Genomic DNA, 111,343 nt, shown 5'->3' with positions numbered 1-111,343 from the left:
AGGCGCACGCTGCTTCGTCGTTGACCGTGTAGACCAGGGCTTTCAGGCCGGCAGCGTGCAGCGTGGCAACGGTTTTCGCGTCCATCTGCGCATAGTGGGTGATGACGGCGGCGCAGCCCAGGCTTTGCGCTTCTTCCAGCCAGCCGTGGCGCAGGCCGTCCAGCAGCAGGCCGCGCGGAATGTCTGGCGCCGTGCTGCGGGCTCCTTGCAAAGCCTGCGGCGCGAAGGAGCTGAACAGCGGCGTTAGGCCCGACCCGGCCCACAAGCGGCAGACTTCCCGGCCGACCACCTGGCCGGTGAGCAGTTCTTGCCCAGGCGTGGGTTTGATCTCGATATTGAGCGCAAAACGGTTGCGAATCACATAGGCCGCAATGGCGCCCAGGCTAGGTAGGGGTTCGCCCGCAAAGGCCCGGCTGTGCCAGGCACCGGCGTCCAGCAATGACAGTGCGGCCCAGTCGTGCTCACCCGCCACGCCGTGGCCGGTGCTGGTGCGCTGAAGTGTGGCGTCATGCAGCAAAAAGGGCTGGCCATCGCGGCTGAGCTTCACGTCGCACTCAAAGGCGCGATACCCGTGCTGTGCCCCGGCGCGAAAGGCGGCCAAGGTGTTCTCGGGCGCTAACTTGCCCGCACCACGGTGTGCGATCCAGAAGGGCATGGGCCAGTTCGGCTGGGTCATGATGGGCGATTCCTTTCAGGCTGAAACACGCGCATTGCCTTCAACGCATCAAAACCCTTCAACGCGCTGCGTGCTTTGCGGGTCAAACCAGTGCAGGTGCGCAGGCTTGAACGTCAGGTAGAGCGTAGCGCCAATGGCCGGCGGCGTCAGCGTGCCTTCGATGCGCAGGGTGAAGGGCGCCTTGCCCAGGCGGCCGTAGACCAGGCGCTCAGCGCCCAGCATTTCGATCATGTCGACCTGCAGGGGCCACGCACCGGGCGTGTCGTTGGTGCTCGACCAGCGGGCCACGTGCTCGGGCCGCAGGCCGAGTATCAATTCGCCTTGCCGGGGCGCGGGGCCGGGCAGCGGCAGCTGGGTCTCGCCAAGTTGAAATACCTGGTCTTTGACCTGGCCCTTGAGTAGATTCATCGGGGGCGAACCCATGAACCCCGCCACAAAGGTGCTGGCCGGGCGCTGGTAGACCGCCTCAGGGGTGCCGAACTGCTCGACCCGGCCGCCGTTCATCACCAGCATGCGCTGCGCGAGCGTCATCGCCTCCACCTGGTCGTGGGTGACGAACAGTGAGGTCACGCCCAGTTCGCGATGCAGTTTCTGGATCTCCAGCCGCGTTTGCGCGCGCAGCTTGGCATCCAGATTGGAGAGGGGCTCATCGAACAAAAACACCTGTGGGTTGCGCACGATGGCGCGGCCCATGGCCACGCGCTGGCGCTGGCCACCGGAGAGCTCACGCGGGCGTCGTTGCAGCAAGGCGCCCAGTTCGAGAATGCCGGCCGCCTTGTCCACCCGGGCCTTGATTTCAGCCTCGGGCACCTTCTGGATCTTGAGGCCGTAGGCCATATTGGCGAACACCGTCATGTGCGGGTACAGCGCGTAGTTCTGGAACACCATGGCGATGTCGCGCTCGGCCGGCTCGACGTCATTGACCACCCGGGTGCCAATGGCGATCTCGCCTTCGCTGACTTCTTCCAGCCCCGCCACCATGCGCAGCAGGGTGGATTTGCCGCAGCCCGAGGGGCCGACGATGACGACGAATTCGCCATCGAGAATTTCAGCACTAACGCTGTGAATCACCGGATGAGCCTTGGCGCCGTGACCATAGCGTTTGATGATGTTGCGCAGGGAGATGGAAGCCATTCAGTTCTCGTTTTGTCTGTCACCAAAATCATCTAGTCAGTTGAGGACAGAGCTGCCCCGGTGTACCGGACCAGGTCTATCCCCAAAGTCATTACTTTTCCGTATCCACCAGCCCCTTAACGAACCAGCGCTGCATCAGCATCACCACCAGAGCGGGTGGCAGCATGGCGAGCAGGGCGGTGGCCATGATGAGGTTCCAGTCGTTGGCTGCGTCGCCGCCGCTGATCATGCGTTTGATGCCAATCACCACCGGGTACATGGCCTCGTCAGTGGTCACCAGCAGGGGCCAGAGGTATTGGTTCCAGCCATAGATGAACTGGATGACGAATAGCGCCGCGATGCTGGTGCTGGAGAGCGGCAGCAGCACGTCTTTGAAGAAGCGCATCGGCCCCGCGCCATCGATGCGGGCGGCCTCCACCAGTTCGTCCGGCACGGTCATGAAGAACTGGCGGAATAAAAAGGTGGCGGTGGCCGAGGCGATCAGCGGAATGCTCAGGCCCGCGTAGCTGTTGAGCATGCCGAGGTCGGACACCACCTGGTAGGTGGGCCCGATGCGCACTTCCACCGGCAGCATCAGCGTGACGAAGATGGCCCAGAACACCACCCGCTTGAATGGCATGCGAAAGTAAACGATGGCAAAGGCCGAGAGCAGTGAGATGGCGATCTTGCCCACGGCAATCAGCAGGGCCGAAACCAAGCTGACCCACATCATGCGGGCTACTGGCGCGTTCGACCCTCCGCTGCTGGCCTGGCCCAGCAGCACGGCGCGGTAGTTCTCCAGCAGGTGGCCGCCCGGCAGCAGGGGCATGGGGGCTTGCACGATGGCATCTGCCGTGTGGCTGGACGCCACGAAGGCGATGTAGAGCGGAAAGGCGACGATCAACACTCCCAGGATCAGCACCAGGTGGGAGAGCAGGGTGAGGGCGGGGCGACGTTCGACCATCAGTAGTTCACCCGCTTTTCGACATAACGGAATTGCAAGACGGTGAGCGTGATCACGATCACCATCAACACGACGGATTGCGCCGCCGAGCCGCCCAGGTCCATGGCCTTGAAGCCGTCGTAATAGGCCTTGTAGACTAGAATGGCGGTGTCTTTGCCCGGGCCGCCCTTGGTGGCCGCGTCGATGATGCCGAAGGTGTCGAAGAAGGCGTAGACCACGTTCATCACCAGCAAGAAAAAGGTGGTGGGCGACAGCAGCGGGAACACAATGGTCCAGAAGCGGCGCCAAGGCTTGGCGCCGTCCATCGCTGCCGCTTCGATCAGCGATTTGGGGATGGACTGCAGGCCGGCCAGAAAGAACAGGAAGTTGTAGGAAATCTGTTTCCACACCGCCGCCAGCACCACCAGACTCATGGCCTGGCCGCTGTTGAGCAGGTGGTTCCAGTCGATGCCCAACATGCCCAGGCCATAGGCGACGATGCCGATGGAGGGCGCAAACATGAACATCCACAGCACCCCCGCAACGGCCGGTGCCACCGCGTAAGGCCAGATCAGCAGGGTCTTGTAGACCAGCGCGCCGCGCAGCACCCTATCGGCCATCACCGCTAGCAGCAGCGACAGCGCGATGCCCAGGCTGGCCACCAGCAGGGAGAACATGGCCGTCGTCTTGAACGACTCGAGGTAGCCCGGGTCGCTGAAGAGCGCGCGGAAGTTCTCCAGCCCCACCCACTCGATGCTCATGCCAAAGGCGTCTTGCTGTTGCATGGACTGCAGCACAGCCTGGCCTGCCGGCCAGAAAAAGAACACGCTGATGACGATGAGTTGCGGCGTCAGCAGCAGCCAGGGCAGCCAGCCGCCCTTGAATTGCACGCGTTTTTCAAGCGCCATGTCGGCTTCAGCCCTTGTTGGCTTTCTGGAACTTTTCCAGCTGCTCGTTGCCACGCTGGATGGCGGTGTCCAGGCCCTCCTTGGCGCTCTTCTTGCCTCCCCAGACGAGTTCCAACTCTTCGTCGATGATGGTGCGGATCTGCACGAAATTGCCCAGGCGCACGCCACGCGATTTGTCGGTGGTCTTGCGGATCATCTGGGTCACAGGCACGTCTGTGCCGGGGTTGGCCTTGTAGAAGCCGCTTTTCTCGGTCAGCTCGAAGGCGGCCTTGGTGACGGGCAGGTAGCCGGTGCGCTTATGGCTCTCGGACGCCACCTCGGCCTTGGACAGATAGTTGAAGAAGGCGGCTACGCCCTTGTATTCAGGCGCCTTCTTGCCCGACATCACCCACAGGCTGGCGCCGCCGATGATGGTGTTTTGCGGTGCACCGGGCACGTCAGGGTAGTAGGGCAAGGGCGCGATGCCATAGCCGAACTTGGCGTTCTTCTTGACGTTGGCGTAGAGGCTGGAGGAGGCCGTTTGCATGGCGCATTCGCCCGAGACAAAGGTGGCGTCGGGCGCATTGCCCCGGCCCTTGTAGACGAACAGGCCCTGCTTGGACATATTCGCCAGATTCTCGATATGGCGCAGATGCAGCGGGGTGTTGAAGGCCAAGCGCGTGTCCAGCCCGCCGAAGCCGTTGTTCTTGGTGGCGTACTCCACGTTGTGCCAGGCGGAGAAGCTCTCCAGCTGCGTCCAGCTCACCCAACTGGTGGTGAAGGGGCATTTGACGCCGCTGGCTTTGAGCTTGGCGGCGGCCAGCGCCACTTCAGGCCAGGTGCTGGGCGCCTTGTTGGGGTCCAGCCCCGCGGCCTTGAAGGCGTCTTTGTTGTAGAACAGCACGGTGGTCGAGCTGTTGAAGGGGAAGCTCAGCATCTGGCCGTTGGGCGCCGTGTAGTAGCCCGCCACGGCGGGCACGTAGGCGTTGGCGTCAAACTTGCCCCCGCCCATCTTCATTACTTCGGTCACGGGCACGATGGCGCCCTTGCTGGCCATCATGGTGGCGGTGCCCACCTCGAACACCTGCAGGATGTGGGGCGCATTGCCGGCGCGGAAGGCGGCAATTGCGCTGGTCATGGACTCGTCGTAGTTGCCCTTGTAGGAGGGCACGATCTTGTAGTCTTTCTGGCTGGCGTTGAAGTCCTTTGCCAGATCGTTCACCCAATCTCCCAGGGCGCCGCCCATGGAGTGCCACCACTGGATCTCGGTCTGGGCGGAGGCGCTGTGGCTGAGGCCGGCAATCAGGAGGGCGGCGGCAAACTGCTGCAGTTTCATGGGGAGTAGCTCCGACGGAGAGAAAAAACGGAAGAGGGCGGTCACTCTACCGATGAATTGTGACATTAGGGCGGTGCGCCTTGGTCGACGCAGATGGGCAGGCGTGCACCAAGGACAATATGCCGTCATGCCGGTCCGTTTGCTGCGCTGCGGTAGGATTCGTACCCCACGCTTGGGGCACGGGCCGGCGACAGGTCGGCCTGCAGGATGATTCCATCGATTTTTGGTGGAGCACTCCAATCGCAAGGCCAAAAGCCCGGCGTCACGCCCGCACACTTGAGAGCGCCAATTTTCAGCATCGCTGTCCGTCTTTTGCCCGTGCTTTTGGTAGGTGCAGGGGATTTGACAGCCCAATCAGAGTGCTTTGCCGCACTCGGCCGCCATGAATGCACCGCATCCCCTGATGCCCGTCGATCCTGCCGAATTTTCTGCCGTTGCCCAGCCGCAGCCGCATGACAACGCGCCGCGCCTGCGTGAGATTCCGTACAACTACACCTCCTTCTCCGACCGGGAAATCGTCATCCGCCTGCTGGGCGAGCGCGCCTGGGAGCTGTTGAATCAGCTGCGCCAGGAGCGCCGCACCGGGCGCTCGGCTCGCATGCTGTACGAGGTGTTGGGCGATATCTGGGTGGTGCAACGCAACCCCTATCTGCAAGACGACCTGCTGGACAACCCCCGGCGCCGCGCCTTGTTGATCGAGGCGCTGGAACACCGCCTGCACGAGGTGGAACGGCGGCGTAACCCCGAGGCCGATCGGCAACGGGATGCCCATGTGGGCGAATTGCTGGCGGCGGCACAAGGGGCGGTGAAGCAGTTTTCGCAGCAATTCCAGCAGGTGGCCGAGTTGCGGCGCCGTGCGACCAAGCTGCTGGGCAAGAGCACCGAAAAAGACAATATCAAGTTCGACGGCCTCTCGCGCGTCAGCCATGTGACCGACGCGACCGACTGGCGGGTGGAGTATCCCTTCGTGGTGCTAACGCCCGACACGGAGGCCGAGATGGCGCAGATGGTCAAGAGCTGCGTGGAGTTGGGCCTGACCATCATTCCGCGTGGCGGCGGCACCGGCTACACCGGCGGCGCCGTGCCCCTGGTGTGGAACAGCGCGGTCATCAACACTGAAAAGCTTGAGGCCCTTCGCGGCGTCGAGATGATGCGCCTGCCCGGCCTGGACCGTGAGGTGGCCACCATCTGGAGCGAAGCCGGCGTGGTGACCCAGCGGGTGGCCGATCTGGCTGAAGAGCACGGCTTTGTGTTTGCCGTGGACCCGACTTCTGCCGAAGCGTCTTGCGTGGGCGGCAACGTCGCCATGAATGCCGGCGGCAAAAAGGCTGTGCTGTGGGGCACGGCGCTGGATAACCTTGCCTCTTGGCGCATGGTGACGCCCGAGGCCAAGTGGCTGGAGGTGACGCGGCTGAACCACAATCTGGGCAAGATCCATGATGTGGAGGTGGCCAGCTTTGAACTGAACTACTTCGACGCCACCGGCAAAAAGCTGGAGCGCACCGAACGCCTGGATATTCCCGGCCGCATCTTCCGCAAAGAAGGGCTGGGCAAAGACGTCACCGATAAATTCCTGGCCGGCCTGCCGGGCATCCAGAAAGAAGGATGCGACGGTTTGATCACCAGCTGCCGTTGGATCGTGCACAAGATGCCGGCGCATGTGCGCACGGTGTGCCTGGAGTTCTTCGGCAATCCCAAGGATTGCGTGCCCTCCATCGTGGAGATCAAGGACTTCATGTTCGCCGAGGCCAAGCGCGAGGGCGGCGCCGTGCTGGCCGGGCTGGAGCATCTGGACGATCGATACCTCAAGGCGGTGGGCTACTCCACCAAGAGCAAGCGCGCCGGTTTGCCCAAGATGGTGTTGGTGGGCGACATCGTCGGCGAAGATGCCGATGCGGTGGCCCGCGCCACCAGTGAGGTGGTGCGCCTGGCCAATGGCCGCAGCGGCGAAGGCTTTGTAGCCGTGTCCGCCGATGCCCGCAAGAAATTCTGGCTGGACCGCAAGCGCACCGCTGCCATCAGCAAGCACACCAACGCCTTCAAGGTGAACGAGGACGTGGTGATCCCGCTGCCGCGCATGGGTGAATACACCCTGGGCATTGAGCGCATCAACATCGAGTTGAGCCTGCGCAACAAGCTGGCGCTGGTGGAGGCGCTGAAAGCGCTGTTTACGCAAGGCAAGCTGCCGCTCGGCAAGAGCGACGACGCGGGCGACATCCCCAGCGCCGAGTTGTTGGGCGACCGGGTGCAGCAAGCCCTGGCCTTGCTGGACGAGGTGGGCGCGCAATGGCAACTCTGGAAGGACGAGCTGGATTTGCCGCGTTCGGATGAGTCAGGTGCAGTGGGCGCGGGCAGCTACTTTGATCAGTTGCAAGACCACAGCCTGCGCGCCTCGTGGAAGACGCAGATCTTCAAGCCCTTCCAGGCAATTTTCAGCGGCGCTGCGTTTGAGGGCGTGCTGGCCGAGTGCAAGCGCATCCACGGCGAGGTGCTGCGCGGCCGCGTCTGGGTGGCTCTGCACATGCATGCGGGCGACGGCAATGTGCACACCAACATTCCCGTCAATTCTGACAATTATGAGATGCTGCAAACGGCCCATGAGGCCGTGGCCCGCATCATGAAGCTGGCGCGCAGCCTGGACGGGGTGATCTCTGGCGAGCACGGCATCGGCATCACCAAGCTCGAATTTTTGAGCGACGACGAGCTGGCCAACTTTGCCGACTACAAACGCCGCGTCGACCCCGAAGGTCGCTTCAACAAGGGCAAGCTGCTCAAACCAAACGCCTCGACCCATGGCACCTTCGCCGACCTGACCAACGCCTACACCCCCAGCTTCGGCCTGATGGGGCATGAGTCGCTGATCATGCAGCAGAGCGACATCGGCGCGATCAGCGACTCCATCAAAGACTGCCTGCGTTGCGGCAAATGCAAGCCGGTGTGCGCCACCCATGTGCCGCGTGCCAATCTGCTCTATTCGCCGCGCAACAAGATTCTGGCCACCTCGCTGCTGGTCGAAGCCTTTTTGTACGAGGAGCAAACCCGCCGCGGCATCTCGATCAAGCACTGGCAGGAATTTGAGGACGTGGCGGACCACTGCACCGTGTGCCACAAGTGCGCCAACCCCTGCCCGGTCAAGATTGACTTCGGCGATGTGACCATGAATATGCGCAATCTCCTGCGCAAGATGGGCCAAAAGACCTGGCGCCCCGGCAATGCCGCCGCCATGCTGATGTTGAACGCCACCAACCCCGAAACCATCAAGCTGATTCGCAGCGCCATGGTGGGCGTGGGCTTCAAGGCCCAGCGCTTGGCGCACGATGTGCTCAAGCGTTTTGCCAAGGCGCAAACGGCGGCGCCACGGGCCTCGGTGGGCGCAGCGCCCATCAAAGAGCAGGTGATCCACTTCATCAACAAGAAGCTGCCCGGCGGCCTGCCCACCAAGACCGCCCGCGCTTTGCTGGACATTGAAGACAAAGACTATGTGCCGGTGATCCGCAACCCGGCCGCCACCAATTCGGAGACCGAGGCGGTGTTCTATTTCCCGGGCTGCGGCTCGGAGCGTCTCTTCTCGCAAGTGGGCCTGGCCACCCAGGCCATGCTGTGGCATGCCGGCGTGCAGACCGTCTTGCCGCCGGGTTATCTGTGCTGCGGCTACCCGCAGCGCGGCTCGGGCCAGTTCGACAAGGCCGAGAAGATGATCACCGACAACCGGGTGCTCTTCCACCGCGTGGCCAACACGCTCAACTACCTCGATATCAAGACGGTGGTAGTGAGTTGCGGCACTTGCTACGACCAACTGCAGGGCTACAAGTTCGAGGACATTTTCCCGGGCTGCCGCATCATCGACATCCACGAGTACCTGCTTGAGAAGGGCATCACCCTCGGGTCGAGCACCAGCTACCTCTATCACGACCCCTGCCACACGCCCATGAAGTTGCAGGAGCCGATGAAGACCGTCAAAGCCCTGGTGGGTGAAAACGTGGTCGAGAGCAAACGCTGCTGCGGCGAGAGCGGCACGCTGGGCGTGACCCGGCCGGACATCTCAACCCAGATCCGCTTCCGCAAGGAAGAGGAATTGCGCAAAACCGAGGCCCTGCTGCGTGACAGCGGCAAGGTCGCTGCGGCCGAGAATCTCAAAATCCTCACCAGCTGCCCGAGCTGCCTGCAGGGCCTGACCCGTTACGGCAACGATCTGCAAAACGGCCTGCTGGAAGCCGACTACATCGTCGTCGAAATGGCCCGCCAAATCCTCGGCGAAGACTGGATGCCGCAGTACGTCGCCCAGGCCAACAACGGCGGCATTGAGCGGGTTCTGGTGTGATGACGCTGTCGCATGCCGCGTGCCCCCTGTGCCGCGATTCTGGCGGGCGCCTGGTTGTGCAGACGCCGCTGTGGCGGGTCGTTAGGGTGGAGGACGATGCCAACTTTCCGGCGTTCTACCGCTTGATTTGGCAAGACCATGTGGCCGAGTTCAGCACGCTGACCCCGGCCGAGCGCACTGTGTGCATGGAGGCCGTGGCGGCCATCGAGCGCGTGCTGCTGGCCCAGCTGCGCCCCACCAAGGTCAACCTGGCCAGCCTGGGCAATGTAGTGCCGCATTTGCACTGGCATGTGATTGCCCGGTTCGAGTGGGACAGCCACTTCCCCAATCCGATCTGGGGGGCTCGCCAACGCGAGGTGTCTGGTGAAGCCGCCGCGCGGCTGGCCGTGCCCTTGACCGAGCTCGACCAGCACGTGATCGCCGCTTTGGCTGGCGTGCACGCTTAGACCGCGCTGCCACCAGCCCGCGCAGGCCTCAAGGGATCAACGCAGCAAGGGCTTGAGAACGGGCCACACGTTGTCCAGAATTGTCGGGTGCGCCTTGGCGAGCGGGTGGATGCGGTCGGCTTGAAACCACTCCAGTGCGTCGGGCCGGTCGGCGACGCCGCGCAGTAAAAAGGGCAGCAGGGCGGCATGTTCGTCTTTGGCCACCGCGGTGAACATGGCGGTGAAGTCGCGGCCGTAGGCGGCGCCGTAGTTGGGCGGCATTTGCATGCCGGCCAGCAAGACTTTGGCACCGCTGGTTCGGGTGCTATGGACCATAGCAGCAAGATTGCTGCGGGAGCTGGCCAGGGGCAGGCCGCGCAAGGCATCGTTGCCCCCCAACTCGATGATCACCACGGCAGGCTTGTGCGCAGCAAGCAGGGCAGGCAGGCGCGCCAGCCCACCCGAGGTGGTGTCGCCGCTGATGCTGGCGTTGATCACCTCGTAGGGCAGGTGCTGCGTTTGAATGCGCTGCGCCAGCAAGGCCACCCATCCGGTGCCTCGCGCCAGGCCGTATTCGGCTGAAAGGCTGTCGCCCACGACCAAAATTTTCGCGGCCGCTTTTGTGCCCGCTTTTGTTTCCGCCTGTTTGTCCGTCTTGTCGGTCTGAGCAGGGGGCGCAGCCCCGCTCAGGCGCGGCGCCAGCAGTGTCACGGCCCACAAGCTACAGTGCAGTGCAGCCCGGCTCCATGTGCGCCGGGTCATGGGCGTTTTCTTCATTTCCTTGGGTCACTTTCCATGTCTGAAAAACTGAGTGTCGTGCTTGATGTGGAGCGCGTTTGCAAGCGGGTCCATGACGCCACGGGTGAGCTGAATATTCTGCGCGACATCAGCTTTCAGCTGCGTGCGCGCGAGTCGGTGGCCATTGTCGGTGCCTCGGGCTCGGGCAAGAGTACCTTGCTGGCGATTCTGGCGGGGCTGGACACGCCGAGCAGCGGGTCCGTGCATCTGCGCGGGCATGATCTGTTCGCCTTGAATGAAGACCAGCGCGCCGCTGTGCGTGGTGCTGAACTTGGCTTTGTGTTTCAGAGCTTTCAGCTCTTGCCCAATCTCACGGCACTGGAGAACGTCATGTTGCCCTTGGAGCTGCGTGGCGAGCGTGAGGCACGCGCCCTGGCCACGCAGATGCTGGGCCGGGTTGGCTTGTCAGAGCGGCTGCAGCATTACCCACGCGTATTGTCAGGCGGCGAGCAGCAGCGCGTGGCGTTGGCGCGTGCCTTTGTCCAGCGGCCTGCCTTGTTGTTGGCGGATGAACCCACCGGCAGCCTCGACTTTGCCACCGGCGCCGCCGTGATGGCTTTGATGTTCGAGATGAACCAGGAGGCAGGAACTACGTTGGTGCTGGTGACCCATGATCCGCAAATCGCACAGCGATGCGATCGTCAATTGCGAATCGAAGCAGGGCGACTGGTAGATTGACGCGGCGTTGGCGTCAACCCCACGCAAAAAAGCCCGCAGTGCCTGGGCAGGCTCAGCGGGCTTTTTGATTTCCGGCATTGATCTCCGGCTTGGGCGCCCGCTGCTTTCGTGCTGCTGCGGGGGCGCCTGCAGGCGACTTACTGGGCGAACTTGTAGTCGGTCTTGGCTTTGTCGCGCAGATCTTTTTGGTAGGCCGCCAGCTTTTGCTGCTGCAGGCGTTGCACGATCTGGCCCTTCACGTCGTCGAAGGCAGGGAACTGCGCGTCGCGCGTGTCTTCCAGCAAGATGATGTGGTAGCCGAACTGCGATTTCACGGGCTCCTGGGTCATTTCGCCTTTCTTCAGGCTGGCCAGGGCTTTGGTGAACTCGGGCACATAGCTGTTGCCATTGGCCCAGTCCAGGTCGCCGCCATTGGCTGCGGAGCCCGGGTCTTTCGAGTTGGCCTTGGCCAGGTCTTCAAACTTGGCACCGGCCTTGATTTGGGCGATCAGGGCTTTGGCTTCGTCTTCTTTTTCCACCAGGATGTGGCGGGCACGATATTCTTGGCCGCTGTTCTGGGCCTTGAACTTGTCGTACTCGGCCTTGGCATCGGCGTCAGCCACGGGATTCTTTTTGGCGTATTCAGCGAACAACTCGCGGATCATGATGCTTTGCTTGGCCATTTCCAGTTGCGCCTGATAGTCAGCGCTGGCCGGGATGCCCTTCTTGGCGGCTTCTTGCATGAAGATTTCACGCAGCACGACTTCGTCTTTCACTTGAGCTTCGAGCTCAGGCGTACGCGGTTGCTGGCCCGACTTGGTGACTTGGCTGATCAGCGCCTCGGCACGGGCCTTGGGCACGGGCTTGCCGTTCACGATGGCGAGGTTTTGCGCGCTGGCCGACATGGGCAGCAATGCGGCGGACATCAAAGCCACAACGGAGGCGGCGAGCACAAACTTCTTCATGGGCATGGGCTTTTGGTGAAAAAATTGCGCCAGGTGGCGCAGAAACAAAAATGACAGTGTACGGACCGGGTGTGACAAATTCTTAGGGACTTTCACCCGCAAGCGGATTGATTCAACGGGCTTCGTCCGGTGCGCGGGCATCAATGACCAGCGCATGGATGCCTTGCTGCATCAACACTCCGAGAGAATGATATACGAGCCGATGCCGGGCCACCCGGTTAAGGCCTGTAAAGCGGGCGCTGACGATGCGCAGGCTGTAGTGCCCGCCCTCTCGGGCACCGGCGTGGCCGGCGTGGTGGTGGCTGTCGTCCTGCACCTCGAGCAGCTCCGGCGCCAGGGTTTGGCGCAGGCGGGATTCAATCTCCGCCACATTGGCTTTGGGCGCGTTCATGGCTGCGACTCCGACTTGCCGGGGGCGCCGTCGTTGTCAGTAGGCGGCGTGAGATAACGGCTCAAATACAGGCCTTGCGCGATGGTGAATAACAAGATCAAACCCGTCGTGCCGAAAGCCTTGAAATTGGCCCACGCGGAGGTCGAGAAGTGATAGGCCACATAGAGGTTCAAGACCCCCATGCTGGCGAAGAACAGCACCCAGGCACGGTTGAGCGTCTTCCAGACAAATCCGGGAAGCTCCAGGTCTTTGCCCAGCATGGACTTCAACAGGCTCTTGTCAAAAAAGGCCTGCGAGACCCAGAACACCAGCGCCATCGCCCAATACAGGCCGGTGGGCTTCCATTTGATAAAGGTTTCGTTGTGGAACCAGAGCGTGGCCCCGCCCAACGTCACCACCAGCCCCAAGCTGATCCACAGCATGAGGTCGATTTTTTTGCCCCGCAGCTTGAGCAACAAGGCCTGCGCCAAGGTGGCCACCATCACCACCAGCGTGGCCAGCAGCACCGGGCCTTCTTCCAGCCCGACCTTGCCGCCAGAAATCATGAAGCCGAAATGCTCGGTGGCGAAGGCCGCAGCCCACTCCTTGTGCGAATCCGCATATTTGAAGGTGCCGAAAAACAGAACCAGCGGCAAAAAGTCGAGCAAAAGCTTCATGAGGGACGGGGCAGGGTGAGGCCTGGGGGATCAGGCTGAAGGCGTGAAGTCTATCGCGGCTGAGTTGATGCAATAGCGCTCGCCCGTCGGCGCTGGGCCATCTGGAAATACGTGACCGAGGTGGGAGCCACAGCGATTGCAACGTACCTCAACGCGCACCATGCCGTGCGATGTGTCGGTGACACGCTCAATCACCTCGCTGTTGACCGGCGCGAAATAGCTGGGCCAACCGCAGCCGGCGTCGAACTTGGTTTCAGCCGCGAACAAGGGGGTCCCGCAGCCAATGCAGTTGTAGCGGCCGGCTGCCTCAAAGTGGTCCCAGTACTTGCCCGTGAATGCTGGCTCGGTCGCCGCATGGCGGGCCACCTGGTATTGCGTTTCGTCAAGCTCGGCGCGCCATTGGGCGTCGGCTTTTTGTACCGGATAGGTTTTGTCGCTTGGGCTCATAACTGCGTGGCTCCTGGCATTGGGTGGCGTCATTTTCGCCCGCTAGCCCAAACTGTTAGGGATAGCGGGTGAATACCCCTAGAGGACTTGCCCTGAGGGTGTAACGCGGGCGACTATGCCGCACGCAAACGCTGGCATAGACTGCGTTGGCCGATCAAAACAAACAGGAGACTACCCATGGCATTGATGGGTCAGATGATGGCAATGCCCTTGCTGATTTCTTCGCTGATCAAGCATGCCGCCCGGCATGCCGGCGAGACAGAGATTGTCAGCAAGCGAGTTGAAGGCGATGTGCATCGCTACAACTGGGCGCAGGCCGAAGTGCGCGCCCGCCAGCTGGCCCAGGCCTTGAATCGCCTGGGTTGCCGGCCCGGGGACCGGGTGGGTACGCTGGCCTGGAATGGCTACCGCCATCTTGAAATCTACTACGGCGCCGCGGGCTCCGGGTTGGTGTGCCACACCGTCAATCCCCGTTTGTTTCCAGAGCAAATTGCCTGGATCGTCAATGACGCCCGTGACCGTGTTTTGTGCTTCGACTTGAATTTGCTGCCGCTGGTTGAGAAGCTGGCGCCTGAGATGCCGTCGATCCAGCACTTCATCTGCATGACCGACGCGGCGCACATGCCCAGCACCACGTCCTTGCCGGGTTTGCTGTGCTTTGAAACCTTGCTGGACGCTGAAGACGGCCATTACGTTTGGCCCGAGTTCGACGAAAACACGGCCTGCTCGCTGTGCTACACCTCGGGCACGACGGGCAACCCCAAGGGCGCGCTTTACAGCCATCGTTCAACCTTGCTGCACACCTACGCATCAGCCTTGCCGGACGCGCTGGACTGCTCGGCGCGTGACGTGATCCTGCCCGTGGTGCCGATGTTCCACGTCAACGCCTGGGGCTTGCCCTACAGCTGCGCCATGATCGGCTGCAAGCTGGTGATGCCGGGGCCGTTTCTGGACGGCCAGTCGCTGTATGAATTGTTCGAGACCGAGCGGGTGACCTTCAGCGCGGGCGTCCCCACCGTGTGGTTGGGGCTGATCAGTTATGTGAAGGCGAACGGCCTCAAGTTTTCGAGTTTCAAGCGCACGGTGATCGGGGGTTCAGCCTGCCCGCCGGCCCTGATGAAGACCTTGCAGGACGATTTTGGCGTGGAGGTGATTCATGCCTGGGGCATGACCGAGTTGTCGCCCATCGGCACCTTGTCGCGGCTCAGCGCCAAGCAGTTGGGCCTGCCCAAGGAGGCGCAGCAGCGTTTGCTGGAAAAGCAGGGCAAGGCGATCTTTGGCATCGACATGGCGATTGCCGACGACGACGGCCGGGCCCTGCCGTGGGATGGCGAGGCCTTTGGCAATTTGCTGGTGCGCGGGCACTGGGTGATCGATCAATACTACGGCCTCACCGCCTCGCCTTTGGTGGCGCTGGACGGGGAGCCGGGCTGGTTCCCGACGGGCGATGTGGCCACCATCGATGCCGACGGGTTCATGCAAATCACCGATCGCAGCAAAGACGTGATCAAGTCGGGCGGCGAATGGATCAGCTCCATTGAGTTGGAAAACATCGCCATGGCACACCCTGATGTGCAAGAGGCGGCGGTGATTGCCTGCACCCATCCCAAGTGGGATGAGCGGCCCTTGCTGGTGGTCACACGCAAGCCGGGCGCCGCCTTGACGCGGGAGGCCATGCTTGAGTTTTTTGAGGGGCGAATCGCCAAATGGCAAATTCCGGATGATGTGGTGTTTGTCGAAGAAATTCCCCACACGGCCACCGGCAAGATCCAGAAGCTGCAATTGCGCCAGCGCTTCAAGGATTACCGTTTGCCCGGCATCTGAGGTCGAACCGTCGACCTCATCGCCCATCGCTTCATGCCAAACGCTCCAGGGTGTTTGGCCTCAATGTTCCCGGTTTGATCGACAACAAGGAGACAACAATGTTCCCAGCCCAAGGTCTTTTGAAAACCGCCTGCGCGGCCGCTTTGCTGGTCAGTGGGGCCGCAGCGTTTGCGCAAAAGGGTGAGACGGTCAAGATCGCGTGGATCGATCCTTTGTCAGGCCTGATGGGGCCGGTCGGCCAGAACCAGGTGAAGAGCTTTCAGTTCTTCGCCGAGAAGTTCAATGCCAGCAACCCGGCGGGCGTCAAGTTCGAGATTGTTCCCATCGACAACAAGCTGAGCCCCGCTGAGTCGCTCAATGCCTTGAAGTCGGCCATCGATCAGGGTGTGCGCTACATTGCGCAAGGCAATGGTTCGGGTGTTGCGCTGGCCTTGGTGGATGCGATCAACAAGCACAATGAACGCAACCCCGGCAAAGAGGTGCTGTTCCTGAATTACGCCGCCGTGGACCCTGACCTGACCAACAGCAAGTGCAGCTTCTGGCACTTCCGCCTGGACGCGGACACCTCCATGAAAATGGAAGCGCTCTCCACCTACTTGAAAGACCAGACGGACGTCAAAAAGGTTTTTCTGCTGAACCAGAATTACGCCCACGGCCACCAAGTGGCCAAGTACGCCAAAGAATTGTTGGCGCGCAAGCGGCCCGATGTGCAGATCGTGGGTGAAGACCTGCACCCCATTGCCCAGGTGCGTGATTTCGCGCCCTATGTGGCCAAGATCAAGGCCAGCGGCGCCGACACGGTGATCACCGGCAATTGGGGGTCTGACCTGTCCTTGCTCATCAAGGCGGCCAACGAGGCGGGCTACACCGGCAAGTTCTACACCTACTATGCGGGTGTCACGGGCACGCCAACGGCCATCGGTGCCAATGGTGCAGGGCGCGTCTACCAAGTGGCGTATAGCCACTACAACATGGGCGGGCAAACAGCCAAATGGATGACTGAATTCCAGACCCGGTTCAAGGACGATTTCTACACAGGCAGCGTTATTCACGCCTATACCCTGCTGGGCACGGCCATGGCCAAGGCCAAGTCGACGGACCCGGTGAAGGTGGCTTATGCCATGGAGGGGCTGAAGGTGCAGAGCTTCAACGGCGAGGTTGAAATGCGCAAGGCTGATCACCAATTGCAACAGCCCCTGTACATCTCGGTCTGGCAAAAGGCCGACGCCAAGTACCCCTACTCGCCGGAAGGCACGGGCTACACCCTGGCGCCAGTGAAAACCTTTGAGTCCTATGTGTCCTCGACCCCGACTTCTTGCCAGATGAAGCGGCCTTGAGTGCACCCATGCATGGGCGGGCCCGCTCTGGGCCCTGAATACCGACCGAGGTCTCGCCCAACGGTCGGCTCATTGGCTTGAATCTCTGCGCCTGTGGATCAAATCTTCATCAATCTCCTCAACGGCTTGTCGTCCGGCTTGCTGCTGTTCATGCTCAGCTCTGGGCTGACGCTGATCTTCAGCATGATGGGCGTGCTCAACTTTGCGCATGCCAGCTTCTACATGCTGGGGGCTTACGTGGCCTACAGCCTGGTCGGTCTGATCGGGTTTTGGCCGGCCCTGGTGTTGGCGCCGCTGCTGGTCGGGTTGATGGGCGCGGCCTTCGAGCGGCTGGCCTTGCGGCGCGTGCACAAGTTCGGGCATGTGCCGGAGTTGCTCATCACCTTCGGCCTGTCTTATGTGGTGCTTGAACTGGTGCAACTGATTTGGGGGCGCACAGCGGTGACGTTTTCAGCGCCGCCGCAGTTGCAAGGCTCAGCGTTCACCATCATTCAGCATCCGCTGCGCGGCTTGTCGGTGATGTGGGGCAGCGCGCCGGCTGAGTTGTGCGCGGGGGCGGCGTGTTCAACGTTTCCGCTGACCCGGCTGTTCATGATGGGCGTGGCTTTGCTGATGTTGCTGGGGCTGTGGTTGCTGCTCACGCGCACCCGCATCGGGTTGGTGATCCAGGCCTCGCTGACGCATCCGGAAATGGTCGAAGCTCTGGGGCATAACGTGCCAAGCGTGCTGATGCTGGTGTTTGGCAGTGGCTGTGCGCTGGCCGCCTTGGCGGGCGTGATTGGCGGCATCACCTTTGTGACCGAGCCGAATATGGCGGTCATCGTGGGTTCCATCATTTTTGTGGTGGTGGTCGTGGGGGGCGTGGGCTCTTTGGCGGGTGCATTTGTGGGCTCGATCCTGATTGGCCTGCTGCAGACCCTGCCCTTGACGGTGGACGGCTCGCTCGCCAGCCTCCTGGCGGGCTGGGGGTTCAACGTCGGTCCCGACACGCCAGCCTACCCCTTGTTGAAGCTGAGCCTGGCCCAGGTGGCGCCCATCCTGCCGTATTTGCTGATGGTGCTGATCCTGATATTTCGGCCCAAAGGCCTGTTGGGCACACGAGAAGACTGATGCGCATGGCAACAAAGGATCAAGTTTTTCACTTCAAGCCCTACAACGTGGGCCGCTGGATGGTGTGGGGCCTGTACGCCCTGGCCCTGGTTGTGGCGCCCTTGGTGTGGACCAGCAGCCTGGCGCAGACCCTGCTGACGCAAATGGGCATCGCGATCATTGCCTGCCTGGCCTACAACATCTTGCTGGGGCAGGGCGGCATGCTCAGTTTTGGGCATGCGGTGTACAGCGGTTTTGGCGCCTTTTTGGCGATTCACACGCTCAATTTTGTCAGCAGCGGTGCCTGGCATCTGCCGGTGAGCCTCGTGCCCTTGGTGGGCGGTGTTGCGGGCTTGGTGTTTGCAGCCTTGCTGGGTTATGTGTCGACCAAAAAGGCCGGCACACCGTTTGCAATGATCACCCTGGGGCTGGGTGAATTGATCTGGTCCATGTCGCTGATGCTGCCGGAGTTCTTCGGCGGTGAAGGCGGCGTGTCGGGCAACCGGGTGGTGGGCGCGGCGGTGTGGGGCGTCAGCTTCGGCCCGCAGATCCAGATTTACTACCTGATCGCCCTCTACTGCTTTGTTTGCACGGCCCTGATGTTTGCACTCACGGGCACGCCGCTGGGGCGCATGCTCAATGCGGTGCGTGACAATCCAGAGCGCGTCGAGTTCATCGGTTATGACACCCAGTGGGTGCGCTACATGGCCTTCATGATTTCAGGGTTTTTTGCTGGCATTGCAGGGGGCTTGACGGCGCTGAATTTTGAAATCGTTACGGCAGAAGTCGTCGGTGCGGCACGCTCGGGCGCCTATCTTCTCTTCACTTTTCTGGGCGGGGCCACCTTCTTCTTCGGCCCCATCATTGGTGCGGTCTTGATGGTGGTGGCGCTGGTGCTCTTGTCGGAGTTGACCAAGGCCTGGTTGCTGTACCTGGGGCTGGTCTTTGTGTTCATGGTGATGTTTGCGCCGGGCGGTTTTGCCAGCCTCATCATGATGAATCTGCGGGTGGCGGCATTTGGCAAGTTACGTCGCTTGCTGGCCGCCTACCTTGCGCTGGGCGGTACGGCGCTGACCTGCCTGGTCGGCGCTGCAGCCATGGTCGAGATGATCTATCACCGGCAGTTGAACGAAGCGCTGGGGCCCGAGTTGCGCTTTCTTGGCGCAACCCTGGACAGCTCCCACCTCGACGCCTGGTTTGGCGCCGCCTGGGTGTTGACGGTTGGCTTGGTGATGTTTGAGGTGACACGCCGCCAGTTCAAGCATGAATGGGATGAAACCCAGGCTGAGATCGAAAAGGAAATCAAGCGGAGGGAAACCTTGTGACGCAGCATGCCGCCTCGACAGCCGCCGTTGATTCGGCGCCTTATGCACTTGAACTCCTCGACCTGCGCAAGAGCTTTGGAAAGACCGAAATCATTCGCGGCGCCCAGTTGCAGGTGAAGGCCGGTGAACGCGTGGCCATCATCGGGCCTAACGGCGCGGGCAAGTCCACCTTGTTCAATCTGATCAGCGGGCGTTTTGCGCCCAGCAGCGGTGAGATTCGCCTGCACGGTGCCCGCATTGATGGCCACAAGCCGTATGAGATCAACCGCCGCGGCCTGGCGCGGAGCTTTCAGGTTTCGAACCTGTTCACCCGCCTCAGCGTGTTCGAGAACATCCGCTGCGCGGTGTTGTGGAGCTTGGGCTACCGCTACGCCTTCTGGAAGTTTTTGGCGGAACTGAACGACGTCAATGAGCGGGCGGAGCAGATCCTTGAAATGATCAAGCTGGACCGCCGGCGCGAGGTGTTAGCGAGCAACCTCACCTATGCGGAGGCCCGCGCCCTGGAGATTGGCATCACCATTGCGGGGGGCTCCAGCGTGATCCTGCTGGACGAGCCCACGGCGGGCATGAGCAAGAGTGAAACCAAGCGCTTCATCCAGCTGATCCGTGAAGTGACGCAAGGCAAGACCCTGCTCACCGTGGAGCACGATATGGGCGTTGTGTTTGGCTTGGCCGACAAGATTGCGGTCTTGGTGTACGGCGAGGTGATCGCCTTCGACACCCCTGACGCGGTGCGTGCCGATGCACGCGTGCAGGAGGCTTATCTGGGCTCGGTGCTGGCCGAGGCGGAGATGGCGGTATGAGTGAGCATACGGTGGGACAGAGGCGCAGCCTGCAACTCGACAACGTGCATGCCTTCTACGGCAAGAGCCATGTGCTGCACGGCGTCACGCTGCGGGTGGCGCCGGGTGAGATTGTCAGCTTGCTGGGGCGCAACGGTTCGGGGCGGTCCACCACCGTCAAGACCATCATGGGGCAAGTGGATGCACGGGGCAGCATCAAATTCGGCGAACGCGAGTTGCTCGGCCACAAGGCCTACGAGATTGCCCATTGGGGCTTGGGCTACGTGCCTGAAAATCGTGACATCTTCCCCAAGCTGACCGTCCATCAAAATTTGCTGTTGGGGCAAAAGTCGGGGGGGCGCAAGCCGCGCTGGAATTTTGAGGACATGTACCGCATGTTTCCACGCTTGAAAGAGCGCCAGCACACGGAGGCTGGTGTCTTGTCCGGCGGCGAGCAGCAGATGCTGACCTTGTGCCGCACGCTGATGGGCGACCCCGACCTGATCATGATTGACGAGCCCACGGAGGGCCTGGCGCCGAAGATCGTCGAGTTGGTGGCCGACTACCTCAAAGCCTTGCGGGAGCGGGGCGTGGCGGTCTTGCTGGTCGAGCAAAAACTGGCCATCGCCCTGGCGATATCGGCGCGTTGCTATGTGATGGGGCACGGGCGTATCGTTTTTGAAGGCACACCCGCCGAACTGCGCGCCAACAGCTATGTGCGTAAAGAGTGGCTGGAGGTTTGACGGTAAATGCCGTTGTGGCTTGAGCGGCAGACCGAAGCTCCTTGACGTCAAATTTGTCACGTTGCTGGCAGCTGTGATCCCCCGCGTTTAGGCGGTTATCCGAGCGGATTGGGGGATACCCGATATGATGAATTTCATCAAATTTCGGGAGCTCAGGGATGAAAGCTAGAGTCGCAGCAGCAGTGGGTTTGGTGGCCTCACAGTGGGCCGGCGCCGCCTCGTTGAGCGCGGTGGACATCCTGCAGCAATTCAATCTGGTGACCTTGAGCAACGTGACTTCAACGTCGCACGTGGATGGCCGCAGCTTCATCGGCGGCAACGTGTCGGGCGGTGAGTATGCGGGGCATCCGGGCAGCATTCTCGGCTCCAGTTATTCGGGTTTGACGGTGATGGGCAACGCCAGCGGCGTGACGGTCAATTCGAACGGGCTGGTCGTTGAAGGCAATCTCTCCAACAGCACGGTCAACAGTGGTGCCAGCGCTATCCTGGGCAACGTGAGCAACACCAACTTGAACGGGGCGGCCTACGTGGCGGGCACCGTCAGCGCCAGCAATCTCAATGGGGGCAGTTTGAGTTCGGTGCCAAACGCAGTGGCCGCGGCGACCAGCACTGACATGGGCGCGACGATCAAAGGTCTCTCCACCACATTGAGCCACCTGAGCAGCACGGGCAGCACCGTGAACATGTCGGCCAACACGGCAACGTTCAGCGCGGTGGCCAACAGCCTGGGTGTGGCGGTGTTCGACCTCACGGCCATCGACACCAGCGTTTTTTCAATGTCGCAGTTCTCGTTCAATCTGAACGGCGCCAATGCGGTGATCTTCAATGTGGATGAGAAGACGCTGAACATTGCCAGCAATTTCCTGGCGGGCAGTGCCGCGCAGCTGGCCGGTTCGGTGATCTGGAACTTCTACAACGCCACCAGCCTGAACGTCAACGCGCAGTTTGGCGGTGTTGTCTTGGCACCCTACGCGACGCTGACCAACAATCAGAACATCGAAGGCACCGTGCTGGTGAACAAGCTGAACCAGAACGCTGAAATCCATGCCGCCTCTTTCACCGGTGGGACCGCTGTGTCCGCCGTGAGCGCTGTGCCCGAGTTGCCCAGCTACGCCTTGTTCTTTGCGGGCTTGGTGGCCGTGGCGGGTTGGGGCCGCCGTCGGATGGCCAGTGATCAGTCACGCTGAAAATAGACGGGTTTTGCAGGACTGGCGCCTTTTACCTTTTTAGCCTTTTAGTCGCGGTTGCCGTGAGGCGCCGCAGTCGGGATCAGCGCAGCCACTCCAGCAGTTTGCGTGTCACCAAGGGGCTGTGCAGCAGCGCCATGTGGTTCATGCGGTAGGCGATCCACTGGTGTTCAGGTGCGAAATGCAGGCAGCGTGCGGGGTCGTCGTGCAGACCCAGGGCGCTGTGAAGCGGCACCAGGCCGTCACCGATCAAGCGCTCGGCCAGAACCCCGCGTTTGGCGGCCAAGGTGGCGGCCACAACATAACAGTCAACGCCCTCGGGCAAGGGCAGATGCTCGCGGGCATCGGGGTTGGGGTGAAAGCGGTCGCGGCCTTGCCAATCTTGGGCCAGCAGATTGCCGTGGCGCAAGTCAGTGATGCCGGCGCTGCGCAACTGTCCCAGCTTTGCCAGCGGCGCTGTGTGAGTGGTGCTGCCCAGCACCATGTCGATCCAGTTGCCGGCTCGCTCCAGCGGCGCGCCGTGGTGGGGCGTGCCCAGAAAAACAATGCGCTTGAGTTTTCGCGGCCAGCGCATGCCTTGCGCCTGCGCTTGATGCCAGGCACTGCGAATCAGCAAGCCGCCCATGCTGTGGGCCAGCACATCGAGTTGTTCCAGCGGCACCGGCCAATGTGCCAGGGTGTCTTCCAGCAACGTAGCGAGCAGCGCCCCGTTTTCTGAAATGTGCAGGCCGGAGTTGTAGCGCAGGGACAGTGGCGTGAGCGGCATGAGCGAGGCCGGCTGACACAGCGCGGCCACATGGCTGCCTTGCGCTGCGTGTTCAGCACGCGCGGGAGAGGGCTGCCATTGCAGGTCGTTCATGCACAGGCCGTGCAGCATCAAGAGCACACGGGGGCTGACGTCAGCGGCCTGCGGCCAATGGGTGCCTCGGGCCAGCGCCTGGTTTTGCCAGCGCAGGCTCATGGGTGTAGCCAGCGGATTGTGGCTGGCCTGCAAATGGTCGCCCATCACGCCGTTGAGCGCGGCCAACAGCGCTTCGCGCTCCGGCGAGCCCAGCGGGGGCTGGCCTGTGGCGTCGCCCAGCAAGCTTTTGGCCAGCCAGGGCTCCATGCCGCGCAACATCTTGTCCAGGCCCTGGCCGACCAGTTGGGTGACCCCGTCGATGCCGCGATAGACGCTGCCGGTGATGCCGGTGGTGCGGCCTGACCCCTGCGCTTCAGCGGAACTCAGCCCGAGACGCTCGTGCACCGATTGATGAACACCTTCCACGATACGGGTCAACCCGGCGGCGGCCTGGACGGCCATCTGGCCGATGCCCCGCAGGTCGCTGGGGTGCCAGTGGCGGTGTCGTTGACGAGGCGAATTGGTGTTCATGCTGCATTGTCACGGCTGAGACACCCGTTGGCTCAAATAGCTGCCTAGAATAGAACGAGCGTGCTTTTTCTGGCACACCTTCGATTTTTAGTCGGCGCTGGCCGCCTTGTTCGACCCTGGAGAGGACCATTTCCATGACAGCCACTTACGAAGTTCGCGGCAAGATTGCCGTCATCACCCTGAGCAATCCGCCCGTCAATGGCCTGGGTTACGAGACGCGCAAGGCGTTTTGTGCCGCACTGGAGCGGGCCGAGAGCGATACGGCGGTGAACGCCATCGTGGTGACCGGCGCCGGCAAGGCTTTTTCCGGCGGCGCCGATATCAAAGAATTTGGCAGCCCCAAAGCCTTGGCCGAGCCCAATTTGTTGAGCATGATCGGCATGGTAGAAGCCTGCAGCAAGCCCGTGGTGGCCGCCATTCACAGCGTGTGCATGGGCGGTGGCCTGGAGTTGTCGTTGGGCTGCCATTACCGCGTGGTGGCGCCGGGCACCAAGGTGGCTTTGCCTGAAGTGAAGCTGGGCCTGCTGCCTGGCGCCGGTGGTACGCAGCGCCTGCCGCGTGCTTTGGGGATTGAGCCTGCGCTGAACATGATCGTTAGCGGCGAGCCGGTCAACAGCGAGTTGCTGGCCCAAGTGCCCGGCCAGAAGCTGTTTGACCGCGTGACCAGTGGTGACCTGATGGAAGAAGCCCTGGCCTTTGCCGCCGATGTGGCCGACAAGCGCCCGCTGCCGCGGGTGCGCGATCTCAAGGCGCGCCACGCTAACCCGGAGGCGTTCTTCCAGTTCTCGCGCAATATGGTTGGCGCCATGAGCAAGAACTTTCCAGCGCCCCTGCGCTGCCTGGAAGCGGTGGCCGCCTCGACCACCCAAAAGTTTGAAGACGGCATGCGCACCGAGCGCGAGGGCTTCACTGCCCTGATGTTCACCCCCGAGTCCAAGGCCCTGCGCCATGCCTTCTTTGCAGAGCGCGCAGCCAGCAAGATTGCCGATGTGCCTGACGACACGCCTGTGCGCAGCATTGCCAAGGTGGCCGTGATTGGCGCCGGCACCATGGGCGGCGGCATCAGCATGAATTTCTTGAACGCCGGCATTCCGGTGACGATTCTGGAAACCAAGCAAGAAGCACTGGACCGTGGCATCGCCATCATCAAGAAGAACTACGAAGCGCAGGTCAAAAAAGGCAAGCTGAAAGAAGACAAGTACCAGCAGCGCATGGCCCTGCTGAGCAGCACGCTGAATTACGCCGACATCGGCGACGCTGATTTGGTGATCGAGGCGGTGTTCGAGGAAATCGGCGTCAAGGAGGCCGTGTTCAAGCAGCTCGACGCGGTGATGAAGCCCGGTGCCATCCTGGCTTCCAACACCTCGACGCTGGACGTCAACAAGATCGCCAATTCCACCAAGCGCCCGCAAGACGTGGTGGGCCTGCACTTTTTCAGCCCCGCCAATGTGATGAAGCTTCTGGAAGTGGTGCGCGGCGCGGCCACCGCCAAGGACGTGCTGGCCACTGTGATGCAGTTGGCCAAGAAGATTCGCAAGACGGCGGTGGTGTCTGGCGTGTGCGACGGCTTCATCGGCAACCGCATGATCGAGCAGTACAGCCGCCAGGCCGGCTTCTTGCTGGATGAAGGCTGCAGCCCGCAGCAAGTGGACAAAGCGGCCGAGAAGTTCGGCTTCGCCATGGGCCCCTTCCGCATGGGCGACCTCGCGGGCAACGACATCGGCTGGGCGATCCGCAAGCGCCGCTACCAAGAGAAGCCTGATCTGAACTATTCCAAGAGTGCCGATCTGCTGTGTGAGTTGGGCCGCTACGGCCAAAAGACCGGTGCCGGCTGGTACGACTACGCCGTTGGCAAGCGCGACGCGCTGCCTTCGCCCGTGGTGGCTGAGATGCTTGAGAAGCACCGCGCAGCGCTGGGCATCACCCCGCGCCAGATCAGCGACGATGAAATCGTGCACCGCTTGGTCTATGCCCTGGTCAATGAGGCTGCGCATTTGCTGGAAGAAGGCATCGCCCAGCGCGCCTCGGATGTGGATATGGTCTACCTCACCGGCTACGGCTTCCCGCTGTGGCGCGGTGGCCCGATGTGCTATGCCGACACCGTGGGCCTGTTCAACGTAGTGCAGGCCATGAAGCGTTTCGCCAAGAACCCCTTGGACGACGCCAAATTCTGGGAGCCCGCACCGCTGCTGGCCCGCCTGGCCGCCGAAGGCAAGTCCTTCTCCTGAGCACGCAAGAACCGAACACGCGAGAACACATCATGAGCAAAGCCGTTATTGTTTCCACCGCCCGCACCCCTCTGGCCAAGAGCTGGAAGGGCGCTTTCAACATGACCCACGGCGCCACCCTGGGCGGCCATGCCGTCAAGGCGGCCGTTGAGCGCGCCGGCATTGACGGCGCCGCCGTTGAAGACGTGCTGATGGGCTGCGCCACGCCCGAAGGGGCCACCGGCAGCAACATCGCCCGCCAGATCGCCCTGCGCGCCGGCTTGCCGATCACGGTCAGCGGCGTCACCATCAACCGTTTCTGCTCCAGCGGCCTGCAGACCATCGCCATGGCGGCGCAGCGCATCATCGCCGGTGAGGGCGATGTCTACGTGGCCGGCGGCGTGGAGAGCATCTCCTGTGTGCAAAACGAGGCCAATCGCCACATGATCGTCGACCCGGCGCTCATGAAGTCCAAGCCTGAGATCTACTGGAACATGCTGCAAACCGCCGAGCAGGTGGCCAAACGCTACAAGATCGAGCGCGAGCGCATGGACCATTACGGCGCCCAGAGCCAGCAGCGCGCCTGCGCGGCCCAAGCGGCTGGTCTGTTCAATGCCGAAATGGCGCCTATCACCGTGACCCAAGGCGTGGTCGACAAGGTGCTGGGCATGACGACCCGCGAGGTGACTGTCAGCGCTGACGAAGGCCTGCGTGAAGGCACCACCTACGACGCTGTCAAGGGCCTGCGTTCAGCCTTGCCTGGCGGCCTGATCACCGCCGGCAACGCCAGCCAGTTCTCCGACGGGGCCGGCGCTTGCGTGCTGACGAGCGAGCAGTACGCTGAGGCCCATGGCTTGAAGCCGCTGGGCCGCTTCCTTGGCTTCGCGGTGGCGGGCTGCGAGCCCGATGAAATGGGCATCGGCCCGGTGTTTGCCATCCCCAAGGTGCTCAAGCGCCTGGGCCTGAGCGTGGCCGATATCGACCTGTGGGAGCTGAACGAAGCCTTCGCCGTGCAAGTGCTGTACTGCGCCGACACTTTGGGTATCCCCATGGACCGCCTGAACGTCAATGGGGGTGCAATCGCGGTAGGCCACCCCTACGGCGTGTCCGGCCAGCGCCTGGTTGGCCATGCCCTGATCGAAGGCAAGCGCCGTGGCGCCAAGAAGGTTTGCGTGACGATGTGCATCGGCGGCGGCATGGGTGCTGCCGGCGTGTTCGAAGTGCTCTGAAGCTGAACTGCCAACCGAGGGTGACCTGATGCCGATGCGCAAGACGCTGGACTTTCTGCTGACCGACTGGTTGCACGCACAAGACCTGACCCAGCGGCCTCGTTTTGCCGAGCACTCCGCCGAGACCTTCTCGGCGGTGCTCGATACCTGCGAAAAGATCGCGGCTGAAAAGTTCGCGCCTTTCAATCGGCTCAGTGACACCCAGGAGCCTCAGTTCGACGGTGAACGCGTGCACCTGCCAGAGCCCACCCGGGTGGCGGTGCAGGCCTACGCGGAGTCGGGCATGTTGGCTGCCGCGCAAGATTTCGAGGCGGGTGGCATGCAGTTGCCCTGCGTCATCGAGATGGCGGCCAATGCCTTCTTCAGCAAGGCCAGTGTGGCCATGGGCGCCTACGCCATGCTCACCAGCGGCAACGCGGGCCTGCTGATGGCACACGGCACGCCGCTTCAGCGCGAGGTCTTTGCCAAGACCGAGTTCAGCGGGCGCTGGTTCGGCACCATGTGCCTGAGCGAACCGCAGGCGGGCTCCAGCTTGTCGGATATCTTGACTCGAGCCACCCCCGATGGCGAGGGCTTTGCAGCCGACCCACTTGGGGCCCGTTATCGCTTGCGCGGCAACAAGATGTGGATCTCGGCGGGCGAGCATGAGCTGTCCGAGAACATTGTCCACCTCGTGCTGGCCAAGATTCCTGACGAGCAGGGTCGACTGACTCCGGGTGCACGCGGCATTTCGCTGTTCATCGTGCCCAAGCATTTGGTCGACACCCAAGCGCAGCTGACCGGTGAGCGCAACGACGTGGCGCTGGCCGGGCTCAACCACAAGCTGGGCTTTCGTGGCACCAGCAACTGCTTGCTGAATTTTGGTGAGGGCAAATTTACCCCCGGTGGGCAAAGCGGCGCCATCGGCTACCTTGTGGGCCAGCCGGGTGAAGGCCTCAAGTGCATGTTCCACATGATGAATGAGGCACGCATCGGCGTGGGCCTGGGCGCCGTGATGCTCGGATTTGCCGGCTATGAAGCCAGCCTCGATTACGCCCGCCAGCGTCCGCAAGGCCGCCCCATGGGCGTGGCCGGCAAAGACCCGAGTCAGCCGCAGCGGCCCATCATTGAGCACGCCGATGTCAAGCGCATGCTGCTTGCTCAGAAAAGCTACGTGGAAGGCGGCTTGGCGCTGGCGCTGTACTGCGCCCATTTGATCGATGAACAACACACCGGCACGCCCGAGGCCGCGCAAGCAGCGGGCCAGCTGCTGGAGGTGCTGATCCCCGTCGTCAAGAGCTGGCCCAGCGAGTGGTGCGTGGAGGCCAACTCGCTGGCGATTCAGGTCTTGGGCGGGTATGGCTACACGCGTGACTTCCCGGTTGAGCAGTACTGGCGCGACAACCGCCTGAACATGATTCACGAAGGCACCCACGGCATCCAGGGCCTGGACCTGCTGGGGCGCAAAGTGGTGATGAATGGCGGGCAGGCCTTGCAGGCGCTGGCCGGGCGCATGCAGGCCACCGTGGCGCGAGCATTGGAGGACGAATCCCTGGCCGGCCTGGGCCGGGCCCTGGCGGCGGCCTTGGCCGAGGTGGGCAGTGCCACCCAGAAAGCTTGGTCCACTGGCGAGCCCGAAGCCACCCTGGCCAATGCCACGCCCTATCTGCAAGCCTTTGGCCACCTCGTGCTGGCTTGGCTGTGGCTGGACGTAGCGAACAGCCTGGGTGCCCGAAGCGACGATTTCGCGCAGGGCAAGCGGGCTGCGGCGCGCTACTTTTTTGCGTATGAGCTGCCCAAGATCGGCGCCTGGCTGGCGGTGGTGGCGCGGCGCGAGCCGCTGTGCCGCGAGATGCAGGCGGATTGGTTTTGAGGACATCTGCCATGAGCCCCAAGTCTGTCGCCTGGATCGAGCGCCTGGTGTGGATCTTCATTTACGCCGGTATGTTGTTGGGAACGCTGGGTCTGTTCGTGATCCGGCAGGGGATTGATGACGTGCTGGGCCAGCGCTTCGGCCTGTGCCTGGTCGGTCTGGGCGCGTTGGGGGTTGTGGCCGGTGTGCTGTTGATCTGGCTGCGCTCCCGCATCAAAGTGGACTGAGATTGCCCGCGGGTTCGCCATCGAGTTGGTTTCGTGGCGCGAATGCGGAGGCATCTGCATAACGAGTTATATAAACGGATGGAGATTCAGGAATGAGCACTCGCAAGGTACAAGAACTCTTCGACCTCACGGGCCAGGTGGCATTGGTCACCGGTGGTTCACGCGGCCTCGGCCTGCAGATCGCCGAGGCGCTGGGCGACGCTGGCGCCAAGGTGATGCTGACCTCTCGCAAGGCCGCTGATCTGGAGCAAGCCGTGGCGCACCTGCAAGACCGTGGCATTGACGCCCGCTGGATCGCCGCCGATGCGGCCGATGAGGTTCAGGCCCGCCGCGTGGTCACCGAGACCCTGGAGCGGCTCGGGCAAATTGACATCCTGGTTAACAACGCCGGCGCCAGTTGGGGGGCGGCGGCTGAAGACCATCCCCTTGAGGCCTGGGACAAGGTGATGAACCTCAATATCCGCAGCCTCTTCGTATTCGCCCAAGCGGTGGCCAAGCAGAGCATGATCCCGCGTGGTAGCGGCCGCATCATCAATGTGGCCTCCATCGCCGGCTTGAGCGGCAATCCCAGCACGATGAAGACGGTGGCCTACAACACCAGCAAGGGCGCAGCGGTGAACTTCACCCGAGCGCTGGCGGGTGAGTGGGGGCCGTACGGCATCAACGTCAACGCGCTGGCGCCGGGTTTCTTCCCGAGCAAGATGACGGCGGGCTTGCTGGCCGCCGTGGGTGAAGAAAACATGGCCGCCCATGCCCCTCTGCGCCGTATTGGTGATGATGAAGATTTGAAGGGTGCGGCCTTGCTGCTGGCCTCGCGTGCGGGCAAACACATTACCGGGCAGATCATTGCCGTGGACGGTGGTGTGAGCGCGGTGCACGGCTCGTGAGCGAGGGCGAGGGCTCGCCCGTGCAGCCCTTTCCGGTGCGCATTCCCTTTGTGGAAGACCTCGGCCTGACCCTGCACCGCATGGCGGACGGTGAGGCCGAGTTGCGGGTCGACATCGACGAGCGGCACCACAACTCCTGGGCCGTGGCGCATGGGGGCGTGGTCATGACCTTGCTCGACGTGGCGATGGCGCACGCGGCGCGCAGCAGCCCTGGCGGCGGGCCGGAAGGTGGCCCCGGCGTCGTGACTGTCGAGATGAAAACCAGCTTCATGCGCCCCGGGGAAGGGCAGTTGAAGGCGGTTGGCAAGTTGCTGCACCGCACGGCTACCCTGGCGTTTTGCGAGGGCTCCATCTTCAATGTGGATGGGCAGTTATGTGCTCACGGCACGGCCACCTTCAAATACATCCGCGCCTTGCCGGGCCAGGGGCGGACGCTCAAATCACTGCAGCGCCGCTGAGCTGCCAAGCTGCCAAGCCGCTGGCGGGTTGATGCGCTGAGGTTCAGCGTCAGCGTACTTTGAAGAAGGCCGTTGCTTCCACCAGCTGGTCTGCTTGCTGGCGCAGGCTTTCGGCGGCGGCGGCGCTTTGTTCGACCAGGGCTGCGTTTTGTTGGGTCACCCGGTCCATCTGGGTGATGGCCTCGCCCACCTGAGACACCCCGGCGCTTTGTTCGGTGCTGGCGGAGCTGATTTCACCCACGATATCGGTTACCCGGCTGATGGCGCCAACGATCTGGGTCATGGTGTGTCCCGCCGCGTCCACCAGGGTGGTGCCTTGCTCGACCCGCTCCACACTGGTGGCGATGAGTGATTTGATTTCTTTGGCCGCCTCTGCGCTGCGCTGCGCAAGGCTGCGCACTTCTGACGCCACCACGGCAAAGCCACGGCCTTGTTCACCCGCACGGGCTGCCTCAACGGCTGCATTCAGCGCCAGGATATTGGTCTGGAAGGCAATGCCGTCAATCACGGCGATGATGTCGGAGATTCGCTTGGAGCTGTCGTTGATGCCCCGCATGGTCTCTACTACCTTGCTCACCACCGAGCCGCCTTCGGTGGCCACGGTCGACGCGTTCTTGGCCAACTGATTGGCCTGTTGCGAATTGTCGGCGTTGTTGCGCACGGTGGCGCCCAACTCGTCCATGGTGGCGGCTGTTTCTTCCAGCGCGCTGGCCTGCTCTTCGGTGCGTTGGCTCAGGTCGGCGTTGCCCTGGGCAATCTGTGCGCTGGCGGTGGCCACGCTTTCAGCATTGCCCCTGACGGTGCTCACAATGCCTTGCAAGGTGTGGCGCATTTTTTCCAGGGTCTGCAGCAGGGTGGCCGTTTCATCTTTGCCGACCACTGCCAAAGCGTTGCGCAGGTCGCCCTGGCTCATTTGCTCGGCGCCCGCAATGGCGCGGCTGAGGCCGGCGGTCACGCTGCGGCTGATCCACAGGCCCAGGCCGACACCCACGCCGACGCTGAGCAATATCAGTGCAATGGCCCAATTGCGGCTGCTCGCGTAGACGGCAGCGCTTTCTTTGACGGCGGCTTCCGCGTTGGCGGCTTTGATGTCAGCGAGAGCGGTCAGTTGGTCGTCCACCTGACTCACAACCGGGACGACTTTCTGGAACAAATAGGTGGTCACCTCACCGACATTGCCGAGGGAAGAGGCCTGGATCTTTTCCACCAGGCTGGCGACCAGCGGGTCGTACTGGCTGAGCAGGCTGTCGAGTTTGGCAAACTCCGCCTTGCCTTTTTCAGACCAATATTTGGGCCGGGCCTCCGCCAAGTTCTTTTTGAACAAACCGTAGTCGGTCTTGAATTTGTCCAGCGCCTTGCCCCGGTCGTCGAGGTTTTGCGCCAGCAGGGCATTGCGAACATCTCGGCTGACGTAAATCAGGTCGATATTTGATTCTTTCATGGACGACAGACCCTGCATGTCTTTTTCGTACATTTGGACGGCGCTGTCGTTGATGTGCGCAGCATTGCTCAGCCCCTGCACACCGATGATTGCGCTGAACAGCGCAACCAGTACGAATGCCGCAATCAGGCGGGTGGAAATCTTGTAGTCGTTGAGCGTCATGCAGGTGTCTCCGGGCGAAGCGGTCACAGAACCAATTTTTAGGTGCTTGATTCGTGGATCAAGGTCTTATCTATCCCTGGATTCGTTTCCAGTTGTCGGCAACTTCTTGACTGGCTTGAACTAAATTTATCGCTTTGGCCGCCGAAACGCATGTATTTTTTCGGCGCTTGCGCCAGATCAAGGTCCGCTTGAGCCGGCGGCGAGCGCATGTTTTGTCGCGAACGGGACGTGGCGTGTTGCGGGCGCATGTTGCAATCGGTGCTTGAAGCGCATGATGCGCAGATTTCCCCGCAGGAGAACGCTCAATGAACACTGTCAATCACCAAATCCTTCTGGCTTCTCGCCCACAGGGCGAGCCTTCGACCGAGAATTTTCGCCTTGCTGAAGTGCCGGTGCCCGAACTGGGTGACGGCCAAGTGCTGGTGCGCAACCATTTCTTGAGCCTGGACCCGTATATGCGCGGGCGCATGAACGACACCAAGAGCTACGCGGAGCCCCAGCCCTTGAACCAGGTCATGATGGGCGGCACCGCAGGCGAGGTGCTTGCCTCCAAGAATGCCAATTTTGCGGTCGGCGATAAGGTCGTTGGCATGGGCGGCTGGCAAGATTATTTTGTGGTCGATGCCAGCCAGCGCGGCGTGCTGCAGAAGGTGGACACCACGCACATTCCCTTGTCTGCCTACCTGGGCGCCGTGGGTATGCCTGGCGTGACCGGCTGGTACGGCCTGGTCAAGATCATCAACCCCAAGGCGGGCGAGACGGTGGTGGTCAGTGCCGCCAGCGGAGCCGTAGGCGGGGTGGTCGGCCAGTTGGCTAAGGCGCGCGGCGCTCGTGCGGTCGGTTTGGCCGGTGGCGCTGACAAATGCCGTTATGTGGTGGAAGAGCTGGGCTTTGATGCCTGCATTGATTACAAACAGCACGCCGATCTGAAGTCGCTCTCCGCTGCTCTGAAGGCTGCTTGCCCGAACGGCATCGACGGTTACTTTGAAAACGTCGGCGGCATGATTCTGGACGCGGTGATGCTGCGCGCCAACGCCTTCAGCCGCATCGCCATGTGCGGCATGATCTCGGGCTACAACGGCCAACCCATCCCCATGATGGCACCCCAGCTGATGTTGGTGAACCGCATGAAGGTCGAGGGCTTCATCGTCAGCGAGCACATGGAAGTTTGGCCCGAGGCGTTGAAAGAGCTGGGTGGCCTGGTCGCTACCGGCAAACTCAAATACCGCGAGTCGGTGGCTCAGGGCATTGCTGCGGCGCCCGAGGCGTTTCTGGGCCTGTTGAAGGGCAAGAACTTCGGCAAGCAGTTGGTTCAATTGGTTTGATGCCAAGTCCGTCTTTCCCCGTGATGCACTGGCGTTGCCAGCGCCTGGGCGAAATGAGTGCGCCGGCGCTGTATGAGGTGCTGGCCCTGCGCGCCCAGGTGTTTGTGGTTGAGCAGGCCTGTGTCTACCTGGACCCTGACGGGTTGGATCTGCGGACCTGGCATCTGCAGGGCTGCGGCATCAAGGGTGACAACTTGCAGGCCTATGCCCGCCTGCTGCCGCCCTTGACCAAAGGGCCGGCTCAACGGGTGCCGATGATTGGCCGCGTGGTCACCTCGCCAGATGCGCGAGCCACGGGCTTGGGTCGGGCCCTGATGCAAGAGGCTTTGCGGGTCTGCGAGCGCCTGTGGCCGGGGCAGCCGGTGGACATCAATGCGCAGGCGCATCTGCAAGGTTTTTATGCCAGCCTGGGCTTTGCGGTGACCAGTGCACCTTACGACGAAGACGGTATTTCCCATATCGACATGCGCAAGGAGGCTCCATGACCGAGTTGATTCTTCATCATTACGAGGGTTCGCCGTTTTCTGAAAAAGTACGGTTGATTCTGGGCTTCAAAGGCTTGAGCTGGCGCAGTGTGACGGTGCCTGTGATGCTGCCCAAGCCTGACGTGGTGGCCTTGACCGGCGGTTACCGTCGCACGCCGTTTTTGCAAATCGGCGGCGATATTTTTTGCGACACCGCCCTGATGTGCCGCGTGATTGAAGCCCGTCACCCGACGCCCGCGATTTTTCCGGCGCAGGGCGAGGCCGACATCCTGGCGCAGTGGGCGGATCGCGATCTGTTCTGGGCTGCGGTGCCCTATACCTTGCAGCCGGCCGGCTTTGCCGCGATGTTTGCGGGGGCGCCGCCGGCTTTTCTGCAGGCCTTCGCGGCGGACCGCGCAGCCATGACGCAGGGCCGCCGCCGGGAGAGCCTGGCTGACACCCATGCCGCCTTGCAGACCTATCTGGCCTGGCTGGATCGGCAATTGCAGGACGGCCGCACCTTTATGCTGGGCGACAGCCCTTGCATTGCCGATTTTTCGGCCGTGCAAAGCATCTGGTTCATTCGCCGGGCGCCGCCGGTGGCGAGCATTCTCGCGCCCTTCGCGCGGGTGGGCGCTTGGGCCGATCGCATGCTGGCTTTCGGGCACGGCCAGCCTGAGTCCATGAGCAGCGAGCAGGCACTGGCGGTGGCCAAAGCGGCGGGCCCGCAAGCGCCTGTCAGCGTGCAAAGTGACCAGGGTTTCAAGGCAGGCGAGGCGGTGTTGGTGGCTGCTACCGATTACGCCCAAGACGCGGTGGCTGGCGAGTTGGTGGGGCTCAGCCCCGAGCGCATCAGCCTGCGCCGGCACGACCCGCGTGCGGGACAACTGAATGTTCATTTTCCGCGCATCGGCTACGCGCTGCGCCGGCAAGACAACTGAGGACCCATTTCAATGAAGAGTTATCAAGGCAAGACGGCGGTCATCACCGGTGCGGGCTCGGGCTTTGGCCTGGAGGTGGCCCGCCTGGCCGCGGCGCGTGGCATGAATCTGGTGCTGTGCGATGTTCAGGCTGATGCGCTTGAAAAAGCGGCCGCCGAGTTGAGTGCCGTGCCCGTGCTGGCCCTGCGCGTGGACGTGGCCAAGGCGGCTGAAATGGAGGCCTTGGCCGTGGCTGTGCAGCAGCGCTTCGGCGCGCCGAACTTTGTCTTCAACAATGCCGGCGTGGGCTCAGGCGGTTTGATCTGGGAGAACACCCTGGCCGATTGGGAATGGGTGATGGGGGTGAATGTCATGGGCGTGGTCCACGGCGTGCGCCTGTTCACGCCCATGATGTTGGCCGCAGCCGCAGCGGACCCGAAATTTGAGGGGCATATCGTCAACACCGCCTCGATGGCTGGCATGGTCAATGCGCCCAATATGGGCGTGTACAACGTCTCCAAACACGCCGTCGTGTCCTTGAGTGAAACCCTCCACCAAGATCTCGCCCTGGTGACCGAGCAGGTGCGCTGCTCCTTGCTGTGCCCCTTCTTTGTGCCCACCGGCATTTCGCAGAGCCACCGCAATCGCCCTGGCGAGTTGGCGGCGGCCAAGCCAACCAAGAGTCAATTGGTGTCTCAGGCCATGAGCGACAAGGCGGTGTCGGCGGGTAAGGTCACGGCGGCCGAGGTGGCGGCGATGGTGTTTGCGGCGATGGATGCCGGGCAGTTCTATGTGTTCAGCCACCCCAAGTCGCTGGCCAGTGTGCAGACGCGCCTGGAGGATGTGATGCAATTGCGCAATCCGACCGACCCGTTCAAGGACAAGCCAGAGTTGGGGGCTCAGATCACGGCCTTGCTCAAAGGCGACTGAATCGGCGCCGGTGCCTGATGGGGGTGGGCGGGTTCTGGCACACTCCCAGCCCTTCCGCCCGAATCCAGCGAGCCTCACGCCATGCCTCAGAACTCGAAATCCGCCCGATCCGCCCTTGTCGTGGGGGGCGGGCCTGCCGGGCTGATGGCGGCTGAGCGTTTGCGCGCCGCGGGCTTGGCGGTGGACGTGTATGACGCCATGCCCTCGGTGGGCCGCAAATTTCTGCTGGCCGGTAAGGGGGGCTTGAACCTCACCCATTCCGAAGCGCGGGAGCCCTTTATCAGCCGTTATGCCGAGCGCGCCTCGCAAGTTGCGCCCTGGTTGGGCGTGCTGGACGGCCCAGGCTTGCGTGCCTGGGCGGCCGGCCTGGGGGTGGAGACTTTTGTGGGCAGCTCGGGCCGGGTGTTTCCCAGCTCGATGAAAGCCGCGCCGCTGCTGCGTGCCTGGTTGCATCGCCTGCGCGAGTCGGGGGTGCGCTTTCACATGCGCCATCGTTGGCTCGGCTGGGACGCGGCCGGCGGCCTGCGATTCACCGATGCCCAAGCCGCCGACATCACGGCACATGCCGACGTGGTGGTGCTGGCGCTGGGTGGCGCGTCCTGGCCGCAGCTGGGTTCCAACGGGGCCTGGGTGCCATTGCTGGCCGAGCAGGGCGCTGACATCGCGCCCCTGCGTTCCGCCAATTGTGGGTTTGACCTTGGGCCGCGCCGTGAGGGGGCTGCGGAGGCGGGCTGGAGCCCGGTGTTTGCCGAGCGTTTTGCCGGCCAGCCGATCAAGCCCGTGTCTTTGCATTTTGAAGGCCGCAGCGGCCGCCGTTTTGAGCGGCAGGGTGAGTTTGTTGTCACGGCCACCGGCGTGGAAGGGTCGCTGATCTACGCCGCGTCCAGCCTGTTGCGCGAGGAAATCGCCGAGTTTGGGCAGGCCATGATCCATTTGGACCTGTTGCCTGACCGCAGCGCTGATTTTGTGGCCTCCGAAGTGGCGCGCCCGCGCGGGCCCCGCTCGCTGTCCACGCACTTGAAGAGCCGGCTGGGCATCGAGGGCTTGAAGGCTGGTTTGTTGCACGAGGTGCTCAGCAAAGAGGCCTACAACCATCCCGCCCAACTGGCAGCCACGCTCAAGCGCCTGCCCCTGGTGCTGCAAGCCGCACGCCCAGTGGCAGAGGCGATCAGCACCGCCGGCGGCGTGCGCCTTGAAGCGCTGGACGCGCAGCTGATGCTCAAGTGCCGCCCCGGTGTGTTTTGCGCGGGTGAAATGCTGGATTGGGAGGCACCCACCGGGGGCTATCTGCTCACCGCCAGCATGGCCAGCGGGTGGGTGGCGGGGGAGGCGGCTGCCGGGTATGACGGGGCTTGTTGAGCTGTTGTGCGGGCTGGCGGAAACCCCCGGTTGGCACGCCGGCCAAGCTGTCTAGACTTGAGCGCAATACAGCGATCACAGTGAAGGAAGCCGGCCATGACGGGATCAAGTTGGCACACCCATGAGGTGAGCAATCAGGTGGATGAGTTGAGCGGTTATGCGCTGCTGCAAAGCGACCTGCCCTTGCATGACGCCTTGGCTCGGGTTGGGGCTGCCGCGTTTGAGCTGCAATTGGCGCGCTATGCCGATCGTTTGATCAAGGGCGATGCCTTTGCGCTGGCCGCTGCGGCCAACAAGCACACGCCGGAGTTGCAGACCTTCGACGCCCGCGGGCGCCGCATCGACCAGGTTGAATTCCATTCGAGCTGGCATCAATTGATGGCCATGGCTCGGGCCGCCGATCTGGTGGCTTTGCCCTTTCGAGATGACAGCCCCGGGCGTTGGGCGGCCTGGGCGGCAGGCTTTTATCTGCACGGCCAGGTGGAGGCCGGCACACTGTGCCCGACCACAATGACCCAAGCCGCCATTCCGGTGCTGCAAAAAGAGCCGGCCCTGTGGGCGCAGTTGAAGCACCAACTGTTGTCCACCGACTACGACTCGCGTGACCTGCCCTTGAGCGAAAAGCGGTCGATCTGGCTGGGCATGGGCATGACGGAAAAGCAAGGCGGCTCCGACGTGCGCGCCAACACCACTCTGGCCACGCCGGTGGCCGCGGGCGGACGCGGCGCTGAATACACGCTGCGTGGCCATAAGTGGTTTTTTTCGGCACCGATGTGTGATGCGCACCTGGTGGTGGCAAAAACAGCAGACGGCAGCCCCAGCTGTTTTTTTGTGCCGCGGTGGCGCCCCGACGGCAGCAAAAACCCCGTCCAGATTCAACGTTTGAAGAACAAGGTGGGCAACCGCAGCAATTCCAGCTCGGAGGTTGAATTTCTCGATGCCTACGGCATTTTGATGGGGGAGGCCGGGCGCGGTATCCCCACCATCATCGAGATGGCTGGCTACACCCGCTTGAATTGTGTAGTGGGCAGTGCAGCCATATTGCGCCAGGCCTTGGTGCAGGCCCTGCACTATGCGCGCCACCGCCGCGCTTTTGGCCGCTTGCTGGTGGCGCAGCCGCTGATGCGCAGTGTGTTGTGCGATCTTGCGCTGGAGAGCGAGGCGGCGTTGGTACTGATGATGCGTCTGGCTGAAGCGTTTGAGCATCAGGACGACCCTCGCCAACGCATATGGATGCGGGTGATGACGCCAGCGGCCAAGTTCTGGGTGTGCAAACGCGCGGTGGAATTGACCGGCGAGGCCATGGAGGTGCTGGGCGGTAACGGCTATGTGGACGAGGGCATCATGGCCCGGCTATTCCGCGAGGCGCCCGTCAATTCAATCTGGGAGGGTTCAGGCAACGTCATGTGCCTGGACGTGCTCCGCGCGGTTGCTCGCGAGCCGGCGGCTTTTGAGGCCTTGCTGGATGAGTTGGGGCAAGGCCTGGGCGATGAGGCCTGCTTGCAGGCCGCCTTGTCGCAATTGCGTGCCATGCTGAGTCTGCCCCCCGCTGAGTTGGAAGGTTTGGGGCGTCAGTTGGCTGCCCGCCTGGTGCTGCTGGCCCAGGCAGCCTTGCTGCGTCAGCGTGCGCCAAGCTGTGTGGCCGAGGCTTTTGTGGCGACACGCTTCTCCGCTTCAAACGCTTGGGGCTCGGTCAGTGGCTTGGCCGATGTTCGAGGTCTGCAGGTGGAAGCCATTTTGCAAAGAGCCTTCCCTGGCTAGTCCTGGATGCAGGCAAAGTCGATAAAGCCTTTTTCGACATTGCAGCCCACCAGGCGCACCCGCAGGCGCTGGCCGAGGCGTATCTCGGGGGCGTGGCCCACCAACATGCCTTCTACCGGCGGGGTCAGCACCCGCACCCAGGAGCCGGCATCGCCGTGCCCGGTGACCAAGGCCGAGAAGACTTCTCCGATGCGAGGCGCCAGAAACAACGCCGCTTCGGACTTGCGCATGCGGCGCTCCACCTTGCGGGCCGCGTCTTCCTGCCGGGTGCAGTGCAGGGCCAGATCTTCCAGCTCCGCCGCGCTGTAGGGGCCGGGCTGACCTGCCAGTGTTGCTTTGACCATGCGCTGGCTGATCAGGTCAGGGTAGCGCCGGTTGGGGGCGGTTGAATGGGTGTAGTCGCGCTCGGCCAGGCCGAAGTGGCCGATGGGCGCGCTGCCCGGCCGCTCCACCACATACTCGCCTGAGCCCATCAGCTTGACGATCACCAGAGACAAATCAGGAAAGCGAACCGGGTCGGCGTGCCGGCGCCGCGCTAGAAAGCCTTCCAGCGCCTGCGCGTCGGGCGTGTTGGGCAATTGGTCGCCGTATTTGTGCGCCTCCTCGACGATGCGGGCCCAGCGCTCGGGTGAGCGCACCACCCGGCGCAGCGAGGCGCCGCCGTGCGCGGCCAGAAAGCGGGCGCAGCAGCCGTTGGTGGCGATCATGAATTCTTCGATCAACTGGCGGGCGCGGTTTTGCTCCTGCTGCTGCAGGTCCACCACCTGCTCGCCCTCGAAGATCACCCGCGGCTGCAGGGTCTCAAACTCCAGCGAGCCCTGGGCATGGCGGCGCGCGCGCAGAGTTTGCGCCATCGCGTCCTGCAGGCGCAACTGCTCGTCCATGCCGGGCCATTTGCTTGCGGCGGCGGGCAGCTCGGCCTCGCCCAGCAGCCAGGCCGAGGTGGCGTCATAGGCCAGCTTGGCTTGGTTGCGCACCCACGCGCGGGTGATGGTCGAGTGCTGCAACTCGCCCTGGGCATCGATCAGCATCTCGGTCACCAGGGCCAAGCGGTCCTCTTGCGGGTTGAGCGAGCTGAGGTCGGTGGACAGGCGCTCGGGCAACATGGGGAAAATGCGTGCCGAGGTGTAGACCGAGCAGGTGTTGAGCTGGGCGTGTTGATCGATGGCCGAGCCCAGCGGCACCCGCACCTCCACATCGGCGACGGCGACAAACAGGCGCAGGTTGCCACCGGCCTCACGCTGGCAGGCGGTTAGCTGGTCCAGGTCCAGCGAGTCGTCATTGTCGATGGAGCACCAGGGCAGGGCGCGCAGATCGCGGATCGGCGCCGAGCCGGTCGTGGCCTGCAGCGGCAAGGTGGCCGGCAGGTTGGCCAGTTCGATCTGCACTGCGGGTGGGAACTCGGGCTCCAGCCCTCTCTCCAGCATGGCTTGGCTGGCCAGGGTGGCCAGGTCGCGGCGCTTGAATCGGTGGTGATTTCGCATAGGCCACTGTAGAGCCAAACGGTGGCCTTGCCCAAGGTCTTGTGAACCGCCCCGGCTCTGGCCTGTGGCAAACTCCGCCGCTTCCGGTTTTCAAGTGATCCGTGACGGATCCCGACGTTTTGGACAAGATCCTGCTTCAAATTGCGGCCGAACTGAAGGTTCGCCCCGCCCAAGTCAACGCTGCTGTTGAATTGCTCGATGGGGGCGCCACCGTCCCCTTCATCGCCCGCTACCGCAAGGAAGTGACCGACGGCCTGGACGACAGCCAACTGCGCGATCTTGAGGCGCGGCTGGGCTATCTGCGCGAGCTTGAAGACCGGCGCGGCGCGGTGCTCAAAAGCATCGAAGAGCAGGGCAAGCTGACGCCTGAATTGCGCGCACTCATTGAGGCCGCGCCGACCAAGCAAGAGCTTGAAGACCTCTACCTGCCCTACAAGCAAAAGCGCCGCACCAAGGGCATGATCGCCCGCGAAGCCGGCCTGGAGCCACTGGCCGACAAGCTGTTTGCCGACCCGACGCTGGACCCCCAGACCGAGGCTGCCGCTTTCATCAATGCCGACGCGGGCTTTGCTGACGCCTTCGCGGTGCTGGACGGCGTGCGCGACCTGCTCTCCGAGCGCTGGGCCGAAGACGCCTTGTTGATCGGCAAGCTGCGCGAATGGTTGTGGGCTGAGGGCTTGTTCCGCTCCAAGCTGATGGACGGCAAGGACGAAAATAACCCGGATGTGGCCAAGTTCCGCGACTATTTCGACTACGACGAGGCCATCCGCACGGTGCCCTCGCACCGTGCGCTGGCCGTGTTTCGTGGGCGCACGCAAGAAATTTTGGACGCCAAGCTGGTGCTGGACGAAGAGGCCGTGGCCGGTCAGCCCGGCTTGGCGGAAGGCCGCATTGCGCGCCATTTGGGCTGGAGCCCTGCCAACCGCGCCGGTGATGCGCTGATCCGCAAGTGCGTGGCCTGGACCTGGAAGGTCAAGCTTTCCATGAGCCTGGAGCGCGATCTGTTCTCGCGCCTGCGCGAGGAGGCCGAGCGTGTGGCCATCAAGGTGTTTGCCGAGAACCTGCGCGACCTGCTGTTGGCCGCGCCCGCTGGCAAACGCGTGGTGATGGGCCTGGACCCGGGCATTCGCACGGGGGTGAAGGTGGCGGTGGTCAGTGACACCGGCCGTGTGCTGGACACCTGCGCCGTATTTCCGCATGAGCCGCGCAAGGATTGGGAGGGTTCCCTCCACACCCTGGGCCGCTTGTGCGCCACCCACGGCGTCAACCTGATCGCCATTGGCAACGGCACGGCCAGCCGTGAAACCGACAAGCTGGCAGCCGACTTGATCAAGCGAATTCAGCAGTTGGCCCCCGGCACCGAGATCCAGAAAGTCGTGGTCAGCGAGGCCGGTGCCTCGATCTACTCAGCCTCTGAGTTCGCCTCGAAAGAGTTGCCTGACCTGGACGTTACGCTGCGCGGTGCCGTGTCCATCGCCCGGCGCCTGCAAGACCCGCTGGCGGAGTTGGTGAAGATCGACCCCAAGAGCATCGGCGTGGGCCAATACCAGCACGACGTCAACCAGAGCGACATGGCCAAGACCCTGGATGCGGTGGTGGAAGACTGCGTGAACTCCGTGGGCGTGGACTTGAACACCGCGTCGGCACCTTTGCTGGCCCGAGTGTCAGGGCTGAGCGCCACGGTGGCTGCCTCCATCGTGCGCTGGCGCGATGCCAATGGCGCCTTCAAGAGCCGCAAACAATTGCTGGACGTGACGGGGCTGGGCCCCAAAACCTTCGAGCAATCGGCAGGTTTCTTGCGCATTCGTGATGGCGAAAATCCGCTTGACTTCTCGGGCGTGCATCCAGAAACCTATCCCGTGGTGGAACGCATTCTGGCCGCGGTGAAGCGCCCTGCGGCTGAAGTCATGGGCAAGAGCGATGTGATCCGCGCCTTGAAGCCCGAGGCCTTTGCGGACGATAAGTTTGGCGCCATCACCGTCAAAGACATTTTGGTTGAGCTGGAGAAGCCAGGCCGCGACCCGCGCCCCGACTTCAAGGTGGCCCGCTTCAGCGAAGGGGTGGACGACATCAAGGATCTGGTTGAAGGCATGGTGCTGGAAGGCACGGTGTCCAACGTCGCGCAGTTCGGCGCTTTTGTGGATCTGGGCGTGCACCAGGACGGCCTGATACACGTCAGCCAATTGGCCAATAAATTCGTCAACGACGCCCGCGAGGTGGTCAAAACGGGCGATGTAGTCAAGGTCAAGGTGCTTGAGGTGGATCTGTCCCGCAAGCGAATTTCTCTGACGATGAAGTTGGACGTTATGGTGCCCAAGGGCGGCGCCAAGTCAGAGTCCAACAACTATCGCCCTGCAGCTCGCAATGAGCGCGCTGGCGCCGGGCGAGCGCCGGCTGCGCCTGCCCCGGCCGCTGGCGGTAACGCCATGGCGGCGGCATTCGCCAAATTGCAAACCAAGCGCTGAACATCGCCTGCAAGGGCGAGAGTCAGTCCAATGGCGAGCGCCCTCGGACTGAACTTTTGTTGGATACGGTGTTCGCACCCGATAAACCCCCCTTGGTCGCCTTGGGGGCAGACAAGGGTGTCATTTCTGGCTATGGTGCGGGCTCTTTCGTGGCGCCGTTAATGGACCTGTTTGTGGTCGAGATAGGCGTTTAAATCGCTGGAGCCTGGTCTTGAAATTTGCTTTGTCTGTTGCCCCCGCCGCCCCCGCCGCTATCGTTGCGGCATGTGCAGCGCTGTGTACTCTTTTGTGCGTTTCCTCTGTTCGTGCCCAGGAGGCTTCGCCGCTTGTGGGTGACTCGCAGCCCCGTGCGGGCTCCAAGTTGGAGCGCGTTGAAATAACGCGGCAGTCCAGCGACACCGACCTGCGCCGCCGCTCGCCCGTTGCCAAGCAGATTTATGGCCGGGAAGAGATGGATAAGTTCGGTGACACCAATGTGGCAGACGTGCTCAAGCGCCTGCCCGGCGTGTCGGTACAAGATGGCGCACCGCGCATGCGTGGTTTGGGCGCGGGCTACACCCTGATCCTGATCAACGGCGACCCCGCGCCGCCGGGTTTTGCGCTGGACCAGTTGGACCCTGCTCAGGTGGAGCGCATCGAGGTCACCAAGGGCCCCACGGCCGACCAGAGCGCCCAAGCGGTGGCCGGGGCCATCAATATCATTCTCAAAGATGCTCCGCGGGTGTCTCAGCGCGATTTACGCCTGGGACTGGGCTACAACGCGGTGCGCCCGACGCCGTCGGCCACCGTCACGGTGGGTGAAAAAGTCGGCGCGGCGTCGTACTCGGTGCCGCTGTCTGCCTTTGAGTGGCGGCAACAAGTCAAGGTCGATGTGGACCGCGTGGCTGCCGGAACCGATGGCCAGCCGTCTGAGGTGATTCAGCACGGCGAGCAGGCCAATTGGGGTCATGGTTTCAATTCAGCGCCGCGCCTCAATTGGCGCATCAGCGATGAGGAGAGCTTGAACCTGCAAGGTTTTGTGCAGAAGGGTTTTTGGCGCAATCGCACGAGCTATCAAAACGCGCTGCTGAGCGGTTTGCCGAATGTGGATGACGACGCGCTCACCCGAGGTACCTGGCAGAACCTGCGCGGTAATGCGCAGTGGATCAATCGGTTCAGCGAGAGCCAGCGCGTTGAGCTGAAGCTGACGCTGCAGGACTCCAAGGGCAGCAGCGACAGCCAGACCTTTCGGGTGGTGGCGCCCGCCACGGCGCAGCAGGTGTGGCGGGTCAATTTGGGCAATACCCACGATCAAAGCGTGATCCAAGGCGGCAAATACGGCCAGTTGCTGGGTGACGATCACTCCCTGACGGTGGGTTGGGATATGGAGTGGCGCCAACGCGACGAGATCCGCAGCATCACGGAAAACGGGGTGCCGCAATTGCCGGCCTACGACGGGCAGGCTTTCGGTGCGCGCATTCAGCGCCAGGCCCTGTTTGCGCAAGATGAGTGGGAGCTGTCGCCGCAATGGTCCACCTACCTGGGACTGCGTGGCGAGCGCATTGCCACGAACAGCAAGGGCGGCGTGGGGAGCGATGCGGTGGTGAGTAATGTCAGCACCGTGATCACACCGCTATGGCATCTGAATTACAAGTTAGACCCCAAGGGCCGGGACTTGATTCGCGCCAGCATCACGCGCAGCTACAAGGCGCCTGAACTCAACAGCCTGTTGGCACGGCCCAGTATCAACGCTGTCAAGCCCCTGGAAGACGCGAACGGCCTGCCGCAGGGCAATGACCCGCTCAATCCTGACCGCATTGGCAACCCGAGCCTGAAGCCTGAACTGGCAACGGGCTTGGACATTGCATTCGAGAAATACCTGAACGGCGGCGGCATGGTCAGCGTGGGCGGCTTCTACCGTGATATCAGTAACTTGATCCGCAATGTGACAGCCCTGGAAACCGTGAGCTGGTCGCCTCTGCAGCGCTATGTGTCGCAGCCGGTGAATTTCTCGCGGGCGCAGACCCTCGGTTTGGAGTTCGAGGTCAAGGGCCGGGCCAGTGAATTGATGCCCAGCCTATTTGACCCCAAGCTGGCTTTGAACTTGCGCGGCAACCTGAGCGTCTACCACTCCAATGTAGACGCCGTGCCCTTGTCCAATAACCGCCTGGACGGCCAGCAGCCCTGGTCGGCCAATGTGGGCTTTGATTACCGACTGGCGAGCTTGCCGCTGAATACGGGCATGAGCCTGGCGTATACGCCGGGGTATCTGACGCAGCAGACGCTGGTTCAATCGCTGGACGTGACGCGTGCGCGTTCACTCGATATGTTTGCGCAATGGCTGTTCAGCAAGAGCGCCTCCTTGCGAATTTCTGCCAGCAATTTGTCGCCCCTGGATGCTCGCTCTCAACTGGTGTCGGGCCCTGGCAATATCGTCACGACAGACCGTCTGGTCAATACGCAGTATGGTGCTGCGCTTGAATTGAAACTTTGATCGCCCCCGAGGCGAGGCATGTGATGACGAACAAGGCGTTGCAGATTTTTGCGGGTCCGCGCGCCCGAGCCCGTTTGGCTGAGCGGGGCCTGCGGCCTGAAGACATTCAGGTGGTCCCCGCCGCAGCGGGTGGGCCCAAGGGCTTGGTGCTGGGCCCGCTCGATCAGTTCATCTTCGGCGATTGGTTGGCGCGCAGCAGCCAGCCAGTGCATCTGATTGGCGCGTCAATTGGCGCCTGGCGCATGGCCACGGCCTGCCTCACCCGCAACGAGGCCGAGGTGCGGGCTGAGTTTGACCGGCTGTCTAACGGTTATGTTCATCAGCGCTATGAAGATGAGCCAGGCGCCAAAAAGGGCAAGATGCCCTCGGCGGCCTGGGTGAGCAAAGGCTTTGCGGCGACGCTCCATGAGGTGTTCGGCGGGCGTGAGGCGCAGGCCTTGAGCCACCCACGGTTTCGCCTGCATGTGTTGGCTTCACGCGGGCGCAAGCTACTGGCGCGGGAAGGGCGCTGGCGCACGCCGCTGGGCTACACGGCGGCATTTGCCGCCAATGTGCTGTCGCGCCCGACCATGGGCAGCTGGATCGAGCGGGTGGCGTTTTCCGACCCACGCACGCCCTTGCCGATTCCCTTGACCGATTACCGCAGCCACCAGGTGGCGTTGAACACGACCAATTTCCAGGCTAGCATTCTGGCGAGTTGTTCGATCCCTTTCTGGCTGCAGGCGGTGCATGACATTCCTGGCGCGCCGCGCGGTGCCTATTGGGACGGTGGCATCACCGACTATCACCTGCACCTTAACTACGGCGCGATGGCGGGTGACGGGTTGGTGCTGTACCCGCACTTTCAGCGCCACGTGGTGCCGGGCTGGCTCGACAAGGCCTTGAAGCGCCGCCACCGGGCCACGGCGTTTTTGGACAATGTGGTCTTGCTGGCGCCAGACCCGGCCTGGATTCAATCCGCCATGCCCAACGCCAAACTGCCAGACCGCACTGACTTTCAGCACTACGGCGACGACGCTGATGCGCGTGCGCAGGTCTGGCTGCGGGGCATTGCCGAGAGCCAGCGCCTGCGCGATGAGTTCGCCCAGGCTTGCGAGGCAGGCTCGGTGCAGGCTTTGCCGCTGTGAGCGGTGGCCCCGTGCGGAGGGTGGGTTTGCGCTGTCACATGCGCAGCCTCAATCCTTGGCTACAATCGCCGGATCGATCAACGAACAAGGGCGAGAAAGGCATCATGGTTATGACACCGCGAACTACGACCACCTCCTGCAAGGTTTAGTCGGCCGCGGCTTGTCATGTCTTTCTCAATCGTCTGATTCAGGCGACCCCTACAAAAAAGCGCGGCATAGTGGCCGCGCTTTTTTTCATTTCAGGGCTTGCCTTCTTCTTCAGCGGCAAGCCCAGGTTCATCCGGAGCACTGAGCAATGATCTCGATCCAACTTCCTGACGGTTCCAAGCGCGAATATCCGCAAGCCGTGACCGTGGCCGACGTGGCTGCTTCCATTGGTGCGGGGCTGGCCAAGGCCGCCCTGGCCGGGCGGGTGGATGGCCAACTGGTGGACACCAGCCATTTGATCGAAGCCGACGCGAAACTCGCCATCATCACCGACAAGGATGCTGATGGTCTGGAAGTCATTCGCCACTCCACCGCCCACTTGCTGGCCTACGCCGTCAAAGAGCTGTTCCCCGAGGCGCAGGTCACCATCGGCCCGGTGATTGAGCACGGGTTTTATTACGACTTCGCCTACAAGCGCCCCTTCACACCCGAAGACTTGGCCGCCATCGAGTCCAAGATGAGCGAGTTGGCCAAGAAGGACGAAAAGATAGTTCGTTCGGTGCTGCCGCGTGATGAAGCGGTCAGTTACTTCAAGGGCCTGGGTGAAGCCTACAAGGCCGAGATCATCGAGAGCATCCCGGCCGATCAAGCGGTGTCGCTTTACGCCGAAGGTAAGTTCACCGACCTGTGCCGCGGCCCGCACGTGCCCTCCACGGGCAAGCTCAAGCACTTCAAACTGATGAAGGTGGCTGGTGCCTACTGGCGCGGCGACCACAATAACGAGCAACTGCAGCGCATCTACGGTACCGCCTGGGCCACCAAGGATGATTTGCAAAAGTACCTGCTGATGCTGGAAGAGGCTGAGAAGCGCGACCACCGCAAGCTGGGGCGCGAGCTGGATTTGTTCCATATCGACGAGCATGCGCCCGGCCTGGTGTTCTGGCACCCCAAGGGCTGGACGCTGTGGCAGCAGGTGGAGCAATACATGCGCAGCGTCTACCGCAACAACGGCTACCTGGAAGTCAAGGGCCCGCAGGTGCTGGATCAGGGCTTGTGGGAGAAGACCGGCCACTGGGGCAAGTACAAAGACAATATGTTCACGACTGAGTCGGAGAAGCGCGAGTACGCGCTCAAGCCGATGAACTGCCCCGGTCACATCCTGATCTACAAGCACGGCATCAAGAGTTACCGTGATCTGCCACTGCGTTTTGGTGAGTTCGGCCAATGCCACCGCAATGAGCCCAGCGGCGGCCTGCACGGCATCATGCGGGTACGCGGCTTTACCCAGGACGATGGCCATATCTTCTGTACCGAAGACCAAATCCTGGAGGAGTGCGCCGCCTTCACCCAGTTGCTGCAGAAGGTGTACGCCGACTTCGGCTTCACCGAGATCATCTATAAGGTGGCCACGCGCCCTGAAGCGCGCATCGGCACCGACGAAAGCTGGGACAAGGCCGAGCATGCTCTGATGGAAAGCCTGCGCCGCTCTGGCGTTGACTTCATCGTGACGCCGGGCGAGGGCGCCTTCTACGGCCCCAAGATCGAGTACACGCTGAAAGACGCCTTGGGCCGCGAGTGGCAGTGCGGCACGATTCAGATCGATCCCAATATGCCTGAACGGCTGGGAGCCGAGTATGTGGACGAGGCAGGCAACCGCCGCACGCCCTTGATGTTGCACCGCGCCATCGTCGGCAGCCTTGAGCGTTTCATCGGTATTTTGATCGAACAGCACGCCGGCGCGCTGCCGGCCTGGCTGGCGCCAACCCAGGTTGTGGTGGCCAATATCACCGATGCGCAGGCGGATTACGTCGCGGAAATCGTGAAATCTCTCCAGAATCAAGGGCTTAGAGTCCAGGCTGATTTGCGCAACGAGAAGATCACGTATAAAATCCGCGAGCATTCTTTGCAGAAGGTTCCGTACATCCTTGTCGTGGGCGATAAGGAAAAGGCAAATGGAACCGTTGCGGTGCGCGCCCGCGGCAACCAGGATTTGGGTGTGATGGCTCTGGCAGACTTCCAGGCGAAGGCTTCAGCCGATATCACTCAAAAGGCCTGATCGTTGCCGTCCAGTCATTGGAGTTGGGCGCGCTTTTGCTTTGTTTGGGCCCCCGGCCTTGGGGCTCGCTGAAAGGTTTACACCATCGCTACTTTTGCTGACCGTCGTGCTGTTCCGGAGCGTAAGCATCGGCTGAATCGCGAAATCATGGCTCCTGAGGTTCGTTTGAACGGCCCTGAGAATGAGCCGCTCGGCATCGTGAGCATCCAAGAAGCGCTGCGCATGGCGGGCGAGTTGGATGTGGATGTGGTCGAAATTTCGGCCACCGCGACACCGCCTGTCTGCCGCCTGATGGACTACGGCAAGTTCAAGTACATCGAGCAGAAGCGGGCGGCTGAGGCCAAGTCCAAGCAGAAGGTCATTGAAATCAAGGAAGTCAAATTCCGCCCGGGTACGGACGAAGGCGACTACCAGATCAAGATGCGCAATCTGCGCCGCTTCATCGCCGAAGATGGTGATAAAGGCAAGGTGACCCTGCGTTACCGTGGCCGTGAAATCACCCACCAGGACATCGGTATGCGCTTGCTTGAGCGCATCCGCGATGAATTGGCGGATGTCTCGGTGGTGGAAAATATGCCGCGTCTTGAAGGTCGGCAGATGATCATGGTGCTCGCTCCTAAAAAGCGGTGAGCCCCCGGCGAACAAGCTTCAGGGCTTGTTCGCAAAAAAATCTAGCCCGTCGATTTGGTCATCGGCGGGCTTATTAGTCTCCTGAGGCTGGCAAGTGTTGAGAAGCCCTCAACCGCCCCAGGGACATCTTAAAAGGAGCAATAACATGCCCAAAATGAAGACCAAGAGCAGCGCGAAGAAGCGTTTTCGCGTTCGTCCAGGTGGTACCGTCAAGCGCGGTCAAGCGTTCAAGCGCCACATCCTGACCAAGAAGTCCACGAAGAACAAGCGCCACCTGCGTGGCACGACTGCCGTGCACGAAACCAACATGGGTCACATCGCTCAGATGTTGCCCGGTGCTGGTCTGTAATTAACCCATTTAACTAAAGGAGATTTAATATGCCTCGCGTTAAACGTGGTGTTACCGCTCGTGCCCGTCACAAGAAGGTCCTGGCTCTGGCCAAGGGCTTCCGTGGTCGTCGTAAGAATGTCTTCCGCATCGCCAAACAGGCGGTGATGAAGGCAGGCCAATACGCCTACCGTGACCGTCGTGCCAAGAAGCGCGTGTTCCGTCAGCTGTGGATTGCGCGTATCAACGCTGCAAGCCGTGGCCTGGGACTGACTTACAGCAAGTTTGTGGCTGGCCTGAAGAAGGCTCAGATCGAGATCGACCGCAAGGTCCTGGCCGACATGGCCGTCAACGATCCTGCTGGCTTTGCCAGCGTCTTCGCCAAGGTTAAGGCCGCACTGGCTTGATGTCAGATGCCGCCTCGTGCGGCATCCGGCAACCGCTGAACTTTCGGGTTTGGTGGTAAGCAACCTCAAAGGCCGACACCCTGGTGTTCGGCCTTTTTTTTCAGGACTTACGCAAAACTGCCCCAGCGTCTCTCGAACGCCTCGCCGACCCCGGGCGGGCTGTCTTCAGCGTTTCGCCGGGCGGGAATAGTTTTGCGTCAGTCTTTTTTCGATTGAAGAACGAATAGACATTGCCTTCAAGATGACTGATCTCGAACAATTGTTGCAAGCGGCTCAGGCCGAATTCGCCGCCACCGCCACGCCGGCCGAGTTGGAGAACGCCAAGGCACGCTTTCTGGGCAAGTCAGGTCGTGTGACCGAACTGCTCAAAGGTCTGGCGAGCTTGCCGGTGGAAGAAAAAAAGGCCCGCGGCGCCGAGATCAATGTCTTGAAGAGCGGCATCGAGGGCGCGCTGACTGCCCGCCGCCAAGCCCTGGCCGATGCTGAACTGGCCTTGCAACTCAAGGCCGAGGCGCTGGATGTGACGCTGCCGGGCCGCCAGCGCGGCACCGGCGGCCTGCACCCGATCACGCGGGCGATGGAGCGCATCGAGGGTATCTTCGGCTCTATGGGCTTTGACGTGGCGGATGGCCCCGAAATCGAGAACGACTGGTTCAACTTCACGGCGCTCAACACGCCGGAGGACCACCCCGCGCGCTCCATGCACGACACCTTCTATGTGGAAGGCGGCAATGTGCTGCGCACGCACACCAGCCCCATGCAAATTCGTTATGCGGTGCAGCATGTCAAGCGCCACAAGGCGCTGATTGACGCCGGCCAGCCCATGCCTGAGATCCGCGTGATCGCGCCGGGCCGTACCTACCGGGTGGACAGCGATGCCACCCATTCGCCCATGTTTCACCAGGTCGAGGGCCTGTGGGTGGGCGAGAACATCAGCTTCAAAGATTTGAAGTCGGTGTATGCCAATTTTCTGCAGCAGTTTTTCGAGTCTGATGATCTCGAACTGCGTTTCCGCCCCAGCTACTTTCCCTTCACCGAGCCCAGCGCCGAGATCGACATGATGTTCGCCACCGGTCCGCTGAAAGGCCGTTGGCTGGAAGTCTCCGGCTCCGGCCAGGTGCACCCGCAGGTGATCCGCAATATGGGCCTGGACCCTGAGCGTTATATCGGTTTCGCCTTCGGTTCGGGCATTGACCGCCTGGCCATGCTGCGCTACGGCGTCAGCGATTTGCGTCAGTTCTTTGACGGTGATTTGCGCTTCTTGTCGCAGTTCAAGTGAGTGCACCGCACGCCCTGAACGATTGAAGCTGTCGAGAACAAACGAGAACCTACCCCATGCAATTCCCTGAATCCTGGCTGCGGGCCTTCTGCAACCCCGCACTGAACACGCAAGAGTTGGCCGAGTTGCTGACCATGTCTGGCTTGGAAGTTGAAGAGCTGCGCCCTGTGGCGCCGCCGTTCCACGGCATCGTGGTGGCAGAAATCCTGAGCGCCGAGCAGCACCCTAACGCTGACAAGCTGCGCATCTGCCAAGTCAACGCCGGTGGACCTGAGCCGCTGCAAATCGTTTGTGGCGCGCCCAATGCGCGGGCTGGCATCAAGGTGCCGTTGGCCACGGTGGGTGCCGAGTTGCCCCCGGCAGATGCTGACAAGGCGGACGCCAAGCCCTTCAAGATCGGCGTGGGCAAGCTGCGCGGCGTGGACAGTTTCGGCATGCTGTGTTCGGCGCGCGAGCTCAAGCTGAGCGAAGAGCACGGTGGCCTGCTCGAACTGGCAGCCGACGCTCCGGTTGGCGAAGATATCCGCAAGCATCTGAATCTTGATGACACCCTGGTCACACTCAAGCTGACGCCCAATCTGGCGCATGCGCTGAGCGTCTATGGCATCGCCCGTGAAGTGTCGGCGTTGACCGGTGCGCCGCTCATCACGCCTGAATGCGCGCCCGTGGCGGCGGTGCATGCGGACAAGCTGCCGGTGCGCATCGAGGCGGTGGATTTGTGTGGTCGCTTCTCGGGGCGCGTCATTCGCGGTGTCAACACCAAGGCGCAGACGCCCGCGTGGATGGTGGACCGGTTGGCTCGCTGCGGCCAACGCTCGGTCACCGCGCTGGTCGACATTTCTAACTATGTGATGTTCGAGTTGGGGCGCCCGTCGCACATCTTTGATCTGGACAAGATCCACGACACGCTGGTGGTGCGCTGGGCCAAACCGGGCGAAACGCTCAAGCTGCTGAACGGCAACACCGTCACGCTGGACGAAACCGTGGGCGTGGTGGCCGATGCCCAAGCGCCTGAGTCGCTTGCCGGCATCATGGGCGGCGATGCCACTTCGGTGTCCGACGACACGCAGAACATCTACGTTGAAGCGGCCTTCTGGTGGCCCAAGGCGGTGATGGGGCGCTCGCGCCGCTTTAACTTCTCGACCGATGCCGGGCATCGCTTCGAGCGTGGCGTGGACCCGGCGCTGACCGTGGCGCACATCGAGCGCATCACCCAGCTGATTTTGGACATCTGTGGAGGCCAACCCGGCCCCATGGACGACCAGATCACCACCTTGCCCGAGCGCAAGCCGGTGGCCCTGCGCGTGGCCCGTGCCGCCAAAGTCATCGGCATGCCGGTGAGCCAGGAAGACTGCGCCCGCGTGTTCACGCGCCTGGGGCTGAGCTTCACCGAGACCGACGGCGTGCTGACCGTGACGCCGCCCAGCTTCCGCTTCGACCTGCAGATTGAAGAAGACCTGATCGAAGAAGTCATCCGCGTGCTGGGCTACCCCTCGCTGCCGTCCACGCCGCCGCTGGCGCCCGTGGTGGCCAAGGTGGCCTCGGAGTCCCGCCGCGCCATTCATGCGCTGCGCCACGCGCTGGCGGCGCGCGACTATTTCGAGACCATCAATTTCAGCTTTGTCGAGGCACGTTGGGAAAAAGAGCTGGCTGGTAACGACAACCCCATCCAACTGCTCAACCCCATCGCCGCGCCTTTGGCGGTGATGCGTACCACCCTGATCGGCAGTCTGATCAACACCCTGCGCTACAACCTCACTCGCCGGGCACCGCGCGTGCGTTTGTTTGAAATCGGCCGTGTGTTTCTGCGCGACGCTTCGGTGCAAGAAAGCGATGCCAGTGTGGCCGGCATTGCTCAGCCCATGCGGGTGGCGGGCCTGGCCTTTGGCCCGGCTGATCAATCGCAGTGGAGCCAGCGTGACCGTCCGGTCGATTTCTTCGATGTGAAGGGCGATTTGGAAGCGTTGTTCGCACCGCGCCAACTGCGTTTCGTCGCTGCCGAGCATGCGGCCCTGCACCCGGGGCGTAGCGCCCGCATCGAGCTGGACGGCCAAGCCATTGGCGTCATCGGCGAGTTGCATCCCAAGTGGCGCCAAGGCTATGAGCTGCCCAGCGCACCCGTGCTGTTCGAGCTGGACCTGCCTGCTGTTTTGGCGCGTCAGTTGCCGATGGCGACGCCCATCCCGCGCCAACAGGCCGTGCTGCGCGACCTTGCGGTGATCGTTGGCGAAGCGGTGACGCATGATGCGCTGATGCAAACCATCCAGGGCGCTGCGCACCAGGGCTTGATCCGGTCCGCGAAATTGTTCGACGTCTTCAAACCAACCCAGGCCAATACTGAACTGCAAGCGGGTGAACGCAGCATGGCGGTGCGGCTGGAATTGCTGGATGATGAGGCCACGTTGACGGACGAGCGCATCGAGCAAGCGGTGGCTGCCGTGGTGGCCGCATTGGCGCAAGGTTTGGGCGCGCGGCTGCGGGGTTGATGGACTTGATGGAATGATTGGCTGAAAGCGGCGCCGCGCCAGTTTCCGCCTCACCTTGCCTCACTTCACCTGTGGCCGACAAGACAATAAAGAAGGTTGCTCATTGATGGAAAACAATCACGGCACCCCGGACCCCAATCTGGTGGACGCTCCCCAGCCTGCGGCCATTTCCACGCCTGCGCGCGTGCTGTTGCCCAGCCTTGAAACGCCGACGCTCACCAAGGCCGAGTTGGCCGAGATGCTGTTCGACAAGCTCGGCCTCAACAAGCGTGAATCCAAGGACATGGTGGAGGCCTTCTTTGACATCATTCACGGTAATCTCGTTCGGGGTGATGATGTCAAGCTCTCGGGTTTTGGCAACTTCAACATCCGCCGCAAGGCGCCCCGCCCGGGGCGCAACCCGCGCACCGGTGAGTCGATCCCGATCAAGGCGCGTGATGTGGTGACTTTTCACGCCAGCCACAAACTCAAGACCGCCGTGCAGGGTGATGTTTGTGAGGAAGAAGACTTCGAGTAGAGTCTGATCTCCGCGCCGTCTCCTGGCCCATTTCCGCCCACAGCCTCAGCCCTATTCACGCATGGACAATGCGCTGCCCGCCATTCCCGCCAAACGTTATTTCACCATCGGTGAGGTGAGCGATCTGTGCGGTGTGAAGCCCTATGTGCTGCGTTACTGGGAGCAGGAGTTCACGCAACTCAAACCCATGAAGCGGCGCGGCAATCGGCGCTATTACCAACATCACGAAGTGTTGCTGATCCGGCGCATCCGAGGCTTGTTGTACGACCAGGGCTTCACCATCAGCGGGGCGCGCAACCAGTTGGGTGATGCCGGCGGGCTTGGTGCCACCGCTGCAGGGCGCACAGCCATGCACTTGCCCGAAATTGATGACGAAGGCTATGCGCAGGCCGCGAGTGATGAAGCGATCGAGGCGTTCGATCATCTGGCGCAAGCCACCGACATCAGCAATACGTTTGCACCCATCAAGCCCATGCCTCAGGCGGGGCTGGGAACTTCGGCGGCTTTGAGTACCCGTTCGCAGCGGGCCAGCAGTGCTGCTTTGCCTCCAGGACCGTGGTCGCTGGCCCAGATTCGGGAAGAACTGTTTGCCATTCGAGAAGATCTTTTGTCATAGTCTTGCCAGGCAGGCAAAAACTATCCTATAATGCGAGACTCAGTCGGGGCGTAGCGCAGCCTGGTAGCGCACTTGCATGGGGTGCAAGGGGTCGTGAGTTCGAATCCCACCGTTCCGACCATTTAATAGTAGGTAAATCAACGGGTTAGCAGCGAAAGCAGCTAACCCGTTTTTCTTTGTTGGCCTCATTTTTACAAAAAAGGGTAAACATTTTTTGGGTTGTCAGTGCACAGCAGCGGACTTGCTTGGACGATTTAGGCTTGTGAAAGCATTTTTCTGATCCATGTGGCCCTTCGCCATGCTCGGGCCATTCGTTGCTGCCGTGGCCGTTTTATGCGCCGTGAAAAGACCGCATCGGGCATGGCTGCTCAATCATCAATATCCGTTCACGAGCTGGCGTTGGGGCAAGGTCTTGGTGCTCAGGGTGCTGTTGGGCTGGGTGATGAAGTTGACGATGCGGATTTGATAACTACCTTGACGCAAGCCGATGGCGTAGAACGGCCCTGGTATTTGCGGCACTGCATCTCTTTGCTTGTCTGCCCTTGCACCTCAGTTTGCCGCGAAGACCCCAGCATCAAACTGAAGTAGGGTTGCCGGTCGCCGGGCCACGATCATTGACTGAGGCACCTCAGCATCGCGTCGCGTTTTGTCAGCTTGCAGGCTGCTTCATGATCTATGGCTTCATCACCGCAGCCATGGCGGTACAGGTAATCCTAACTCTGGAATCACGCGGACTTGGCCCATCAGAGGCTCTCTCGCTGGCGGCGTGCCTGGGGCCGTTGCAAGCCGCCGGGCGGGCCATAGACCTTGCGATTGGCCAGCGCTTGAATGGCCGGCGTATGGGCTTGGTCACACTGAGTCTCATGCCCTTGTCCTTGGCTGCACTGTGGCTTGCGCAGTGGGTGCCTGTTCATTCTATCGTCTTTGTGATCGCCTACGGCCTCAGTTTGGGCTTGCTGACCGTGGTCAAGGCGGCAGCGCCGTTGGCCTTGTTTGGTTCTGAGCACTATGCGCGAATAGGCGGTGCACTTGGGGCTCCGGCCCTGATCGCCCGTGCTGCCGGGCCTCTAGGCGCGGTCTGGCTGTTTTCCATCTTCGGCAATCATGGCCCGATGCTGCTGACGCTGTTGCTCGCTTCGCTGCTCGGTACATGGTTGTACATGAAGGCATGGCCCGGAGAAGCGGAGGTGGCATGAACTTGACGCTTAAACGCTTTGCCTATCCAGAGGCTTTGGTGCAGGAGTTTGAGCACTTTCGGCTTTTTGGGGAGCGAGTACCTCTATAGTTGCCTGTCCTTTGCGCAGGCTGTAGGCCTACCTTCATGATTCGTGCTCAAGTCAGTAGCGTTCCCGCTTTCAGCGCCTTGCGCGCGAGCTTGGACACAGCCTATTTTCACGACTGCTATAGCGTCGAGTTGCCTGTCGACGAGCGAAGCCCGCTTGAACTCTATTTGAGCGTTGTTTCGCACACGCCGGGGTGGATCGACGCCCTCATGAAATTGCGCAACAAGATCGTTGCGCGCTTGGGGCTCAAGGACCTGGGTGCATTGAGTCACATCGACCCAGGCAAGCCTGCACAGGACTATCGTGTTGGCGACCAAGCGGGCATCTTCAAGCTGCTTGAAATTCATGAGCACGAGGTTGTTCTTGGCGAAACCGACAAGCACCTGGACGTCAAGATTTCCGTCACCCGACAAGACCTACCCAGCGGTGTCGTGGTGTCGGTGGCGACGGTGGTTCACGTCCATAACGCTATGGGGCGTGTGTATATGTTTTTTGTCAAACCTGCGCACCGAATCATGGCTCCGGCGACAGTCTCACGGCTGACGTCGCGTTAGTGTGGTGTTGTGTATGCGGTGTGCCTGTGCCGACGCGTCAGGCGGCATTGAGCGGTTGGAATGACCGCGGGGTCGCGGCGCGAAGAATTTGCGCTGATTTGACGCAAGTGCCAATCCAAAGAAAAAAGCCCAAGTGATCGATTCACTTGGGCTTTTTTGTTTGATTTGGTCGGGGTGAGAGGATTCGAACCTCCGGCCTCCACGTCCCGAACGTGGCGCGCTACCTGGCTACGCTACACCCCGACTGGGTGTTCTTTTTGGGCTGTTCTTTGTCTTGTTCTTTGAACAGCGGGTCGGTTGCTTGAGTCTTTCGGATCTCTCGGCTCTTTAAAAAGAGCGCTCAACCGACTGAGCCGCAAATTCTAGCAGAGATTCTCGCCAATCGCTGTCGGGTAAGAGATTCAGGCATTCGCGAGCCCGCTCGGCTTCTTTGCGGGCGGCGGCGCGTGTGGCTTCGAGTGCGCCGGTTTCGCGCACGATCGCGACGATTTCGGCCAGGCGTTCTTGCTCGCCGTGTTCAATGGCGTGGCGCAGCAATTGGCGTTGGTCGGGTGAGCCTCGCTCCATGGCGATCAGCAGGGGCAGGGTAGTTTTGCCTTCGCGCAAATCGTCGCCCACGTTCTTGCCCAGAGCAGTGCTGTCGCCCTCGTAGTCGAGAACGTCATCAACCAATTGGAATGCGGTACCCAGGGCGCGGCCATAGCTGGCGCAGGCTTCTTCGATTTCAGCTGAGGCGTCGGCCAATACTGCGCCAAGGCGAGCGCTGGCTTCGAATAGCTTGGCGGTCTTGTAGCGGATGACGCGCAGGTAACTGTCTACGCTGATGTCAGGGTCGTGCATGTTCATCAACTGCAGCACCTCGCCTTCGGCGATGACATTGGTGGCTTCGGCCAGCACTTCAAGCACGCGCAGGCGGTTGACCGACACCATCATCTGGAAGGCGCGTGAGTACAGAAAGTCACCGACCAGCACGCTGGCCGCATTGCCAAACAGGGCGTTGGCGGTTTTCTTGCCGCGCCGCAGAGACGACTCGTCCACCACGTCGTCGTGCAGCAGGGTGGCGGTGTGGATGAATTCAACCACCGCGGCCAGCTCAAAGCGCTCTGGGCGCGTGTAGCCCAATGCGTTGGCGAACAGCAGTACCAGCTTGGGTCGCATGCGTTTGCCGCCTGCATGCACGATGTAGCCGGCAATCTGGTTGATCAGGGCAACGTCGGAACTCAGGCGGCGGGCGATGACTGCATCAACCTCGAGCATTTCTGCGGCGAGTGTGTTGAGTGTTTCGCTCAAGCGGGGACGTGGGGAGGGGGACGAAGCAGGCGCAGCGTGCACTCTCGGCTCTCATTGGGACGGAGGGCAGATTATAGGAACAGCTGAGCGCTGTCGCCCCAAGCCTGCGCGGCTTTGTATGCCGCTGTCGTGCAATCGCCGCGACCGGAGCGGTGATTTGCCAAACTTAAAACAGGTGCTATACTCGCGGGCTCTGCTACTTTTGAGTGGTAGGGTTGAGGTTCGTGCTCAAGCTTAGGGGTTGGTAGTTACCCGACGAAATGCCAATGGTATGTCGATGGGTTGCCGATGCCGGGGTCAAAGGCCGAACAGGTTTAATTGAAAGGGCTGATATGTACGCGGTCATAAAAACCGGCGGTAAGCAATACAAAGTTGCTGCCGGCGAAAAGATCAAGATAGAACAGATTGCTGCGGATGTTGGCCAAGAGATTGTGATCGACCAAATTTTGGCTGTCGGCAACGGCGCTGAATTGAAGGTTGGCACTCCCTTGGTTGCTGGCGCAAGCGTTTCTGCCACTGTTGTGGCTCACGGTAAGCACGACAAAGTGCGCATCTTCAAGTTGCGTCGTCGTAAGCATTACAAGAAGAGCCAGGGCCACCGCCAGACGTATACCGAGCTGTTGATCAGCGCGGTCAACGGCTGATCGGACGTCTTCTTCTTCGCTAACAGTTCAAGGAGCTAATCCATGGCACAGAAAAAGGGCGGCGGTTCCACACGGAACGGCCGCGACTCCAAACCTAAGATGCTCGGTGTGAAGGCCTTTGGCGGCCAGACCATCTCTGCAGGTTCCATCATCGTGCGTCAGCGCGGTACCAAGTTCCATCCCGGCACCAATGTCGGTATCGGCAAGGACCACACGCTGTTCGCTCTGGTTGACGGCCAAGTGTCGTTCGCCATCAAGGGTGAGAAGAGCCGTCAAACCGTGTTCGTCACCCCGGTCTGAATTTAATTCAGGCATCGTGACAACACGCATCGCCGATTGGGGGGCATTGCCGCCCATCGGCGACCCAAAGCCCCGGCTTGCCGGGGCTTTTGCTTTTTGTGGCTGACCTCGGTTGGGGTGGGTTCATGCAGCCTGCCTGGCCTTAAAATCAAACATTGGCCACGCGCCATGTCCCTGCAGCCGCATTCAAAGCGAACAAGGCTTAGAACAAATATATGAAGTTCATCGACGAAGCCACCATCGATATCGTGGCCGGCAATGGTGGTGCCGGCTGTGCGAGCTTTCGCCGCGAAAAATTCATTCCCTTCGGCGGGCCTGATGGCGGTGATGGCGGGCGTGGCGGCAGCGTGTTCGCCGTCGGTGACGTCAATCTCAACACCCTGATCGACTACCGCTATGCGCGTCGCCACGAGGCCCGTAACGGCGAGGCCGGACGGGGCTCCGACTGCTATGGTGCTGCCTCGGACGACATCATCCTGCGCATGCCGGTCGGCACCATCATCCGCGATCTGGAAACTGATACCGTGATCGCCGAGCTGCTGGAGCCGGGTGAGAAGGTTTTGCTGGCCAAGGGCGGCGACGGCGGCTTCGGCAATCTGCACTTCAAGACCAGTACCAACCGCGCACCGCGTCAAAAGACGCCCGGCTGGCCCGGCGAGGCCAAGAAGGTCAAGCTGGAGCTGCGCGTGCTGGCGGATGTTGGCTTGCTGGGGCAACCTAATGCGGGCAAATCAACGCTGATCACGGCGGTATCCAACGCCCGGCCCAAGATTGCCGACTACCCCTTCACCACGCTGTACCCAAACCTCGGCGTTGTGCGGGTTGGGCCGGAGAAGAGTTTTGTCGTTGCAGACATCCCCGGTTTGATTGAGGGGGCGGCTGAAGGCGCTGGCTTGGGCCATCAATTCTTGCGCCACCTGCAGCGCACCCGGTTGCTGCTGCATGTGGTGGACCTGGCGCCGTTTGACCCGGCGGTGGATCCGGTTGTCGAGGCCAAGGCCATCGTGGCCGAGCTCAAAAAATATGACCAAGCTCTGTACGACAAGCCGCGCTGGTTGGTGCTCAACAAGCTGGACATGGTGCCTGAGGACGAGCGAGCTAAGCGCGTCAAGGATTTCGTCAAGCGTTACAAGTGGAAGGGCCCGGTGTTTGAAATTTCGGCCTTGACCCGTGACGGTTGCCAAGGCTTGGTACATGCCATTTATGACCATGTGGCCTCGGCCCAGCGCGTCATTGTGGAAGTCGACCCGCGCTTCCCTGAGGGCAAGCCTGTCGCCGCTGCTGAAGACGACGCAGCATGAGCGCCGCGCCGGGCCGCCCCCAGCAAGCTCCTTCCCGCTTGGCGGGTCCGGCCGCAGGCCGAGGGGTGTTTCAATGAGTGCCGCGCTGAAAGGCGCCCGGCGCATTGTTGTTAAGGTGGGCTCCAGCCTGGTGACCAACGAAGGTCGCGGGGTGGATGCCGAAGCCATCGCCAATTGGTGCCGTCAATTGGCGGCGTTAGCGGCCGATGGGCGCGAACTGGTCATGGTTTCCAGCGGGGCCATCGCCGAGGGCATGAAGCGCTTGGGCTGGACCACCCGGCCGAAGGAACTGCATGAATTGCAGGCCGCTGCGGCGGTCGGTCAGATGGGCCTGGCCCAGATGTACGAAACCAAGCTGCGTGAGCAGGGCATGGGTAGCGCGCAAGTGCTGTTGACCCATGCCGACTTGGCCGACCGGGAGCGCTATCTCAATGCGCGCTCGACCTTGCTGACCCTGCTGCAACACCGTGTGCTGCCGGTCATCAATGAGAACGATACCGTCGTCAACGACGAAATCAAGTTTGGCGACAACGATACCTTGGGTGCGCTGGTAGCCAATCTGGTGGAGGCTGACGCGCTGATCATCCTGACCGATCAGCGTGGCCTGTACTCAGCCGACCCGCGCAAAGACCCACAGGCTCGCTTCATCGATCAGGCGCAGGCGGGCATGCCTGAGTTGGAGTTGATGGCGGGCGGGGCGGGCTCAAGCCTCGGTCGTGGCGGCATGATCACCAAAATTCTCGCTGCCAAACGGGCCGCAGGCAGTGGCGCCAACACCGTCATTGCCTGGGGCCGCGAGCCCGATGTCTTGCTGCGCCTGGTGGCCGGTGAGGCAATCGGCACCGCGCTGCTGGCAAGTACCCAGAAACTGGCGGCTCGTAAGCAATGGATGGCCGATCATCTGCAGATGCGCGGTGCGGTGACGATTGATGCGGGAGCTGCCACCAAGCTGCAGGCTGAAGGCAAAAGCCTGCTCTCCATCGGCGTGGTGGAGGTTCAAGGCGAATTCCATCGCGGCGATGTGATCGCGGTGCGTGAGCCCGGCGGACGAGAACTCGCCCGGGGGCTAACGAATTACTCCAGCGCCGAGGCGCGCCTCATTTCACGCAAACCTTCCAGTGAGATCGAGCGTGTGTTGGGTTACGTGGCCGAAGCTGAGTTGATCCACCGCGACAACATGGTCTTGACGGGCTAACGGGAAAACCGGCTGACTTGCGCCGATGATTTGACGGCAAGGGCGCCTGTGAAGGCGCCCTTTTTCGCAGATGGGCCGCTAATCTTGAGGTTCAGCGCAGCCGGATGAGTCTGCCGACGTGCCTGCACCCCCGGTTGAAGGGCTGGCGAAATCGTCGTGCCGCCCATGGGGGTGGGGTCGCAAGCCGGCGCGCAGATAGCGGTTGTGCTGGTTGATGCGTGGCAGGTAACGGGCCAGTTCGGTGAGCGCGTTTTCATACACGCCGCGCTTGAACTCGATCACCGCCTCCAGTGGCACCCAGTACTCGTTCCAGCGCCAGGCGTCGAACTCCGGATGGTTGGTTGCACGCAGGTTCATGTCGGAATCCCGCCCCAATAATTGAAGCAGGAACCAGATCTGCTTTTGCCCGCGGTAATGCCCCCGCGCGTCGCGGCGGATGAAGTGGTCGGGCACCTCATAACGCAGCCAGTCTCGGGTACGCGCAATGATGCGCACATGGTCAGGAACGAGCCCCACTTCTTCGTGGAGCTCGCGATACATCGCCTGCTCAGGCGTTTCGCCGTAATTGATGCCCCCTTGCGGGAACTGCCAGGAATGTGTGCGGATGCGTTTGCCCCAGAACACTTCATTCCTGTGGTTGAGCAGGATGATGCCGACGTTGGGCCGGAAGCCTTCACGGTCGAGCATAATCAACCTCGAATCTATAGTTGGTTTGATTATTGCATTGGGATGCCCTGTTGGCATCGTCCTCGCTTTCCCTGACCCCGTCCTTTCTCCTTGTTATTTCCAGCTTCGCACACCGTTGCGAGGCGTTATTTTTTGAGTCCGCCGCCGCCATGAAAGCTTCCCAGTTTTTTGTTTCCACCCTCAAAGAAGCCCCCGCCGATGCCGAAGTCGTCAGCCATCAATTGATGATGCGCGCCGGCATGATCAAACGCCTGGGCGCCGGTATCTACAACTACATGCCAATGGGTTTGCGGGTTATTCGCAAGGTGGAAGGCATCATCCGCGAGGAGATGAATCGCGCGGGCGCCGTCGAGTTGCTGATGCCCGTGGTACAGCCCGCCGAACTGTGGCAGGAGACCGGCCGCTTCGACAAAATGGGCCCTGAGTTGCTGCGCGTGAAAGACCGCCATGGCCGCGATTTCATCATCCAGCCCACGTCTGAAGAGGTGATGACTGACATCGCCCGTCAGGAGTTGCGCAGCTACAAGCAATTGCCCAAGAATTTCTATCACATCCAGACGAAATTCCGCGACGAGCGCCGTCCGCGTTTCGGCATCATGCGTGGCCGCGAGTTCACTATGAAGGATGCCTATTCCTTCGACCGCGACGTGGCCACCGCCACGCTGAGCTACCAGAATATGTACGCGGCGTACCAACGCATCTTTGGTCGTTTTGGCTTGGAGTTCCGCGCTGTGGCTGCTGATACGGGCGCCATTGGTGGCGAACTCTCGCACGAATTCCAGGTGATCGCTGACACGGGTGAAGACGCCATCGTCTACTGCCCCGGCAGCGACTACGCCGCCAATATCGAGTTGGCTGAAGGCGTGGCCCTGGCTGCAGAACGTGCTGCCGCCACGCAAGACCTGACCCTCACACCCACGCCCGGTAAATGCACCTGTGAAGACGTGGCTGCCTTGCTGGGCCTGCCGCTGTCGCAGACCGTCAAGTCATTGGTACTGGCTACCGATGAATTGGATGACGAGGGCCTGATCGTCAAGTCCACCGTCTGGCTGCTGCTGCTGCGCGGCGATCACGATTTGAACGAGGTAAAGGCGGGCAAGATCGAAGGCCTGAAGGGCGGTTTCCGCTTTGCCACGCACGCCGAGATCGACGATCATTTCGGTTGCAAGCCCGGCTATCTGGGGCCGATCAAAATGCTCAAGCCTGTGAAGGTGGTGGCCGATCGCACCGTGGCCCTGATGAGTGATTTTGTCTGCGGCGCAAATCAGCCCGAACACCACTACACCGGCGCCAACTGGGGCCGTGACTTGGCCGAGCCCGATGTGGTGGCTGACATCCGTAACGTGGTGGCTGGCGATCCTTCGCCCGACGGCAAGGGCGTGCTGGCCATTCAGCGCGGGATCGAGGTGGGGCATGTGTTCTTGTTGGGCACCAAGTATTCCAAGGACATGAATGCCACTTTCCTCGACGAAAACGGCAAACCGCAGCACATGGTGATGGGCTGTTATGGCATCGGCGTGACCCGAATTTTGGGCGCCGCCATTGAGCAGAACCATGATGCCCGCGGCATCATCTGGCCGGAGGCTATCGCGCCCTTCAGCTTGGTGATCTGCCCGATCGGCATGGACCGCAGCGAAGAGGTCAAGGCCGCGGCACATAAGCTGCATGATGAGCTTGCCGCCCTGGGTGTGGATGTGTTGCTGGACGACCGGGGCGAGCGTCCTGGTGCCATGTTTGCCGACTGGGAGTTGATCGGTGTGCCGCACCGCGTCGTGATCTCCGATCGTGGGCTGAAAGAAGGCCAGGTCGAATACCAAGGCCGTCGTGACACCGAGGCAGGCAAGTTGCCGGTGGCCGATCTTTTGCTTGAATTGAAAGCCAAGCTCAAGCTTTGAGCCGGACGCTGAATCCGAAGTTGAGCTTGCCGCCGCCGCACTGCTCCCCCCTGAGGGCGAAGCCCCGCCGGCAATTCTTGCTGTCCGGCCTGGCGGGGTGGGCGTCGGCGGTCTTGCCGCAGCCAGCGCATGCGGGCGCGCAGGTCGAGGAGCCGCTGGCGGACGCGGTGCGCACGGCGCTCAGCGCAGCGGTTGCCAACAGTGCGCCGCCCAAGCCGCATTTTGACAATATCGAGGCCAGGCTGGCTTATCTGCGCTGGCTGGGCACCATGAGCGAGCGACTCAAGCCTCGCAAGACCGAAGCCCAGACGCGCATTGAGTTTTTGGAAACGCTTTGGTATGAGTCCAAACGTGCCGGCCTGGAGCCCAGCCTGGTGCTGGGCTTGGTACAAGTGGAAAGCGGTTTTCGGAAATACGTGATCAGCAGCGCCGGGGCGCGCGGCTATATGCAGGTGATGCCGTTTTGGATGAACGCCATCGGCGACGGCAAGGCCTCCCGGCTTTTCCATATGCAGACCAATCTACGCTTTGGCTGCGTGATCTTGCGTCACTACCTCGACCGCGAGCGCGGTGATGTGTTCCTCGCGCTGGGCCGGTACAACGGCAGCCGTGGCCGCCCTGAGTACCCGCGGGCCGTGCTGGCGTCGCGCCAACAGTGGCTGATGCCAGGCGACACCTAGCACCCTCATATGTGGGAGGGTGCGATGTTGTTTGCCCACAAAAGAGCGATCGAATCGCTCAGGCATTGAAGCCAGCCTGTCCCCATTGGGCGGGACTGCACGGAATGCACCCTAGCGTGCGTGCGGTCTGATTTGCTGTATCTCAACCCCATTTGATTGAATTGATCTGCAGTGCGCCCAAAGGCGCCAGCTAACACAGATCTTTAGGCGCTTTGTCGCGTAAAAAATTAATGAAAATGTCTAATTTGATACTAATCATGATTCTGTGGACTCAAAAATGAATCCACAAAACAAATTAGGAACAAAAATGAGTTACTTTAAATCTGTTTTTATCATTTCGTCCATGATGTTGAGTGGGTTAGCCAACGCAGCGCCAACAGTCTCTAACTTGACGAGCGGCTTCTCGCTGACCCACTTCACGCCAGCAATGTCTACCTCCCTCGGCAATCCCGCGCTGGGAACCGGCGCACTGAATAAGGACAGCACGCTGTTTTGGGTCGACGAAAAAACGGTCAATGGCCAAAAGTCTTACTACATTTCGTTTGAGCCTGGACAGCAGCAGAACATCTTCGCCACCCTGAACTTTGGTTCCAAAGTTTTGGCGGTTTATGACACAGCCGCTGACTTGGCCAGCACAACCTCGACATATGGCGCGTCTGGCATCAACTACGGGACTTCCAACCACATTGGTGAAGAAGTCAATTCTGCTTGTGCATCGACGCCGACGGTCAGCGACACGACGTTTGACTGCCATTGGGTGTCTGGCAACACGGTTTCGCTCAACTGGCGTGCTGACGGTGTGGGCGACGCCATTCGTGTGCTCGTGGCCGCTTCGCCGGTTCCTGAGCCTTCGACCATGGCACTCATGTTCGGTGGCTTGTTTGCCGTGGGCGCCATTGCGCGTCGTCGCGCCAAGGCATAATTTTCTTTGACTTGCAACGGCAGGGGACCATGCCATCACGGTGAGGCCCCTCCCGAATGCGCCTGATGAGGGCGTTTTTTTCGCGTTCACAAACTCAGCGTGTGCTAACTGCGCAGACCACCCCAGGCTTTGGGCTCGGCGCCAGTGACCCCCGCCAATTCCAGCACCCGCTCAGCGCTTTCGTTCACCAACTCCTCAATACTTTGCGGATGGTGATAGAAGGCTGGCAAGGGCGGAAACACGACTGCGCCCATTTCGGTCGCCGCCGTCATATTGCGCAGGTGCGCCAGGTTGAAGGGCGTCTCCCGAACCATCAAGATCAGTCGGCGGCGCTCCTTCAGCGTCACATCGGCGGCGCGGGTCAACAAGTTGTCGCCAAAGCCGTGGGCTACGGCCGCCAGCGTTTTCATGGAGCAGGGCGCAATTACCATGGCTGCGGTTGAAAAGCTGCCGCTGGCCACGCAGGCACCCACGTCACCGGGCGCGTAGGCAAAGCTGGCTTCGCGCTCCAAGGCCTGCCGATCCATGCCCAATTCATGGTGCACATTCAAGACACCCGCGGGCGTGACGATCAGGTGAGTCTCAAGCCCTAACTCCCGACCTCGGCGCAACAAGCGCAGCGCATAGGTGGCACCTGTGGCGCCGGTGATGCCGACAACAAGCCTTTGGGCGCTCACCCGGGACTTAGGCGTTTGCGGCCAGGGTTTGGTGCAATTCGCCGGACTCATACATCTCCATCATGATGTCCGACCCGCCCACGAACTCGCCATTGATGTACAGCTGCGGAATGGTGGGCCAGTTGGCGTAGTCCTTGATGCCTTGGCGCACGGCTTCGTCTTCCAGCACGTTGAAAGTCTTCAGGTCGGTGACGCCTGCGGCCTTCAAAATTTGAATAGCGCGGCCAGAAAACCCGCACATGGGGAACTGCGCCGTACCTTTCATGAACAGCATCACCCGGTTGTTCTTGACCAGATCGTCAATGCGTTGCTGAACGTCGCTCATGGCTTTTCTACCCCAGTAAATGAATGAAATGACTGGGGGGATTATCGGTCACTCGGGAAACCCCTGCGACACGTCGGTGCACTCAATAGTTGTAGGACAGGCCTAGCTGCAGCACGGGCTGGAAGCGCATGTCGCGCAGCAGCTCTTCCATGTTGGCGGGCCGGCTGTTGCCCAGGCGCAGGCTGTTGCTGCTGCCCAGCAAGCCCAGATCGGCGCTGAACCCCCATCCGCCGTGAATCGATTGACCTGAATAGCCCAGGCCCAGGTAGGACGCCGTTGCCGCTGGGTCACTGGGAACGGCCGACGGTAGCGCATATCCCAGGCTAAGTTGGCTGACCGACAGGTTTTGCCCCAGCTTGAAGGCGTTGCTGCCCAAGGCCAAACCGTAGCCTCCTGCTTGTGTGGCGGACAGCGGGCCCAGCATCATGCCACCGGTGGCTCGCAGGCCGCCTTTGATTTGGGTCAACCCGGAGCGGGTGAGGAAGTAATCGCCCATCAGGCGCGCACTGAGCAAGCGGGAACTACCGGGGGCGCCTGCCGCTGAGCGTTCCAGGCTGCCCAACTCCAGGCGGGCTTGCCAGGTTGGTACTTCCAGGCCGGCGGACAACGCGTTGGCCTCCAGTTCGCCTGCACGGCTGGTGCTGGGGAGCAGCGCCATCAGGCTGATGAGACTGACCAAGCTGAGTGCAGTCCCCGCCATGGCCGTAGGCTTGCTCGAGAGCAAAGGTGAGTGGCGCACGATCTTCATGGCGGTCTCCTGCGGCAGTGGTTTTGATCTGATGCTACGTCAGTCGGCCCCGCGTGAGAATGAAATATTGCCGTCGAAAGCCCTGCTTATATCGATATTTTCAACCCGGCCAACGACCGCCGCTGACTCTGGGTTGTGCCCCTAAGTCGTGGCGCAAAGCGAGGTCGACAAAGCCGCGCCGTTGTAGCTCGCCCGCCACGGCGTCGGCCTGGTCGTAGCCATGTTCCAGCAGCAGAAAGGCGCCGGGCTGCAGGTGACTGGGGGCGCCGTTGATCAAGGTCAGCAAGTCTCGCAAGCCGGTTTGATCGTCGGCGCCAGGCGTCAGGGCGCTCAAGGGCTCAAAACGCAAGGCGGGCAGGTGGTGGTCCTCGCCGGCGATATAGGGCGGGTTGCTGACGATCAGGTCAAAGCGCTGCCCGGCCACGGGTTGCCACCAGTCACCTTGGTGAAAGTGCACAGGCAGGCCGAGTGTTTGCGCGTTCTGCCGGGCAACCGCCAGCGCGCCGGGGCTGAAGTCGAGCGCGTGCATGTCGATGGCCGGAAGGCTCGCCTTGAGCGCCAGGGCGATGGCGCCGCTGCCGGTGCCGAGGTCGAGTACACGCGGCTGGCCTGGCAGCTCGCGCAGAATTTCAAGCGCCCAATCCACCAAGGTTTCGGTGTCGGGGCGCGGAATCAGCGTATCGGGCGTGACGCGCAGGCGCAGCCCATGAAATTCTTTTTCACCGGTCAGGTAGGCCACAGGCATGCCATCGGCCCGTTGTTGAAACTGCTTCGCCAGGGTTTGGGCCATGTCGGCGGACAAGGGCGCGTCATCATGGCTGATCAACCACGCGCGGTTTTTTTGCAGCAGGTGGCACAGCAGCAACTGCGCATCCAGGCGATCCAGGCCCAACTGCTGGGCATGGGTCAGGGCAGCCCTAACGTCATTCATCATCAGGCTTTGCCTTCTTCCAGCAAGGCCAATTGCTCGGCCGCCTGCGCGGCTTGAAGCCCGGCAGCCACGTCGCCCAGGTCGCCGTCCATGATGGCGCCCAGCTTGTAGAGCGTGAGGTTGATGCGGTGGTCGGTCAAACGCCCCTGCGGGAAGTTGTAGGTGCGGATGCGGTCGCTGCGGTCGCCGGTACCAATCAGGCTCTTGCGGGCGGCGGCGTCTTTGGCGGCACGCTCATTGCGGTCTTTGTCGCGCAGGCGGGCGGCCAGCACGGCCAGGGCCTTGGCCTTGTTGCGGTGCTGGCTGCGGTCATCCTGGCACTCGGCGACGAGGCCGGTCGGCACGTGGGTGACGCGCACTGCGCTGTCGGTTTTGTTGATGTGCTGCCCGCCTGCGCCGCTGGCGCGGTAGGTGTCGATGCGCAGTTCGGCGGGGTTGAGCGTGATTTCTTCGGTCTCGTCTGGCTCGGCCAACACCGCCACGGTGCAGGCGCTGGTGTGAATGCGCCCCTGCGACTCCGTGGCCGGCACGCGCTGAACCCGGTGGCCCCCGGACTCGAACTTGAGGCCGCCATACACCTTGTCGCCCTCGATGCGGATCACCAGCTCTTTGTAGCCGCCTAGATCGGACTCGTTGGCGGAAAGAATCTCGGTTTTCCAGCCTTGGCGCTCCGCGTAGCGCAGGTACATGCGCGCCAGGTCAGCGGCAAACAGGGCGGATTCATCGCCGCCGGCACCGGCGCGGATCTCCAGAAAGGCCGGGCGTTCGTCGTCCGGGTCTTTGGGCAGCAGGGCCAGTTGCAAGGCCGCATGCAAGCGGGCCATCGACGCTTCGGCCTTGGCAATTTCTTCGCGGGCCATGTCGGTCATATCAACCATGGCCGGGTCATTCAGCCAAGCGCGGGCTTCAGCCAGATCGGCTTCACTTTGCTGGTACTGGTGGTATTGGCTGACCAACTCGTTGATGTCGGCCTGTTCTTTGGTGAGCGTTCGGTAACGCTTCATGTCGGCGGCTGCCGCGCCGTCGGCCAAGATGGTGTCAAGCTCGCTCAGGCGATAGGCGAGGCGCTCGAACTGCTGACGCAGTGAGTCTTTCATGGCGGAATTGCTTTCGTGAAACGGGCGGGAGCGCCCCAGAAAAGGGACGCTGCAAGGTGCGGGCGCACGCGGCGCCGCTAATGCTCTTCCGACCGGGTCACGGCATTGGCCGGGTTGCGGCTGCTGCCCCGCAGGAACAGGCGCGACACGGTTTGCGCCAGTTGCACGCGATGCTCGCCGTCACTGGCATGCAATTCAGCCAGGGTGCCGTGCAGCATCTTCTGGGTGAGGCCGCGAGACAGGGCCTCCAGTACTTCGTCAACGTCGGCGCCTTTGGCCAGCAGTTTGCGGGCGCGAGCAATTTCATGTTCGCGCCAGCCATCGGCCTGGGCATTCAGGGCCTGGATCAGTGGCACCGTGTGGCGCTGACCCAGCCAATGCACAAAACTCTGCACGCCGCTCTCGATGATGGCTTCCGCCTGCTGCACTGCAGCTTGGCGCTTTTCGCCAGCGGTTTGTACCAGGGTAGCCAACTCGTCGACGGTGTAGAGGTACACATCGTCCAGCTTGGCCACTTCAGGCTCGATGTCGCGCGGCACCGCCAGATCGACCATGAACATGGGGCGGCGTCTGCGGGCTTTCAGCGCACGCTCCACTGCACCCAGGCCGATCAGCGGCAAACTGCTGGCGGTGCAGGAAATGATGGCGTCGAACTCATGCAGGCGCTGCGGCAGATCGGCCAGCCGAATGGCCTCGGCACCCAAGCGGCCGGCGAGCTTCTCGCCCCGCTCAAGGGTGCGGTTAGCGACCGCCATGGATTTGGGGTTGCGCGCCGCAAAATGGGTGGCCACCAGCTCAATCATTTCGCCGGCGCCGACGAAGAGCACATGAATCTGCCCGAGGTCTTCAAACAGCTGGGCGGCCAGCCGCACCGACGCCGCCGCCATGCTGATGGAGTGGGCGCCGATCTCCGTGGAGCTGCGCACTTCTTTCGCGACGGAGAAACTGCGCTGAAACAACTGGTGCAGGGTGGTGCCCACGGTGCCGGCCTGGTTGGCTTCCCGAACGGCCTGCTTCATCTGACCAAGGATTTGCGGCTCGCCCAGCACCATGGAGTCCAGCCCGCTGGCCACGCGAAAGGCGTGCCGTGCTGCCGCGCCGCCTTCCAGCACATAGGAATGATCCATGAGGGCACTGGGCCCGACGCCGCCAATGCTCGCCAACCAATCCACCGCAGACTGCACCATGCTGGTGTCACCGGCCACATACAGCTCGGTGCGGTTGCAGGTGGACAAAATAGCGGCTTCAGTGCCCGCAAGCGTGCCGGCAAGTGGGCGTGCCGGTTGCATTTGTTGCCGAAAACCCAGCAAAGTGGGGGCCAATTGCTCCAGCGTGAACGCAAAACGGCCTCGCAAATCCAGCGGTGCGGAGTTGTGATTCAGGCCGAGGGCGAAAACTGACATGGCTGGATTATAAAATTGACATTCGCCGTCACGCGGCAAACCGTCGGTGAGGCCGCGACATTGTGACCACCTTGAGCTTGACTTGGCTCAAGGTCGTGTCGGATTTCTGCGGCTGCCGGATTTTCGACTTCAACCAGTGAATCCTTTGAGCCCACTCGACGCTTTTTTGCACCTTGCTAACTTTTTCGCCCCAGCCTGGAGTGTTGCTGCTTTGTTGGCCTTGTTCGCCAAATTGCTGTGGCGTCAGGCGCTTCAGTCGCAGCCTTGGTCGCAATTGCTGTTCTGGGGTGGCTTGGGCGGTAGCCTCGGTGCGCTGGCGGCTCTGGTGCTGCTGGGCCATGACGGCAAGATGCTGGGTTATGGCCTGATGCTGCTGGGGGTTAGCCTGCCGCAGTGGTGGCTGACCCTCAAACGCTGAGCTTCAGCGGACAGATTTCAGACGCCGACCAACTCCGCGGTGAGTACTTCGGCGCGCAGGGAGTGCGCAAAGGCCTGGGTGATGTTGACGTCCACCAACTGATTCATCAGGCGCGGGTGACCTTTGAAGTTGACGATGCGGTTGCACTCGGTGCGGCCCATCAATTCACTGGCATCTTTGCGCGCATTGCCCGTCACCAGGATGCGGTGGGTCTGGCCCACCATGGTCTGGCTGATGGCCAGCGTGTTGGCCTCGATCACGGCTTGCAACTCTTGCAGGCGCTTGACCTTGACTTCATAGGGCGTGGTGTCCTCCAGCGCTGCGGCGGGCGTGCCGGGGCGCGGGCTGAAAATGAAGCTGAACGAGGCGTCGAAGCCGATATCGTCCACCAACTTCATCAGCTTGGCGTGGTCTTCTTCAGTCTCACCGGGGAAGCCAACGATGAAATCGCTGGCGATGCGGATGTCGGGCCGGATGGCGCGCAGCTTGCGAATCGTGCTCTTGAACTCCAGCGCCGTATAGCCGCGCTTCATCGCCATCAAAATGCGGTCGCTGCCATGTTGCACGGGCAGATGCAGGTGATTCACCAACTGCGGCACCTTGCCAAAGGCGTCCACCAGCCGCTGGCTGAACTCGTTAGGGTGGCTGGTGGTGAAGCGCAGGCGTTCAATGCCTGGGATTTCACCGCAGTACTCCAGCAGCAGGGCGAGGTCGGCATATTCATGGGTGCCGCCCATCTGGCCACGGTAGGCGTTGACATTTTGGCCCAGCAGATTGATTTCCGTGACGCCCTGGTCGGCCAGGCCGGCAATCTCGGTCAGCACGTCATCAAAGGGGCGCGACACCTCCTCGCCACGGGTGTAAGGCACCACGCAGTAAGAGCAGTACTTGGAGCAGCCTTCCATGATGGAAACAAAGGCTGAGGCGCCTTCCACCTTGGCAGGCGGCAGGTGGTCGAACTTTTCGATCTCGGGGAATGAAATGTCCACCTGCGGGCGGCGCTCGTCCCGGCGGGCGGCCAGCATGGCGGGCAGCCGGTGCAGGGTTTGCGGGCCGAACACCACGTCCACATAAGGCGCACGTTCAATGATGGCGGCACCCTCTTGACTGGCCACGCAGCCGCCGACGCCGATCAAGACGCCTTTTTCCTTCAGGTGCTTGATGCGGCCGAGGTCGGAAAATACCTTCTCCTGCGCTTTCTCGCGTACGGAGCAGGTGTTGAACAAAATCAGGTCGGCCTGCTCGACGTCGTCGGTTTTCTCGTAACCTTGGGCCGCGCCCAGCACGTCGGCCATCTTGCCCGAGTCGTACTCGTTCATCTGGCAGCCAAAGGTTTTGATGAAGACTTTTTTGCTCATGGGGATCGTCATTGATTTGTAGGGTGCCAGGCCAATCGCGGGTCTGCGCGAACTGCCTGGCTACGGCCAAGGGCGTGGCCAATTTTTGAAACGATGGGCTGCAGCGGAGGGTGCAACCGCGCTGAAGTCAGTCGATGTTCAGCGTTTGGTCCAGGTTTGGGTACCGGGCTCGAAGGACCAGGTACTGGCCTCAAGCGCCGTGCGGGGCCAAACCTTGTTGGCCAACTCGACGGTGTTGAGCACCCAGACGTCCAGCAACATGCCGTTCGGGTCCAGGGTGTAGTTCACCGTCAACTTCTGGCCACTGACGCTGGCCGGTTGCAGCAGCATCTGTGTGTCGCCGCGCAGCCGTGCGCCGGGCGCCAATCGGGCGGCCTGGCCATTCAAGCTGACATCGGGCGCCTGCGCCACGACCAACTCGCCTCGCAAGGCATTGGCCGGAAAGCTGCGGTGGGTTTGTGCGTGAGCGCTGAGGCTCACCGCGGCCGTTGCACACAGGATGACAAGGGCCGGGCGACAGAAGGCGCTGAAAGTGCTGATGGGGCTGCTAATGGAGCGGTATTCACAGCGGTTCATGGTATTTGTCCAGGGGCTGCGTGGGGGGAACGAGGGATCGAAACTGCGTCGTGCAACTGCACGGCGTTGAGTGGGGTCGCGTGGGGTCGCGTGGCGCCTTCGCGTCGGCTGATCGTGCATTCTAATTCAGGCGCTGAAATTCTGGGCGTGCAGCAGTTGGCAGCTGGCGGGCATTCCGTGCATCTGCAGGGTCAATTGCCTCCAGTTCCCGTTGGACGCCGAGTTGCTTGAGCGTTAGGATTTCAGCGCAATTTCGCGGCGGGTGGCGGCGCTTGATCCTGTGTTCGGTGGTTCCGTCATGGGACCAAACGGCATCCTGCTCGATCCCCGGATCAACCGATTTGATGAGGACTTTCCATGCTTCGACGACTCAAGATTCGTGCCCGACTCATCCTTGCCTTTGCGGTGATTTTGATTTTGTCGGGCCTGCTGGTCGGGCTGGGCACGTTTGGTCTGACGACCGCCCGCAAAGCGCTGTATGGCATTACGCATCGGTTGATTCCTGTCAGCAACATCACGGTGGCGGCGCGTACCCATTTGATTGAAAGCAAGCTAGCGGCCACCAATGTGATCGGCTCGATTTTTGACGACGCGGGCATCAAGCGGGCTGAGGGCGATTGGGAGCGCTCCATGGTGGGTCTTGACAAGGCCATGGATGACTTTGGCGCTGCCGCGACCACCCCCCAGGCGCATGAAAATTTGAGCAAATTTCGCGCCTTGATGGTGGACTATCGTGCCAGGGTGCAGCCCGTCATCGCCAAGATGAAGGCGTTCAAATATCCCGATACGCAAGAGGCCTTCGCAGACCTGAAAAAGGCCGACACCGCCTACGAGCCGGCCCGCCAAATGCTGAGCGGCATTGAGGCCGACATCGTCAAACGGGGTGCTGAGGTGGCTGACCAGGTGGACGGCTTCGTGAACACGATGGTGCTGGGCTTGTTGATCAGCTTTGCGGTGTGCGCGGCGTTTGGCGCAGCATTGGCTTGGCGTTTGTCGCGCTCCATCGTCTTGCCGCTGCGTGCGGCCACCCGGTTTTCAGAGGGCATGGCGCAGGGCGATCTCAGTGGCCATTTGACCATTGAGGGGCAGGACGAAACCGCCGACATGATGCACGCGCTGCTGGCCATGCAAGGCGCGTTGGCGCAGATCGTGGGGCAGGTGCGCGAGTCGGCGGAGAGCATTCAGGTGGCCAGTGCGGAGGTGGCGGGCGGCAATCTCGACCTGTCCACGCGCACTGAGCAGACCGCCTCCAATCTGCAGCAGACGGCCAGTGCCATGTCGGAGTTGACAGGCACCGTAGGGCACAGCGCCGAATCGGCGGTCATGGCCAAGCAATTGGCGGGCGAGGCCGCTCAAGCAGCTGAACGTGGTGGCGACGTGGTGACGCGGGTGGTCAGCACCATGGGCGAGATCAGTGGCTCCAGCAAGAAGATTGCCGACATCATCGGCGTGATCGATGGCATTGCTTTTCAGACCAACATCCTGGCTTTGAATGCCGCCGTCGAGGCGGCCCGGGCGGGCGAGCAGGGACGAGGCTTTGCGGTGGTGGCGGGCGAGGTTCGCCAACTGGCGCAGCGGTCCGCTGAAGCGGCGCGTGAGATCAAGGGGCTGATCGGCGCGAGTGTGGAGCGTGTTGAGGCCGGCACCACCCTGGTGGGTAATGCCGGCAATACGATGCAGGACATTGTCGGTTCCGTGAAACGGGTGGCCGACATGATTGGCGAAATCAGCTCGGCCACGAGCGCGCAAAGCCTGGGCATTGGGCGGGTGAACACCACCATCACCGATTTGGATCAGATGACGCAGCAGAATGCGGCCTTGGTCGAAGAGTCCGCCGCAGCCGCTCAATCGCTCAAAGAGCAGGCGATTCGCCTCTCAGGTCTGGTGAGCAGCTTCAAGCTCTGAGGGCGATGATGAAGGCGTTGAAATAATCCGTCAGCTGGACGGTGTGGCGCAGCGCCTGGTGGGGTGATGCGCTGACACGCAGCAGATGTTTGAACGAGAGCAAGCCGACGCAGGTCGGCTTGTTAGGGCGCGCGCTGTGTCATGCAGCCGCGCTTTTTTTTGTTCGCTTCTTGGCTTCTTGACCCGCGCTTGGGTCAATAGCTGCCGCGCAGCTCCACGGCAATGGTCCGCGGTTTGCTGAGTGCGGCGAAGGCGCTGCCAAAGGGGGCGGCTTCCAGCCCGACGCGCTGAACATGCTGTTCGTTCAACAGATTTTTGACCAGCAGCCCCAGGCCCCAGCGCCGGCCGCTGGTGTCGGCCGCGCTGTCCCAGCCCAGGCGCACATCCCAGCGCTGACGGGGGTCATTGACGTGCCAGCTGGTGGTGTTGAGGCATTCCCCCTGGGTGTAGGACTTGGGGTTGCAGCGGCGTGCGCTGCTGTAGGACGCTTGCACACCGGCATTGGCAGTGCCGCCCAGGGCGGCCCAGAGATAGTCGGCGCCCAGCGTGCCGCTGAACTTGGGCGTACCGACCGGCAGCCCGGCCAAATCTTCGCCCCCGCTGCTGCGGCCGGTGCGGTAGGTTTGGTCGATGTACTCCATGGCACCGCTCAGGCGCAACTGGCGGTTGATTTGCCAGCGGCCTTCAAGGTCAAGGCCGGTGGCCTGCTGGTCGCTGATCGTGACCTGGTAGGCGGGCAGGCCGCCGGGCGTGGCGGCGGGCACCAGATCGAGCGTCTGCAGGTTGTCGAAGCGGTAGCTGAACAGCGCCGCGCTGTAGCTCAGGCCTTGGCTCGCCACCTGGCCTTTGAGACCCAGTTCGCCGTTGGTCACGTGCTCGGGCTGGAACAGCGAGTTCACCTGCAGGGTGTTGTAGCCCCCAGCCTGGTAGCCGCGCGTGATGGAGGCGTAGACCATCAGATCGTTCTGCAGCTTGTGGTCGATCACCAGGCGCGGGCTGACGTCGTTCCAGCTGTGCTCCACGACGAGGGGTGAGTTGCTCGCCCCGCTGGTGACGACCAGCCCGTTGTTGCGCATGGCTGTTTGCAAGGTGTCGGCATCGGTCTGACTAAGGGCGCCTGCGGCGACCAGGCCTGGGAACATGCCGAGCTGGTCCAGCACAGCCAGTTGCGCGTCGAGGTTGGCGGCGGTGCGCGGCGGGTTGTACCAGCTGAAGCGCTTTTGGTCGCGCGTGACGCGCAAGCCGGCGGTAATGTTGGTGCTGGGGTTGAGGTGCCAGATGGCGTCGCCGTACAAGGCGGCCGCACGGTAGCGGCCTTCGTTGTGCATGGCCTCTTGCCAATCCAGGCCCAGCAGATTGATGCCCGGGATGCCGGACATTTGTGCCAGCGAGTTCACCGTGCTGAACAGCGGCATACCGAGCAGATTTGACGTTACGGTGTCGAGGCCTGTGGTGGTGACGTCGATCAAGGAAGACTGCTTGGCGGTCTCTTCATAGAGACTCAGGCCGGCCAACCAATCAAGCGCACCAGCCTTGCCCGTGAGGCGAAACTCCTGTTGCAAACTGGTGTTGGACTCCAGGTTGGTGGTGGACAGGTAGGCATTGGGGTTGCGCGTGCCGTCGTTGTCTTCCCGGTCAACGGTGTTGAAGTGGCGGTAGGCGGTGGTGGACTTGAACTCGGCCCAAGGCAGGCTGTGTTCGATGCGCAGGGTGGCACCGTCGTAGTCACGCTTTTCTCGGTTGCCCAGCACGTCGTTGTACAGCGGCGCATGGCGGGGATCGATGAAGTCGCTTTGCTGCACCGGGAAGGGCAGCGGGCCGCCGTTTGAAACCTCTTTCACGAGGCCGAAGGCGGGGCGGGCGCCTTGGTCCAGCTTTTCATGCTCGATGGACAGCACGGCGTTGGTGTCGTCGTTGGCCAGCCATTTCAAGGCGATCTTGGCACCCCAGGCGCCTTCGTCGCCGGCGAGTTGGCCGGTGCCGGCGTCGCGCACATAGCCGTCGCTGCGTTGTGAGACAAAGCTGGCCCGCAAGGCCAGCGTGTCGCTCAGGGGATGGTTCACCAGTGCTTCGAGATGGCGCTCGCCATAGTCGCCCAGGCGCAGCAGGCCCTGGCCTTCGGACTTGAAGGCCGGGTCGTTGCTGACGATGGAGATGGCACCGCCCGCGCTGTTGCGGCCGAACAGCGTGCCTTGCGGCCCCTTGAGCACTTCCACGCGTTTGATGTCGTTGAAGTTGAGCATCGCGCCGCCGCTCTTGCCGGTGTAGACGCCGTCCATGTAAATGCCCACCGGCGCGTCCGTGCCGATGCCGAAGTCGCTGCTGCCAATGCCGCGCATCGACATCACCGGCTGGGTGGCCTGGCTGCTGTCGATGTCCAGGCCAGGGATGTGGCTGTTGAGTTCACCCATGTTGGTGGCGCCCAGTTTGCGCAATTGATCGGCGCTCATCACCTGGATGGCGATGGGTACTGATTGCAGCTGCTGTGTGCGACCTTGGCCGGAGACGATCACGGCGTCCAGCTTGGCGGTGTCGGTGGCGGCCGCAGTGCCGTTGGCTGGGGCCTCGGCGGGGGCGGGGGGTGTTTGCGCGTGTGCGGCTTGCAGGCCCAGCGTCAACAAGGCCGTCACGGCCCAACTCGTGGGCCTGAGGCTGGGGCCGCTATGGGCGCCGTTTTGTGTCTGCCGTGATGCCTGACCCTGTGGGTGAAAGGCCCGTGAAATTTGTCGCTTCATGCTTTTGCCTCCAGGCGACAAAGGGCTGTCGCATTAAATATAGCTACGACTATATAAATACTGGCAACAAGCCCGCTCAGGACATTCCCGCAGTTTTGCGACTTGCGACGAACGGGGGCTGATGAATTTGCGCGTTAGCAACACGGCCGCCGCAAGCGCATGAATTGCGCAGACACCATTTCGGACATCGTGCGGGCTACGGCCAGCGGGTCCAGCGAGTTGTCGTCGAACAGCAATTCTTGCGCAGCGTACATGGCGTCGATGGACAGACGGATCGTCAGCTTGGCCTGCGCAGGATCGGCCTTGGGGTGGGCCACCATGAAGGGTTGCCACAACAGCTCGGTCACCTGGTCGTGTGAGCCGTTGCGCACGTCTTGCAACGAGGGCACGGCACGCAAGGCGCGGGTCACCCAGACGCCGCCGGGCATCAGCTTGGTCAACTCCAGCGTCTGCATGAACAGATCGCACACGCTGGCGGCAAAGGCGTCTTCCGACAGCTCAAAGGTGGCTGGCACCGACCAGGGCAGCAATAACTCGTTTTGCCCCTGCATCAGCCGCGTGCCCAGCTCATGCAGGATGGCGTACTTGTTGGGAAAGTACTGGTACAGCGCTGGCGGCGAGATGCCCACCCGTTGACAGATCAGGTTGGTGGACAAGCGCTCAATACCCACCTCGGCCAGCAATTCGACACAGGCGGCCAAGATGCGCTCATAGGTTTCAACCGCACGCGCCTGGCTGGGCGCTTTCTTGACAAGCAGATCCGGTTTGGACATAGAGGCGGGGCAATCCGTTCGACACGGTGTTGTGAGAGTGGCGGGCATGAGTCTAGCGAAACCTATCAGGGAAAACCGCAGCGACAGTGGTCTCGATAAACATAACAATGACTATATTTGCGAAATCGCCAGATGGCTGTTCGTGCACCTGCTCAACTTCCTCATGACTTTTGGACATTCGCCATGAAATTTCAGCGCCTCGCAGGGTTTGGGGAGCTTGCTGCTGCCGTTGTTGCAGTTGCTGCAGCCATGTCCGCAAGCTTGGCTGGCGCAGCCCCAGAGGGATACCTGCCCAAGGCGTCCCTTGCACCGAGCGCGCGCCAGCTGCGCTTGTTCAACACCAATTGCGTGCAGTGCCATTTGCGGGTGGGGGTGGGGGCGCCTTTGGCGGGGCATGCGGACGATTGGAAAGCGCGTGCTGCGCAGGGCGAGGATGTGATGCTCAAACATACGGTTGAAGGCCTGCGCGGCATGCCGCCGCTGGGCTATTGCAGCGCTTGCGACGAAGCTGATTTTCGGGCGTTGATCCGGCTGATGGCGGCTACAGCGTCGAACGCCGAAACTGAAGCACCAGCCCAAGCCGGCAGCAAGAAGGGGGCGCAATGAGCAACAAATCAACGCCGCCGAACCGCAGGCGCCGCCAGCTTTTGCAAGCCGGCGCGGCGGGCGCTGCCGTGAGCTTGCTGCCCGGGTGCTCGCCGCACAAGGCGGCAGCCACGGTGCCGCAAAGTCCGGTGGCCTATGCCGCGGGCGGGCCCATGCCGTGGATCAATTGGGCAGGCAACCAAACGTGCACGCCGCGCCAGCGCCTGGCGCCGAGCAGCGAGGCCGAGGTGGTCGATGCACTGAAGCGCTCAACCGGCGTGGTGCGCGCGGTGGGCGCCGGGCATTCCTTCAGTGCAGTGGTGCCCACCAATGACACCTTGATTTCCATGGACCTGTTGGAAGGCGTGGTCCAGCACGACGCCAGCCTGCACCAAGCCGACATCTGGGCGGGCACACGGCTCAGCGCTCTGGGACCGATGTTGGAAGGCCTGGGGCAGGCCTTGCCGAACCAGCCGGATTTGAACTACCTCTCGCTCGGTGGCGCGGTGGCCAATGCCGCCCACGCCACCGGGCGCGAGTTCGGCAATATCCCGTCTTATTGCGTGGGTCTGACCCTGGCCACACCGAGTGGTGAATTGTTGGCGTGCAGCGCCACCCAAAACCCAGAGGTCTTTCAAGCTGCGCGCACCTCGGTGGGCGCACTGGGCCTGATCACCCGCCTGCGCATGCAGAACCAGGCCGCCTTCAAGTTGGTGGAAACCAACCGCGTGGAAAAAACCGAAGAGGTGCTCGAAGACATCGAACAGCGCCTGGCTCGGCATCGCCATTTTGAAATGATGCCTCTGTTGCACTCGCCGCTGGCGGTGACCATCGCGACCGATCTGGCCGGCCCCGCTGACCTCAATGTGGGTGAAGACGACCCGCAGGCCGTCAACACCCTGCGCAGCGTCTACGAGGCCGTGGGTTGGCTGCCGGGCCTGGGCGAGTTGGCCTATGAAAAACTGCTGCAAGCGGCGGTGGGTGGCGCGGCCAGCAGCGTGCGGGTGGGCGCGTCGTACGAGATTTTTCCGCATGTGCGGGTGGTGCGTTTTCGGGAGATGGAATACACCGTGCCGGCCGACGCCGGGCCGGCTTGCTTGCGTGAGATTTTGCGCACCGTGCGCGAGCGAAACCTGCCGGTGTGCTTCCCGCTGGAATTCCGCTACTGCAAGGGCGACGACATCTGGTTGTCGATGTTCGAGGGGCTGGGTGAGAAGGGCGGGTGCGCCATCTCGGTCCACCAGTTTGGCGACATCGACTACCGGCCTTACTTCGCCGAGATCGAGCCGATTTTTTGGAAGTACGCCGGGCGCCCCCATTGGGGAAAGATCCACACCCTGGACGCCCCGCGCCTCGCCGCGCTCTATCCCAGGCATTGGCGCGACTTTCATGAAGTTCGCCGCGCTTTGGACCCCCAGGGTCGCATGATGAACGCGCACCTGCGCACAATTTTCGGAGCTTGAACATGGTCAGTCGACGTAATGTCATGGTGGGTGGGGGCGTCTTGCTGGCGGCTGGTGGCTTGGTCGCCAAGCCCGGCGACAAGGGCGGGGCCTACAGCCCTTATTTCGCGGGCTTGAACCAGATGCTGCGCGGGCAGGAGATCGACCGCCCGGTGTTGTTGATCGACCTTGATCGGTTGGACCGCAACATCGACCGGGTGTGCCAATCGGCCGCGGTGGCGCCGGCCAAGACTTATCGCATCGTCGTTAAATCCGTGCCCGCACCGGCCTTGGTGGACTACATCGCGCAGCGCGCCGACACGCAGGCGCTGATGTGCTTCCACCGGCCCTTTTTGCAAGCCATGGCGACTTTGCGGCCCGATGCCGACATTCTCATGGGCAAGCCCATGCCCGTCAGCGCCGCGAAGCGCTTTTATGCCGAGCACAAGGGGCCGTTCGACCCCTCCCGGCAACTGCAGTGGTTGATTGATACTGACGAGCGTCTGGCGCAGTACTTGGCATTGGCCCAGTCCTTGAACACGCGGCTCAGGGTCAATTTTGAGCTGGACGTCGGGCTGCGCCGTGGTGGCTACGGCGCGCCCGAAGCATTGAAGGCTGCCCTGACCCTGGTGCAGAACAATCCCCAGCATCTGGAGTTCGCTGGCTTCATGGGTTATGACGCGCATTTGATGGGCTTGCCAGGCTTTTTGGCCGAGCGGGAGTTGCCCAAAATCAAAGACCGTTATGCCGCTTGCCGCGACTTTGTGCAGCAGGCCTTTGCGCCGCTGCTGAATGAGCGCGTGTGCTTCAACGGCGCAGGCAGCCCGACCTTTCGGCACTACGAAGGAGACAGCCGCACGCTCAATGACATTTCAGCCGGCTCCTGCCTGATGGCGCCCAAGCATTACGACCTGCCCATCCTTCACGACTTCGAGCCCAGCGCCTTCATCGCCAGCCCGGTGCTCAAGCGTTTGCAAGGCGGGCGCTTGCCCGCGCTGGACAGTGTGGGCCCGCTGATTCGCGCGTGGGACCCCAATCAGGCGCAAATGCTCTTTGCCTACAGCGGCAATTGGCTGGCCGAGCCCGAGTCCCCCCCCGGCTTGACGCCGCATTGGGCCTATGTGAGTTCGAACCAGCAGGGCTACATGGCCTCGAATGCCGTGCCTTTGGCGGTGGACGATTTCATCTTCCTTCGCCCTGTGCAAAGTGAAGCGGTGCTATTGCAGTTTGGTGACTTAGTCGCTTTTCGCGGCGACAAAATCGCCGCACGGTGGCCGGTGCTGCCGGTGGGGGTTTGACGGCGGGCGCAGTGAGGCTAAACGAAGGCGCAAAAAAAACGGCCCTCATGTCAGAGGGCCGTTGGCGTTAGCGCTTTCTGAAACGGTGCCGGCGCATCCGGTGGCGCCCGTTTCAGCGCGCGGGCAGCATCAGACGTTGAACAAGAAGTTCAGCACGTCGCCGTCCTTGACCACGTATTCCTTGCCTTCGGCGCGCATCTTGCCGGCATCCTTGGCGCCTTGCTCGCCCTTGTAGGTGATGAAGTCTTCATAGGCGATGGTCTGGGCGCGGATGTAGCCGCGCTCAAAGTCGGTGTGGATCACGCCGGCGGCTTGTGGGCCGGTGTCGCCCTTGTGGATGGTCCAGGCGCGCACTTCTTTCACGCCGGCGGTGAAGTAGGTTTGCAGGCCCAGCAGGCTGAAGGCGGCGCGGATCAGGCGGTTCAGGCCCGGCTCCTCCTGGCCCATCTCGGCGAGGAACATGGCGCGGTCGTCATCCTCCATCTCAGACAACTCGGCCTCGGTCTTGGCGCAGATGGCGACCACGGGACCGTTCTGGGCGGCGGCGTAGTCTTTCAGGCGGTCCAGGAAGGGGTTGTTTTCGAAGCCATCTTCCGACACATTGGCCACAAACATCGCTGGCTTGGCGGTGATCAGGCACAGGGGCTTGAGCAAGACCAGCTCTTCTTTGCTGAAGTCGATGGTGCGCACGGGCTTGGCTTCGTTCAGCGCGGCCTCGCACTTTTCCAACACTTTGACCAGGGCGATGGCGTCTTTGTCACCGGCGCGCGCCACCTTGTTGTAGCGGTGCAGGCTTTTTTCCACGGTGCCCATATCGGCGAGGCACAGCTCGGTCTGGATCACTTCGATGTCGGAGATGGGGTCCACACGGCCATTGACGTGCACCACATTGCCGTCTTCAAAGCAGCGCACCACGTTGACGATGGCGTCGGTCTCGCGGATGTGTGAGAGAAACTTGTTGCCCAGGCCTTCACCCTTGGAGGCGCCCGCCACCAAGCCGGCGATGTCCACAAACTCCACCACGGCGGGCAGCACGCGCTCGGGCTTGACGATCTCTGCCAACGCCGCCAGACGCGGGTCGGGCAACTCCACCACTCCCACATTGGGCTCGATGGTGCAGAACGGGTAGTTCTCAGCGGCGATGCCAGCCTTGGTCAGCGCGTTGAAAAGGGTGGACTTGCCGACATTGGGCAAGCCAACGATGCCGCATTTGAGACTCATGGAAGACTACTTTCTGTTGGGTGCTGCTGAACGCAAAGCGGGGATTTTAGTCGTCTGCACACCGCACTGCCCGCCGGATGGTCACAAGCCTTCAACCAAGGCTGCCTACAATGCCTGGATGCAAAATTTTGACGTCTTGGTTCGGGGCAGCGGCTGTGTGGGGCGCAGCCTGGCACTGGCGCTGGGCGCCCAGGGACTGCGCGTGGCGCTGTTGGGGGCTGCCGAGCCAAGCCCGGCGCAACGCGATGACGTGCGCAGTTATGCGCTGAATGCCGCCTCCGTGCAGTTGCTGCGCGAGTTGAAGGTCTGGGATGCCATGCCGGCCGATGCCTTCACTCCGGTCTATGACATGAAGATCAAGGGCGACAGCGCCGGTGCCTTGCTGGAGTTTTCCAGTTGGGCGCAGGGCGTGGACGAGTTGGCCTTCATCGTGGATGCCGGTGTGTTGGAGCAACAACTCGCTGCGGCTTTGCGCTACGCCCCGCATGTTCAACAAGTGAGCGCACCGGTGCCCGCCGCGTTGACTGCGGTTTGTGAAGGCCGTGATTCCGCATTTCGGCAGTCCTTGGGCGTCACATTCACCCCGCACAGTTACGGCCACCGCGCCATTGCGGCCCGCCTGGTGGCCAGCGAGCCGCACCAGGGCGTGGCCCGTCAGTGGTTTCGCTCGCCAGACATTCTGGCGTTACTGCCTATCGCCAAGCCTGAGGCGGGCGCCTCGTATGGCTTGGTCTGGTCTTTGCCGGAAGCGCGGGCGGCGGAATTGCTGGCCGCGCCGGCGTCTGAATTTGAAGCCGCCTTGAACGAAGCCAGCCAGGGTGACGCCGGGGCGCTGCGCTTGGTGGGCGAGCGCTCCTCCTGGCCTTTGGCTTTGGCCCGTGCTGAACCGCTGATCGGCCCCGGGTGGGCCTTGTTGGGCGATGCAGCACATCTGGTGCATCCGCTGGCAGGGCAGGGCCTGAATCTGGGCTTGGCCGACGTGGCCGCCTTGGCCGCCGTGATTCGCGCGCGTGAGGCCTGGCGCAGCCCGGGAGATGAAAAGCTGTTGCGCCGCTACGTTCGCGCCCGACAAGCCGACACCTGGGCCATGGGTGAGTTGACCGATGGACTGCTGAAAGTTTTTGCCAGTGAAGCCGCCCCCCTGCGCACCTTGCGCAATACCGGCATGAACGCGCTGAACGCCTTGCCGCCTCTGAAACGTTGGCTGACCCGCCACGCTTTGGGTCTTTGATCTGAGATTGAATGAAAAAGCTCCCCACCATGTTTGCGTCGATTCGAAAACTGAGCCTGATGGCCCTTGCTTGCCTGCCGCTGGTGGCTGGCGCCAATGAGGCGGTGATCCGCAAGGCCCTGTCTGAACGCTTGACCGGGCTGCCCAAGATTGAAGAAGTTCGCCCCAGCCCCATGGCGGGTTTGTGGGAGGTGCGCATCGGCAATGAAATCCGCTATACCGATGCCACGGGCAGTTACTGGATCGAGGGCGATCTGATCGACATCAAGACCCGCAAGAACCTCACGGAAGAGCGGCTCAACAAGATCAACGCGATCGACTTCGCCACGCTGCCGCTGAAGGACGCCATCGTCTGGAAAAACGGCAACGGCAAACGCCGCCTCGCCGTATTTGCCGACCCCAACTGCGGTTACTGCAAGCGATTTGAGCGCAGCCTGCAAGAGATCAAGGACGTGACGGTGTACACCTTCCTGATCCCGATCCTGGGTGGCGATTCGCCTGAAAAATCCCGTGCGATCTGGTGCGCAAAAGACACCACGGCGACTTGGCAGGCTTGGATGCTGGAAGGCAAGGCGCCTGTTCGCCCCATGGGCGCCTGCGATGACGCGGCGATTGAGCGCAATCTGGCGATGTCGCGCCGCTACCATGTCAATGGCACCCCGGCCATTTTCTTTGAAGATGGCGGCCGCGCGCCGGGTGCCTTGACGACCGAGCAACTGGAAAAGCGGTTGCAGGGCCCCGGCAAATCCTGATGGATCGCCGGCGGCGCTAACACTGGTGCTACGCTGACCTTTGCTTTTTTGAACTTTGATCTTTGACTGACCTTCGACCCCTTGAACATGCCCACCGCTGCATCCCCCCAGGCGCTCCCGCCCTTGCCCTTGCATCCGATCGCACAGCGTCTGGGGCATCTGGGTTTGTTGCCCTTTGTCCTGGGTGCCTTGCTGGTGTGGTTGATTGGCGACCGCAATCTGGAGGCCCATGCCTTCGTGGCCCTGGGTCTATCGGCTTACGCGGCCTTGGTCATCTCCTTTCTGGGCGGCATTTACTGGGGCTTCGCCTTCGTGCAGCACATTGAGTCGCCCCGGCCTTTTGTCTGGGGTGTGGTGCCCTCGGCGGTGGCCTGGTTGGCGGTGATGATGCCGGCTTATGCGGGGCTGGCGCTGCACGGCGCCATGTTGGTCGTCTGCTATCTGGTGGACCGGCGTCTGTACCCGACGCTGGGGGCCTCAGCCTGGCTGACCTTGCGCTTTCGCCTCAGCGCCGTCGCGGCCCTGAGCTGCTTCCTGGCAGCGGCGGGCAGCTGAGCACATGGCTGCCATCAGCTATCGGATCGAGCTGCCCGAGCCTCACACCCATTACTACCACGTCACACTGACCATTCCTGCGCCGGCTGCCGTACAAGAGCTTAGCCTGCCAGCCTGGATACCCGGCAGCTATCTGCTGCGTGAATTTGCCCGCCATCTGAGCTTGCTGACAGCCCGCCAGGGGCGCCAGGACCTGCAGGTCGAACAACTCGACAAGAGCCGCTGGCAGGTGCGCTGTAGCGGCCGTGCGGCCCTGGTGCTGCGCTACCGGGTGTACGCGTTTGACAGTTCGGTGCGCACTGCATTTTTGGATTCGCAACGGGGCTTTTTCAACGGCACCAGCTTGTGCCTGCGGGTGCATGGGCGGGAGCCGGGCGAGCACATTGTCAGTTTTGGCCGTTTGCCAGTGGGCTGGCAGGTGGCGACGGCGATGGACGGCCCGGCTACCGGTCAATACAGCCAATACGGCCCATATAGCGCAAGCAGCTACGAAGAATTGCTTGACCACCCCTTTGAGCTTGGCGCCTTCTGGCGTGGGCAGTTTGAGGCGGGGGGTGCGCGCCATGAATTCGTGGTTAGTGGGGCTTGGGCCAACCTTGATGGCGAGCGGCTGCTGCGGGACGCACAGCGCATCTGCGAAACGCAAATCGCCTTTTGGCACGGCCCTGTCGCCAAGCGCCGCGAAGCCGTTCCATTCAAGCGTTATGTCTTCTTGCTCAACGCTGTGGATGAAGGCTATGGCGGCCTGGAACATCGTGCCAGCACGGCCTTGATCGCGCCTCGGCGCAATCTGCCGCGCCAAGGCTTTGCCGAAACCAGCGACGGTTATGTGCAGCTGCTCGGCCTGATCAGCCACGAGTATTTCCATACCTGGAACGTCAAGCGCATGAAGCCGGCCGAGTTCGCGGTGCTGGACTACGACCGTGAGAACTACACCGAGCTGCTCTGGTTCTTTGAGGGCTTTACTTCCTACTACGACGAGCTGATGCTGGTGCGCAGCGGCCTGATCGACGAGGCCCGTTACCTCAAGCTGCTGGCCGCCACCGTGACGGGCGTGCTGGGCACACCGGGCCGGCAGGTGCACAGTCTGGCGCAGGCCAGCTTTGAAGCCTGGACCAAGTACTACCGCCCCGACGAGAACACGCCCAACGCCACCATCAGCTATTACGGCAAGGGCGCCTTGCTGGCCTTGACGCTGGACATGAGCCTGCGCAGCCAGCCCGAAAAAACTGCAAAACCTAGCCGTGCCGCTAAAGCGGCCACGCTGGACACCGTGATGCGCGGCCTGTGGCAACACAGCCAGGGCGGCCCCATCACCGAGGCCGACATCCTGGCGCAACTGGCCCAATCGGGTCCGGGCGGCCCTGAGTTGGCGGTGCAAGCGGCCCAATGGGTGCACGGTACCGAAGATTTTCCCCTGCCGGCATTGCTGGCACGCCTGGGCGTGCAGTGGTCCAACGACACGCCCAATCTGGCCCAACGCCTGGGCCTGCGTGTGAGCGAATCGGCGCTGACAGGTGTGCAGATCAAGCAGGTGCTGGCAGGCTCCGCCGCGCAGCGGGCGGGCTTGAGCGCGGGTGACGAATTGTTGGCCTGCAACGGCTGGCGGCTGCGCCGCCTGGATGATGCCTTGCTGAGTTTGCCCGCGAAGCAGGTGCGCCTGCAATTGCTGCTGTCGCGCGACCAACGCGTGCTGGAACTGGCCGTTGACTTGCCTGAAACCTCGCTGCAGAGCCCCGCGGCAGGTACGCCGGTGCGCCTGAGCTCGGCAGACAAGGCGCCCGCCCGGGTGGCAGCGTTGCGCCGGGCATGGTTGGTCGGTTGACTCTCGGGGCCTCCCGCAAGCGCGGGCTGCTGGCCCTGATCGTGCCGGTGCTGCTGGTGCATGGCTGCCTTGCTCACAAAGTGCAAACCTTGCACGACACCTGGCAAGGCGACAGCATGCCGCCGAGGTTGAGCGTCAGTTATGTGCGTGAATTGAAGCCGAGCCGCCCGCCGCCCGCCGCCCAGCCGATGCTGCCTGTACCGCCATCGCCCCGTGTCCGCCGGGAGCCGGCTTCGGCATGGCAGGTCGAGGCGCTGAAACAAACCTCGGTCGACGAGGGCAATGCGCCCCCCGAAGTTGCCGCTGCTGCTGCGGCTTCCGCTGCAGCAGCGGCTTCGCAAGCGGTCGCGGATGCCGCCGTGCCGTCCGCCGCGCTGTCGCTTGATGCCTTGCCCGCCCTGCCAGCCTTTCCCGTGGTTGCGGCGTCGGCGCCCAACCCCGATCAGCAAGAGCCGGGCCCCGAATGGCCGCCCTCAACCCGCCTGAGCTACGTGCTAACGGGAAATTACCGCGGTGCGGTGCATGGCAGCGCGCAGGTGGAGTGGGTTCGCCAGGGCAGCCATTACCAAGTGCATCTTGACGTGTTGGTGGGCCCGGACTTCGCGCCTTTGCTCTCGCGCCGCATGAGCAGTGACGGCGTGCTGGGTGATCGCGGTATTTCGCCGCGCCGCTATGACGAGGACACCAAGGTGTTGATCGGCGAGCGGCGTCGCGTCACGGTGAGTTTTCAGGGCCCCGAGGTGGTGCTGGCCGACGGCAGCCGTGAGCCCGCGCCACCCGGCGTGCAAGACGCCTCCAGCCAGTTTGTTCAGCTGACCTGGCTGTTTCTCACCGGGCGTGAGCAGATGCGCCAGGGCCTGGTGGTCGAGCTCCCCCTGGCTCTGCCCAGGCGCCAATACCGTTGGCGTTACGAGGTTTTGGGGCAGCAGGAGTTGCAGACCCCCATGGGGCCCTTGGCCACCTGGTATCTCAAGCCCAGCAACGTAGCCAGTGGCAGCGATCTGACGGCCGAGGTTTGGCTGGCCCCATCCCTGCAATACTTGCCGGTACGCATCCGTATTCGGCAGGATGCCCAGACTTTCATCGACCTCATGCTCAAGGCCCCCGCGTTGCAAGCCGCGCCCTGAGCAGGAGATTGGCCCCATCCCTTCATTTCAGGAGTACGACCCCATGAGCAGTTATGCATGCATCCTCACCGCCATCCACGGCACCGGTCTGCGCAAAACCGCCCTCATCACGCTGAACCGCCCCAAGCAACTGAACGCGCTGAGCGACCCCCTGTTTGATGAATTGGGCGAAGCGCTGCTGGCATTTGATGCCGACGACAGCATTGGCTGCATCGTGTTGACCGGCTCGGAGCGAGCCTTTGCCGCCGGGGCCGATATTCCCACGCTGATGCAGCACGACTTTCAGAGCGCCGTGCGCACCGACATGATCACCCGCAATTGGGAAACCATTCTGCGGGTCAAGAAGCCCGTGATCGCCGCTGTTGCGGGCTTTGCCTTGGGTGGGGGCTGCGAGCTGGCGATGATGTGCGACTTCATCATCGCCGCTGACACCGCCAAGTTTGGCCAACCCGAAATCAAGCTGGGCGTGGTGCCCGGTGCCGGCGGTACCCAGCGCTTGCCGCGTGCCGTGGGCAAGGCCAAAGCCATGGACTTGCTGCTGACTTCGCGCATGATGGACGCGACGGAAGCCGAGCGCAGTGGCCTGGTCTCACGCGTGGTACCGGCCGATAAACTGCTGGAAGAAGCCCTGGCCGCTGCCGAAACCATCAATGGCTTCAGCGCCCCGGCTCTGCAACTCATCAAGGAGTTGGTGAACCGCAGCTTCGAGAGTGGCCTGAAAGAGAGCGTGACCTCCGAACGCCGCGTGTTCCACGCCATGTTCGGCACTGACGATCAGCGCGAAGGCATGGACGCTTTCTTGAACAAGCGGGCGCCGGTGTTCAGGCACGGGAAACGGTAAACACCGTGTTGGGTCTGCCGCTGCCGAGCGACTCGGGCATGCACTGACCCGCCGAGGGTGATAGGCGAGCGATGACGCGAAGTAAAGAGGGAGAGGCGGGCTTGCCCGACTCGGCATACTGAGCCCGGACACAAACAGTCCTGAGGACTGTTTGTGTCCGGTGAAGGCTTGGGGCTCTGGCCCGAGCATGAGCGGAATCGCTCATGCCGCCGCCCTTGGCCGCGCAAACGCCCGTCAAGCCTCCCGACGCAGCGCCGGGAACAAAATAATGTCGCGGATCGACGGACTGTCGGTGATCAACATCATCAGCCGGTCAATGCCGATGCCGCAGCCGCCCGTGGGAGGCATGCCGTATTCAAGGGCACGGATGAAGTCGGCGTCGTAGAACATTGCCTCTTCGTCGCCCGCGTCCTTGTTGGCCACTTGGGCCTGGAAGCGTGCCGCTTGGTCTTCGGCGTCGTTCAACTCCGAGAAGCCGTTGGCGTACTCGCGGCCGGTGATGAAGAGCTCGAAGCGCTCGGTAATCTTGGGGTTGCTGTCCGAGGCGCGAGCCAGCGGCGACACCTCAACGGGGTAGTCGATGATGAAGGTGGGCTGCCAGAGCTTTTCTTCCACCACGGCTTCAAACATGCCGAACTGCAACTCGGGCAGGGTCCAGTGCTTGGGCGGCTCTTCGCCGAGGTCTTTGAGCTTGTTGCGCAGCAACTCGGCGTCGTCGGCCTGCTCGCCGCTCAAGCCCGCGTGGACGATCAGCGATTCGCGCACCGACAGGCGGGTGAAGGGCTTGTCCAACGCCACGGGCTTGCCCGCATAGCTGATGGCGGCGCTGCCGGTGGCGGCGCGGGCGGCGTGGCGCAACACCTCTTCGGTGAAGTCCATCAGGTCGTGGTGCGTCCAGTAGGCCGCGTAGAACTCCATCATCGTGAATTCGGGGTTATGCCGAACCGAGATGCCTTCGTTGCGGAAGTTGCGGTTGATTTCGAACACGCGCTCAAAACCGCCCACCACCAGGCGCTTGAGGTACAGCTCAGGCGCGATGCGCAGGTACATCTCCTGGTCCAGCGCGTTGTGGTGGGTGATGAAGGGCTTGGCATTGGCACCGCCGGGAATGGGGTGCAGCATGGGCGTTTCGACTTCCAGGAATTCATGCTCGACCATGAAGCTGCGGATCGACGACACCGCCTTGGAGCGAGCGACAAAGCGGGCGCGGGCATGCTCGTCGGTGATCAGGTCGACATAACGCTGGCGGTACTTTTGCTCCTGGTCGGCCATGCCGTGGAACTTGTCGGGCAGGGGGCGCAGGCTCTTGGTCAGCAGGCGTAGATTGCTGACGCGCACCGACAACTCGCCGGTCTTGGTCTTGAACAGCGTACCTTCGGCGCCGATGATGTCGCCCAGGTCGAAGTGCTTGAAGGCGTCATAACTCTCTTCACCCACGCCATCTTTGGTGACGAACAGCTGGATGCGGCCGGTGGCGTCTTGCAAGGTGCCGAAGCTGGCCTTGCCCATCACGCGCTTGAGCATCAGGCGGCCCGCCACGCTGACGGCCACGGCTTGGGGCTCCAGCGTGTCATTGTCCAGATCGCCGTAGCTGCGCGTCAGCAGCAGGGCGCGGTGCTTGGGCTTGAAGTCGTTGGGAAAGGGGACGGCGGTCTTGGCGCGCAGGGCGGCGAGCTTTTCGCGGCGCTCGGTGATGAGTTGGTTCTCGTCAACGGCGACGGGCGTCTGATGCGGTGTGGCGGGCGTGTGCTGGGTCATCTTGAGCTTTGAGAATTTGGCGTGATTTTAGGCGCAGCCGGCGGGATCGTCTCGGGGTGTGGCGCGCTCTCTTAGAATCATCCCTCTTTCCATGCTGCCGGCCCGGGCCTGAGTCGCCAGACTCGCATCCATTGCAATGAGCTTAAATACTCCCATTCTTGACCGCCCGATCCGCTTTGCCCTGGTGGGCTGCGGCCGTATCTCCAAGAACCACCTCGAAGCCATCGCCGCCCATGGCGGGCGTGCTGAACTGGTGGCGGTTTGCGACACCCGGCCTGAAGCCCTGGCGGCAGCGGTGGCGAGCACCGGCGCCGCTGGTTTTGCCAGTTTGGAAGCGCTGCTGGCCAGCACCGACCCCCAAACGCGCGCCGACGTGGTGGTGCTGGCCACGCCCAGCGGCTTGCACCCGCAGCAGGCTATCAAGGTGGCCGCAGCGGGCCGCCACGTGCTGAGCGAAAAGCCTATGGCCACCAAGCTCGATGAAGGCATTGCCATGGTGCGAGCCTGCCGCGACGCGGGTGTCAAGCTGTTTGTGGTCAAGCAGAACCGGCTCAACGCCACGGTTCAGGCGGTGCGTGCGGCCATTCAACAAGGGCGCTTTGGGCGCATCTTTCTGAGCACTGTGAATGTGTTCTGGACCCGCCCACAAAGTTATTACGATGCCGCCCCCTGGCGCGGCCGTTGGGATCTGGACGGCGGCGCCTTCATGAACCAGGCCAGCCACTACGTTGACCTGCTCGACTGGCTGGTGGGCCCGGTGGACAGCGTGCACGCCTACACCGCCACGCTGGACCGCGACATCGAGGCCGAAGATACCGGTGTGCTCAGCGCCCGCCTGCGCCACGGTGGCCTGGCCTCCATCAACGTCACCATGCTGACCTACCCGCAGAACCTGGAAGGCTCCATCACCATCCTGGGTGAAAAGGGCACGGTCAAGATCGGCGGTACGGCGGTCAACAAGATCGAGCATTGGCAGTTCGCTGAAGAACGGCCCGAAGACGCGGCCATCAAGGCGGCCAGTTATGACACGCCCAGTGTCTACGGCTTCGGCCACCCGCTGTATTACGACAACGTGATCAAGACCTTGCGTGGCGAGGCCGACGCGGCGGTCGATGGCTATGAAGGCCTGCGCTCGCTGGAAATCCTGATCGCCGCCTACCGCAGCGCCCGCGACGGCCAGCGTGTGGGCTTGCCGCTGGTGTTTTGAGGGCTGCCCATGGCTTTTTGGAAACATGAATCCGCCATTGTTGACGAAGGCGCGCAACTGGGCGATGGGACCAAGGTCTGGCACTTTGCGCATGTGAGCGCTGGCGCGCGCATTGGCGCGGGCTGCGCCCTGGGGCAGGGCGTTTATGTAGGCAACGATGCGCGCATCGGCCACAACGTGCGCATTCAAAACAATGTGTCGGTGTATGACGCCGTCACGCTGGAGGACGATGTGTTCTGCGGCCCCAGCATGGTCTTCACCAACGTCTACAACCCACGCGCCGCGGTGGCCCGCAAGGCCGAGTACCGCCACACGCGGGTGCGCCAGGGTGCCACGCTGGGCGCCAACTGCACAATCGTTTGTGGCCATGAAGTGGGGCGTTATGCCTTTGTCGGTGCTGGCGCGGTGGTGCAGAAGGATGTGCCCGATTTCGCCCTGGTGGTGGGCGTGCCGGCCCGCCAGGTCGGCTGGATGAGCCGCTTCGGCGAACGCTTGCCCCTGCCCCTGCGCGGGGCTGGTGAAGCGTTGTGCCCGCACACCGGTGACCGCTACCGCCTGAGCGGCAGCGTGTTGACCTTGATCGAACCCGAACAGCCCCAAGGAGAGCCGTCTTGAGCGCCATGCCCTTCATCGATCTGAAGGCGCAGTACGCGGCCTTAAAGTCCAGCGTCGACGCCCGCATCCAGCGCGTGCTGGACCACGGCCAGTACATCATGGGCCCCGAGGTGCGCGAGTTGGAAGACAAGCTCGCTGCCCATGTGGGCGTGCGGCATTGCATCACCGTCTCCAGCGGCACCGAGGCTTTGTTGATTGCGCTGATGGCGCTGGGCCTGAAGCCGGGCGACGAGGTTATCACCACGCCCTTTACCTTTGCGGCTACCGCTGAGGTGATCGTGCTGCTGGGTGGCGTGCCGGTGTTTGTCGACATCCTGCCCGATACCTGCAATATCGACCCGCACCTGGTTGAGGCGGCCATCACTCCCCGCACCCGCGCCATCATGCCGGTCAGCCTCTACGGGCAGGTGTGCGACATGGACGAGATCAACGCCATTGCTGCGCGCCACGGCAACATCCCCGTGATCGAGGACGCGGCGCAGAGTTTTGGCGCCAGCTACAAAGGCCGCAAGAGTTGCGGGTTGTCGACCTTTGGTGCCACCAGTTTCTTCCCCAGCAAGCCCTTGGGCTGCTATGGCGACGGCGGTGCCTTGTTCACCGATGACGATGTGCTGGCGCAAGCGGCGCGTGAAATCCGGGTGCACGGGCAGAGCCAGCGTTACACCCACACGCGTGTTGGCGTGGGTGGGCGCATGGACACCTTGCAATGCGCCGTGGTGCTGGCCAAGCTGGAGCGCTTTGATTGGGAAATCGCCCGCCGCATTGAGATCGGTGCCCGCTACCAGGCGTTACTGGCTGATTTGCCGGTGCAACGCCTTGCGCAACGGCCTGACCGCGATTGCGTGTGGGCGCAGTTCACCCTGCAGCTGGACCAGCGCGCGGCCGTTCAGGCGGCGCTGGCGGCGGCGGGCATTCCCACCGCCATTCATTACCCCAAACCCTTGCATCAGCAGCCTGCCTATGCGGCCTGGGGCTGCGGCCAATCCTTTGCGCATGCCGAGCGTGCGGCGATGCGGGTGATGAGCCTGCCGATGAGCCCCGACCTCAGCGTCGATCAACAAGACGAGGTGCTGACGGCCCTGAGTACTGCACTGGCTGCCCTGAACACCGCACCGGCCGCTGAGTGAGCCTGGCCGTGCGCTCCGGCCTGTTGCGCGCCACGCTCACGCTGCTGCTGGGCGGCGCCCTGGCGCAGGTGCTGCCTTTGCTGCTGGGCCCCTGGCTGACGCGGCTTTACAGCCCGGCTGAATTTGGCCAGTTCTCCACCCTTTGGGCCTTGGCCAGCAATGTGGCGGTGGTAGCCTGCGCGCGCTACGAGTTTGCGTTGCCGATGGAGCCGGGCCCGCGTGAAGCTGCTTTGCTCATGGCCCTGTGCGCACGCATTTTGCTGTTGCTGTGCAGCCTGAGTGCGGTGCTGGGCGCTGGCGTGGCGCTGTGGCACGGCCAGCCGCCCGCCGTGTTGCTGCCCCTGGCCGTGCTGGCCGGCGGTGCCAGCCAGTGGCTTACCTTGTGGGCCACGCGGGCGCAGCGCTATCGCTTGCTGGCCTCAGCGCGGGTGCTGCTCTATGGCGGCGGCGCCCTGATTCAGCTGGGCTTGGGTCTGCTGGGCTGTGGCGTTTGGGGCCTGCTGCTCGGGCCGACCTTGGCGGGCTTGCTGACGGCGCTGCTGCTGGCCCGCCCGGCGCCCGAGGGGGGCTGGTGGGGATTGGTGAAAATTCCCGCCGGGGCGCTCAGGGCGATGGCGCGCAGGCACCGCGATTTTCCGCTCTTCAACACGCCACACGCCTTTGCCACGGCCTTGCAAGACAGCCTGGCCATGCTGCTGCTGACGGCCTGGAGCGGTGACGCCTCGGCCGGTTACTGGGCCTTGTCCCTGCGCTATTTGAAGGCGCCCGCCAGCCTGGTGGGAGGGGCCTTGTCCCAGGCCTTGTACCCCCGGTTGGTAGGGGCTGGCAGCGGGGCGGAGGCCCTGGCCGTGGTGCGCCGGACCATGGCCTTGTTGATGCTGATCGCCTTGCCGTTGATGCTCGGTTTGATGCTCGTCGGGCCCTGGTTGTTCACGCAAGTGTTTGGCGAGGGGTGGCAGGAGGCCGGGCAGCTGGCGCGCGCGTTGGCGCCGTATATTGCATTGCATTTCATCGCTTCGCCTTTATCGGTGGCGATGATGGCGTGGCGGGCGCAGGCTTGGGGTTTGCGTCTTGCCATCGTGGGGCAGGTACTGTTTCTGGTGGGCCTGGGTGCGGGCTTGGCCTGGGGCGGTTTGCTGGGCGCGGGGTGGGGGGTTTCGGCGGCGATGTCGCTGTATTTCGGCTACTTCTTCTGGGCGCTGGCGAACTGGCGGAACTTTCCCTATCCAGTCATGGAGGACGGTATTGATGAAGGGCACCCTAGGAATGGCAATGCGGGCCACATTTAACCGCTGGCGCCGCGCTGTGTGGCGGACGGTGTTCTACCGCATGGTGTTTGGCGAGCGCAGCACCGCCGGGCAACTGCTGGCGCACACGCGGGTGGCGCCCAGCACCTGTATCGAGGGTGAAGCCGGGCTTGTACTGGGCGATCATGTGTTCATCGGCCAGTTCAATTTCATCGACGCCACGGCGGGCTTGGAGATTGCCGAGGGCGTGCAGATCACCAATTTCGTCAGCATCGTCACACACAGTTCGCACCGCTCGATTCGTTTGTTAGGCCGCACCTACGCCGACGGCTCGGCCGCCGGTCAAATTGCGGCTTATGTGAAGGCCCCGATTCGCATTGGGGCTTACAGCTTCATCGGCCCTCACAGCCTGATTGAGGCCGGGGCGCAGCTGGGCAAGGGCGTGCTGGTCTGCGCCTACAGCCAGGTGCGTGGCACGGCGCCCGATTTCGCCATCATGGCCGGCCAACCGGCGCGGCAGGTGGGTGATGTGCGGCAGCGCGACGCCGAACTGCTGCGCCAGTACCCCGACTTGGCGCCTCACTACCAGGCTTGGGCCGGGGAGTTGCTGCCATGAAGCTGGTGCTGATCGGTGATGGTGAAAGCCCGCACCTGCTCAAATGGGCCCGCAATCTGGCGCAGGCGCCGGGCTTGGAGCTGTGGGCCGCGTCCTCGCGCGGCTTCAGCCCTGAGTTCGAGACCCTGGTGCCGGCCGCACGGCGCCTGGCCCTGAATACCTCGCCCGACCATGGCGGCGGCAATCTGGCCGTGTTGATGCAAGTCCCCAAGCTGGGCCGTTGGTTGGCGCAGGTGGATGCCGACTGGCTGCATGCCCATTACCTGACCTCGCACGGCACGCTGGCCTGGCTGGCCAAGCGGGGTTGGCGCCTGCGGGCCAAGATCGTCGGATCCGCCTGGGGCAGTGACATTTTGGTCACGCCCGATGTCAGCTGGGCCTACCGTTGGCTGACCCGCAAGGTGCTGGCTGCCTGCACCTTGTGCAGCTCTGACTCGGCCCACATGACGGCCCGCATGCTTGAACTGGGGGCTACGGAGGTGATGACTTTTCCCTTCGGGCTTGACGCGCTGCCCAAGCAAGGCGTGCGCAAGCAGCCTTGGGCGTTTTTCTCCAACCGGGGGCTGGAGCCAATTTATCGGCCTGCATCGGTGATTCAAGCCTTTGCCGCGGTGGCCGGACAGCAGCCTGAAGCCACCCTGGTGATGGCGAACGACGGCAGCGAGCGGGCCGCGCTGCAAGCCCAGGTGCAAGCGCTGGGCCTGGGCAGCCGGGTCAGCTTTGTGGGGCGCCTGGACGCCAAGACGCAGGCCGCGCACTATGCACGCTCGCGTTGGTTTTTCAGCCTGCCGCGCAGCGACTCGGTCTCGGTCTCGGTGCTGGAGGCCATGTCGCATGCTTGCGTGCCGATCTTGTCCGACCTGCCCGCCAACCATGAATTGTTGGCCGAGCCGGCTGCCAGCCAGCGCGGCTTGATTCTGAGCGAAGCCGAGTTGCAAGCTTTGCCTGCGGGCCTGCCCGAGCGCTTGCTTGAGCTGGCTGAAGAGGCCGATGCGGCGGGGGCGGTAAATCGCGACTGGGTGGCGCGGCACGGCTTGTTTGGCCCCGCCGTACAAGGTTTTTTGGCCCGTTTGAAAGCGCTGGATGCGGCCTGAGTGCAGCTGGCGTTCCGTCTGAGGTATGTTGTCGGTTCTATGAATATTTTGTTGATCAACCACTATGCCGGCACGCCCAAGCTGGGCATGGAGTACCGTCCCTACTACCTGGCGCGGGAGTGGGTGCGGCTGGGCCACAAGGTGCTGATCCTCGCCGCTAACCAATCGCATGTACGGAGCCAGCAACCCTCCGCCGGCCCCTATCTCAGCGACGGCATTGCCTACAACTTCTACGACACCCCCGCTTACAGCGGCAACGGCCTGGGGCGGGTGCGCAATATCTTCAGCTTCTGCCGCCAGGTGTGGGGCGACACCGATGTGCTGTGCGAGTCTTTTCAGCCCGATGTGGTGATTGCATCCAGCACTTATCCCATGGACGTGTGGGTGGCGCGGCACATCGCACGGCGCGTCCAGGCCAAGTTGGTCTACGAGGTGCATGACCTGTGGCCGCTGTCGCCCATCGAGCTGTCCGGCATGTCGCCGCGCCATCCGTTTGCGATGCTGTGCCAGAAGGCCGAGAACGACGCCTACCGCGACGCTGACGTGGTGATCAGCATGCTGCCCAAGGTGCAGGCGCACATGGCCTCGCACGGGTTGGACCTGCGCAAGCTCACCGTCGTGCCCAATGGCATCACGCTGGATGAATGGGTTGTTGACGAGACGACGCCGCCGCTGATGGAGGGCGCGTTGGCCGCACACCTCGCCGCACAAAAAGCCGCCGGCCGCCTGGTGCTGGGCTATGCCGGCTCGCACGGCCTGCCCAATGCGCTGGACGTGTTGCTGGACGCCGCCAAGTTGCTACAAGAACAACAAGCTGCCTCAGGGCCTGAGATCGCCGTCGTGCTGGTCGGCGGTGGCCACGAGCGTGCGCGCCTGCAGTCCCGCGTTGAGGCCGAGGGGCTGCGCAACGTGGCGATGTTTGAGCCCATCCCCAAGCTGCAAATTCCAGCGCTGTTGCAGCACTTCGACATCGCCTACATCGGCTGGCAGCGCACCCCTATCTACCGTTTTGGCATCGCGCCCAACAAGCTGATGGACTACATGATGGCGCGCCGACCGGTGTTGCATTCGGTCGAGGCCGGCAATGATCCGGTGGCTGAAGCTGCTGCAGGCCTGACCGTACCGCCCGAAGACGCCGCCGCAGTGGCCGCCGGTGTGCTTCAACTGGCCGCGCTACCCGCCGAAGAGCGCGCCGCCATGGGCGAGCGTGGCCGTGCCTTCGTGCTGGCGCATCACACTTATCCGGTGCTGGCGGCGCGGTTTTTGGAGGCGTTGGGGTGAAGCCTGTGCGCTGATTGAGTCGTCATCCCTGACGCTTGAGTCGACCGTTAGCACGGCCCCAAGCCTGTGCCGGGCTTGGGGCCTGCGCGATCAGTGGCGGAAGTGGCGCACGCCGCTGAACACCATGGCGATACCGCGCTCGTTGGCGGCGGCGATCACTTCGTCGTCGCGCATGGAGCCGCCCGGTTGGATAACGCTGGTGGCGCCAGCGTCGACGACGACGTCCAGGCCGTCACGGAAGGGGAAGAAGGCGTCGCTGGCGACGGCTGAACCCTTGAGCGTCAAGCCGGCGTTTTCGGCCTTGATGGACGCAATGCGGGCGGAGTCGATGCGGCTCATCTGGCCCGCACCCACGCCCAGCGTCATGCCGCCGGCGCAGAAGACGATGGCGTTGCTCTTCACGTACTGCGCCACGGTCCAGGCGAACAGCAGGTCTTGCAACTCTTGCGCGCTGGGCTGCTTGGTGGTGACGACTTTGAGGTCGGCGGCTTTCAGGAAGTGGTTGTCAGCGGTTTGCAGCAAGATGCCGGAGCCCACGCGCTTGCTGTCCATGGCGTTGCGGCCTTGTTGCCAAGGCGTGGCGCCGCCGGTGGGCAAATCAATCTGCAACAGGCGCACATTGGCCTTGGCCTTGAAAATTTCCAGTGCCTCGGCGCTGAAGGCGGGGGCCATCAGCACTTCAACAAACTGCTTGGCGACATGAGCGGCGGCCGCGCCGTCCACCGGGCGGTTGAAGGCAATGATGCCGCCGAAGGCACTGGTGGGATCGGTCTGCAGGGCCTTGGCATAGGCCTCGGCCGCGTGCGCGCCAACAGCCACGCCGCAGGGGTTGGCGTGCTTGATGATGACGCAGGCGGGGGCTTCGAAAGCCTTGACGCATTCCCACGCGGCATCGGCGTCGGCGATGTTGTTATAGCTCAGCTCTTTGCCTTGCAGTTGCTTGGCGGTGACCAGGCTGCCAGGGGCAGGGTACAGATCGCGGTACAGGGCGGCATTCTGGTGGGAGTTTTCGCCGTAGCGCAGGTCTTGCACTTTGATGAAGCTGCTGTTCATTTGGCCAGGGAATTGGGCGTGCGTGCCGTCGTCCTGGATGGCGCTGAGGTAATTGCTGATCGCCGCGTCATATTGGGCGATGCGGTTGAAGGCGGCGACGCTGCAGGCAAAGCGGGTCTTGTCACTGGTCTTGCCGCTGGCCTTGAGCTCGGCCAACACGCCGGCGTACTGGCTGGCGTCGGTCAGCACCGTCACGTCTTTCCAGTTCTTGGCGGCGCTGCGCACCATGGCCGGGCCGCCGATGTCGATGTTCTCGATGGCGTCCTCCAGCGTGCAGTCGGGCTTGGCCACGGTGGCTTCGAAGGGGTACAGATTGACGGCCAGGATGTCGATGGTGTCGATGCCGTGCTGCTGGATGGCCGCCATGTGCTCAGGCAGATCACGGCGCGCCAGCAGGCCGCCGTGGATCTTGGGGTGCAGGGTCTTGACGCGGCCGTCCAGCATTTCAGGGAAACCGGTGTGCTGGGCCACTTCGGTGACGGGCAGGCCGGCCTCAAGCAGCATCTTGGCGGTGCCACCGGTGGACAACAGGCGCACATTCAGCGCGTGCAAGGCTTGGGCAAATTCGAGGATGCCGGTCTTGTCAGACACGGAGATCAGGGCAGTCAGTTGAGACATGGCGATAGGTGCAGGTTTGAATTCAGAAGGCCTTGCGGACCGGATGCGGCAGCGCCGCGCCCGGCATCAAGGAACAAGTTTGTGTTCGGTCAATTTGCGACGCAGGGTGTTGCGGTTGATGCCCAGCCATTCGGCGGCCTTGCTCTGGTTGCCCGCCGCATGTTGCATCACCACTTCGAGCAGCGGCTTTTCCACCAGGCTGATCAGCATGTCGTGCATGGAGTGGGGCTCCTCGCCCTCCAGGTCGCGGAAATAGACTTCCAGGTTTTCGCGCACACAGGCATCAATGGGTTTGGGGGTCATGCCTGTCGCCTCGTGGGTTCATTGTTGTTGTCATCGTCTTCATCATCAGGTGCTGCACCAGCCGCCATTGTTGGCGGCGCCGCCGGCTTGGCAAGATAGGGCAAGCGCTCATGCTCTGCAGCGAGCCGGGCGAACCAGGCGCGCAAGGTGTCGATCTGCGCGTCGCAGCTTTCCAGGGTGTTCATGTGCTGGCGGAAGGCTTCGCCGCCCGGCAGATCGCACACCGCCCACCCGATGTGCTTGCGCGCCGTGCGCATGCCGGTGAGGCTGCCGTACAGGCTGTAGTGCTCGTGCAGATGTTCAATCAGCCAGTCGCTGGCCTCTTGTACGGTGGGGGCGGCCAGGGTTTCGCCCGTGGCCAGGTAGTGGGCGATCTCGCGGAAGATCCAGGGGCGGCCCTGTGCGGCGCGCCCGATCATGAGCGCATCGGCGCCGGTCTGGGCCAGCACTTGGTGGGCTTTTTGAGGTGAATCAATGTCTCCATTGGCCACCACGGGGATGCGCAGCGCGGCTTTGACGGCGGCGATGGTGGCGTATTCAGCCGCACCCTTGTAGCCCTGCTCGCGGGTGCGGCCATGCACCGTCACCATTTGCACGCCGGCGCTTTCAGCCGCCTGAGCCAGGCGGACCGCGTTTTTCTCGCTGTCGCACCAGCCTGTGCGCATCTTGAGGGTGACGGGCACTTGATGTGGCGCGGCGGCTTCGACCACTGCGCGGATGATGTCCAGCGCCAGAGGTTCGTCCTGCATCAGCGCCGAGCCCGCCCATTTGCTGCAGACCTTCTTGGCCGGGCAACCCATATTGATGTCGATGATCTGGGCGCCGCGGTCGATGTTGTAGGCGGCGGCCTCGGCCATCATGGGGGCATCGGTGCCCGCGATTTGCACGGCGATAGGCCCGGCCTCGCCGTCGTGGTTGGCGCGCCGCGAGGTCTTCAGGCTGTTCCACAAGTCCTTGCGCGAGGTCACCATCTCGCTGACCGCATAGCCCGCGCCCATGCGGCGGCACAACTGGCGAAACGGACGGTCCGTCACGCCGGCCATCGGCGCCACGAAGAGGCGATTGGCAAGTGTGTGGGCGCCGATTTGCAGGGGCGGCGAAGCGGAGCTCATGCGGCGTGCGAAGGGTAAGAAGACAGCAAAGGGTGAACCCGGGGGACTGCATCACCCCGCCCGCAAGGGCCAGCCCGACCAGGCTTTGGGTGTCGGCAGGCTGCCGATGAAATGCACAAAAATGAGGCAAGATTATAGCTGGCTGGCCGCCGGCATCTGCCGGGAGGCTGTTGATAATCCCCGGCATGGAACATTTTCTCGACACGCAAATTCAGGCGCTGCTGCTGGCGCTGGCCGTGCCGCAGGTCGGCTTGGTTGCGGTTTTCCTGGTGGCGCTGGTGTCGGCCACCCTGCTGCCCTTGGGGTCGGAGCCGGCGGTGTATCTGCTGGTCAAGGCCGATCCGTCCATGTTTTGGCCGGCCATCTTGGTGGCAACGATGGGCAACACCCTGGGCGGCGTCATCAGTTGGTGGATGGGTTTGGGTGTGGAGCAGGTCTATGAGCACGCCCGGCACAAGGCGCCACCGCATCCGCGGGCCTTGCGTTGGTTGGAGCAGTTCGGGGCGAGGGCCTGCCTGCTGAGTTGGTTGCCTGTCGTGGGCGACCCCCTGTGCGCCGTGGCCGGGTGGCTGCGCCTGCCGTTCTGGCCTTGCGTGGCCTATATGGCGGTGGGCAAATTGTTGCGCTACATCATGATGACGGCGGCCCTGGTCTGGGTTTTCCCACCCTGACCCGGCCGTGTGATAGCGCTTGCCTCGGGCCACAATGCCACGCGTGCTTGGCGATGCGTAACCCTTTCGCGTTGCGGCCGCTCCTCTTGACTGATTCACCACGAGATTAACCATGAGCACACCCGCTTATCTTGACTTGCAGCGGCGCCACGAGCGCCTGCATCACCTGGGCCATATGCAGCACATCGTGGAATGGGATCAATCCGCCAATATGCCGAGTAAAGGGAGCGATGCACGCTCGCTGGCGCTGGCTGAAATGGGCGGTTTGCTGCACCAACTGGCGACGGACCCGGCCTTGAAAGCTTTGTTGGAGGCGGCTGAACAAGAACCTTTGTCTGAGCACCAGCGCGCCAATCTGCGTGAAATGCAGCGGGTCTGGCGCTCAGCCAATGCGCTGCCGCAGCGCTTGGTCGAGGCCAAATCTCTGGCGCGTTCGCGTTGCGAGCACGCGTGGCGCACGCAGCGACAGGCCAATGACTGGGCAGGCTATCTGGTCAACCTGCGTGAAGTGGTCAAGCTGGCCCGGGAAGAGGCGGCCTGCTTGTCGGATGCCACGGGTTTATCGCGTTACGACGCGTTGATGGATCAATACGAACCCGGCATGCGTGCCAGCGAGGTGGACCGGGTGTTTGGCGACCTGCGCAGCTGGTTGCCGGGCTTGATTGCCGACGTGCAGGTGCGCCAGGCGCAAGAGCTGCTGATTCGTCCGCAAGGCCCGTTTCCCAAGGCGGCGCAGCGTGCGCTCGGACTCGACGCTATGCGGCTGATGGGCTTTGATTTTGAAGCGGGCCGCCTGGATGAAAGCGTACATCCCTTTTGTGGCGGCGTGCCTGAGGACGTGCGCATGACCACGCGCTATCGCGAGGATGATTTTCTGCCCAGCCTGATGGGCACCATCCACGAAACCGGCCATGGCCGCTACGAGCAGAACCGCCCGCGGGACTGGATCACACAACCGGTTTCGCAGGCCCGCTCCATGGGCTTGCATGAGAGTCAAAGCCTCAGCTTCGAGATGCAACTGGGGAGCCACCCCGCGTTTGCCCAATTGCTGAGTCCTTTGGTGATTCAGCATCTGGGTGCGCAGCCCGCGTTTGAGCCCGGCAATCTGAACCGCTTGCTGACGCGGGTACAACCCGGCTTGATCCGTGTGGATGCCGATGAAGTGACCTATCCCGCCCACGTGATCTTGCGCTACGAAATTGAGCGGCCCTTGATGGAAGGGTTGATCGAGTGCGAGGACATCCCAGCGCTGTGGGATACCAAGATGATGGAGTTGTTGGGCCGGGACACCCGCGGCAACTTCAAGGACGGCTGCATGCAAGACGTGCATTGGGGCGGTGGCGCCTTTGGCTACTTCCCTTGCTACACGCTGGGCGCGATGTACGCCGCCCAATGGTTTGCCACCCTGCGTCGGAGCGTGCCCGACTTGGATACGCAGATCGCGGCTGGCAATTTGCAGCCTGTTTTTGATTGGTTGAACGCCAACATCTGGAGCCAGGGCAGCCGCTGGGAAACGCCAGAGCTGGTGCGCCGCGCCAGCGGTGAAGCGCTGAACCCCGCGCACTTCAAGGCCCATCTGCAGGCGCGCTATCTCGCTTGACCTGATTTGATCTGATCAGCGGCGACCCGCAATGAAACGGGCCCTGCAAGTACCTCGTATTCAGCGAAGTACTTGCAGGGCCCGTGGGATGCCGGCGCCGCTTCTTCAGCTCAGCGCTGGCTCTGCAATCAAGCTGCGGTGCTGGTGCTGCTGGCTTCGGCTGCCGGAGCCGCTGCAGCGGGCGCCGCGGCTTTGCGCGCAACGCGCTTGACCGGTGCCTTGGCGGCGGGTGCTGTCGCTGGGGCCGCTTTGGTCGCCACTTTCTTCGTGGCGGGTTTTGCGGCAGGCTTGGCTGCTGCTTTCACAGGGGCCTTGACCACTGCTTTTGCAGCGGCTTTCACGGGCTTGGCGGCGGGGGCTTTGGCGGCTGCTTTTGCAGCCACTTTGGTGGCTGGCTTGCTGGTTTTGGCCGCGGCCTTGGCGGGAACGCCCAGCGCGTCGCTCAGTGCATTCAGGCGCTCAACCAGTTCAGCCACATCCTTGGCGGAGGGCACGCCCAGGCGTTTCAGGGCGCGGGCCACGCGTTCTTCGAAGATGGATTCCAGCTTGTCCCACTGTTGTCCGGCCTTGTTGCCTACATCGCCGGCCATGCCGGTAACCTTGCTGGCCAAACCGCCGAGCTTTTCTTCAGCGGCAGATTGCGTTTTCTTCTGCAAGTTGACACCTTCTTTCACCAGGGCTTCAAACACTTTGCCGCCTTCGCCTTGTGCTTTTGAAAAAGCGCCCAGACCCGCTGCCCAAATTTGCTGCGCCGAGTCTTTGATGCTTTGGGCGAGGTGACCGTCCAACAGGCCCGCAGGAATTGCGCTACCCAAAGCGCCGGCCAGCGGGCTATTGGCCTTGGCGTTTTTCTTGGCAGCCATTTTCTGAAGCTTCTTGACCATGTTCTGTGTCCTTTGTATTGACGGAGGGCTTGCTGGGACGCAACTCGTGTTCGAGTGCCTACCCTGACTATAGGTCCGTCGTCGATTGTTTTGCGCGCCTGCGGACTAGGCAGTGCGCTCTACCTACCTTGTGCGCCCCTGCATTGTTGGGAACACGAGAATGCGGGCTGCCCCTTCGGGAAAGCGTGCACTTGGTACGCCGCGCGGATGGTCAAGAATTGAAACCGAAGAATAATCATATGGAGATTTCGATGCAGTATTTCGTGACCGGGGCCACCGGATTCATTGGCAAGCGCCTGGTGAAGAAATTGTTGGCGCGCCGTGGCAGCACCGTTCATTTCTTGCTGCGTGAACAAAGCTGGGACAAATTGCCCGAGTTGTTGCAATTCTGGGGCGTGAGCAAGGCCCGCGCGATTCCGGTCAAAGGTGATCTGGGTGCGACCAAGCTGGGCGTTGGTGCCGAAGACATCAAACGGATGAAAGGCCAGATCGACCACGTCTACCACCTGGCTGCCGTGTACGACCTGGAGGCCGATGCGGCCTCGCAGATGACGGCCAATATCGACGGCACGCGCCATATGGTTGCCCTGGCCCAGGCCATCGATGCTGGGCATGTGCATCATGTCTCGTCCATTGCTGCCGCGGGTTTGTATGAGGGCGTGTTTCGCGAAGACATGTTCGACGAAGCCGAAGGGCTGGATCACCCCTATTTCCGCTCCAAGCATGAGAGCGAAAAAATCGTTCGCCAGGAGTGCAAACGGCCCTGGACCGTGTACCGACCTGCCATGGTGGTGGGCGACTCCCGCACTGGCGAGATGGACAAGATCGATGGCCCGTACTACTTCTTCAAGCTGATCCAGCGCCTGCGCCAGATCTTGCCGCCGTGGATGCCCGCCATCGGCCTGGAAGGCGGGCGCATCAACATCGTGCCGGTGGACTTTGTGGTCAACGCGCTGGATGCCCTCAGCCATCAGGCCAAGATGAGCGGGCGCTGTTTCCATTTGGTCGACCCGCAGGGCTACCGCGTGGGCGATGTGCTGGACATCTTCTCCCGTGCGGCGCATGCGCCCAAGATGAACCTGTTCATCAACGCAGCCTTGCTCGGCTTCATCCCCCGCAGCGTCAAGAAAACCTTGATGGCCGTGGCGCCGGTGCGACGCATCCGCGATGCGGTGATGAAGGACCTGGGCCTGCCCGAAGACCTGCTGACCTTCATCAACTACCCGACCCGCTTTGATTGCCGAGAAGCCGATGCTGCCTTGAAGGGCAGCGGCGTGTCCTGCCCGCGCCTGGACGACTATGCCTGGCGTTTGTGGGACTACTGGGAGCGCAACCTGGACCCCGCCCTGTTCGTCGACCACAGCCTCAAGGGCACGGTGGGTGGCAAGGTGGTGCTGGTGACCGGCGGCTCCTCCGGCATCGGCCTGGCGGTGGCCAAGCGATTTGCGGAGGCGGGTGCGATCACACTCATCTGCGCACGCGATGCGGGCAAGCTGGACGAGGCCATTCAGGAGATCCGCGCCGCTGCCGGTCAGCAAGCGCAAGTACACAGTTATTCGGCGGATATTTGCAGCGAGCAAAGTTGCGCGGAAATGCTGGCCTGGGTGACCAAAGAATTCGGTGGCGTGGACTTCCTCATCAACAATGCGGGCCGCTCCATCCGGCGTGCCATCGAGCACAGCTACGACCGCTTCCACGACTATGAACGCACCATGCAACTGAACTACTTCGGTTGCCTGCGCGTCACCATGGGCCTGCTACCGAGCATGGTGGAAAAGCAGCGCGGCCATGTGGTGAATATCTCCAGCATCGGCGTGCTGACCAATGCGCCGCGTTTTTCTGCCTACGTGGCCAGCAAGGCCGCGCTGGACGCGTGGACGCGCTGCGCTTCCAGCGAGTACGCCGACCTGGGCGTGACCTTCACCACCATCAATATGCCTCTGGTGCGCACGCCCATGATCGCGCCCACCAAGCTCTACAACAACGTGCCCACCTTGAGCCCCGAGCAAGCGGCGGACATGGTGGTGGACGCCTGCATCAACAAGCCCGCGCGCATTGCCACGCGCCTGGGCGTGTTTGGCGAACTGGTTCATTCATTGATGCCGCGTGTGGCGCAAATCATCATGAACACCAGCTTCCGCATGTTCCCCGACAGCGATGCCGCCAAAGGTGCCAAGGGCGGCAAGTCGCAATTGTCGGCCGAAGCCATGGCGATGCAGCAGATGATGAAGGGCATTCATTTCTGATTTCCGCCTCAGGGGCCCTTGGCCAAGAGGCGGAGAGGCCGAGAGGTGGTGAGGCGGCGACACATGAGTCGCCGCCAGGTCAGAAGGCTTCGGCGCTGCTCAACAGCGGGATTCGGGTGGACACGCCGCTCAGCGCAATGAGATGCAGCATCTCGCTCACGGTGGTGCAGCAGTCGGACACGATCTGCACGGCGTACTTCTCCGCCGGCTTCGAGGTCGCGGTGAAGGCCACGCAGTTCTGCGTCATCATGCCGCACACCAGCAGGCGCTTGATGCCGAGTTGGCTGAGCAACGCATCCAGGTTGGTGTCGTGAAAGCTGTCAGCTGATTGCTTGATCACCACCGGTGCCCCCGGTGCGGCGGCGAGCATGCGCGGGTGCAGCGCCACCCCGGCGGTGCCAGCGTTGAAGAAGGGTGCGGGCCCCTTGCCGGCCTTGGCCACGTGCTGCACCAAGATGACGGGGATCTGGCAGGCCTGCGCTTTGTGCACGGCAGCCTCGATACGGTCAAGGGTGGCCTCAGCATTCCAGAGTTCAAACGCGCCGCCTGGGAAGTAGTCGTTCTGGATGTCAATGATCAGCAGTGCCGTGGTCGGGTTCATGGTGGGTCCTTGTTCGGTGTCAGGGGGTGAATGAGGACTCATTGTTGAAACTATTCTCTCGGGTGACGAGTGGCCCGAATGACATTGTTCGACAATATTGGGCCAATATGGAAGACAAACGGGCCCACCTGCGCGGGCGGCCTGGACTGACCAACCCTGGGAGCCTGTTGTGCTGCAATTGACGCATTCGAAGCCATTGAAACGTTCACCTCGTTCATCTCGGCATCAAATTGCCGTTCTTGCGTTTGACCGGATCAGCCCGTTTCATCTGTCCGTGCCCTGTGTGGTGTTCGGTGAATCGCAGCCGGTTGCTTCGCCGTTCGATCTGCGCGTCTGTGCGATAGAGCCTGGCCTCTTGCGCACCACTGCTGGCTTTTCCGTGATGCCTGAACACGGCCTGGAAGGACTAAAGCGTGCCAACACCGTGATCGTGCCCAGTTGGCGGGACCCCGCCGAGCAGGCACCGCCGGCTCTGTTGGCGGCACTGCGCGCTGCGCATAAACGGGGTGCGCGGTTGGTGGGCCTGTGTTTGGGGGCTTATGTGCTGGCTCAGGCCGGCTTGCTGACAGGGCGGCGCGCCACGACGCACTGGGCCTATGCCCAAGACTTTTCTGCACGCTTTCCTGATGTTGAGGTGGCGCCTGATGTGCTTTATGTCGACGACGGGGACGTGCTCACCTCCGCAGGCACAGCCGCCGGCATCGATGCCTGCCTGCATCTACTGCGAGGCCAATGCGGCCATGCGGTGGCGAACGGGGTGGCGCGTCGGTTGGTGGTGCCGCCGCACCGGCAGGGTGGTCAAGCACAGTTCATTGAGCAGGCCATGCCGGCCACGGCGAGAGGCTCTCGGCTGGCGGGGGTGCTGGATCTTTTGCGCGCCGATTTGCTTCATCCCTGGGATGTGGATGAGGTGGCTGAGCGGGCGGTGATGAGTCGCCGTACCTGCACCCGGCAATTTCGTCAGTTGACCGGCGGCACCTTGGGGGAGTGGCTGCTCCGTGAACGCCTGGCCTTGGCGCAGCGCCTGCTGGAATCGGGGGACGGGGGGATCGAGCAGGTGGCGGCTTCGGCTGGATTCGGCTCGGCCGGCCTGTTGCGGCAGCACTTTAAAGCGGCCTTCGGCGTGACCCCGTCGGCCTGGCGGCAGATGTTTCGTGCGGGTTGAACCGACCGCCTGTTTACGGGGGAGGAATGGTTTGTTTTACCTTGCGGCGAGTGCAAAATGGTGCAATTAGAGAACGGAGAGGCTGGATGTCATTCAATGCCACAAATTGCCACCGTGTGATCCAAGGGTTAGGTTTGATGATGGTCGTGCTTGCCGTCAAGGCCGGCCCCGTGCTCAAAGACATGCCGCGAGGGGAGTCCCCGGCAGCACCTGGTCCCTTGGAGATGGAGGCGCAGGAGCCAATTCTGCCGCCGGGCTTGAATATGGTGCCAGCCATGCGCCCGGCGCGTTCTTCGCATGCGGAATCTTCTGCCACGTCGGTTTCATCGGCGTCTGTTGCTGGCCGCGCGCCCCCGGCAAATTCAGCGGGCCGCACTGCGTCTGCGCCGTCGGCCGCCTCTGCGCCCCTGGTTGATCGCAATGCGCATGCGCCGGACATGGCGGCTGAAGGCAGCCTGCGCGAGACGGTCAAGGGCATGTTGTCTGAAGATCAGCGCGAAACCTTGAAGGGGTTGCGGGACGAGTTGGGGCAGATCAAAAACAGCCTGATCCTCGAAAATCCAGAAGGCCGTAACGCCGAAAATAACGCCGAGAAAAAGCGGATCACCTACGAGGGCGAAGGCAAGTTCGCGGTTGATGCTGGCGGGCAGGGAGCGGGCGGTTCGGCGGGTTCTTCTGCCTCTCGTTTTTCCAACGGGCAGGCTTCGGCAATGGCGGTGCAGTTGGCGTACGAGTTGCTGCCCTGGGCCTTGGGGGCCGTTGGCCTCTACGCGGTGGGTTCAGGCCTGATGTCGATGCTGCGCATGCAGGCTCGCCGGCAGCAGCGACGCGACTCGTTGCGCCATTCTGCTTACGTCAGCCAATCTGGCCATGCGATGCATGATGGCCGTGCCGGCGATGCAGGGTCCGTGGGTGTGGCGCAACGGGCAACAGCGGGGTTCACCGAACCGGTGGGCGTTTCCGCACGGCCCCATCACTCGCAGGCTTCATCCTCCCACCGTTCAAGTGGTTCTGGCAGCGGGCGCCGCATGAGCTCTGGGCGTTCCCGGCATGGCAGCCGGTCAGGCCCCTATCTTTGAGCCACTGAGTTTTTGAGCGGCACTTTCGGGAGGTTGACGTCAAGATCAACAGTTGCTTTCTCGCCGCGTTGCGTGCGGGTATACTTGGCGTCAGTTGTTTTCAGAAATGAAACACCGTCGGGGCGTAGCGCAGCCTGGTAGCGCACTTGCATGGGGTGCAAGGGGTCGTGAGTTCGAATCCCACCGTTCCGACCATTTATATCAAAGGGTTAGCTCTGTTAAGGAGCTAACCCTTTTTCTTTGTCTGCGTAGCTGTGACACCTTCCGTGACACTTTTGCAAGGCCAGCAGAAATCGCGGCGACGGGTTTAGTCCATAAGGAAGCTCGGCTGACGCTTCTAGTTGATGGGTGCAATGCCTTCCCGCATCGTCCGAGCATCTAGGACTTCGTTCATCTGCCCAATGAGGGTTTGTCTTGCCGTCTAAATATGGCGTTATGTGTCGCCGGCGAGCTAGACTTCTGAGTTCAACACTCAGGAGGGACTTATGAAGGTTTCAACAGCTTGGATTCTTTTTGCACTGTTTGCGATCTTGACAGCCATTGGAGATGGAAATTATGAGCCGCAGCGTCAACGACTTTTGGCGATTCACGAGAAGGCGTGTCAGGAATATAAGCTCAACTATGACTGCATGAAGGTCACGAATGCTGCCTATACCGGCTCAGCACAAGGTTGGCTCAAGGTGGTCTTGCCGGGAGGGGCCGCGTTAATCGCACTCAGCCTGGCGCTTTTCGTAAGCCTTCGCGAGCTCAACAAGCCCGAATAGGCAACATTTCCAACAGGGGTGGCGACCTGCCTTCCGGGTCGTTGGTTAGCTCTGTATTTCTACCTTGGGGGTGACAACTTTGCGAAGCTAGTCACCCGTAGAATTCTGCTGCTCTGTCACCCCCGGTTTCTATAGGTAAATTGGGGGGTGACCAGTACACCCGAACTTCTGTTCGGGAGCGGGGTACCAAGTAGGCTAAAAACCATCAGAGCGACGAATTCTGGGTAACTTCGGTAGCTGCTTTGCTACCGCTTGCCTTGTAAGCTGTTCCGCTGTTAGCCGGGCGTACAGCTCACTGGTTCGCTGCGGCTTCCATCCGGCCAGTTCAGCGCAAAGCCAAAGGTCGGTTCTACGTGCAATGGTGGCATCTTGCGCGGTAGGCGGGCGCTTGTCGGCCGCTCGAATGCCTTCCTCAATTTTCCCCTTCGCAAGTGGTAGCCGCCGGTAAAGACGGTGCCGCCATCGTTGCACATCCAAAGTTTGAACGTAAGCGCACTCTCTTTGCTGACCAGCGTCAAGCCCTAGAGCCTTTGCGATTTGACCGGCGACGCGTCGTCCATCGTGATGCAGATATAGAAGCAACTTCTCTGGCAATTCGGGTCGAGCGAATAGTGGCGTGAGCCGATCCCATTCCGGTACATGGTTGGGGTACATGGCTCGAATCCACTGGATGTCTGCCCTAAGGAGAATTAGCCGTGCCTCAGGATTGTCTAGGTATCTCTGATGTATGTTTTGAATGCCGCGAAAGCAGGGTGGAATCTTCCGTCTAGTGAATTCCCCTGCTATGGCGGCTGCCCCGTAGTAGTTTAATTCGCATATGGTTTTTTCCAATGACCTTTCGAGCTTGCCCTTTGTGGATTTATTAAGGCAGGCTAGGAGTCTTCTTTTGTAACTTGATTCGTCGATAAAAGTTGAATCAAGAACTATGTATTTTTCAGCATTTGAAAAAGAGCGCGCTCGGCGCTCTTCATCTGCCAAATGATTGGCGGAAGGCATCATTTCTTCTGTGATTCCCTTCTGGCGACTTCAATTTCTTCCTGAAGTTCCTTGAGTGTTTCTTCGTGCACTCGCAGAACTTCCCTGAAGCGCAACTGAATAGTCGGACCTGCAAAATTCGTTTTTCCCAGCGTGTGGCTGAACGAGGTCGTCTCTGTCTGCGCCGTTAGGGAGCGAGTTGAATGCGACGGACATTCTGGTGGGCCATGGCGCCGTTGAGC

At 62.2% G+C, this 111,343-nt stretch carries 101 protein-coding genes and 3 tRNA genes (1 of these 104 cut by a window edge); 68 read left to right on the top strand and 36 right to left on the bottom strand.

From position 1 onward, the window contains the following. The 5 genes from ugpQ to ugpB form a co-directional block, all read right to left on the bottom strand. Positions 1-676 carry the 5' portion of a glycerophosphodiester phosphodiesterase gene (gene ugpQ / locus PRZ01_RS02345; RefSeq protein WP_273595148.1) on the bottom strand. Its footprint begins 89 nt before the window's first position, so 676 of the gene's 765 nt are visible here — the first part of the coding sequence; its start codon is at positions 674-676; its stop codon lies beyond the left edge, outside the window. Between the two features lie 48 nt (positions 677-724). Then, a complete protein-coding gene (locus PRZ01_RS02340; protein WP_273595147.1) occupies positions 725-1,810 on the bottom strand; it encodes a sn-glycerol-3-phosphate import ATP-binding protein UgpC in 1,086 nt (361 codons plus the stop codon). 91 nt (positions 1,811-1,901) lie between these two features. Then, positions 1,902-2,753, bottom strand: coding sequence for a sn-glycerol-3-phosphate ABC transporter permease UgpE (gene ugpE, locus PRZ01_RS02335; protein ID WP_273595146.1), 852 nt, complete (start codon positions 2,751-2,753; stop codon positions 1,902-1,904). After that, positions 2,753-3,640, bottom strand: a complete 888-nt coding sequence (gene ugpA / locus PRZ01_RS02330) for a sn-glycerol-3-phosphate ABC transporter permease UgpA (protein ID WP_273595145.1) — start codon at positions 3,638-3,640, stop codon at positions 2,753-2,755. The genes ugpE and ugpA overlap by 1 nt, the downstream gene beginning before the upstream one ends. A 7-nt stretch (positions 3,641-3,647) precedes the next feature. Beyond that, the gene (ugpB, locus tag PRZ01_RS02325; protein WP_273595144.1) at positions 3,648-4,955 is read right to left on the bottom strand and encodes a sn-glycerol-3-phosphate ABC transporter substrate-binding protein UgpB; all 1,308 of its coding nucleotides are present in this window, start codon (positions 4,953-4,955) and stop codon (positions 3,648-3,650) included. Positions 4,956-5,337: 382 nt separating this feature from the next. Here ugpB and PRZ01_RS02320 point away from each other — a divergent pair, with 382 nt between their 5' ends. Beyond that, the gene (locus PRZ01_RS02320) at positions 5,338-9,276 is read left to right on the top strand and encodes an FAD/FMN-binding oxidoreductase (RefSeq protein WP_338111442.1); all 3,939 of its coding nucleotides are present in this window, start codon (positions 5,338-5,340) and stop codon (positions 9,274-9,276) included. Beyond that, entirely contained in the window at positions 9,276-9,722 is a 447-nt protein-coding gene (locus PRZ01_RS02315; protein WP_273595143.1) for an HIT family protein, read from the top strand. The genes PRZ01_RS02320 and PRZ01_RS02315 overlap by 1 nt, the downstream gene beginning before the upstream one ends. A gap of 36 nt (positions 9,723-9,758) precedes the next feature. On the opposite strand, the gene PRZ01_RS02310 is transcribed toward PRZ01_RS02315, so the two are convergent. Beyond that, a complete protein-coding gene (locus PRZ01_RS02310) occupies positions 9,759-10,463 on the bottom strand; it encodes an arylesterase (RefSeq protein WP_273595142.1) in 705 nt (234 codons plus the stop codon). Between the two features lie 33 nt (positions 10,464-10,496). Here PRZ01_RS02310 and PRZ01_RS02305 point away from each other — a divergent pair, with 33 nt between their 5' ends. Then, positions 10,497-11,177 (top strand): ABC transporter ATP-binding protein, encoded by a 681-nt coding sequence (locus tag PRZ01_RS02305; protein WP_273595141.1) that lies wholly within the window; start codon positions 10,497-10,499, stop codon positions 11,175-11,177. 137 nt (positions 11,178-11,314) lie between these two features. Here the strand turns inward: PRZ01_RS02305 and PRZ01_RS02300 are convergent, their stop codons facing one another. From PRZ01_RS02300 to msrB, 4 genes are all read right to left on the bottom strand, one after another. Beyond that, positions 11,315-12,121: a peptidylprolyl isomerase gene (locus tag PRZ01_RS02300; protein ID WP_273595367.1), complete on the bottom strand. Its 807-nt coding sequence runs from the start codon at positions 12,119-12,121 to the stop codon at positions 11,315-11,317. Between the two features lie 112 nt (positions 12,122-12,233). Then, the gene (locus PRZ01_RS02295; RefSeq protein WP_273595140.1) at positions 12,234-12,512 is read right to left on the bottom strand and encodes a BolA family protein; all 279 of its coding nucleotides are present in this window, start codon (positions 12,510-12,512) and stop codon (positions 12,234-12,236) included. Next, positions 12,509-13,168, bottom strand: coding sequence for a septation protein A (locus PRZ01_RS02290; protein ID WP_273595139.1), 660 nt, complete (start codon positions 13,166-13,168; stop codon positions 12,509-12,511). The genes PRZ01_RS02295 and PRZ01_RS02290 overlap by 4 nt, the downstream gene beginning before the upstream one ends. Positions 13,169-13,198: 30 nt before the next feature. Then, on the bottom strand, positions 13,199-13,615 hold the full coding sequence (gene msrB / locus PRZ01_RS02285) for a peptide-methionine (R)-S-oxide reductase MsrB (RefSeq protein ID WP_273595138.1): 417 nt from the start codon (positions 13,613-13,615) through the stop codon (positions 13,199-13,201). 177 nt (positions 13,616-13,792) lie between these two features. Here msrB and PRZ01_RS02280 point away from each other — a divergent pair, with 177 nt between their 5' ends. The 7 genes from PRZ01_RS02280 to PRZ01_RS02250 all read left to right on the top strand — a co-directional run bounded on the left by PRZ01_RS02280 (position 13,793) and on the right by PRZ01_RS02250 (position 21,902). Then, a complete protein-coding gene (locus PRZ01_RS02280) occupies positions 13,793-15,439 on the top strand; it encodes a 3-(methylthio)propionyl-CoA ligase (protein WP_273595137.1) in 1,647 nt (548 codons plus the stop codon). A gap of 98 nt (positions 15,440-15,537) precedes the next feature. Continuing rightward, positions 15,538-16,776, top strand: coding sequence for a branched-chain amino acid ABC transporter substrate-binding protein (locus tag PRZ01_RS02275; RefSeq protein ID WP_273595136.1), 1,239 nt, complete (start codon positions 15,538-15,540; stop codon positions 16,774-16,776). 150 nt (positions 16,777-16,926) lie between these two features. Then, positions 16,927-17,886: a branched-chain amino acid ABC transporter permease gene (locus PRZ01_RS02270; protein ID WP_409993797.1), complete on the top strand. Its 960-nt coding sequence runs from the start codon at positions 16,927-16,929 to the stop codon at positions 17,884-17,886. Between the two features lie 5 nt (positions 17,887-17,891). Next, positions 17,892-19,190 carry a branched-chain amino acid ABC transporter permease gene (locus PRZ01_RS02265; RefSeq protein ID WP_273595134.1) on the top strand — a complete coding sequence of 433 codons (1,299 nt, stop codon included), beginning with the start codon at positions 17,892-17,894 and terminating at the stop codon, positions 19,188-19,190. Beyond that, complete coding sequence (locus PRZ01_RS02260; RefSeq protein WP_273595133.1) at positions 19,187-19,993, top strand: ABC transporter ATP-binding protein; 807 nt, start codon at positions 19,187-19,189, stop codon at positions 19,991-19,993. Before PRZ01_RS02265 ends, PRZ01_RS02260 begins: the two co-directional genes overlap by 4 nt. Next, complete coding sequence (locus tag PRZ01_RS02255; protein ID WP_273595132.1) at positions 19,990-20,715, top strand: ABC transporter ATP-binding protein; 726 nt, start codon at positions 19,990-19,992, stop codon at positions 20,713-20,715. Before PRZ01_RS02260 ends, PRZ01_RS02255 begins: the two co-directional genes overlap by 4 nt. Before the next feature lie 158 nt (positions 20,716-20,873). Then, on the top strand, positions 20,874-21,902 hold the full coding sequence (locus PRZ01_RS02250; protein ID WP_273595131.1) for a choice-of-anchor A family protein: 1,029 nt from the start codon (positions 20,874-20,876) through the stop codon (positions 21,900-21,902). Positions 21,903-21,984: 82 nt separating this feature from the next. Here PRZ01_RS02250 and PRZ01_RS02245 read toward each other — a convergent pair whose 3' ends face one another. Next, positions 21,985-23,274, bottom strand: a complete 1,290-nt coding sequence (locus PRZ01_RS02245; protein ID WP_273595130.1) for an esterase/lipase family protein — start codon at positions 23,272-23,274, stop codon at positions 21,985-21,987. A gap of 134 nt (positions 23,275-23,408) precedes the next feature. Between PRZ01_RS02245 and PRZ01_RS02240 the strand changes: the two genes are divergently transcribed. The 6 genes from PRZ01_RS02240 (at position 23,409) to PRZ01_RS02215 (ending at position 30,134) form a co-directional block, all read left to right on the top strand. Beyond that, complete coding sequence (locus PRZ01_RS02240) at positions 23,409-25,502, top strand: 3-hydroxyacyl-CoA dehydrogenase NAD-binding domain-containing protein (RefSeq protein WP_273595129.1); 2,094 nt, start codon at positions 23,409-23,411, stop codon at positions 25,500-25,502. A gap of 32 nt (positions 25,503-25,534) precedes the next feature. After that, positions 25,535-26,710 carry an acetyl-CoA C-acyltransferase gene (locus tag PRZ01_RS02235; RefSeq protein ID WP_273595128.1) on the top strand — a complete coding sequence of 392 codons (1,176 nt, stop codon included), beginning with the start codon at positions 25,535-25,537 and terminating at the stop codon, positions 26,708-26,710. Between the two features lie 28 nt (positions 26,711-26,738). Further along, positions 26,739-28,562: an acyl-CoA dehydrogenase gene (locus tag PRZ01_RS02230; RefSeq protein ID WP_273595127.1), complete on the top strand. Its 1,824-nt coding sequence runs from the start codon at positions 26,739-26,741 to the stop codon at positions 28,560-28,562. 11 nt (positions 28,563-28,573) lie between these two features. After that, entirely contained in the window at positions 28,574-28,789 is a 216-nt protein-coding gene (locus PRZ01_RS02225) for a hypothetical protein (RefSeq protein WP_273595126.1), read from the top strand. 92 nt (positions 28,790-28,881) lie between these two features. Further along, positions 28,882-29,676: an SDR family oxidoreductase gene (locus tag PRZ01_RS02220; RefSeq protein WP_273595125.1), complete on the top strand. Its 795-nt coding sequence runs from the start codon at positions 28,882-28,884 to the stop codon at positions 29,674-29,676. After that, positions 29,673-30,134 carry a PaaI family thioesterase gene (locus PRZ01_RS02215; RefSeq protein WP_273595124.1) on the top strand — a complete coding sequence of 154 codons (462 nt, stop codon included), beginning with the start codon at positions 29,673-29,675 and terminating at the stop codon, positions 30,132-30,134. The genes PRZ01_RS02220 and PRZ01_RS02215 overlap by 4 nt, the downstream gene beginning before the upstream one ends. Before the next feature lie 49 nt (positions 30,135-30,183). Here PRZ01_RS02215 and PRZ01_RS02210 read toward each other — a convergent pair whose 3' ends face one another. Continuing rightward, the gene (locus PRZ01_RS02210; RefSeq protein WP_273595123.1) at positions 30,184-31,737 is read right to left on the bottom strand and encodes a methyl-accepting chemotaxis protein; all 1,554 of its coding nucleotides are present in this window, start codon (positions 31,735-31,737) and stop codon (positions 30,184-30,186) included. Between the two features lie 305 nt (positions 31,738-32,042). On the opposite strand from PRZ01_RS02210, the gene PRZ01_RS02205 reads away from it, so the two are divergent. From PRZ01_RS02205 to PRZ01_RS02180, 6 genes are all read left to right on the top strand, one after another. Further along, positions 32,043-33,062 (top strand): NADP-dependent oxidoreductase, encoded by a 1,020-nt coding sequence (locus PRZ01_RS02205; RefSeq protein ID WP_273595122.1) that lies wholly within the window; start codon positions 32,043-32,045, stop codon positions 33,060-33,062. Between the two features lie 23 nt (positions 33,063-33,085). Beyond that, positions 33,086-33,547 (top strand): GNAT family N-acetyltransferase, encoded by a 462-nt coding sequence (locus tag PRZ01_RS02200; protein WP_273595121.1) that lies wholly within the window; start codon positions 33,086-33,088, stop codon positions 33,545-33,547. Beyond that, positions 33,544-34,467, top strand: a complete 924-nt coding sequence (locus PRZ01_RS02195; protein WP_273595120.1) for a glutathione S-transferase family protein — start codon at positions 33,544-33,546, stop codon at positions 34,465-34,467. Before PRZ01_RS02200 ends, PRZ01_RS02195 begins: the two co-directional genes overlap by 4 nt. Before the next feature lie 12 nt (positions 34,468-34,479). Next, positions 34,480-35,376: an SDR family oxidoreductase gene (locus PRZ01_RS02190; protein ID WP_273595119.1), complete on the top strand. Its 897-nt coding sequence runs from the start codon at positions 34,480-34,482 to the stop codon at positions 35,374-35,376. Positions 35,377-35,457: 81 nt separating this feature from the next. Then, a complete protein-coding gene (locus PRZ01_RS02185; protein ID WP_273595118.1) occupies positions 35,458-36,735 on the top strand; it encodes a TIGR03862 family flavoprotein in 1,278 nt (425 codons plus the stop codon). A 96-nt stretch (positions 36,736-36,831) separates the two neighbouring features. After that, positions 36,832-38,496 (top strand): acyl-CoA dehydrogenase family protein, encoded by a 1,665-nt coding sequence (locus PRZ01_RS02180; RefSeq protein WP_273595117.1) that lies wholly within the window; start codon positions 36,832-36,834, stop codon positions 38,494-38,496. On the opposite strand, the gene PRZ01_RS02175 is transcribed toward PRZ01_RS02180, so the two are convergent. Further along, the gene (locus PRZ01_RS02175; protein ID WP_273595116.1) at positions 38,493-39,980 is read right to left on the bottom strand and encodes an RNB domain-containing ribonuclease; all 1,488 of its coding nucleotides are present in this window, start codon (positions 39,978-39,980) and stop codon (positions 38,493-38,495) included. The genes PRZ01_RS02180 and PRZ01_RS02175 overlap by 4 nt on opposite strands. Positions 39,981-40,099: 119 nt before the next feature. Between PRZ01_RS02175 and PRZ01_RS02170 the strand changes: the two genes are divergently transcribed. The 12 genes from PRZ01_RS02170 to PRZ01_RS02115 all read left to right on the top strand — a co-directional run bounded on the left by PRZ01_RS02170 (position 40,100) and on the right by PRZ01_RS02115 (position 54,632). Further along, a complete protein-coding gene (locus PRZ01_RS02170; RefSeq protein WP_273595366.1) occupies positions 40,100-42,445 on the top strand; it encodes a Tex family protein in 2,346 nt (781 codons plus the stop codon). Positions 42,446-42,773: 328 nt separating this feature from the next. Beyond that, positions 42,774-44,918, top strand: a complete 2,145-nt coding sequence (locus tag PRZ01_RS02165; protein WP_273595115.1) for a TonB-dependent receptor plug domain-containing protein — start codon at positions 42,774-42,776, stop codon at positions 44,916-44,918. A gap of 23 nt (positions 44,919-44,941) precedes the next feature. Then, positions 44,942-46,045, top strand: coding sequence for a patatin-like phospholipase family protein (locus PRZ01_RS02160; RefSeq protein WP_273595114.1), 1,104 nt, complete (start codon positions 44,942-44,944; stop codon positions 46,043-46,045). A 295-nt stretch (positions 46,046-46,340) separates the two neighbouring features. After that, a complete protein-coding gene (gene thrS / locus PRZ01_RS02155) occupies positions 46,341-48,248 on the top strand; it encodes a threonine--tRNA ligase (RefSeq protein WP_273595113.1) in 1,908 nt (635 codons plus the stop codon). 84 nt (positions 48,249-48,332) lie between these two features. After that, positions 48,333-48,878, top strand: coding sequence for a translation initiation factor IF-3 (infC, locus tag PRZ01_RS02150; protein ID WP_273595365.1), 546 nt, complete (start codon positions 48,333-48,335; stop codon positions 48,876-48,878). A gap of 145 nt (positions 48,879-49,023) precedes the next feature. Continuing rightward, entirely contained in the window at positions 49,024-49,227 is a 204-nt protein-coding gene (rpmI, locus tag PRZ01_RS02145; protein ID WP_273595112.1) for a 50S ribosomal protein L35, read from the top strand. A gap of 29 nt (positions 49,228-49,256) precedes the next feature. Beyond that, positions 49,257-49,613 (top strand): 50S ribosomal protein L20, encoded by a 357-nt coding sequence (rplT, locus tag PRZ01_RS02140; protein WP_273595111.1) that lies wholly within the window; start codon positions 49,257-49,259, stop codon positions 49,611-49,613. A 241-nt stretch (positions 49,614-49,854) separates the two neighbouring features. After that, positions 49,855-50,892: a phenylalanine--tRNA ligase subunit alpha gene (locus tag PRZ01_RS02135; RefSeq protein ID WP_273595110.1), complete on the top strand. Its 1,038-nt coding sequence runs from the start codon at positions 49,855-49,857 to the stop codon at positions 50,890-50,892. Positions 50,893-50,948: 56 nt separating this feature from the next. Continuing rightward, the gene (pheT, locus tag PRZ01_RS02130; protein ID WP_273595109.1) at positions 50,949-53,378 is read left to right on the top strand and encodes a phenylalanine--tRNA ligase subunit beta; all 2,430 of its coding nucleotides are present in this window, start codon (positions 50,949-50,951) and stop codon (positions 53,376-53,378) included. A gap of 106 nt (positions 53,379-53,484) precedes the next feature. Beyond that, positions 53,485-53,895, top strand: a complete 411-nt coding sequence (locus PRZ01_RS02125) for an integration host factor subunit alpha (RefSeq protein WP_273595108.1) — start codon at positions 53,485-53,487, stop codon at positions 53,893-53,895. Between the two features lie 61 nt (positions 53,896-53,956). After that, the gene (locus tag PRZ01_RS02120; RefSeq protein WP_273595107.1) at positions 53,957-54,511 is read left to right on the top strand and encodes a MerR family transcriptional regulator; all 555 of its coding nucleotides are present in this window, start codon (positions 53,957-53,959) and stop codon (positions 54,509-54,511) included. A 44-nt stretch (positions 54,512-54,555) separates the two neighbouring features. After that, positions 54,556-54,632: transfer RNA gene (locus tag PRZ01_RS02115), tRNA-Pro, on the top strand. Positions 54,633-54,886: 254 nt separating this feature from the next. Here the strand turns inward: PRZ01_RS02115 and PRZ01_RS02110 are convergent. Further along, positions 54,887-55,030 carry a hypothetical protein gene (locus PRZ01_RS02110; RefSeq protein ID WP_273595106.1) on the bottom strand — a complete coding sequence of 48 codons (144 nt, stop codon included), beginning with the start codon at positions 55,028-55,030 and terminating at the stop codon, positions 54,887-54,889. A 149-nt stretch (positions 55,031-55,179) separates the two neighbouring features. On the opposite strand from PRZ01_RS02110, the gene PRZ01_RS02105 reads away from it, so the two are divergent. After that, positions 55,180-55,707: an MFS transporter gene (locus tag PRZ01_RS02105; protein ID WP_273595105.1), complete on the top strand. Its 528-nt coding sequence runs from the start codon at positions 55,180-55,182 to the stop codon at positions 55,705-55,707. 179 nt (positions 55,708-55,886) lie between these two features. Then, positions 55,887-56,348: a DUF2867 domain-containing protein gene (locus tag PRZ01_RS02100; RefSeq protein WP_273595104.1), complete on the top strand. Its 462-nt coding sequence runs from the start codon at positions 55,887-55,889 to the stop codon at positions 56,346-56,348. Between the two features lie 166 nt (positions 56,349-56,514). Here PRZ01_RS02100 and PRZ01_RS02095 read toward each other — a convergent pair. Further along, positions 56,515-56,591 (bottom strand) — tRNA-Pro (locus tag PRZ01_RS02095). Positions 56,592-56,675: 84 nt separating this feature from the next. Beyond that, complete coding sequence (ispB, locus tag PRZ01_RS02090; protein WP_273595103.1) at positions 56,676-57,638, bottom strand: octaprenyl diphosphate synthase; 963 nt, start codon at positions 57,636-57,638, stop codon at positions 56,676-56,678. A gap of 332 nt (positions 57,639-57,970) precedes the next feature. On the opposite strand from ispB, the gene rplU reads away from it, so the two are divergent. The 4 genes from rplU to proB all read left to right on the top strand — a co-directional run bounded on the left by rplU (position 57,971) and on the right by proB (position 61,078). Then, positions 57,971-58,282 carry a 50S ribosomal protein L21 gene (gene rplU, locus PRZ01_RS02085; RefSeq protein ID WP_273595102.1) on the top strand — a complete coding sequence of 104 codons (312 nt, stop codon included), beginning with the start codon at positions 57,971-57,973 and terminating at the stop codon, positions 58,280-58,282. A 42-nt stretch (positions 58,283-58,324) separates the two neighbouring features. After that, positions 58,325-58,582: a 50S ribosomal protein L27 gene (gene rpmA / locus PRZ01_RS02080; protein WP_124447444.1), complete on the top strand. Its 258-nt coding sequence runs from the start codon at positions 58,325-58,327 to the stop codon at positions 58,580-58,582. A gap of 215 nt (positions 58,583-58,797) precedes the next feature. Further along, positions 58,798-59,883 (top strand): GTPase ObgE, encoded by a 1,086-nt coding sequence (gene obgE, locus PRZ01_RS02075; RefSeq protein ID WP_273595101.1) that lies wholly within the window; start codon positions 58,798-58,800, stop codon positions 59,881-59,883. Positions 59,884-59,956: 73 nt separating this feature from the next. Beyond that, positions 59,957-61,078: a glutamate 5-kinase gene (proB, locus tag PRZ01_RS02070; RefSeq protein ID WP_273595100.1), complete on the top strand. Its 1,122-nt coding sequence runs from the start codon at positions 59,957-59,959 to the stop codon at positions 61,076-61,078. 78 nt (positions 61,079-61,156) lie between these two features. Here the strand turns inward: proB and PRZ01_RS02065 are convergent, their stop codons facing one another. Then, positions 61,157-61,765 (bottom strand): RNA pyrophosphohydrolase, encoded by a 609-nt coding sequence (locus PRZ01_RS02065; RefSeq protein WP_273595099.1) that lies wholly within the window; start codon positions 61,763-61,765, stop codon positions 61,157-61,159. A gap of 149 nt (positions 61,766-61,914) precedes the next feature. Between PRZ01_RS02065 and PRZ01_RS02060 the strand changes: the two genes are divergently transcribed. From PRZ01_RS02060 to PRZ01_RS02050, 3 genes are all read left to right on the top strand, one after another. Continuing rightward, entirely contained in the window at positions 61,915-63,660 is a 1,746-nt protein-coding gene (locus tag PRZ01_RS02060) for a proline--tRNA ligase (protein ID WP_273595098.1), read from the top strand. A gap of 77 nt (positions 63,661-63,737) precedes the next feature. Next, on the top strand, positions 63,738-64,340 hold the full coding sequence (locus PRZ01_RS02055) for a lytic transglycosylase domain-containing protein (RefSeq protein WP_273595097.1): 603 nt from the start codon (positions 63,738-63,740) through the stop codon (positions 64,338-64,340). Between the two features lie 277 nt (positions 64,341-64,617). Further along, positions 64,618-65,262 (top strand): PEP-CTERM sorting domain-containing protein, encoded by a 645-nt coding sequence (locus tag PRZ01_RS02050; RefSeq protein ID WP_273595096.1) that lies wholly within the window; start codon positions 64,618-64,620, stop codon positions 65,260-65,262. A gap of 104 nt (positions 65,263-65,366) precedes the next feature. Here the strand turns inward: PRZ01_RS02050 and PRZ01_RS02045 are convergent, their stop codons facing one another. The 6 genes from PRZ01_RS02045 to hemA form a co-directional block, all read right to left on the bottom strand. After that, on the bottom strand, positions 65,367-65,939 hold the full coding sequence (locus tag PRZ01_RS02045; RefSeq protein ID WP_273595095.1) for a UbiX family flavin prenyltransferase: 573 nt from the start codon (positions 65,937-65,939) through the stop codon (positions 65,367-65,369). 7 nt (positions 65,940-65,946) lie between these two features. After that, on the bottom strand, positions 65,947-66,264 hold the full coding sequence (gene grxD, locus PRZ01_RS02040) for a Grx4 family monothiol glutaredoxin (protein ID WP_273595094.1): 318 nt from the start codon (positions 66,262-66,264) through the stop codon (positions 65,947-65,949). A gap of 82 nt (positions 66,265-66,346) precedes the next feature. Further along, positions 66,347-67,012: a hypothetical protein gene (locus tag PRZ01_RS02035; protein WP_273595093.1), complete on the bottom strand. Its 666-nt coding sequence runs from the start codon at positions 67,010-67,012 to the stop codon at positions 66,347-66,349. A 100-nt stretch (positions 67,013-67,112) separates the two neighbouring features. Beyond that, positions 67,113-67,943 carry a peptide chain release factor N(5)-glutamine methyltransferase gene (prmC, locus tag PRZ01_RS02030; RefSeq protein WP_273595092.1) on the bottom strand — a complete coding sequence of 277 codons (831 nt, stop codon included), beginning with the start codon at positions 67,941-67,943 and terminating at the stop codon, positions 67,113-67,115. A 2-nt stretch (positions 67,944-67,945) separates the two neighbouring features. Beyond that, complete coding sequence (gene prfA, locus PRZ01_RS02025; RefSeq protein ID WP_273595091.1) at positions 67,946-69,040, bottom strand: peptide chain release factor 1; 1,095 nt, start codon at positions 69,038-69,040, stop codon at positions 67,946-67,948. Between the two features lie 77 nt (positions 69,041-69,117). Continuing rightward, positions 69,118-70,443 carry a glutamyl-tRNA reductase gene (gene hemA, locus PRZ01_RS02020; RefSeq protein ID WP_273595090.1) on the bottom strand — a complete coding sequence of 442 codons (1,326 nt, stop codon included), beginning with the start codon at positions 70,441-70,443 and terminating at the stop codon, positions 69,118-69,120. A 145-nt stretch (positions 70,444-70,588) separates the two neighbouring features. Between hemA and PRZ01_RS02015 the strand changes: the two genes are divergently transcribed. Next, positions 70,589-70,861: a hypothetical protein gene (locus tag PRZ01_RS02015; RefSeq protein WP_273595089.1), complete on the top strand. Its 273-nt coding sequence runs from the start codon at positions 70,589-70,591 to the stop codon at positions 70,859-70,861. A gap of 17 nt (positions 70,862-70,878) precedes the next feature. Here the strand turns inward: PRZ01_RS02015 and miaB are convergent, their stop codons facing one another. Together miaB and PRZ01_RS02005 are read right to left on the bottom strand one after the other, a co-directional pair. Next, on the bottom strand, positions 70,879-72,219 hold the full coding sequence (gene miaB / locus PRZ01_RS02010; RefSeq protein WP_273595088.1) for a tRNA (N6-isopentenyl adenosine(37)-C2)-methylthiotransferase MiaB: 1,341 nt from the start codon (positions 72,217-72,219) through the stop codon (positions 70,879-70,881). 138 nt (positions 72,220-72,357) lie between these two features. Next, positions 72,358-72,795, bottom strand: a complete 438-nt coding sequence (locus tag PRZ01_RS02005; RefSeq protein WP_273595087.1) for a hypothetical protein — start codon at positions 72,793-72,795, stop codon at positions 72,358-72,360. 357 nt (positions 72,796-73,152) lie between these two features. On the opposite strand from PRZ01_RS02005, the gene PRZ01_RS02000 reads away from it, so the two are divergent. Next, positions 73,153-74,700, top strand: a complete 1,548-nt coding sequence (locus tag PRZ01_RS02000; RefSeq protein WP_273595086.1) for a methyl-accepting chemotaxis protein — start codon at positions 73,153-73,155, stop codon at positions 74,698-74,700. Between the two features lie 194 nt (positions 74,701-74,894). On the opposite strand, the gene PRZ01_RS01995 is transcribed toward PRZ01_RS02000, so the two are convergent. Together PRZ01_RS01995 and PRZ01_RS01990 are read right to left on the bottom strand one after the other, a co-directional pair. Next, entirely contained in the window at positions 74,895-77,435 is a 2,541-nt protein-coding gene (locus PRZ01_RS01995; protein ID WP_273595085.1) for a TonB-dependent receptor, read from the bottom strand. 134 nt (positions 77,436-77,569) lie between these two features. Continuing rightward, complete coding sequence (locus tag PRZ01_RS01990; protein WP_273595084.1) at positions 77,570-78,208, bottom strand: TetR/AcrR family transcriptional regulator; 639 nt, start codon at positions 78,206-78,208, stop codon at positions 77,570-77,572. A 183-nt stretch (positions 78,209-78,391) separates the two neighbouring features. Between PRZ01_RS01990 and PRZ01_RS01985 the strand changes: the two genes are divergently transcribed. From PRZ01_RS01985 to PRZ01_RS01975, 3 genes are read left to right on the top strand one after another with little or no spacing between them, the layout of a single operon-like run. Then, a complete protein-coding gene (locus tag PRZ01_RS01985; RefSeq protein WP_273595083.1) occupies positions 78,392-78,814 on the top strand; it encodes a c-type cytochrome in 423 nt (140 codons plus the stop codon). Further along, positions 78,811-80,256 (top strand): D-arabinono-1,4-lactone oxidase, encoded by a 1,446-nt coding sequence (locus PRZ01_RS01980; RefSeq protein ID WP_273595082.1) that lies wholly within the window; start codon positions 78,811-78,813, stop codon positions 80,254-80,256. The genes PRZ01_RS01985 and PRZ01_RS01980 overlap by 4 nt, the downstream gene beginning before the upstream one ends. A 2-nt stretch (positions 80,257-80,258) precedes the next feature. After that, positions 80,259-81,533, top strand: a complete 1,275-nt coding sequence (locus PRZ01_RS01975; protein WP_273595081.1) for an alanine racemase — start codon at positions 80,259-80,261, stop codon at positions 81,531-81,533. A 129-nt stretch (positions 81,534-81,662) separates the two neighbouring features. Here the strand turns inward: PRZ01_RS01975 and ychF are convergent, their stop codons facing one another. After that, positions 81,663-82,754: a redox-regulated ATPase YchF gene (ychF, locus tag PRZ01_RS01970; RefSeq protein WP_273595080.1), complete on the bottom strand. Its 1,092-nt coding sequence runs from the start codon at positions 82,752-82,754 to the stop codon at positions 81,663-81,665. A gap of 118 nt (positions 82,755-82,872) precedes the next feature. Here ychF and PRZ01_RS01965 point away from each other — a divergent pair, with 118 nt between their 5' ends. The 6 genes from PRZ01_RS01965 to PRZ01_RS01940 all read left to right on the top strand — a co-directional run bounded on the left by PRZ01_RS01965 (position 82,873) and on the right by PRZ01_RS01940 (position 89,085). Then, entirely contained in the window at positions 82,873-83,985 is a 1,113-nt protein-coding gene (locus tag PRZ01_RS01965; RefSeq protein WP_273595079.1) for an FAD-dependent monooxygenase, read from the top strand. Positions 83,986-83,996: 11 nt separating this feature from the next. Continuing rightward, positions 83,997-84,737 carry a DsbC family protein gene (locus tag PRZ01_RS01960; RefSeq protein ID WP_273595078.1) on the top strand — a complete coding sequence of 247 codons (741 nt, stop codon included), beginning with the start codon at positions 83,997-83,999 and terminating at the stop codon, positions 84,735-84,737. Between the two features lie 87 nt (positions 84,738-84,824). Then, positions 84,825-85,292 carry a DUF3429 domain-containing protein gene (locus PRZ01_RS01955; protein WP_273595364.1) on the top strand — a complete coding sequence of 156 codons (468 nt, stop codon included), beginning with the start codon at positions 84,825-84,827 and terminating at the stop codon, positions 85,290-85,292. 4 nt (positions 85,293-85,296) lie between these two features. Further along, positions 85,297-87,117, top strand: coding sequence for a M61 family metallopeptidase (locus PRZ01_RS01950; RefSeq protein ID WP_273595077.1), 1,821 nt, complete (start codon positions 85,297-85,299; stop codon positions 87,115-87,117). Then, complete coding sequence (locus tag PRZ01_RS01945) at positions 87,114-88,244, top strand: DUF3108 domain-containing protein (protein ID WP_273595076.1); 1,131 nt, start codon at positions 87,114-87,116, stop codon at positions 88,242-88,244. The genes PRZ01_RS01950 and PRZ01_RS01945 overlap by 4 nt, the downstream gene beginning before the upstream one ends. 43 nt (positions 88,245-88,287) lie before the next feature. Continuing rightward, the gene (locus PRZ01_RS01940; RefSeq protein ID WP_273595075.1) at positions 88,288-89,085 is read left to right on the top strand and encodes an enoyl-CoA hydratase; all 798 of its coding nucleotides are present in this window, start codon (positions 88,288-88,290) and stop codon (positions 89,083-89,085) included. 234 nt (positions 89,086-89,319) lie between these two features. On the opposite strand, the gene lysS is transcribed toward PRZ01_RS01940, so the two are convergent. Beyond that, positions 89,320-90,843 (bottom strand): lysine--tRNA ligase, encoded by a 1,524-nt coding sequence (lysS, locus tag PRZ01_RS01935; protein WP_273595074.1) that lies wholly within the window; start codon positions 90,841-90,843, stop codon positions 89,320-89,322. 136 nt (positions 90,844-90,979) lie between these two features. On the opposite strand from lysS, the gene PRZ01_RS01930 reads away from it, so the two are divergent. Genes PRZ01_RS01930 through PRZ01_RS01900 form a run of 7 tightly spaced genes read left to right on the top strand, consistent with a single transcriptional unit; the run spans position 90,980 to position 98,030 of the window. Next, the gene (locus PRZ01_RS01930; RefSeq protein WP_273595073.1) at positions 90,980-92,050 is read left to right on the top strand and encodes a Gfo/Idh/MocA family protein; all 1,071 of its coding nucleotides are present in this window, start codon (positions 90,980-90,982) and stop codon (positions 92,048-92,050) included. Positions 92,051-92,059: 9 nt separating this feature from the next. Next, positions 92,060-92,665: an acyltransferase gene (locus PRZ01_RS01925; protein WP_273595072.1), complete on the top strand. Its 606-nt coding sequence runs from the start codon at positions 92,060-92,062 to the stop codon at positions 92,663-92,665. 5 nt (positions 92,666-92,670) lie between these two features. Further along, positions 92,671-93,792 carry a DegT/DnrJ/EryC1/StrS family aminotransferase gene (locus PRZ01_RS01920; RefSeq protein ID WP_273595363.1) on the top strand — a complete coding sequence of 374 codons (1,122 nt, stop codon included), beginning with the start codon at positions 92,671-92,673 and terminating at the stop codon, positions 93,790-93,792. Further along, on the top strand, positions 93,789-95,081 hold the full coding sequence (locus tag PRZ01_RS01915) for a lipopolysaccharide biosynthesis protein (protein WP_273595071.1): 1,293 nt from the start codon (positions 93,789-93,791) through the stop codon (positions 95,079-95,081). The genes PRZ01_RS01920 and PRZ01_RS01915 overlap by 4 nt, the downstream gene beginning before the upstream one ends. After that, entirely contained in the window at positions 95,065-95,655 is a 591-nt protein-coding gene (locus tag PRZ01_RS01910) for an acyltransferase (protein WP_273595069.1), read from the top strand. The genes PRZ01_RS01915 and PRZ01_RS01910 overlap by 17 nt, the downstream gene beginning before the upstream one ends. Next, on the top strand, positions 95,652-96,749 hold the full coding sequence (locus PRZ01_RS01905; RefSeq protein WP_273595068.1) for a glycosyltransferase: 1,098 nt from the start codon (positions 95,652-95,654) through the stop codon (positions 96,747-96,749). The genes PRZ01_RS01910 and PRZ01_RS01905 overlap by 4 nt, the downstream gene beginning before the upstream one ends. A 39-nt stretch (positions 96,750-96,788) precedes the next feature. Next, the gene (locus PRZ01_RS01900) at positions 96,789-98,030 is read left to right on the top strand and encodes a glycosyltransferase family 4 protein (RefSeq protein WP_273595067.1); all 1,242 of its coding nucleotides are present in this window, start codon (positions 96,789-96,791) and stop codon (positions 98,028-98,030) included. 90 nt (positions 98,031-98,120) lie between these two features. Here the strand turns inward: PRZ01_RS01900 and purH are convergent, their stop codons facing one another. The 3 genes from purH to dusB form a co-directional block, all read right to left on the bottom strand. Further along, entirely contained in the window at positions 98,121-99,701 is a 1,581-nt protein-coding gene (gene purH, locus PRZ01_RS01895; RefSeq protein ID WP_273595066.1) for a bifunctional phosphoribosylaminoimidazolecarboxamide formyltransferase/IMP cyclohydrolase, read from the bottom strand. Positions 99,702-99,767: 66 nt separating this feature from the next. After that, positions 99,768-100,004, bottom strand: a complete 237-nt coding sequence (locus tag PRZ01_RS01890; RefSeq protein WP_273595065.1) for a helix-turn-helix domain-containing protein — start codon at positions 100,002-100,004, stop codon at positions 99,768-99,770. After that, positions 100,001-101,116 (bottom strand): tRNA dihydrouridine synthase DusB, encoded by a 1,116-nt coding sequence (dusB, locus tag PRZ01_RS01885; RefSeq protein ID WP_273595064.1) that lies wholly within the window; start codon positions 101,114-101,116, stop codon positions 100,001-100,003. The genes PRZ01_RS01890 and dusB overlap by 4 nt, the downstream gene beginning before the upstream one ends. 185 nt (positions 101,117-101,301) lie before the next feature. Here dusB and PRZ01_RS01880 point away from each other — a divergent pair, with 185 nt between their 5' ends. Together PRZ01_RS01880 and PRZ01_RS01875 are read left to right on the top strand one after the other, a co-directional pair. Then, a complete protein-coding gene (locus PRZ01_RS01880) occupies positions 101,302-101,787 on the top strand; it encodes a YqaA family protein (RefSeq protein ID WP_273595063.1) in 486 nt (161 codons plus the stop codon). A gap of 112 nt (positions 101,788-101,899) precedes the next feature. Further along, positions 101,900-103,387: a carboxypeptidase M32 gene (locus PRZ01_RS01875; protein WP_273595062.1), complete on the top strand. Its 1,488-nt coding sequence runs from the start codon at positions 101,900-101,902 to the stop codon at positions 103,385-103,387. Positions 103,388-103,515: 128 nt separating this feature from the next. Here the strand turns inward: PRZ01_RS01875 and PRZ01_RS01870 are convergent, their stop codons facing one another. Beyond that, positions 103,516-104,271, bottom strand: coding sequence for a phasin family protein (locus tag PRZ01_RS01870; protein WP_273595061.1), 756 nt, complete (start codon positions 104,269-104,271; stop codon positions 103,516-103,518). 251 nt (positions 104,272-104,522) lie between these two features. Between PRZ01_RS01870 and PRZ01_RS01865 the strand changes: the two genes are divergently transcribed. Next, positions 104,523-106,517, top strand: a complete 1,995-nt coding sequence (locus tag PRZ01_RS01865) for an SDR family oxidoreductase (RefSeq protein WP_273595060.1) — start codon at positions 104,523-104,525, stop codon at positions 106,515-106,517. A gap of 79 nt (positions 106,518-106,596) precedes the next feature. Here PRZ01_RS01865 and PRZ01_RS01860 read toward each other — a convergent pair whose 3' ends face one another. After that, positions 106,597-107,118: a cysteine hydrolase family protein gene (locus PRZ01_RS01860; protein ID WP_273595059.1), complete on the bottom strand. Its 522-nt coding sequence runs from the start codon at positions 107,116-107,118 to the stop codon at positions 106,597-106,599. Positions 107,119-107,296: 178 nt separating this feature from the next. Between PRZ01_RS01860 and PRZ01_RS01855 the strand changes: the two genes are divergently transcribed. The 4 genes from PRZ01_RS01855 to PRZ01_RS01840 all read left to right on the top strand — a co-directional run bounded on the left by PRZ01_RS01855 (position 107,297) and on the right by PRZ01_RS01840 (position 110,126). Further along, positions 107,297-108,283, top strand: a complete 987-nt coding sequence (locus tag PRZ01_RS01855; protein ID WP_273595362.1) for a GlxA family transcriptional regulator — start codon at positions 107,297-107,299, stop codon at positions 108,281-108,283. A gap of 86 nt (positions 108,284-108,369) precedes the next feature. After that, positions 108,370-109,362 carry a hypothetical protein gene (locus PRZ01_RS01850; protein WP_273595058.1) on the top strand — a complete coding sequence of 331 codons (993 nt, stop codon included), beginning with the start codon at positions 108,370-108,372 and terminating at the stop codon, positions 109,360-109,362. 118 nt (positions 109,363-109,480) lie between these two features. Further along, positions 109,481-109,557 (top strand) — tRNA-Pro (locus tag PRZ01_RS01845). Between the two features lie 290 nt (positions 109,558-109,847). Then, positions 109,848-110,126 carry a hypothetical protein gene (locus tag PRZ01_RS01840; protein WP_273595057.1) on the top strand — a complete coding sequence of 93 codons (279 nt, stop codon included), beginning with the start codon at positions 109,848-109,850 and terminating at the stop codon, positions 110,124-110,126. A 195-nt stretch (positions 110,127-110,321) separates the two neighbouring features. Here the strand turns inward: PRZ01_RS01840 and PRZ01_RS01835 are convergent, their stop codons facing one another. Together PRZ01_RS01835 and PRZ01_RS01830 are read right to left on the bottom strand one after the other, a co-directional pair. Continuing rightward, positions 110,322-111,125: a hypothetical protein gene (locus PRZ01_RS01835; RefSeq protein ID WP_273595056.1), complete on the bottom strand. Its 804-nt coding sequence runs from the start codon at positions 111,123-111,125 to the stop codon at positions 110,322-110,324. Further along, positions 111,122-111,343 (bottom strand): hypothetical protein (locus PRZ01_RS01830; RefSeq protein ID WP_273595055.1); only part of this gene is annotated, 222 nt, incomplete at its 5' end. The genes PRZ01_RS01835 and PRZ01_RS01830, both read right to left, overlap by 4 nt.

The organism is Roseateles koreensis (assembly GCF_028595305.1).
Taxonomy (GTDB): Bacteria; Pseudomonadota; Gammaproteobacteria; order Burkholderiales; family Burkholderiaceae_C; genus Paucibacter_A; species Paucibacter_A koreensis.
Note: the sequence above shows the minus strand (reverse complement) of the source record. Positions and strands in the feature narration are given on the sequence as shown.

What these genes read in the sequence shown, in the direction of transcription:
- PRZ01_RS02340 (WP_273595147.1), bottom strand. Translation starts at nt 1,810, where the DNA reads ATGGCTTCCATCTCCCTGCGCAACATCATCAAACGCTATGGTCACGGC.
- ugpE (WP_273595146.1), bottom strand. Translation starts at nt 2,753, where the DNA reads ATGGTCGAACGTCGCCCCGCCCTCACCCTGCTCTCCCACCTGGTGCTG.
- ugpA (WP_273595145.1), bottom strand. Translation starts at nt 3,640, where the DNA reads ATGGCGCTTGAAAAACGCGTGCAATTCAAGGGCGGCTGGCTGCCCTGG.
- ugpB (WP_273595144.1), bottom strand. Translation starts at nt 4,955, where the DNA reads ATGAAACTGCAGCAGTTTGCCGCCGCCCTCCTGATTGCCGGCCTCAGC.
- PRZ01_RS02320 (WP_338111442.1), top strand. Translation starts at nt 5,338, where the DNA reads ATGAATGCACCGCATCCCCTGATGCCCGTCGATCCTGCCGAATTTTCT.
- PRZ01_RS02315 (WP_273595143.1), top strand. Translation starts at nt 9,276, where the DNA reads ATGACGCTGTCGCATGCCGCGTGCCCCCTGTGCCGCGATTCTGGCGGG.
- PRZ01_RS02310 (WP_273595142.1), bottom strand. Translation starts at nt 10,463, where the DNA reads ATGACCCGGCGCACATGGAGCCGGGCTGCACTGCACTGTAGCTTGTGG.
- PRZ01_RS02305 (WP_273595141.1), top strand. Translation starts at nt 10,497, where the DNA reads ATGTCTGAAAAACTGAGTGTCGTGCTTGATGTGGAGCGCGTTTGCAAG.
- PRZ01_RS02300 (WP_273595367.1), bottom strand. Translation starts at nt 12,121, where the DNA reads ATGAAGAAGTTTGTGCTCGCCGCCTCCGTTGTGGCTTTGATGTCCGCC.
- PRZ01_RS02295 (WP_273595140.1), bottom strand. Translation starts at nt 12,512, where the DNA reads ATGAACGCGCCCAAAGCCAATGTGGCGGAGATTGAATCCCGCCTGCGC.
- PRZ01_RS02290 (WP_273595139.1), bottom strand. Translation starts at nt 13,168, where the DNA reads ATGAAGCTTTTGCTCGACTTTTTGCCGCTGGTTCTGTTTTTCGGCACC.
- msrB (WP_273595138.1), bottom strand. Translation starts at nt 13,615, where the DNA reads ATGAGCCCAAGCGACAAAACCTATCCGGTACAAAAAGCCGACGCCCAA.
- PRZ01_RS02280 (WP_273595137.1), top strand. Translation starts at nt 13,793, where the DNA reads ATGGCATTGATGGGTCAGATGATGGCAATGCCCTTGCTGATTTCTTCG.
- PRZ01_RS02275 (WP_273595136.1), top strand. Translation starts at nt 15,538, where the DNA reads ATGTTCCCAGCCCAAGGTCTTTTGAAAACCGCCTGCGCGGCCGCTTTG.
- PRZ01_RS02270 (WP_409993797.1), top strand. Translation starts at nt 16,927, where the DNA reads ATGCTCAGCTCTGGGCTGACGCTGATCTTCAGCATGATGGGCGTGCTC.
- PRZ01_RS02265 (WP_273595134.1), top strand. Translation starts at nt 17,892, where the DNA reads ATGGCAACAAAGGATCAAGTTTTTCACTTCAAGCCCTACAACGTGGGC.
- PRZ01_RS02255 (WP_273595132.1), top strand. Translation starts at nt 19,990, where the DNA reads ATGAGTGAGCATACGGTGGGACAGAGGCGCAGCCTGCAACTCGACAAC.
- PRZ01_RS02250 (WP_273595131.1), top strand. Translation starts at nt 20,874, where the DNA reads ATGAAAGCTAGAGTCGCAGCAGCAGTGGGTTTGGTGGCCTCACAGTGG.
- PRZ01_RS02245 (WP_273595130.1), bottom strand. Translation starts at nt 23,274, where the DNA reads ATGAACACCAATTCGCCTCGTCAACGACACCGCCACTGGCACCCCAGC.
- PRZ01_RS02240 (WP_273595129.1), top strand. Translation starts at nt 23,409, where the DNA reads ATGACAGCCACTTACGAAGTTCGCGGCAAGATTGCCGTCATCACCCTG.
- PRZ01_RS02235 (WP_273595128.1), top strand. Translation starts at nt 25,535, where the DNA reads ATGAGCAAAGCCGTTATTGTTTCCACCGCCCGCACCCCTCTGGCCAAG.
- PRZ01_RS02230 (WP_273595127.1), top strand. Translation starts at nt 26,739, where the DNA reads ATGCCGATGCGCAAGACGCTGGACTTTCTGCTGACCGACTGGTTGCAC.
- PRZ01_RS02225 (WP_273595126.1), top strand. Translation starts at nt 28,574, where the DNA reads ATGAGCCCCAAGTCTGTCGCCTGGATCGAGCGCCTGGTGTGGATCTTC.
- PRZ01_RS02220 (WP_273595125.1), top strand. Translation starts at nt 28,882, where the DNA reads ATGAGCACTCGCAAGGTACAAGAACTCTTCGACCTCACGGGCCAGGTG.
- PRZ01_RS02210 (WP_273595123.1), bottom strand. Translation starts at nt 31,737, where the DNA reads ATGACGCTCAACGACTACAAGATTTCCACCCGCCTGATTGCGGCATTC.
- PRZ01_RS02205 (WP_273595122.1), top strand. Translation starts at nt 32,043, where the DNA reads ATGAACACTGTCAATCACCAAATCCTTCTGGCTTCTCGCCCACAGGGC.
- PRZ01_RS02200 (WP_273595121.1), top strand. Translation starts at nt 33,086, where the DNA reads ATGCACTGGCGTTGCCAGCGCCTGGGCGAAATGAGTGCGCCGGCGCTG.
- PRZ01_RS02195 (WP_273595120.1), top strand. Translation starts at nt 33,544, where the DNA reads ATGACCGAGTTGATTCTTCATCATTACGAGGGTTCGCCGTTTTCTGAA.
- PRZ01_RS02190 (WP_273595119.1), top strand. Translation starts at nt 34,480, where the DNA reads ATGAAGAGTTATCAAGGCAAGACGGCGGTCATCACCGGTGCGGGCTCG.
- PRZ01_RS02185 (WP_273595118.1), top strand. Translation starts at nt 35,458, where the DNA reads ATGCCTCAGAACTCGAAATCCGCCCGATCCGCCCTTGTCGTGGGGGGC.
- PRZ01_RS02180 (WP_273595117.1), top strand. Translation starts at nt 36,832, where the DNA reads ATGACGGGATCAAGTTGGCACACCCATGAGGTGAGCAATCAGGTGGAT.
- PRZ01_RS02175 (WP_273595116.1), bottom strand. Translation starts at nt 39,980, where the DNA reads ATGCGAAATCACCACCGATTCAAGCGCCGCGACCTGGCCACCCTGGCC.
- PRZ01_RS02160 (WP_273595114.1), top strand. Translation starts at nt 44,942, where the DNA reads ATGACGAACAAGGCGTTGCAGATTTTTGCGGGTCCGCGCGCCCGAGCC.
- thrS (WP_273595113.1), top strand. Translation starts at nt 46,341, where the DNA reads ATGATCTCGATCCAACTTCCTGACGGTTCCAAGCGCGAATATCCGCAA.
- rpmI (WP_273595112.1), top strand. Translation starts at nt 49,024, where the DNA reads ATGCCCAAAATGAAGACCAAGAGCAGCGCGAAGAAGCGTTTTCGCGTT.
- rplT (WP_273595111.1), top strand. Translation starts at nt 49,257, where the DNA reads ATGCCTCGCGTTAAACGTGGTGTTACCGCTCGTGCCCGTCACAAGAAG.
- PRZ01_RS02135 (WP_273595110.1), top strand. Translation starts at nt 49,855, where the DNA reads ATGACTGATCTCGAACAATTGTTGCAAGCGGCTCAGGCCGAATTCGCC.
- pheT (WP_273595109.1), top strand. Translation starts at nt 50,949, where the DNA reads ATGCAATTCCCTGAATCCTGGCTGCGGGCCTTCTGCAACCCCGCACTG.
- PRZ01_RS02125 (WP_273595108.1), top strand. Translation starts at nt 53,485, where the DNA reads ATGGAAAACAATCACGGCACCCCGGACCCCAATCTGGTGGACGCTCCC.
- PRZ01_RS02120 (WP_273595107.1), top strand. Translation starts at nt 53,957, where the DNA reads ATGGACAATGCGCTGCCCGCCATTCCCGCCAAACGTTATTTCACCATC.
- PRZ01_RS02105 (WP_273595105.1), top strand. Translation starts at nt 55,180, where the DNA reads ATGATCTATGGCTTCATCACCGCAGCCATGGCGGTACAGGTAATCCTA.
- rplU (WP_273595102.1), top strand. Translation starts at nt 57,971, where the DNA reads ATGTACGCGGTCATAAAAACCGGCGGTAAGCAATACAAAGTTGCTGCC.
- rpmA (WP_124447444.1), top strand. Translation starts at nt 58,325, where the DNA reads ATGGCACAGAAAAAGGGCGGCGGTTCCACACGGAACGGCCGCGACTCC.
- obgE (WP_273595101.1), top strand. Translation starts at nt 58,798, where the DNA reads ATGAAGTTCATCGACGAAGCCACCATCGATATCGTGGCCGGCAATGGT.
- proB (WP_273595100.1), top strand. Translation starts at nt 59,957, where the DNA reads ATGAGTGCCGCGCTGAAAGGCGCCCGGCGCATTGTTGTTAAGGTGGGC.
- PRZ01_RS02065 (WP_273595099.1), bottom strand. Translation starts at nt 61,765, where the DNA reads ATGCTCGACCGTGAAGGCTTCCGGCCCAACGTCGGCATCATCCTGCTC.
- PRZ01_RS02060 (WP_273595098.1), top strand. Translation starts at nt 61,915, where the DNA reads ATGAAAGCTTCCCAGTTTTTTGTTTCCACCCTCAAAGAAGCCCCCGCC.
- PRZ01_RS02050 (WP_273595096.1), top strand. Translation starts at nt 64,618, where the DNA reads ATGAATCCACAAAACAAATTAGGAACAAAAATGAGTTACTTTAAATCT.
- grxD (WP_273595094.1), bottom strand. Translation starts at nt 66,264, where the DNA reads ATGAGCGACGTTCAGCAACGCATTGACGATCTGGTCAAGAACAACCGG.
- PRZ01_RS02035 (WP_273595093.1), bottom strand. Translation starts at nt 67,012, where the DNA reads ATGAAGATCGTGCGCCACTCACCTTTGCTCTCGAGCAAGCCTACGGCC.
- prmC (WP_273595092.1), bottom strand. Translation starts at nt 67,943, where the DNA reads ATGAATGACGTTAGGGCTGCCCTGACCCATGCCCAGCAGTTGGGCCTG.
- prfA (WP_273595091.1), bottom strand. Translation starts at nt 69,040, where the DNA reads ATGAAAGACTCACTGCGTCAGCAGTTCGAGCGCCTCGCCTATCGCCTG.
- hemA (WP_273595090.1), bottom strand. Translation starts at nt 70,443, where the DNA reads ATGTCAGTTTTCGCCCTCGGCCTGAATCACAACTCCGCACCGCTGGAT.
- miaB (WP_273595088.1), bottom strand. Translation starts at nt 72,219, where the DNA reads ATGAGCAAAAAAGTCTTCATCAAAACCTTTGGCTGCCAGATGAACGAG.
- PRZ01_RS02005 (WP_273595087.1), bottom strand. Translation starts at nt 72,795, where the DNA reads ATGAACCGCTGTGAATACCGCTCCATTAGCAGCCCCATCAGCACTTTC.
- PRZ01_RS02000 (WP_273595086.1), top strand. Translation starts at nt 73,153, where the DNA reads ATGCTTCGACGACTCAAGATTCGTGCCCGACTCATCCTTGCCTTTGCG.
- PRZ01_RS01995 (WP_273595085.1), bottom strand. Translation starts at nt 77,435, where the DNA reads ATGAAGCGACAAATTTCACGGGCCTTTCACCCACAGGGTCAGGCATCA.
- PRZ01_RS01990 (WP_273595084.1), bottom strand. Translation starts at nt 78,208, where the DNA reads ATGTCCAAACCGGATCTGCTTGTCAAGAAAGCGCCCAGCCAGGCGCGT.
- PRZ01_RS01985 (WP_273595083.1), top strand. Translation starts at nt 78,392, where the DNA reads ATGAAATTTCAGCGCCTCGCAGGGTTTGGGGAGCTTGCTGCTGCCGTT.
- PRZ01_RS01980 (WP_273595082.1), top strand. Translation starts at nt 78,811, where the DNA reads ATGAGCAACAAATCAACGCCGCCGAACCGCAGGCGCCGCCAGCTTTTG.
- PRZ01_RS01975 (WP_273595081.1), top strand. Translation starts at nt 80,259, where the DNA reads ATGGTCAGTCGACGTAATGTCATGGTGGGTGGGGGCGTCTTGCTGGCG.
- ychF (WP_273595080.1), bottom strand. Translation starts at nt 82,754, where the DNA reads ATGAGTCTCAAATGCGGCATCGTTGGCTTGCCCAATGTCGGCAAGTCC.
- PRZ01_RS01965 (WP_273595079.1), top strand. Translation starts at nt 82,873, where the DNA reads ATGCAAAATTTTGACGTCTTGGTTCGGGGCAGCGGCTGTGTGGGGCGC.
- PRZ01_RS01960 (WP_273595078.1), top strand. Translation starts at nt 83,997, where the DNA reads ATGAAAAAGCTCCCCACCATGTTTGCGTCGATTCGAAAACTGAGCCTG.
- PRZ01_RS01955 (WP_273595364.1), top strand. Translation starts at nt 84,825, where the DNA reads ATGCCCACCGCTGCATCCCCCCAGGCGCTCCCGCCCTTGCCCTTGCAT.
- PRZ01_RS01950 (WP_273595077.1), top strand. Translation starts at nt 85,297, where the DNA reads ATGGCTGCCATCAGCTATCGGATCGAGCTGCCCGAGCCTCACACCCAT.
- PRZ01_RS01940 (WP_273595075.1), top strand. Translation starts at nt 88,288, where the DNA reads ATGAGCAGTTATGCATGCATCCTCACCGCCATCCACGGCACCGGTCTG.
- lysS (WP_273595074.1), bottom strand. Translation starts at nt 90,843, where the DNA reads ATGACCCAGCACACGCCCGCCACACCGCATCAGACGCCCGTCGCCGTT.
- PRZ01_RS01930 (WP_273595073.1), top strand. Translation starts at nt 90,980, where the DNA reads ATGAGCTTAAATACTCCCATTCTTGACCGCCCGATCCGCTTTGCCCTG.
- PRZ01_RS01925 (WP_273595072.1), top strand. Translation starts at nt 92,060, where the DNA reads ATGGCTTTTTGGAAACATGAATCCGCCATTGTTGACGAAGGCGCGCAA.
- PRZ01_RS01920 (WP_273595363.1), top strand. Translation starts at nt 92,671, where the DNA reads ATGCCCTTCATCGATCTGAAGGCGCAGTACGCGGCCTTAAAGTCCAGC.
- PRZ01_RS01910 (WP_273595069.1), top strand. Translation starts at nt 95,065, where the DNA reads ATGCGGGCCACATTTAACCGCTGGCGCCGCGCTGTGTGGCGGACGGTG.
- PRZ01_RS01905 (WP_273595068.1), top strand. Translation starts at nt 95,652, where the DNA reads ATGAAGCTGGTGCTGATCGGTGATGGTGAAAGCCCGCACCTGCTCAAA.
- PRZ01_RS01900 (WP_273595067.1), top strand. Translation starts at nt 96,789, where the DNA reads ATGAATATTTTGTTGATCAACCACTATGCCGGCACGCCCAAGCTGGGC.
- purH (WP_273595066.1), bottom strand. Translation starts at nt 99,701, where the DNA reads ATGTCTCAACTGACTGCCCTGATCTCCGTGTCTGACAAGACCGGCATC.
- PRZ01_RS01890 (WP_273595065.1), bottom strand. Translation starts at nt 100,004, where the DNA reads ATGACCCCCAAACCCATTGATGCCTGTGTGCGCGAAAACCTGGAAGTC.
- dusB (WP_273595064.1), bottom strand. Translation starts at nt 101,116, where the DNA reads ATGAGCTCCGCTTCGCCGCCCCTGCAAATCGGCGCCCACACACTTGCC.
- PRZ01_RS01880 (WP_273595063.1), top strand. Translation starts at nt 101,302, where the DNA reads ATGGAACATTTTCTCGACACGCAAATTCAGGCGCTGCTGCTGGCGCTG.
- PRZ01_RS01875 (WP_273595062.1), top strand. Translation starts at nt 101,900, where the DNA reads ATGAGCACACCCGCTTATCTTGACTTGCAGCGGCGCCACGAGCGCCTG.
- PRZ01_RS01870 (WP_273595061.1), bottom strand. Translation starts at nt 104,271, where the DNA reads ATGGTCAAGAAGCTTCAGAAAATGGCTGCCAAGAAAAACGCCAAGGCC.
- PRZ01_RS01865 (WP_273595060.1), top strand. Translation starts at nt 104,523, where the DNA reads ATGCAGTATTTCGTGACCGGGGCCACCGGATTCATTGGCAAGCGCCTG.
- PRZ01_RS01860 (WP_273595059.1), bottom strand. Translation starts at nt 107,118, where the DNA reads ATGAACCCGACCACGGCACTGCTGATCATTGACATCCAGAACGACTAC.
- PRZ01_RS01850 (WP_273595058.1), top strand. Translation starts at nt 108,370, where the DNA reads ATGTCATTCAATGCCACAAATTGCCACCGTGTGATCCAAGGGTTAGGT.
- PRZ01_RS01840 (WP_273595057.1), top strand. Translation starts at nt 109,848, where the DNA reads ATGAAGGTTTCAACAGCTTGGATTCTTTTTGCACTGTTTGCGATCTTG.
- PRZ01_RS01835 (WP_273595056.1), bottom strand. Translation starts at nt 111,125, where the DNA reads ATGATGCCTTCCGCCAATCATTTGGCAGATGAAGAGCGCCGAGCGCGC.